This is a genomic window from Lysobacter sp. F60174L2 (genome assembly GCF_052547135.1).
The window spans coordinates 1,021,093-1,102,084 of the sequence record NZ_JBQWRA010000001.1; the positions used below are offsets into that span (position 1 = coordinate 1,021,093).

Annotated in this window: 59 protein-coding genes and 1 pseudogene (1 of these 60 cut by a window edge); 25 read left to right on the top strand and 35 right to left on the bottom strand. The window is 67.8% G+C overall.

Translation table 11 applies throughout. The annotated features are described in order from the left end of the window. Both ACT9AS_RS04675 and ACT9AS_RS04680 read right to left on the bottom strand, forming a co-directional pair. On the bottom strand, positions 1–3 hold the beginning of the coding sequence (locus ACT9AS_RS04675; protein WP_445098940.1) for a DUF924 family protein. Its footprint begins 537 nt before the window's first position; the window shows 3 of its 540 coding nt (coding positions 1–3); the start codon lies at positions 1–3; its stop codon lies off the left edge, out of view. Between the two features lie 122 nt (positions 4–125). Continuing rightward, complete coding sequence (locus tag ACT9AS_RS04680; protein ID WP_445098941.1) at positions 126–722, bottom strand: lysozyme inhibitor LprI family protein; 597 nt, start codon at positions 720–722, stop codon at positions 126–128. Between the two features lie 192 nt (positions 723–914). Here ACT9AS_RS04680 and ACT9AS_RS04685 point away from each other — a divergent pair, with 192 nt between their 5' ends. The 6 genes from ACT9AS_RS04685 (at position 915) to ACT9AS_RS04710 (ending at position 10,241) form a co-directional block, all read left to right on the top strand. Beyond that, the gene (locus tag ACT9AS_RS04685) at positions 915–2,360 is read left to right on the top strand and encodes an amidohydrolase family protein (RefSeq protein WP_445098942.1); all 1,446 of its coding nucleotides are present in this window, start codon (positions 915–917) and stop codon (positions 2,358–2,360) included. Beyond that, on the top strand, positions 2,357–3,679 hold the full coding sequence (locus tag ACT9AS_RS04690) for an amidohydrolase family protein (RefSeq protein ID WP_445098943.1): 1,323 nt from the start codon (positions 2,357–2,359) through the stop codon (positions 3,677–3,679). The genes ACT9AS_RS04685 and ACT9AS_RS04690 overlap by 4 nt, the downstream gene beginning before the upstream one ends. A 413-nt stretch (positions 3,680–4,092) precedes the next feature. Further along, positions 4,093–5,040 carry a DegV family protein gene (locus ACT9AS_RS04695; RefSeq protein ID WP_445098944.1) on the top strand — a complete coding sequence of 316 codons (948 nt, stop codon included), beginning with the start codon at positions 4,093–4,095 and terminating at the stop codon, positions 5,038–5,040. Positions 5,041–5,360: 320 nt separating this feature from the next. Next, positions 5,361–8,840 carry an amidohydrolase family protein gene (locus ACT9AS_RS04700; protein ID WP_445098945.1) on the top strand — a complete coding sequence of 1,160 codons (3,480 nt, stop codon included), beginning with the start codon at positions 5,361–5,363 and terminating at the stop codon, positions 8,838–8,840. Between the two features lie 192 nt (positions 8,841–9,032). Next, complete coding sequence (locus ACT9AS_RS04705; protein ID WP_445098946.1) at positions 9,033–9,377, top strand: hypothetical protein; 345 nt, start codon at positions 9,033–9,035, stop codon at positions 9,375–9,377. A gap of 189 nt (positions 9,378–9,566) precedes the next feature. Beyond that, positions 9,567–10,241, top strand: a complete 675-nt coding sequence (locus ACT9AS_RS04710) for a Dph6-related ATP pyrophosphatase (protein WP_445098947.1) — start codon at positions 9,567–9,569, stop codon at positions 10,239–10,241. Positions 10,242–10,244: 3 nt separating this feature from the next. Here ACT9AS_RS04710 and ACT9AS_RS04715 read toward each other — a convergent pair whose 3' ends face one another. From ACT9AS_RS04715 to yihA, 6 genes are all read right to left on the bottom strand, one after another. Continuing rightward, a complete protein-coding gene (locus ACT9AS_RS04715) occupies positions 10,245–10,691 on the bottom strand; it encodes a pyrimidine dimer DNA glycosylase/endonuclease V (protein ID WP_445098948.1) in 447 nt (148 codons plus the stop codon). Positions 10,692–10,702: 11 nt separating this feature from the next. Next, positions 10,703–11,533: an S-formylglutathione hydrolase gene (fghA, locus tag ACT9AS_RS04720; RefSeq protein ID WP_445098949.1), complete on the bottom strand. Its 831-nt coding sequence runs from the start codon at positions 11,531–11,533 to the stop codon at positions 10,703–10,705. Between the two features lie 179 nt (positions 11,534–11,712). Continuing rightward, on the bottom strand, positions 11,713–12,822 hold the full coding sequence (locus tag ACT9AS_RS04725) for an S-(hydroxymethyl)glutathione dehydrogenase/class III alcohol dehydrogenase (RefSeq protein WP_445098950.1): 1,110 nt from the start codon (positions 12,820–12,822) through the stop codon (positions 11,713–11,715). Between the two features lie 144 nt (positions 12,823–12,966). Further along, complete coding sequence (gene ppc / locus ACT9AS_RS04730; RefSeq protein ID WP_445098951.1) at positions 12,967–15,726, bottom strand: phosphoenolpyruvate carboxylase; 2,760 nt, start codon at positions 15,724–15,726, stop codon at positions 12,967–12,969. A gap of 16 nt (positions 15,727–15,742) precedes the next feature. Then, a complete protein-coding gene (locus ACT9AS_RS04735) occupies positions 15,743–17,119 on the bottom strand; it encodes a glutamate--cysteine ligase (RefSeq protein WP_445098952.1) in 1,377 nt (458 codons plus the stop codon). A 166-nt stretch (positions 17,120–17,285) separates the two neighbouring features. Continuing rightward, on the bottom strand, positions 17,286–17,891 hold the full coding sequence (gene yihA / locus ACT9AS_RS04740; RefSeq protein ID WP_445098953.1) for a ribosome biogenesis GTP-binding protein YihA/YsxC: 606 nt from the start codon (positions 17,889–17,891) through the stop codon (positions 17,286–17,288). A 162-nt stretch (positions 17,892–18,053) separates the two neighbouring features. On the opposite strand from yihA, the pseudogene ACT9AS_RS04745 reads away from it, so the two are divergent. From ACT9AS_RS04745 to ACT9AS_RS04765, 5 genes and pseudogenes are all read left to right on the top strand, one after another. Further along, positions 18,054–18,830: pseudogene (locus tag ACT9AS_RS04745) on the top strand (c-type cytochrome); the annotation flags it as partial. 316 nt (positions 18,831–19,146) lie between these two features. Next, positions 19,147–19,821 carry a DsbA family protein gene (locus ACT9AS_RS04750; RefSeq protein WP_445098954.1) on the top strand — a complete coding sequence of 225 codons (675 nt, stop codon included), beginning with the start codon at positions 19,147–19,149 and terminating at the stop codon, positions 19,819–19,821. A gap of 108 nt (positions 19,822–19,929) precedes the next feature. Beyond that, positions 19,930–20,730 (top strand): thiol:disulfide interchange protein DsbA/DsbL, encoded by an 801-nt coding sequence (locus tag ACT9AS_RS04755; RefSeq protein ID WP_445099035.1) that lies wholly within the window; start codon positions 19,930–19,932, stop codon positions 20,728–20,730. Then, entirely contained in the window at positions 20,727–21,623 is an 897-nt protein-coding gene (locus tag ACT9AS_RS04760; protein ID WP_445098955.1) for a thioredoxin domain-containing protein, read from the top strand. Before ACT9AS_RS04755 ends, ACT9AS_RS04760 begins: the two co-directional genes overlap by 4 nt. A 7-nt stretch (positions 21,624–21,630) precedes the next feature. Continuing rightward, a complete protein-coding gene (locus ACT9AS_RS04765) occupies positions 21,631–22,434 on the top strand; it encodes an endonuclease/exonuclease/phosphatase family protein (protein WP_445098956.1) in 804 nt (267 codons plus the stop codon). Positions 22,435–22,482: 48 nt separating this feature from the next. Here the strand turns inward: ACT9AS_RS04765 and ACT9AS_RS04770 are convergent, their stop codons facing one another. The 5 genes from ACT9AS_RS04770 to ACT9AS_RS04790 all read right to left on the bottom strand — a co-directional run bounded on the left by ACT9AS_RS04770 (position 22,483) and on the right by ACT9AS_RS04790 (position 38,572). Further along, positions 22,483–25,443 carry a TonB-dependent receptor domain-containing protein gene (locus tag ACT9AS_RS04770; protein WP_445098957.1) on the bottom strand — a complete coding sequence of 987 codons (2,961 nt, stop codon included), beginning with the start codon at positions 25,441–25,443 and terminating at the stop codon, positions 22,483–22,485. A gap of 161 nt (positions 25,444–25,604) precedes the next feature. Then, positions 25,605–33,527 carry a calcium-binding protein gene (locus ACT9AS_RS04775; protein WP_445098958.1) on the bottom strand — a complete coding sequence of 2,641 codons (7,923 nt, stop codon included), beginning with the start codon at positions 33,525–33,527 and terminating at the stop codon, positions 25,605–25,607. Between the two features lie 471 nt (positions 33,528–33,998). Next, positions 33,999–35,420 carry an HlyD family type I secretion periplasmic adaptor subunit gene (locus ACT9AS_RS04780; RefSeq protein ID WP_445098959.1) on the bottom strand — a complete coding sequence of 474 codons (1,422 nt, stop codon included), beginning with the start codon at positions 35,418–35,420 and terminating at the stop codon, positions 33,999–34,001. Continuing rightward, on the bottom strand, positions 35,417–37,594 hold the full coding sequence (locus tag ACT9AS_RS04785) for a type I secretion system permease/ATPase (RefSeq protein ID WP_445098960.1): 2,178 nt from the start codon (positions 37,592–37,594) through the stop codon (positions 35,417–35,419). Before ACT9AS_RS04785 ends, ACT9AS_RS04780 begins: the two co-directional genes overlap by 4 nt. 171 nt (positions 37,595–37,765) lie before the next feature. Further along, entirely contained in the window at positions 37,766–38,572 is an 807-nt protein-coding gene (locus ACT9AS_RS04790) for a TSUP family transporter (RefSeq protein WP_445098961.1), read from the bottom strand. A 78-nt stretch (positions 38,573–38,650) separates the two neighbouring features. On the opposite strand from ACT9AS_RS04790, the gene ACT9AS_RS04795 reads away from it, so the two are divergent. Together ACT9AS_RS04795 and ACT9AS_RS04800 are read left to right on the top strand one after the other, a co-directional pair. Continuing rightward, positions 38,651–40,708 carry a transglycosylase SLT domain-containing protein gene (locus ACT9AS_RS04795; protein WP_445098962.1) on the top strand — a complete coding sequence of 686 codons (2,058 nt, stop codon included), beginning with the start codon at positions 38,651–38,653 and terminating at the stop codon, positions 40,706–40,708. Between the two features lie 259 nt (positions 40,709–40,967). After that, positions 40,968–42,194, top strand: coding sequence for a multifunctional CCA addition/repair protein (locus ACT9AS_RS04800; protein ID WP_445098963.1), 1,227 nt, complete (start codon positions 40,968–40,970; stop codon positions 42,192–42,194). Between the two features lie 153 nt (positions 42,195–42,347). Here the strand turns inward: ACT9AS_RS04800 and ACT9AS_RS04805 are convergent, their stop codons facing one another. From ACT9AS_RS04805 to ACT9AS_RS04815, 3 genes are all read right to left on the bottom strand, one after another. Further along, positions 42,348–44,861: a TonB-dependent receptor domain-containing protein gene (locus ACT9AS_RS04805; protein WP_445098964.1), complete on the bottom strand. Its 2,514-nt coding sequence runs from the start codon at positions 44,859–44,861 to the stop codon at positions 42,348–42,350. Positions 44,862–44,991: 130 nt separating this feature from the next. Next, on the bottom strand, positions 44,992–45,414 hold the full coding sequence (locus tag ACT9AS_RS04810; protein WP_445098965.1) for a VanZ family protein: 423 nt from the start codon (positions 45,412–45,414) through the stop codon (positions 44,992–44,994). Further along, entirely contained in the window at positions 45,411–46,610 is a 1,200-nt protein-coding gene (locus tag ACT9AS_RS04815; RefSeq protein WP_445098966.1) for an SAM-dependent methyltransferase, read from the bottom strand. The genes ACT9AS_RS04810 and ACT9AS_RS04815 overlap by 4 nt, the downstream gene beginning before the upstream one ends. A 161-nt stretch (positions 46,611–46,771) precedes the next feature. Here ACT9AS_RS04815 and ACT9AS_RS04820 point away from each other — a divergent pair, with 161 nt between their 5' ends. Then, entirely contained in the window at positions 46,772–47,509 is a 738-nt protein-coding gene (locus ACT9AS_RS04820) for a pteridine reductase (RefSeq protein ID WP_445098967.1), read from the top strand. 164 nt (positions 47,510–47,673) lie between these two features. Here ACT9AS_RS04820 and folK read toward each other — a convergent pair whose 3' ends face one another. The 4 genes from folK to tsaD all read right to left on the bottom strand — a co-directional run bounded on the left by folK (position 47,674) and on the right by tsaD (position 51,017). Further along, positions 47,674–48,162, bottom strand: a complete 489-nt coding sequence (gene folK / locus ACT9AS_RS04825) for a 2-amino-4-hydroxy-6-hydroxymethyldihydropteridine diphosphokinase (protein WP_445098968.1) — start codon at positions 48,160–48,162, stop codon at positions 47,674–47,676. After that, positions 48,159–49,496, bottom strand: a complete 1,338-nt coding sequence (locus ACT9AS_RS04830; protein WP_445098969.1) for a mechanosensitive ion channel domain-containing protein — start codon at positions 49,494–49,496, stop codon at positions 48,159–48,161. The genes folK and ACT9AS_RS04830 overlap by 4 nt, the downstream gene beginning before the upstream one ends. Positions 49,497–49,499: 3 nt before the next feature. After that, positions 49,500–49,859 carry a dihydroneopterin aldolase gene (gene folB, locus ACT9AS_RS04835; RefSeq protein WP_445098970.1) on the bottom strand — a complete coding sequence of 120 codons (360 nt, stop codon included), beginning with the start codon at positions 49,857–49,859 and terminating at the stop codon, positions 49,500–49,502. 135 nt (positions 49,860–49,994) lie between these two features. Then, the gene (gene tsaD / locus ACT9AS_RS04840) at positions 49,995–51,017 is read right to left on the bottom strand and encodes a tRNA (adenosine(37)-N6)-threonylcarbamoyltransferase complex transferase subunit TsaD (RefSeq protein ID WP_445098971.1); all 1,023 of its coding nucleotides are present in this window, start codon (positions 51,015–51,017) and stop codon (positions 49,995–49,997) included. Between the two features lie 798 nt (positions 51,018–51,815). Here tsaD and rpsU point away from each other — a divergent pair. The 5 genes from rpsU to ACT9AS_RS04865 all read left to right on the top strand — a co-directional run bounded on the left by rpsU (position 51,816) and on the right by ACT9AS_RS04865 (position 56,249). After that, on the top strand, positions 51,816–52,031 hold the full coding sequence (gene rpsU, locus ACT9AS_RS04845) for a 30S ribosomal protein S21 (RefSeq protein WP_078758802.1): 216 nt from the start codon (positions 51,816–51,818) through the stop codon (positions 52,029–52,031). Positions 52,032–52,198: 167 nt separating this feature from the next. Beyond that, entirely contained in the window at positions 52,199–52,645 is a 447-nt protein-coding gene (locus ACT9AS_RS04850; RefSeq protein ID WP_445098972.1) for a GatB/YqeY domain-containing protein, read from the top strand. Between the two features lie 102 nt (positions 52,646–52,747). Continuing rightward, entirely contained in the window at positions 52,748–53,767 is a 1,020-nt protein-coding gene (locus ACT9AS_RS04855; RefSeq protein WP_445098973.1) for a YhjD/YihY/BrkB family envelope integrity protein, read from the top strand. Positions 53,768–53,842: 75 nt separating this feature from the next. Continuing rightward, on the top strand, positions 53,843–55,582 hold the full coding sequence (gene dnaG, locus ACT9AS_RS04860) for a DNA primase (protein WP_445098974.1): 1,740 nt from the start codon (positions 53,843–53,845) through the stop codon (positions 55,580–55,582). Positions 55,583–55,664: 82 nt separating this feature from the next. After that, positions 55,665–56,249 (top strand): hypothetical protein, encoded by a 585-nt coding sequence (locus ACT9AS_RS04865; protein WP_445098975.1) that lies wholly within the window; start codon positions 55,665–55,667, stop codon positions 56,247–56,249. Positions 56,250–56,253: 4 nt separating this feature from the next. On the opposite strand, the gene ACT9AS_RS04870 is transcribed toward ACT9AS_RS04865, so the two are convergent. From ACT9AS_RS04870 to ACT9AS_RS04895, 6 genes are all read right to left on the bottom strand, one after another. Further along, on the bottom strand, positions 56,254–57,066 hold the full coding sequence (locus ACT9AS_RS04870) for a calcium-binding protein (protein WP_445098976.1): 813 nt from the start codon (positions 57,064–57,066) through the stop codon (positions 56,254–56,256). An 81-nt stretch (positions 57,067–57,147) separates the two neighbouring features. Further along, positions 57,148–59,046, bottom strand: coding sequence for a chloride channel protein (locus tag ACT9AS_RS04875; RefSeq protein ID WP_445098977.1), 1,899 nt, complete (start codon positions 59,044–59,046; stop codon positions 57,148–57,150). Beyond that, complete coding sequence (locus ACT9AS_RS04880; RefSeq protein ID WP_445098978.1) at positions 59,043–59,981, bottom strand: heme o synthase; 939 nt, start codon at positions 59,979–59,981, stop codon at positions 59,043–59,045. Before ACT9AS_RS04880 ends, ACT9AS_RS04875 begins: the two co-directional genes overlap by 4 nt. After that, positions 59,981–61,171, bottom strand: coding sequence for a COX15/CtaA family protein (locus ACT9AS_RS04885; RefSeq protein ID WP_445098979.1), 1,191 nt, complete (start codon positions 61,169–61,171; stop codon positions 59,981–59,983). Before ACT9AS_RS04885 ends, ACT9AS_RS04880 begins: the two co-directional genes overlap by 1 nt. A gap of 16 nt (positions 61,172–61,187) precedes the next feature. Next, positions 61,188–61,805: a hypothetical protein gene (locus ACT9AS_RS04890; RefSeq protein WP_445098980.1), complete on the bottom strand. Its 618-nt coding sequence runs from the start codon at positions 61,803–61,805 to the stop codon at positions 61,188–61,190. Then, positions 61,802–62,551: an SURF1 family cytochrome oxidase biogenesis protein gene (locus ACT9AS_RS04895; RefSeq protein WP_445098981.1), complete on the bottom strand. Its 750-nt coding sequence runs from the start codon at positions 62,549–62,551 to the stop codon at positions 61,802–61,804. Before ACT9AS_RS04895 ends, ACT9AS_RS04890 begins: the two co-directional genes overlap by 4 nt. A gap of 84 nt (positions 62,552–62,635) precedes the next feature. Between ACT9AS_RS04895 and ACT9AS_RS04900 the strand changes: the two genes are divergently transcribed. Next, complete coding sequence (locus tag ACT9AS_RS04900; protein WP_445098982.1) at positions 62,636–62,842, top strand: twin transmembrane helix small protein; 207 nt, start codon at positions 62,636–62,638, stop codon at positions 62,840–62,842. Between the two features lie 102 nt (positions 62,843–62,944). On the opposite strand, the gene ACT9AS_RS04905 is transcribed toward ACT9AS_RS04900, so the two are convergent. The 5 genes from ACT9AS_RS04905 to coxB are packed head-to-tail and all read right to left on the bottom strand — an operon-like array spanning position 62,945 to position 67,207. Next, entirely contained in the window at positions 62,945–63,823 is an 879-nt protein-coding gene (locus ACT9AS_RS04905; RefSeq protein WP_445098983.1) for a cytochrome c oxidase subunit 3, read from the bottom strand. A gap of 36 nt (positions 63,824–63,859) precedes the next feature. Continuing rightward, a complete protein-coding gene (locus ACT9AS_RS04910) occupies positions 63,860–64,474 on the bottom strand; it encodes a cytochrome c oxidase assembly protein (RefSeq protein WP_445098984.1) in 615 nt (204 codons plus the stop codon). After that, complete coding sequence (locus ACT9AS_RS04915) at positions 64,471–64,605, bottom strand: hypothetical protein (RefSeq protein ID WP_445098985.1); 135 nt, start codon at positions 64,603–64,605, stop codon at positions 64,471–64,473. Before ACT9AS_RS04915 ends, ACT9AS_RS04910 begins: the two co-directional genes overlap by 4 nt. Before the next feature lie 16 nt (positions 64,606–64,621). Next, positions 64,622–66,241: a cytochrome c oxidase subunit I gene (ctaD, locus tag ACT9AS_RS04920; protein ID WP_445098986.1), complete on the bottom strand. Its 1,620-nt coding sequence runs from the start codon at positions 66,239–66,241 to the stop codon at positions 64,622–64,624. A gap of 42 nt (positions 66,242–66,283) precedes the next feature. Further along, the gene (gene coxB / locus ACT9AS_RS04925) at positions 66,284–67,207 is read right to left on the bottom strand and encodes a cytochrome c oxidase subunit II (protein ID WP_445098987.1); all 924 of its coding nucleotides are present in this window, start codon (positions 67,205–67,207) and stop codon (positions 66,284–66,286) included. A gap of 399 nt (positions 67,208–67,606) precedes the next feature. Here coxB and putA point away from each other — a divergent pair, with 399 nt between their 5' ends. After that, a complete protein-coding gene (putA, locus tag ACT9AS_RS04930; RefSeq protein WP_445098988.1) occupies positions 67,607–70,843 on the top strand; it encodes a bifunctional proline dehydrogenase/L-glutamate gamma-semialdehyde dehydrogenase PutA in 3,237 nt (1,078 codons plus the stop codon). 66 nt (positions 70,844–70,909) lie between these two features. On the opposite strand, the gene ACT9AS_RS04935 is transcribed toward putA, so the two are convergent. Continuing rightward, the gene (locus ACT9AS_RS04935; protein ID WP_445098989.1) at positions 70,910–72,274 is read right to left on the bottom strand and encodes an outer membrane protein transport protein; all 1,365 of its coding nucleotides are present in this window, start codon (positions 72,272–72,274) and stop codon (positions 70,910–70,912) included. 132 nt (positions 72,275–72,406) lie between these two features. On the opposite strand from ACT9AS_RS04935, the gene ACT9AS_RS04940 reads away from it, so the two are divergent. After that, the gene (locus ACT9AS_RS04940) at positions 72,407–73,099 is read left to right on the top strand and encodes a rhomboid family intramembrane serine protease (RefSeq protein ID WP_445098990.1); all 693 of its coding nucleotides are present in this window, start codon (positions 72,407–72,409) and stop codon (positions 73,097–73,099) included. A gap of 34 nt (positions 73,100–73,133) precedes the next feature. On the opposite strand, the gene ACT9AS_RS04945 is transcribed toward ACT9AS_RS04940, so the two are convergent. The 3 genes from ACT9AS_RS04945 to gpmI all read right to left on the bottom strand — a co-directional run bounded on the left by ACT9AS_RS04945 (position 73,134) and on the right by gpmI (position 77,463). Then, positions 73,134–74,495 carry a S41 family peptidase gene (locus ACT9AS_RS04945; RefSeq protein ID WP_445099036.1) on the bottom strand — a complete coding sequence of 454 codons (1,362 nt, stop codon included), beginning with the start codon at positions 74,493–74,495 and terminating at the stop codon, positions 73,134–73,136. Between the two features lie 152 nt (positions 74,496–74,647). After that, positions 74,648–75,883 (bottom strand): peptidoglycan DD-metalloendopeptidase family protein, encoded by a 1,236-nt coding sequence (locus tag ACT9AS_RS04950; protein WP_445098991.1) that lies wholly within the window; start codon positions 75,881–75,883, stop codon positions 74,648–74,650. Beyond that, the gene (gene gpmI, locus ACT9AS_RS04955; RefSeq protein WP_445098992.1) at positions 75,883–77,463 is read right to left on the bottom strand and encodes a 2,3-bisphosphoglycerate-independent phosphoglycerate mutase; all 1,581 of its coding nucleotides are present in this window, start codon (positions 77,461–77,463) and stop codon (positions 75,883–75,885) included. The genes ACT9AS_RS04950 and gpmI overlap by 1 nt, the downstream gene beginning before the upstream one ends. Positions 77,464–77,591: 128 nt before the next feature. Here gpmI and ACT9AS_RS04960 point away from each other — a divergent pair, with 128 nt between their 5' ends. From ACT9AS_RS04960 to ACT9AS_RS04970, 3 genes are all read left to right on the top strand, one after another. After that, positions 77,592–78,263: a hypothetical protein gene (locus ACT9AS_RS04960; RefSeq protein ID WP_445098993.1), complete on the top strand. Its 672-nt coding sequence runs from the start codon at positions 77,592–77,594 to the stop codon at positions 78,261–78,263. Positions 78,264–78,342: 79 nt separating this feature from the next. Beyond that, positions 78,343–80,079, top strand: coding sequence for a M28 family peptidase (locus ACT9AS_RS04965; RefSeq protein ID WP_445098994.1), 1,737 nt, complete (start codon positions 78,343–78,345; stop codon positions 80,077–80,079). 215 nt (positions 80,080–80,294) lie between these two features. Next, the coding region (locus tag ACT9AS_RS04970) for a 2OG-Fe dioxygenase family protein (RefSeq protein ID WP_445098995.1) at positions 80,295–80,992 on the top strand (698 nt) is incomplete at its 3' end.

Genomic DNA, 80,992 nt, shown 5'->3' on the forward strand with positions numbered 1-80,992 from the left:
CATCGACCCACCTCCACTTGATCGATTCGCAGCCTAGCAAGGCTTCACGCAAATCCGCGTATGCGCGTGAAGCAGGTTCAACCGGGTTGGGCTGCATCGACCAGGTCGCTCCCGGCAGCTTCCGCTCAGCCCGTTTCCCAGTCCTCGCCCTCATCGTCGCCCAACTGTGTCTCCAGCTCGGTGATCCACGCCGCGGTGATGCTTTCCAGCGTGACCGCGTGGATCAATGGCTGGATCGCCCCGCCCGCCGCGCCGCCCGAATACGACTCGGCGATGAAGCGCGCATAGCGCTCGCGATAGACCCGCCAGCCCAGGTGCACCGCCTCGAACGCGTCCAGCCCGTGGCCATCGAGTTGCGCGCGCAGGCGGGCGACCAGGCCGTCGAGCCGCGCGTCGGCCTGCCGGAACGAGGCGATCGCACGCTCGTTCATCGCGTCCTCGTCGAACGCGGTTTCGTCACCGGAACGCGCGACCTCGGCGACCTCGCTGACGTAGCGGTCGGCGATGCGCACGGCCGCCTCGGCCTTGCCGATCAGCCGGCTTTCGAACCGGCGCAGCTCGTCGAGGCTGGTATTGGCACCTTCCAGTCCCTGCTTGAGCGCGAGCAGCTTCTGGTTGCGGTCGATCGCCTCGACCGTGGGACGCCGCTCGACCCGGCGCTGGACGAAGTAGAACGCCCAGGTCAGCACGGCGCCGGCAAGCAGGTAGGCGAATTGTTCCATCGGTGAATTCCTCCAGGCCGACAGTGTGCCGTGACGGCATCGCAGCCGTTGCGATTTGCCCAATCGGTCGGTTCGCCAGGTTCCGCGGGTTCCGTGGCGCCGGTCACCCGCCCGTGACGTTCGTCAGGGTTGGCACCGCCCCGGCGCACGGCTACGGTCCGGAGGTCGTCACGCCAATGAACGGGGAACCCGATGCACCGACCACAGCTTGCCGCGCTCGCGGCCGCGCTCGCCTTTTCGCTGGGCGGCGGTGCCGTCCACGCCGCGCAGGACAAGGGCGCGTCACCGTTCTCCAACGACCCGTATCCGAGCACCTACCAGCGCATCGCCGCGCCGCCGGTGCTGATCGACAACGCGACCGTGCTGACCGGCACCGGCGCGCGGCTCGACAACGCCGACGTGCTGATGGCCGACGGCCGCATCGTCGCGGTCGGGCCGTCGCTGGAACTGCCGGCGGGCGCGACCCGGGTCGACGGCAGCGGCAAGTGGGTGACGCCGGGCATCATCGACGTCCACTCGCACCTCGGCGTCTATCCCAGCCCCGGTGCGCGCGCGCACAGCGACGGCAACGAGGCGACCGCGCCGGTGACCGCCAACGTCTGGGCCGAGCATTCGGTCTGGCCACAGGACGAGGGCTTCAACGCCGCGCGTGCCGGCGGCATCACCTCGCTGCAGATCCTGCCGGGTTCGGCCAACCTGGTCGGCGGCCGCGGCGTGACCCTGAAGAACGTGCCGGCGGTCAGTTACCAGGCGATGAAATTCCCCGGCGCACCGTGGGGCATGAAGATGGCCTGCGGCGAAAACCCCAAACGCGTGTATGGCGACAAGGGCGGCCCGTCGACCCGGATGGGCAACGTCGCCGGCTACCGCGCGGCGTTCATCGACGCAACCGAATACCTGCAGAAGAACGGCGGCGGCAAGTCCGCTGAGAAGCGCAGCTGGTGGCAGTCCGACGAGCCCGACAGCGGCAAGGACAGCGGCGGCAAGCGCGACCTCAAGCTGGAGACGCTGGCGGGCGCGATCAACGGCGACATCCTGGTCCACATCCACTGCTACCGCGCCGACGAGATGGCGACGATGCTCGACCTTGCCGAGGAGTTCGGTTTCAAGGTTGCCGCGTTCCACCACGCGGTCGAGGCGTACAAGCTGGCCGACCGGCTGGCTGCCGAGGGCGTCTGCGGCGCGCTGTGGGCCGACTGGTGGGGCTTCAAGATGGAAGCGTTCGACGGCATCCAGGAGAACATCGCGCTGGTCGACCGTCCCGCCGGCAGCTGCGCGATCGTGCACAGCGATTCGGAGGAAGGCATCCAGCGGCTCAACCAGGAGGCGGCCAAGGTCATGGCGCACGCGAAGCTGGCCGGCATGGAAATTACACCTGAGCACGCGATCCAGTGGCTGACCGCGAACCCGGCCAAGTCGATGGGCATCCTCGACCAGACCGGCACCCTGGAGGCCGGCAAGATGGCCGACGTGGTGGTCTGGAACGGCACGCCATTCAGCGTGTACGCGCAGGCCGAGCAGGTGTATGTCGACGGCGCGCGGGTGTACGACCGCGACGACCCGTCGCGACAGCCGGAGTCGGACTTCATGCTGGGCCAGTCGACTGGCGATGCGATCCAGGTCGGAGGTGTGCTGTGAGCCGCCCCGTGCCGAAGCCGCTCGCGCGCGCCTCGCTGGCCGCGGCCTTGCTGTCGTGCCTGGCACTGACCGCGAACGCGCAGGACATGCTGGTCCGCGACGCCACCGTACACACCGGCGGCGCCCGGGGCACGCTGGAAAACACCGACGTGCTGGTCCGCAACGGCCGCATCGCCGCGATCGGCAGCGGCCTGGCCGCGCCGGCCGGCGTGCAGGTGGTCGAGGCCGGCGACCGGCCGCTGACCCCGACGCTGTTCGGCGGCATCACCGGGATCGGCATCGAGGAGGTCTCGGGCGAACGCTCGACCGTCGACAACACCCTCGCGCTCGGCGCCGAAACCCACCAGATGATGGTGCGTCCGGAGTTCGACGTGACCCTCGCCTTCAACCCGGCGTCGGTGCTGATCCCGGTCAACCGGATCGAGGGCATCGGCTGGACCCTGCTCGGCGCCGGCAACGACGACGGCGGCTCGATCATCGGCGGCCAGGGCGCGGTAATGCGGCTCGACGGCAGCGTCGACCCGGCCGGCCCGGACGTGCTGTTCATTGACCTCGGCAGCGACGCCGCCGGCCTCAGCGGCCGCTCGCGCGCGGCGCAATGGATGATCCTCGACCAGTTGATCGACGAGGCGCACGGAAGGATCGCGCCCGACGCCAACGCCGCGCTGCTGACCCCGGCCGGCCGCGCCACATTGAAGAAGTACATCGAAGGCGGCCGCCGCGTGGTGGTCGAGGTCGACCGCGCCGCCGACATCCGCCAACTGCTGCGCTGGTCGGACCGCCATGGCGTCGACATCGCGATTTCCGGCGGCGCCGAAGCCTGGAAGCTGGCCCCGCAACTTGCGGCGGCGAAGGTCCCCGTTTTCGTCGACCCGCTGGCCAACCTGCCGGCCGGCTTCGACCAGATCGGCGCCAGCATGGAGAACGCCGCGCGGCTGCGGGCCGCCGGTGTCGCGGTCGGCTTCAGCCAGGGCGGCGACGCCAGCCACAACGCGCGCAAGGTCCGCCAGCTGGCCGGCAACGCGGTCGCCAACGGGTTGCCCTGGGACGACGGCCTGGCCGGGCTGACCTCGGTACCGGCGCAGGCGTTCGGCGTCGCCGACGAACTGGGCAGCATTGCCGTCGGCAAGCGCGCCGACCTGGTGCTGTGGAGCGGCGACCCGCTGGAGGTCAGCGAAGTCGCACTGCAGGTCTGGTTCGACGGCGAGCCGATCGAGATGCGCAGCCGCCAGACCGAACTGCGCGACCGCTACCTGCGCCCGCAGGTGCCGCGCGCGAACGGCGGCCTGCCAAGGGCGTATCCGACCGCGGACGAATAGTCCGCGGCGCGGCCGGTTCGTGGCTTGCCTGGTGCGTGCCGCCGCACCTGACTCGCTCCCTGTAGGAGCGACGTAAGTCGCGATTGCCCTGCCGTCGCAACCGGCGTATTGCGCGCAGGATCCCGCCATCGCGATCGTGATCTCCCGCACCCGGTCCGCAACGACCGACGGTTGGCGAGGAAATCGCGACTTACGTCGCTCCTACATCCGCCGCGGCCCCACCGCGACCTCGCGGCGGCCCGCCCCATCCGCACGGCCGCAACACTGGATAGCGACAACAGTCCGGCCAGCCCCACCCCCGGCGCAGCCGCCCGCCCCGGCGCGTGATGACACCAACACCCACCCGCCCCCAAGCAGCGCTATGCTGTCGGCGTTTTGTGACGAAGTCGTCATTACTGCCCCGGGGGTCAACGATGCGTATCGGTCTGGTGGTCGACTCGGCGTGCGATCTGCCGCTGGAGTACCTGCAACGGCACGAGGTGACGGTATTGCCGATCACCGTGCGCATCGGCGAGGCGGTGCTGGCCGACCACCGCAACGAGGAGGCGACGCTGGAGTTCCTCCACGCGCACGTCGCCGAGGGCGGCGCCGAGGCGGAGACCATGCCGTTCACCGTGCAGCAGATCCACCAGCTGTTCCTGGAGCGGCTGGTGATCGACTACGACTACGTGTTCTGCATGACCATCACCAGGTCGCGCAGCCCGATCTTCGACAACGCCCAGCAGGCCGGCTTCGCGATCCTCAACGACTACAAGACCACGCGCGCCGCGGCCGGCAACAACACCCCGTTCGCGCTGCGCGTGATCGACACCCAGAACCTGTTCGCCGCACAGGGCATCACCGCGGTCGAGGCGGTGCGCCTGCGCGATGCCGGCGAAGGCGCACCGAAGATCCGCGCACGGCTGGAGAACCTCGCCCTGCACACCCACGGCTACCTGGTGCCGCGCGACCTGTACTACCTGCGCGCCCGTGCCCGCACCAAGGGCGACCGCAGCGTCAGCCTGCTCAGCGCCGCGCTCGGCAGCGCGCTCGACATCAAGCCGGTGCTGCACTGCAACCGCGGCGAGACCGGTCCGGTGGCCAAGATCAAGGGTTTCGAGCCGGCGGTGGAGAAGGTGTTCGCCGGCACCATCAAGCGCATCCACGCCGGCCTGATGACCCCGACCGTGTGCCTGAGCTACGGCGGCGAGCTCGACGAGATGCGCGCACTTCCGGGCTACCAGGAACTGCGCGCGGCCTGCGTCGACAACAACATCGAGCTGTTCGAAAGCGTCATGAGCCTGACCGGCATGGTCAACGTCGGCAAGGGCGCAGTGGTGGTCGGGTTTGCGTCGGAAGGCGGCATCACGTTCGAGCGCTGATCGGAAAAGTCGTTCCGGTGCACACGGAATGCCCCCGACTGTAGGAGCGACGTAAGTCGCGATTTCCTCGGCAACCGTCAATCGGCACACGTCGGCGTGCCGGGAATCACGATCGCGATACCGGGATTTTGCGCGCAGCACGGAAGATGTGACAGCAGTGAAATCGCGACTCACGTCGCTCCTACATCCGTGGTGGCTTTGCCGGGTCGGGGCGATGGCTTGGCGATCTCGCCCCGGCGCCCGCATCCGGGACTAACAGCCTACGACCGCGCGCCGCATGCGGGCTAGGCTGCACGATTCGTCCGCCATGCGTGCCTGCCATGACCCCTCGCCTGCTCGTCCTTGCGCTGTCCAGCGCGTTGTCCGCGTCCTTCGCCTTGCCTGCCGTGGCACAGGATCCGCCACCGAAGCCCACGCCACAGCCGGCACCGGCCGACCGCGACACCAGCGACACCGCGCAGGACCCGGTGCAACTGGAACAGGACGCACTCGACCCGGTCGGCACCGATCCGGCGCAGGCTGCGCCCGACGTCGCCAAGGGCAGGAACGCGCGCGATGCAGCCGACGACGCGGAGAAGAAGTGGGACGTCAGCGCCGCCCACGGGCCAACGAAGACCGTGCGCTTCAGCACCGACGAAGGCACCTGGATGGACGTCGACGTCGCCCCGGACGGCGACGAGCTGGTGTTCTCGCTGCTCGGCGACCTGTACCGCCTGCCGATCACCGGCGGCACCGCGCAGCGCATCACCAGCGGCCCGGCCTGGGACGTGCAGCCACGCTGGTCGCCCGACGGCGCCGAGTTCGCGTTCACCTCCGACCGCGGCGGCGGCAACAACCTGTGGCGGATCGACACCGACGGCAGCGACCCGGTGCAGGTCACGCAGGAGGACTTCCGCCTGCTCAACAACCCGGCGTGGACCCCGGACGGGCGCTTCCTGATCGGCCGCAAGCACTTCACCTCCGAGCGCTCGCTGGGCGCCGGCGAGCTATGGATGTACCACGTGTCCGGCGGCAAGGAAGGCCTGCAGCTGACCGAGCGCAAGAACGACCAGCAGGACCTCGGCGAACCTGCGGTGTCGCCCGACGGCCGCTACGTCTACTACTCCGAGGACGTCAGCGGCGGCGAGACGTTCCAGTACAACAAGAACCCGCACGACGTGATCTACGCGATCAAGCGGCTCGACCGCCAAACCGGCGAGACCGACACCCTGGTCGCGACCCCGGGCGGCGCGGTGCGGCCGCAGCCGTCGCCCGACGGCAAGTCGCTGGCGTTCGTCAAGCGCATCCGCGACAAGTCGGTGCTGCACGTGCTCGACCTCGCCAGCGGCGAGGTGCGGCCGGTGTGGGACGGGCTCAGCCACGACCAGCAGGAAGCGTGGGCGATCTTCGGGCCGTACACCGGCTTCGACTGGATGCCCGATTCCAAATCGGTGGTGCTGTGGGCGCAGGGCAAGCTGTGGCGGGTCACGATGCCCGGCGGCGAGGCCACGCAGATCCCGTTCACCGCGCAGGTCGAGCAGACCGTGACCGAGCCGCTGCGCTTCACCCAGGAGATCGACGAAGGCAGCTTCGCACCGAAGATGATCCGCGACGTCGCCACCTCGGCCGATGGCGACACCATGGTCTTCCATGCCGTCGGCAAGCTGTGGCGCAAGTCGCTGCCCGGCGGCGAACCGCGTCGCCTGACCGGCAACGAGGGCCTGTACGAATACGAGCCCAGCTTCAGTCCCGATGGCGACAAGCTGCTCTACACCACCTGGTCGGACGCGGCGATGGGCGCGATCTACGTGCGCAACGCCAATGGCAGCGGCAAGGGCACCCGCCTGACCGACGACAAGGGCTTCTACTACAACCCGCGGTTCTCGCCCGACGGCAAGCGGATCGTCTACAGCAAGTCCGGCGGCAGCGGCCTGACCGGCAGCCTGTGGTCGGTCGACCAGGGCGTCTACGTGATGCCGGCGCGCGGCGGCGAGCCGGTGCGGGTCGCCGACAAGGGCAGCGCGCCGCAATTCAACGCCGACGGTTCGCGCGTGCTGTACCTGACCGGCGGCGGGCTGGAGAAGAAGCTGATGTCGGTCGGCCTGCACGGTGAGGACCCGCGCGAGGTGTTCAACCTCAAGTACGTCGACGCGGTGAAGGTCAGCCCGGACGGCAAGTGGGTCGCGTTCACCGAGCTGTTCAACGCCTACGTCGCGCCGATGGTGTCGACTGGCAAGCCGGTCGAGCTCAGCAAGGACTCCAAGGCGATCCCGGTGACCGCGGTCAGCGCGGATGTCGGCAGCTACCTGCACTGGGCGGCCGATTCGGAGTCGCTGCACTGGATGGTCGGCGACAAGTACCACTCGCGTTCGCTCGACGAGAGCTTCGCGTTCCTGACCGACGGCAAGACGGAGATCGCCAAGCCAGTCCACGGTGGCGGCATCGCGGTCGGCCTGACCGTGCCGGTCGACGCGCCCGACGAGCTGGTCGCGTTCACCAACGCACGCATCATCACCATGCGCGACGCGGAGAACTCCGAGGAGGTCATCGACAACGGCACGATCGTGCTGCGCGGCGACGAGATCGTCGCGGTCGGCGCCACGGGTGCGGTGCAAGTGCCGGCCGGCGCCAACGTCATCGACGCCAGCGGCAAGACCATCGTGCCCGGCACCATCGACGTCCACGCCCACGCCGCGCACTTCGGCCAGGGCGTCGTGCCGCAGCAGAACTGGGCGTACTACACCAACCTCGCGTTCGGCATCACCACCATGCACGACCCGTCGGCGACCACCGAGTTCGTGTTCTCCGAGGCCGAGCTGCAGAAGGCCGGCAGGATGGTCGGCCCGCGGATCTTCTCGACCGGCACGATCCTGTACGGCGCCGACGGCGACTTCAAGGCGGTGGTCAACTCGCTCGACGACGCCCGCAGCCACCTGCGCCGGATGCAGGCCAACGGCGCGTTCTCGGTCAAGAGCTACAACCAGCCCCGGCGCGAGCAGCGCCAGCAGATCAACACTGCAGCAAGGGAGCTCGGCATGCTGGTGGTCGAGGAAGGTGGCAGCACCTTCCACCACAACATGACGATGATCCTCGACGGCGTCACCGGCATCGAGCACAACATTCCGGTCGCGCCGCTGTACAAGGACGTGGTCGAGCTGTGGAGCCAGACCGACGTGCGCAACACGCCGACGGTGGTGGTGAGCTACGGCGGACTGTCGGGCGAGTACTGGTGGTATGCGCGCGACAACGTCTGGGAGAACGACAAGCTCAACCGCTTCTTCCCGCGCGAGACCCTGGACGCGCGCAGCATCCGCCGCGAGACCGCGCCGGACTGGGACTACTACCACGTCGAAGTCGCCAAGGCCGCCAAGGTCCTGCGCGATGCCGGCGTCGGCATCCAGGTCGGCGGCCACGGCCAGTTGCAGGGGCTGAGCGCGAACTGGGAGATCTGGCTGCTGACCCAGGGCGGCTTCAGCAACTTCGAGGCGCTGCGCGCGGCGACGATCGACGGTGCCGACTATCTTGGCCTCAGCGAGGAAATCGGTTCGCTCGAGGTCGGCAAGCAGGCCGACCTGGTGGTGCTGAACTCGAACCCGCTGGAGAACATCCGCGCCACCATCGACACCCGCTACGTGATGGTCGACGGCCGTTTGTTCGACGTCGACGCCGACATGGCCGAGATCGGCAACGACCAGACCCCGGAGCCGAACTTCTACTGGCAGCGCCACCGCGACGGCCAGACCTTCGGCACCGAGTTCGGCCCGACCGCGGTCTGCCATTGCCCGAAGGGCCACCACGGCGGGCACGTGCATCTGGACTGATACCAATCCGCGCTTCTGTGGGAGCGGCTTCAGCCGCGATTGGACGGTCGGGCGTCCGTGCCGATTTCCGATCGCGACTTACGTCGCTCCTACACGAGCCGGTTCCCGGGGGTCCGTGGCGGCCACGCGGTCGTTCACGGAGGCCCCATGGTCCGCCGCCTAGGCTGGCCCTGTTCATCCAAGGAATCGCCCATGGCCACCCGCTACTACATCACCCTGCCCGACGGCACCCGCGCCCGCGGCGCCGACCCCGACCTGTCGTTCAAGGCGGTCAGTGCCGACGGCTTCGCCAGCGAGTTGCAGGCCGCGCTGCGCACCGACAACCTGTTCCAGCGCTGGCGCGCCCGCCAGGACGATCCCGACGAGGTGGACGAGCGGCTGGGCGCGACCGACCCCGACGCGACCGTGACCGGCGCGCAGGATTCGTTGCACATCGATCTGGTGGTCACCACCGGCCTGCCCGGCGACACCTTCAAGCAGCGCCTGCGCCTGCTCGCCGGCAGCGGCTGGGAACTGCGCGACGTAACCGCGGCCTGATGTGGGCGCGCGGGGAACCGCCCCGGGAATCGCCCCCGGAAATCGCCTCCCGGAAATCGCCCCGGAATCGTCCCCGAAATGTAGGAGCGACGTAAGTCGCGATCGGACAGTCGGTCGCCCGCACCGATTCCCGATCGCGACTTACGTCGCTCCTACAAAAGGCCAGCCTCTACCGGCGACAATGGCGGCATGACCGATCTCCTGCTCGCATGGAGCGGCGGCAAGGACGCCGCCTGGACCCTGCACACCCTGCGCCAGCGCGACGACGTCCGCGTGCTCGGCCTGCTGACCACCGTCACCGCCGGCTACGAGCGCATCGCCATGCACGGCATCCGCCGCGACGTGCTGCATGCCCAGGCCGACGCAGTCGGCCTGCCGCTGATCGAATCGGTGATCCCGCAAGGCTGCGACAACGACACCTACGAAGCCGCGTTCGCCGCCGCGCTCGCCGACGCGCGCGAACGCTGGCCCGGCCTCGACACGATCGCGTTCGGTGACCTCTACCTCGCCGACGTGCGCGCCTGGCGCGAGGCATTGTGCGCGCGGCACGGCTGGACGATCCGGACCCCGCTGTTCGGCACCGACACCGCAGCGCTGGCGCGGACGATGATCGCCGGCGGCCTGCGTACCCAGCTGTGTTGCGTCGATACCGGGCAGCTCGACGCGGCATTCAGTGGCCGCGCATTCGACGACGCATTGCTGGCCGAACTGCCGCCCGGCTGCGACCCCTGCGGCGAGAACGGCGAGTTCCACACCCTGGTCCATGCCGGGCCGATGTTCGAGCGTCCGCTGCGGATCGAGCGCGGCGAAACCGTCCTCCGCGACGGCCGCTTCGCCTTCACCGACTTCGTGCTGGCGTCCTGAATATCACGCCTGGCCGACACCTGGCGCAACGCGCTCCCAGGACTCCACCGGCCCGGGGCGCAGCCGGAACAGTGGATGCTGGTCGGGCGATACCACTTGCCAACGCTCGTACAGCGCGGGATTGCGGACCGCCAGCTTGCGCAGCAGGTGCTGCCACTCGTGCTCCAGCTGGCCGGCGTTGACCTCGATGGACTCGACCACCCGCAGCGGTCCGATCTTGCCGCGGTCGAACGCATAGCCCCGCTCCACCGCCTCGACATGCACCGCGGCAAGGTAGGCGTTGATCGCCAGCCGCGGCGACGGGTGGGCGCGGAAGCGTTCGAGCTGCGGATGCCGGGTGTAGCCGCGGGTCTCGCCACGCAATACCGCCCTGGCCAGCAGCGCCTCGCGCCAGAGCGCGACCAGGCCTTGCCGATCGAGATGCCGCGGATGCACTGTCCACAGGCGCATGCCGTTGGTTGCTACTCGACCAGCGCCGCGGCGTGGTGGACGATGTGGTCGCCGATAAAGCTGGCGATGAAGTAGTAGCTGTGGTCGTAGCCCGGCTGCAGCCTCAGGGTCAGCGGATGACCCGATGCGGCGCAGGCGTCGCGCAGCAGTTCCGGACGCAGCTGCTCCTGCAGGAACTCGTCGGCGCCGCCCTGGTCGACCAGCAATGGCAGGCGTTCGGCCGCCGCGCGGACGAGCTCGCAGGCGTCCCACTGCTTCCAGCTGTCGCGGTCGCTCCCCAGATACGCCTCGAATGCCTTCCCGCCCCACGGCACGCGCGACGGCGCGACGATCGGCGAGAACGCGGAAACGCTGCGATACCGACCCGGGTTGCGCAGCGCAATCACCAGCGCGCCGTGCCCACCCATCGAATGGCCGCTGATGCCGCGGGCGGTGGTGGTCGGGAAGTGCGCGTCGACCAGCGCCGGCAGTTCGTTCACCACGTAGTCGTGCATGCGGTAGTGCGCGGCCCAGGGCTGTTGCGTGGCGTTGAGATAGAAGCCCGCCCCTTGGCCGAGATCGTAGGCCTCGTCGTCGGCCACGTCGTCGCCGCGCGGACTGGTGTCGGGCGCGACCAGGATCAGGCCGTGTTCCGCGGCGTAGCGCTGGGCGCCGGCCTTCTGGATGAAGTTCTGCTCGCTGCAGGTCAGCCCCGACAGCCAGTACAGCACCGGGCACGGCCCGCGCGCGGCCTGCGGCGGCAGGTAGACGGCGAACTTCATCGGGCAGTCCAGCGTACTCGACGCGTGCTGCCAGACTTCCTGGGTGCCGCCGAAGCAGGCGTGCTGTTCGATGCGTTGCATGGGGACCTCTCGTGATTTCTACCCCTCTCCCGCTTGCGGGAGAGGGCTGGGGTGAGGGTGCGCAAACCGGCAATGGTGTCGCAGATGCGGTGTCGCGCGCCCTCATCCGCCCTTCGGGCACCTTCTCCCGCATGCGGGAGAAGGGAATCGGAGTCAGTACCTGACTACGGCTCTTGGAGTCAGTACCTGACTACGGCTCTTATAGACTTGCCCTCGTGCATCAGGTCGAACGCCTCGTTGATGCGCTCCAGCGGCAGGGTGTGGGTCACGAACGGCGCGAGGTCGATATCGCCGCGCATCGCGTCCTCGACCATGCCCGGCAACTGGCTGCGGCCCTTCACTCCGCCGAACGCGGTGCCCATCCATTTGCGGCCGGTGACCAGCTGGAACGGCCGGGTGCCGATCTCCTTGCCCGCGCCGGCGACGCCGATGATCACGCTCTGGCCCCAGCCGCGGTGGGCGCATTCCAGCGCCGCGCGCATTACCTCGACGTTGCCGATGCACTCGAAGCTGTGGTCCACGCCCCAGCCGGTCATTTCCACGATGACCTGCTGGATCGGCTTGTCATGGTCCTTCGGGTTGACGCAGTCGGTCGCGCCCATCGCCTGCGCCAGCGCGAACTTGTCGGGGTTGGTGTCGATCGCGATGATCCGGCCCGCCTTCGCCTGCTTCGCGCCCTGGATTACCGCAAGGCCGATCGCGCCGAGGCCGAACACGGCGACGCTGTCACCTTCGGCGACCTTCGCGGTGTTGTGCACCGCGCCGATGCCGGTGGTCACGCCGCAACCGAGCAGGCAGGTGTGCTCCGGGTTGGCTTCGGGGTTCACCTTGGCCAGCGAGACCTCGGCCACGACCGTGTACTCGCTGAAGGTCGAGCAGCCCATGTAGTGGTAGATGGGCTCGCCGTTGTAGCTGAAACGCGTCGTGCCGTCGGGCATCACGCCCTTGCCCTGGGTCGCGCGCACGGCGACGCACAGGTTGGTCTTGCCCGACTTGCAGAACAGGCACTCGCCGCACTCGGCGGTGTACAGCGGGATCACGTGGTCGCCCGGCTTGACGCTGGTCACGCCCTCGCCGACCTCGACCACGATGCCGGCGCCCTCGTGTCCGAGCACCGCCGGGAACACGCCTTCCGGGTCTTCGCCCGACAGGGTGAACGCGTCGGTGTGGCACAGCGCGGTGTGGGTGATCTTCACCAGCACCTCGCCCTTCCTCGGCGGCTCGACATCGATCTCGACGACCTGCAGCGGTTGTCCGGCGGCGAAGGCGACGGCGGCGCGGGATTTCATGGCGGGGCTCCGGTGTGGGGATGCGCCATGATAGGCCGGCGACGCGACGGCTTGCCTGATCGCTTCTGTTGCCTGGCCCCCGCGCCTCTGTTGCCTGACCCCGCGCCGTGTAGGAGCGCTGGGGCCGCGGGGGCCCGGCAGGCATCAACCGGTATTCTGGATGCCGGCGGCGATGCCGTTGACGGTCGCCATCAGCACCTGCAGCAATGCGTCGTCCTCGCGGTTGCCTGCGCGCCAGCGGGCCAGCAGGTCGACCTGCAGCAGGCTGATCGGGTCGATGTAGGGGTTGCGCAGGCGGATCGACTGGCTCAGACGCGGGTCGTGGGCGAGCAGTCCGGTTTCGTCCTTGACGGCGAGCACGGCGTCGCGGGTGCGCTCGAACTCGGCCTCGATGCCGGGGTGCAGGCGCGCGTGCAGGTCGCCTTCGGGCAGTTGTGCGGCGAGCTGCGAATAGCGCTCGAAGATGCCGGGGTCGGACTTGGCCAGCACCATCTCGACATCGTCGACCAGGGTGCCGAAGAACGGCCAGTCGCGCGCCATCTCGGCCAGGGCGTCGCGGCCGTGGGTGTCGATCGCCCGCTGCAGCGCGGTGCCGACGCCGTACCACGCGGTCAGGCCGGAACGGTTCTGCGCCCACGAGAACACCCACGGGATCGCGCGCAACGATTCGACGCCACCCTTGCTGCCGCGCTTGCTGGGCCGCGAGCCGATCCGCAGCCGTTCGATCACGTCGATCGGGGTGGCGGCACGGAAGTACGCCGCGAAGTCGGGATGCTCGTGCACCAGCGCGCGGTAATGCGCGCGCGCATCGAGCGCGAGCTGCGCGGCGACCTCGCGCCAGTGCGCCTCGCGCGGTTCCGGCGGACGCGGGCGCAGGGTCGCGCGAAGCACCGCAGCGGTGGTCTGTTCCAGGTCGCGCAACGCCAGCGCGCGGATGCCGTACTTGCGATGGATCACCTCGCCCTGCTCGGTCAGCCGCAAATAACCGTCGACCGAACCGCGCGGCGCGGCGATCACCGCACGGGCGGTCTTGCCGCCACCGCGGCTGGCCGAACCGCCACGGCCGTGGAAGAACGCGATCCGCACGCCGCTGTCGCGGGCCAGCGCGGTCAAGGCGATCTGGGTGCGCTGCAGCGCCCAGCGCGAGGCGACGATGCCGCCGTCCTTGGCGCTGTCGGAATAGCCGAGCATCACCACCTGGCGGTTGCCGCGGGTGGCCAGGTGCCGGCGGTAGACCGGGTCGGCGAACAGTTCGCGCAGGGTGTCGTTCGCGGCGTCGAGGTCGTCGACGGTCTCGAACAGCGGCGCCACGTCGAGCGGCACTTCACCGTCTTCGATGCATCCGGCGAGTCGCGCCAGCGCCAGCACCGCCAGCGCATCGGCGGCGCTGCGGCTCATGCTGATGATATAGGGGCCGAACACGCGGTCGCCGTAGCGCGGGCGCAGCTCGGCGACGGTACGGAACACGTCGAGGGTCGACAGCGCGGTTTCGTCGCCGGGGCTGGCGACGTTTGCACGCCCTTCGATCAGCCCGTGCAGGCGCGCGGCGCGGTCGGCGGCATCGCGCGACTCCCACTGCGGGTCGTCGAGCAGCGCCGCGAGTGCCGCATCGTGCACTGCCGAGTCCTGGCGCAGGTCGAGGCTGGCGAGGTGGAAGCCGAAACTGCGCGCGCGCCGCTGCAGTCGGCGAACCGCGAATCCGCCCGCATGCTCGCCACGATTCGCACGCAGGCTGTCGGCGATCAATGCGATGTCGGCCTCGAACGCCGCCGCGTCGGGATAGGCCGCGGGTTCGTCGTGGCGGGTCGCCCACAGCCGCTCGACCATCAGGTTGACGAGGTTGCGGTACGGCATGTCGGCGTGGCGCGGGTGCAGCCGTTCGGCCGCGCGCGGCAGCAGTCCGCGGTACTCGTCGACGCGTGCCAGCACTGCAGGATCGACCTCGACCCGGGCCTGCGACTGGCTCAGCAGTTCGCCGAGCGCATCGAGGTCGCGCCGGTACGCGTCCAGCACCAGCGCGCGCTGGCCGGCGAGGGTCGCGGCGATGGTGGCCGCGCCGACGTTCGGGTTGCCGTCCATGTCGCCGCCGACCCAGCTGCCGAAACCGAGCACGTCGGGCAACGCTAGCGACGCATCGAGATAGTGCTCGCGCAGGGCCTCGTCGAACGCCTCGTGGAACACCGGCAGCACCCGGTACAGCACTTCGGACAGGTAGAACCCGACGTGCTCGAACTCGTCCGCGACGCTCGGCTTGGCGGTCGGCGCCTCGGCGGTCTGCCAGCTCGCGGTCAGCGCCAGGCGGATGCGCTCGCGGTCGGCGCGGCGCTCGGCCGGGGTGCGGCCGCGGTCGATGTCGGCGACCAGCGCGGCGACGATCTGGCGCTCCTTGTTGAGCAGTACCCGGCGCACCGCCTCGGTCGGGTGGGCGGTGAACACCGGTTCGATCCGCAGCCGCGGCAGCAGCGCGGCCACCTCGTCGGCGCCGACACCCTGCCGGGCCAGGTTGCCGACGACATCGCGCAGGCCACCGGGCTGGGCGCCGTCGCCGGCGCGCTCGTGTTCGCGGCGGCGGCGGATGCGGTGCACGCGCTCGACCAGGTTGACCGCCTGGAAATAGGTCGAGAACGCACGGACCAGGTCGCTGGCGTGCTGCAGGTCGGTGCTGGCGATCGACGTCGCCATCGCACCGGCAAGCTCGGCGACCGGCGCATCGTTCTCGCGCCGGCCGATCGCGGCCCGGCGCAGGCGCTCGACTTCATCGAGGAAAGCCGGGCCACGTTGCTCGGCGAGGATCTCGCCGACCAGCGTGCCGAGGGTCTTGACGTCCTCGCGCAGCAGCGCGTCGGTGGCACCGAACTCGATGGTACGCAGTGGTTCGTCGAATGATTCGGGGGCATTGGTCATGCCCCAAGGCTACAACCTAGTACGCGAATTCCTTGAACACCGGGTCCACACTGCCGCCCCACGGGCCATGGAACAGCTCCAGCTTGCGTTCGGCCGGGGTGATGCCGGCCTCGACCTGTTCCATCAACGGCCCGAGGAAGATGCTCTCGTCGCTGCCGTTCTCGTTGATCCGTGCGCGCCGGGCCAGGCCGTGGGCGGAGATCTGCACCGCGCGCCGGGCCAGGTCGAGCACGGTGCCGTCGCGGAACGGCAGCTTGAACGCCTGCCGCGGCACGCCGTCGCGCAGTGCATGGATCTCGGCGAGGCTGAAATCCTTGACCATGTCCCATGCGGCATCCAGGGCGGTGTCGTCGTACAGCAGCCCGGTCCAGAACGCCGGCAACGCGCAGATGCGGTTCCACGGGCCGGAGTCGGCGCCGCGCATTTCCAGGTACTTCTTCAGACGCACCTCGGGGAACGCGGTGGTGCTGTGGTCGGCCCAGTCCTGCAGCGTCGGGGTATGGCCCGGGTACGCGGGCAGCTTGCCGGCCAGGTAGTCGCGGAACGACTGCCCGGACGCGTCGATGTAGGCGCCATCGCGGTAGACGAAGTACATCGGCACGTCGAGCAGGTAGTCGACGTAGCGCTCGTAGCCGAAACCGTCCTCGAACACGAAGTCGAGCAGGCCGGTGCGGTGCGGATCGGTGTCGGTCCAGATGTGCGAGCGGTAGCTGAGGAAGCCGTTGGGCTTGCCCTCGGTGAACGGCGAGTCGGCGAACAGCGCGGTCGCGACCGACTGCAGCGCCAGCGACACCCGGAACTTCTTCACCATGTCGGCCTCGGAGGCGACATCGAGGTTGACCTGCACGGTCGAGGTGCGGGTCATCATGTCGAGCCCGAGCGTGCCGACCTTGGGCATGTACTCGCGCATGATCCTGTAGCGGCCCTTCGGCATCCACGGCATTTCGTCGCGCCGCCACTTGGGCTGGAAGCCCATGCCGAGGAAACCCAGACCCATCGGCTCGGCGACGCTGCGGACTTCGCGCAGGTGGGTGGCGGCTTCGCGGCAGGTGTCGTGCAGCGATTCGAGCGGAGCGCCGGACAGTTCCAGCTGGCCGGCGGGCTCCAGCGACACCGAGGCGCCATCGCGGGTCAGCGCGATGACGCGGCCGTGCTCCTCGACCGGTGCCCAGCCGAACCGGACCAGGCCCTTGAGCAATGCCTCGATGCCGCGCTCGCCGTCGAACGCGGGCGGGCGCAGGTCATCGGTACGGAAGCCGAACTTTTCGTGTTCGGTGCCGATCTTCCAGTCGTCGCGCGCGCGCGCGCCGGACACCAGGAAGTCGAGCAGCTGCGCGCGGCCGGCGGCGCCGGCTTCGATCGGAACATCCTTGACGTGGCTGGGGCCGGACACGTGCACCTCGCTGGACGGGGGAGCCGGCGACGCGGCGTGCTGCCGGCATTCGCGGGAATCAGCGCAGTGTAGCGAGAGGCGCAGGGGATCGAATGTCATCGAGCCGCAACGCTCCAGCCCATCCCCGGGACAATGGGCCGTTACTGCACGCGCGCCGCGACGGCGCCTACAGCTGCAGCCAGCCGCCGATCACCGCGCGGGCCTCGTCGACGCCCTGCTTGGATTCGCCGGAAAACACCTGCACGCTGACCGCATCGCCGAACTCGGCCTGCATCTGCTTGCGCACCGCCTGCATCGCGTTGCCCTGGGCGCCGCGGCCGAGCTTGTCGGCCTTGGTCAGGATCGCGTGCGCCGGCAGCCCGCGGCCGACCGCGTAGCCGAGCATCTGCCGGTCGTAGTCCTTCAGCGGGTGGCGGATGTCCATCACCACCACCAGCCCCTTGAGCGCCTCGCGGGTGCCGAAGTACTTGTCGATGAAGGCCTGCCAGTGCGCCTGCAGGTCCTTGGGGACCTTGGCGTAGCCGTAGCCGGGCAGGTCGACCAGGAAGCGGTCGGTGGTCGGTGGGATGTCGAAGAACACCAGCTGCTGGGTCCGTCCGGGGGTCTTGGAGACCCGCGCCAGCGCGTTCTGCTGGCAGATCGCGTTGAGCGCGCTGGACTTGCCGGCGTTGGAGCGGCCGGCGAACGCGACCTCGAAACCGCCGTCGGGCGGCAACTGCCGCGGATTGTGCGCCGCCAGCATGTACCGGGCGCGGGCAAGGGGATTGGCCATCGCGATAGGATCGCACGGCGGGGTCGCGAGGTGGCCGTGGAGCGCTCCTGCGCACCGATCCGGGGCCTTCGCGTTGACCCGCCTGCGCCCCGCGACGATAATTCTGCGGTTCCGACGGCCGTTTGCGGGCGTCACTTCAGTGTTTTTCCGGAGCCAATCCCAATGAGCCACGCCCGCGTCCTCGGCTTTGCCGGCCTTGTTGCCCTTGCGGCAGCCGCCGTCGCCTATGCCCAGACCACGGTCACCCCGATCCCGGATGCAGAGCCGGTGCAGACCGCGCCGCTGGAGGACGTGGCCGCGACGACGACCTGGGGCGACGCCGCCAAGGGCGCGACGCTGGCCGGCACCTGCGCGGCCTGCCACGGCCTCGACGGCAACCCGACCGACCCGCAGTACCCGCGACTGGCCGGCCAGAGCGAGCGTTACATCGCGCACCAGATCGCCCTGTTCAAGAGCGGCGAGCGCAACACCGGCATGAGCGCGGTGATGAAGCCGTTCGCCGACATGCTCAGCGCGCAGGACGCCCGCGACGTCGGCGCCTACTACGCCACCCAGACCTCCGGTGCCGGCGTGGCCGACGACGCGGTGGTTGCGGACGGTCCCTACAAGGACATGAAGTTCTTCGAGATCGGCGAGCAGCTGTTCCTGTCCGGCGACGCCGAGCGCGGCATCCCCGCGTGCATGGCGTGCCACGGTCCCGATGGCGCCGGCAACCCCGGCCCGGCCTACCCGCACGTGGCCGGCCAGCAGGCCGCCTACACCCAGCGCCGGCTGGAGGAGTACCGCGCCGGTACCACCACCCAGCGCGAGCCGCACCTGTTCAACATCATGGCGACCGTCGCCAGCGAGCTGACCGACCAGGAAATCGGCGCGCTCGCGAGCTACCTGCAGGGCCTGCACCCGAGCGCGAACGACGTCGCCATCGCCGGCGCGCCGGCGCTGGCGGTGACCTCCAGCGGCCCCGGCACCACCCCGAGCGTGGTCCCGGACGCGGGCGCGGCCGGCACGGATGCGGTCGATGCCGCGGACGGCGCGGCTCCCGCCGACAGCGATGCGCCGGCCGACACCGCGACCCCGGACGAAACCGCCGGGCCCGAAGGCGAAGGCTGATCCGGACAGGCACGGCACGCCCGCGCCCGGCGCGACGGAACTCGCGGCGCCTTGCGCGGTCCCAGTCCAGACTCCTGTTGTTCATTGCGCCGACCGTAACCTGCGGTCGGCGTTTTTTATGCCCGTCCCAGAAGGGAGCCCACTGATGAAATCCGCATTGCCCCGCCTCGCGCTGCATGCCGTCCTGTCGCTGTCCGCGCTGTTTCCGCTGTCGGCGCTCGCCGCCTCGCCCGGCCCGGCACCGGTGGCGGGCACCGACTATGTCGAGATCGCCGGCGGCGAGCCGTTCGCGCCACAGCCGGGCAGGATCGAAGTGGTCGAAGTCTTCGGCTACACCTGCATCCACTGCGCCCACTTCGAACCGCTGGTCAGCGAGTGGAAGGCCGGGCTGCCGGCGGACGTTTCGTTCGTGCCGGTACCGGCGCCGTTCGGCGGCTACTGGATCCCGTATGCGCAGGCGTTCCATGCGGCAAAGGCACAGGGCCTGCTCGGCAAGACCCATGGTGCGGTATTCAACGCGCTGCACGAGGCCCACAGCCTGCCGGTCAGCAACGCCACCCCGGCCGAGATCGCCGGGTTCTACGCCGCCTACGGTGCCGACACCGAGCAGTTCATCGCCGACATGGCCAGCGAGGCGACCGCGGCCAGGCTGCAGCACGCGCGCGAGTTCCTGCGTCGCAGCGGGGTGCAGGGCACGCCGACCCTGATCGTGGCCGGCCGGTACCGGGTGCTGGGCGACAGTTTCGAGGAGTTGCTGGACACCGCCACGGCGCTGGTGGAGATGGAACGCGCCCGCCTCAAGCGCGGCGCGTCGAACTGAGCGCACTGCACATCGGCGTGCGGGCCTGACCGGTATCCTTGCCGGAGCCGCGGCGCTGCCGCCACCTGATTCCCTGATGGAGATCCGCCCATGATTCCGCGCCCGGCCATGCTGTACCGCCTCGGCCTAACCCTCGCAGCCGCGCTTGCGCTGGCCGCCTGTTCGCAGGAAGCACCCGCCCCCGCTAGCAACGCCGCCACCAGCGTCCCCGCCAGCAACGCCCCGGCGTCGACCGCCGCGCCGGCTGCGGGCGACACCACGCGCACGCCCGGCCCCGTCGTCCCGCCGGCCGGCGCGGCTCCGGTCGCCGGCACCGATTACGTCGTGATCCCCGGCGGCACCCCGTTCAAGGCCGGCGGCGACAGGATCGAGGTGGTCGAGGTGTTCGGTTACACCTGCCCGCACTGCGCCACGTTCGAACCGCTGGTCAGCGCGTGGTCCGCCAGTCTGCCGGCCGACGTCGAGTTCGTCCCGATGGCGGCGCCGTTCGGCGGCTTCTGGATGCCGTACGCCAAGGCGTTCTTCACCGCGCAGACGATGGGCGTCGCCGAACAGAGCCACGAGGCGGTGTTCCGCGCGATCCACGTCGACCGCAGCCTGCCGGTGCAGCCGCTGCCGACAGACGAGCAACTGGGCCAGTTTTACGCGCAGTTCGGGGTCGACCCGAAGCAGTTCGCCAGCACCATGTCGAGCTTCGCGATCACCGCCAGACTCAACCAGGCTCGCCAGTTCATCGAGCGCAGCTTCGGCAGTGACAACCCGAGCACGCCGTCCCTGATCATCAACGGCAAGTACCGCATCAAGACCGCGCCGTTCGATGAGCAGTTGCGCATTGCCGACCACCTGATCGCGATGGAGCGGGCTGCGATGTCCGCGGATGCCGCACCGGCCACGGGAGCAGGCGAATGAGCCGCCGCACTGTCCGTCTGCGCGGCGTCGGGCTGGCATTCGCCGCCGCTTTCGCACTGGCTGCTTGCTCGCCCGAAGCGCCGGCACCCACCAGCACGGCGACGCCCGCGACCCCGGCAGGCAATGCGGCCGCACCGGCTGCCACGTCGAGCGTCACGCCGTCGACCGCCGCGCCGTCGGCGGCACCGGCCGCGACACCCGCTGCGGCAACCAGGCCCGCGGCACCCGAGCGCGTACCCGGCCCGATCGTGCCGCCCGTCGGCCCGGCACCGGTTGCCGGTACGGACTACGTCGTGATCGCCGGTGGCGCGCCATATCGGCCGAGCCCCGGCAAGATCGAGGTCGTCGAGGTATTCGGCTATGTGTGCCCGGCGTGCGCCGCGTTCCAGCCACTCGCCAACGACTGGAAGGCCAAGCGGCCGGCCGATGTCGACTTCACCTACGTGCCGGCCCCGTTCGGACCCGACTGGATCCCGTATGCGAAGGGCTTCTACGTGGCCGAATCCGAAGGCCTGGTCGAGCAGAGTCATAACGACCTGATCCACGCCATCCACGTGCAGCAGAGCATGCCGGGCGAAGGCGACAGCCCCGAGGAAGCGGATGTCGCCGGGTTCTACGCCGCCTATGGCGCGGATCCGAAGGCGTTCCTCGCCAAGATGAACAGCTTCGCCAACAACGCCCAGGTCAATCGCGGCAAGCAGTTCATGATCCGCAGCGGCGTGCAGTCCACGCCCACGCTGGTGGTCGCCGGCAAGTACCGGGTCCAGGGCAAGACGTTCGAGGACATGCTGCGCATCACCGACCACCTGGTGGCGATGGAGCGCGCCGCCATGGCGCCTGCCGCCGATGCCGCAGCGGCACCATCGCAGGGCGACGACGGCGGCACCGACTGACCGGACGATGGACGCGCCCGGCCACGACCGCTCCGGTGCCCAGGTCCCTTCATCGGGCAGCCAACGCCTGCGCCTGCTCAGCGCCAACATCCAGGCCGGTTCCAGCACGCGCGGCTACCACGACTATGTCGCGCGCAGCTGGTCGCACGTGCTGCCCGCCGGCAACAAGCGCGGCAGCCTCGACCAGATCGCCCAGCTGGCCGGCGAGTACGACATCGTCGGCCTCAACGAGAGCGACCCGGGCAGCCTGCGCTCCGGCTTCACCAACCAGACCCACTACCTGGCCCAGCGCGGCGGCTTCGACTACTGGAGCCACCAGCCCAACCGCCGGGTCGGCAACGTCGCCTCCAGCGCCAACGGCCTGCTGAGCCGGCTGGAGCCGCGCGAGGTCATCGACCATTCGCTGCCGGGCCGGATCAGCGGCCGCGGCGTGTTGCTGGCCCGCTTCGGCGGTGGCGACGAGGGGCTGACGGTCGCGATCGTGCATCTATCGCTCGGCGCCGCCTCGCGCATGGCGCAGTTGGGCTTCATCGCCGAGCTGCTGCACGACCATCCGCATGCGGTGCTGATGGGCGATTTCAACTGCCCGATCGACCGCCCCGAGATGCAGGCGCTGTTCCGCGCCACCCGGCTGCAACCGCCGGACTGCGTGGTCAACACCTTCCCGAGCTGGCGCCCGCAGCGCGCGATCGACCACATCCTGATCGGCGACGGGCTGAGTTGCTCGGGTGCCTGCGCGATGCCGGCGGCGCGTTCCGACCACCTGGCGATCTCGCTGGAACTGGACGTGCCGCACCGCGCACTGCTGTAGGAGCGGCCGGCGAAAACGCCACCGGCCGCTGCTTCCCGCTTTCGCGACTCAGAACCGCAGGTTCGCCCGCACGTAGTAGTAGCGCCCGCCCGGGATGTCGTAGGTCGACGCGTCGTAGCCGTTGAGCGAGCACGACAGGCACAGCGGCGGATCCTTGTCGAGCACGTTGTTGACGCCGCCGGTCAGCTGCAGGCCCTTGAACCAGTCGAATTCATAGCCCAGCTGCAGGTCGTGGTAGGTAATCGCGTCGAGCGTGTTGGTGCCGGCCCAGATGTCGTTGCCGTCGTCGTCCTGGCCGACCACCGCGCCGTCGCTGCAGACCGCGAACGAGGCGGCGTCGCCGCAATCCTCGGTCAGCTCGCTGATGTGGCGGACCACCCACGCCGCGCTCCAGTTGCCCCGTTCCCAGTCGAGCGCCGCGGTCGAGGTCCAGTCCGGGATGGCGCTGTCGGTGACCTCGATGCCCACGGTGCGCGGCTGCACCTGGCCGGCGCCACCGATCGCCTCGTAGCGGGTCACGAAGGTGTTCTGCCAGCTCAGCTTGAAGCGGCCCGCCGCGGTTTCCGGCAGGGTCCAGAACACATCGGCGTCCCAGCCGTCGGTCTTGATCGAGCCGAGGTTGGTCAGGCGGTTGCCGAAGCTGTTGATGCTGCCGACCGAGGTGCGGGTGATGCCGTCGCAGTACAGCGGATCCAGCGTCTCCACGCACAGGTCGAGCTGGGTCTGCGCATCGATCGCCTGCACCGCGCCCTCGATACTGTGGCGGTAGAAGGTCAGTTCCAGGTCGAGCCGGTCGGACCACGACGCGTTGGCGCCGAAGCCCGGGCTGTACACCATGCCCGCGGTGAAGCTGTTGGCGGTCTCCGGCTGCAACTGGTCGTTGCCGCCGGTGGTGACCGAGATCTGCGAGTTGGTCTGCACCGCACCCGGCGGCACCCCGAGCGCCGCGCAGTTGGCGGCATCGCCGGTCGCCGGGCTGCCGTCGACGCCGACCAGGCAGGGGTCGTCGATCTGCAGGTCGGCGCGGCTGGCCGAACCGTACAGTTCGCCGATCGACGGCGCGCGGAAGCCTTCCGCATACGTCGCGCGCAACAGCAGTTCATCGGCGACCTGCCAGCGCAGGCCGTACTTCGGGGTGAACTGGCTGCCGAAGGTCGAGTAGTCGGAGTAGCGCCCGGCCAGGCTGAGGTCGAGGCTCTTGCCGAACGCCCCTTGCTCGATCAGAGGCACGTTGAACTCGACGTAGGCCTCGTTGACGTCGTACTCGCCCGAGGTCGGCAGCGACGGCACGCCGTTGTAGAAGCCGGCAACGGTCAGCGGGTCGGGGTTGTAGGAACCCTCGTACTTGCGGTGCTCGATGCCGGCGGCGGCCGACAACGGGCCGGCCCACAACTCGAACAGGTCGCCGGACACGTTGGCGGTGAACTGGCTGAGCTCCTGCTCGCTGCGGTCGTGCACCACCGGCTGGATCCACGCCAGCATCTCGGGTGTCAGGGTGCCGGGGCCGCCGAACACGTTGAGCGGCACGCAGCCCTGCACCGCAGCGCAGGCATCGGGATCGCCGAGCGCCAGCGCGATGTTGCGGATGTCGTAGCTGCCGAAGTTGGTCTGCTCGGCCTCGTTGCGACTGTGCGCGAAGTTGACGTCCCAGAACCAGGTGCGCGCGCCGGCTTCGAAGCTGCCCTCCAGCCCCGCCCCGAAATACTGGGTGTCGACCACCTGCTCGAACACGCGCGGCCCGCCCTCGACAGGCCGCCGCCCGATCAGGATCAGGTTGGCCTCGTTCTCCGGCGTGGCCGGGTCGTCGATCGACGCCAGGTCGAAACCGAACGGGTTGTACGGGTTGTCGGCCGACACGAACATGCCGTCGGCGAAGGCATTGCCGGTACCGGCATCGAGGCCGAGGAAAATCGGCTCCGGCGCCGCCTGGTTGACCGACTCGCGGCGGTTGACCAGCGCCTTGGCGTAGGCGTGCACGTTGTCGTTGAAGTAGAAGCGGTACTGGCCGAACACGCCGGTGCGCGTCGACGGCGTCAGCAGCATGTTGTACTCGGCGAAGTTGAAGCGGTCGGCGGTGGCGAAGCAGTGGTAGCCGTCGGTGCGCTCGCAACCGGTCTGGGCCGGGTCGTAGAACGGGTCGTTGTCGCCCTCGTTGGGCGTGATGTCGTGGGTCACGCCGGTGTTCGGGTCGGTGATGATGAAGCGCCCGCGCGGGGTGCCCGAGCTGCCGAAGCTCAGGCCGGTGCCCGGCACCGGGAAGCGCGACTGCTCGCGGGTGTTGGCCGAGATCGCATCCTGCTCGACCCAGCTCGCACCGAGGAACAGGTTGCTGCGCTCGGTGTTCATGCCCCACGCGACATCGACGCCCCTGGACGCCCCGTCACCCTCACCGTATTCGCCGTAGTTGAGCGTGACTTGGCCGCCTTCGAAGTTGCGCCGGGTGATGATGTTGACCACGCCGGCGATTGCGTCGGAGCCGTACAGAGAGGACGCGCCATCCTCCAGCACGTCGATCCGCTCGACGATCGCGAGCGGGATGGTGTTGAGGTCGGTGGTCGCACCGACGCCCGATGCCGACGACTCGTTGACCCAGCGCATGCCGTCGACCAGCACCAGCACACGCTTGGCGCCGAGGTTGCGCAGGTCGACCTGGGCCGAACCGGCACCGACGCCATCGCCGTTGGGCGAGAAGCCGAAGTTGCCCGACGAATTGAACTTGGTGTTGAGCGCCGAGCCCGAGCCGGTGAGCTCCTGCAGGATGTCGCCGATCGAGGTCAGCCCGGTGCGCTCTATATCGTCGCGGCTGAGCGTCTGGACCGGGGTCTGGGTCTCGATCTCGGCCTTCTTGATGCGGGTGCCGGTGACCTGGACGGTGTCGAGGGTGGTGGCGCCGGGGGCAGGTTCCGGGTCCTGCGCGGCGGCCAGCATGGGCGTGGCAAGCAACGGAATGAAGGCCAGCAGCGACAACGAGACGGCTTTCGCCAACGGGTGGCGGCGGGGTGCGTTCATCGACTTCTCTCTCCGTAGAAAAACGATTGCGAAATCGCCGCACCCCTGTCTGCGGCGTCATCCGTTTGTAAGCATTTCGTGAAACAACCGCAACAGCGAGGATTTACGCCAGATTCATAAACAGGGCGTGGCTCCATGCCACGCCCTGTCCGGCCTGACAGCTACCGCTCGATGAAGTACACGGATTCCATTCCTGCCCGTTCGAACCGATGGCGGTACACAAACCCAGCCGACAAAAATGCAGCGTCGCCGTCGCCGTTTGTGTCCGCACCATCCGCAATCGCAGGCGCGTGACTACCGATCGCATCGATCAGGAGATCGAGCTCACGGTTGGCCTCACCCAGGGAGTGCGCCGCCTCCGAGCGCGGATCCTGCAGACGCAACGCCGCAGTGTGCTTCTGAACACCCTGATGGGATATCGGCGACGCCTCCCCTTCCGTCGTCGCCGGGCGGTCCTGCCGGGAGAAGCGCAAGCCAAGGCGCTCAAACCATCCGCCCGTGCGTCCGGTCTCGCTGGAGATCGCAGCGATCTTCGGGCCGAACTTCATATCGGAAATCAGGCGAGACAACTCCCATCCGCCGCCCAGGCCATCCTGGTCGAGATAGGACAGCCCCCCGCTCCAGACGTCGTCATCCATATGCCGATGCCGGCTGCCGGATACCGCCTCGGGACCGCGCGAGAAGCCCATCGCAATCGGCGTGTTCCAGCCCGTGCCCGTCCCACTTGCGGCCACGCCCTCCATCGGCGTCAGCAAGTCGTCGAACTGCGAAGCGGGGATACCGTAGCCACCATCACCCGGCTGTACGAAGGCGATGGCGTACTCGCCGCCAAGGAAGTGATTGAGCACCCTCACTTCCTCGTTCGAATCGCCGTCGACCCGGACGACCAGATCGTCGCCATCGCGGTGATAACTCAGGCGCTCCCGGGCAATCGAGGCGAAGTAGATGTAATCGCTGCCTCCGCCGGTGTTGTCGATGGTGTCGCGGCCGGAGCCCGAGGCGTAGTAGTAATTGTCGTCACCGGCGCCGCCCATCAGGTGGTCGTCGCCGTCCTCGCCCTTCAGGCTATCGGAACCCGCCCCGCCGACCAGGATGTCGTTGCCCGACCCGCTGAACGAGCCGTTGCCGCCATACAGGTCATCGTTGCCGTCGCCGCCTTCGACGCGGTCGTCGCCGCCGAACGCGAACATCGTGTCGTCGCCACCCAGGCCGCGCATCAGGTTGCGGGCACTGCTACCCAGCAACTGCTCCCCGGATGCCGTGCCATCGACCGTGTTCGAGTAGTCACCCTCATCGCCCGGGATGTCGCCGCCCGGATCGCCACCACCGTTGCCAGTGTCGGCCAGGGCGTTGATCGCAGCGGTATCCAGCAGCGTGTCACCATCGGGTTGGACGTAGTCGATGGCCGCATCGCCGCCGAGGAAATGATCCGTCACTCGCACCGTGCTGCCAGGGTCGGCATCCACGGTGATCAACAGGTCATCCCCATCGCGGCTGAAGTCGAGGCGCGCCGAGTCGATGCCGTCGTTGAAGAAGATACCGTCGTATCCGCCATCGCTGTTGTCGATGGTGTCCTGGCCACCACCGTAGACATAGCTGTCGTCACCGAGGCCACCGATCAACGCGTCGTTGCCGTCCTGACCGGCCAGGGTGTCGTTGCCGGCGCCACCTTCCAGTCGGTCGACACCGGAACCCGTGCCACTGCCGTTGCCGCCGGCGAGATAGTCGTCGCCGTCACCGCCCTGGAGGGTGTCGTCGCCACCCATGCCGAACAACTGGTCATTGCCGCCGAGTCCCTTGATCAGGTCCTTGCCGGCACTGCCCGCTAGTTGCTCGCCGGAAGCGGTGCCTTCGATCACCTGGTCATACTCATCACCGGTGCCGCCACCGGCCACGATCTGGTTGATCTGGGCCGTGGTGAGATAGAAGCCGCCATCGTCGGGTTGGACATAGTCGATGGCTGCATCGCCACCAAGGAAGTGGTTCTGCACCCGGACTGCGGGCGTCGTGGCATCGTCGACGAAGACCAGCAGATCATCGCCGTCGCGGCTGAACGACAGTTGCTCACGGGTGATGCCATCGGTGAAGAACACGCCGTCGAAGCCGCCATCGGCATTGTCAATGACGTCCGAGCCGGTGATATCGCTGACGACGTACTTGTCGTCGCCGACACCGCCGATCAGGGTGTCGTTGCCACCACCGCCGGCCAAAGTGTCACTGCCACCCGCGCCATCAATGACGTTGGCCGCACCATTGCCGGCCAGGTAGTTGTCCAGCGCGTTGCCGGTGCCGTCGATTGCCGCCGCGCCCTGGAGGAACAGCGTCTCCACGTTGTCGGCCAACGTGTAGGACGCGGTCGTCTGCACCTTGTCATCGCCCGCGCCGGCGGCCTCCACCACCACATCGGAGCCGTGATCGACGATATAGGTGTCATCACCGGCACCGCCTTCGAGCTGGTCGATGCCCTCGCCTCCATCGAGGTAGTCATGGCCCGCCCCACCCAGCACCAAATCGCTGCCGGTACCGCCGAACAGGGCATCGTCGCCATCGAGACCATGGAGGTCGTCATCGCCGTCCCAGCCACCCAGGGTGTTGTCGCCCGCATTGCCGGTGACCAGGTTGTCCAGCCCATTGCCATTGCCGGTCGTGATGCCGTCGGCCAGGATCAGGTTCTCGACATTGTCGGACAGCACAAGGTTGGTTTCGTACCGGCGCTCGACCGTGTCGAGGCCTTCACCTTCGTTCTCGTAGATCCAGTCGCTGCTGGAATCGTTGACGAAGGTGTCGTTGCCGGCGCCGCCGTGCATGTCGTCGCCACCCAGGCCGCCGTCGAGACGGTTGTCGCCGGTATTGCCGGTCAGCACGTTGTCCCCGGCGTTGCCGGTGCCCTGGAGGTTCTGCGTGCCGGTCAGGGTAAGGTTCTCCAGCGTCGAGCCAAGGGTGTAGTCGATGCTGGACTCGACAGTATCCGACCCCTCATCGGCCAGCTCGACGACATCGTCTCCGGCGTTGTCGACGACGAAGGTGTCGTTGCCTTGGCCGCCGACCATTTGATCGGCACCGGCGGCACCGTCCAGACGGTTAGAGGAGGAGTTGCCGTTGATCAGGTTGTCGCCGGCGTTGCCGGTGCCCTGATTGGCGTTGCTTCCCTCGACCAACAGGAGCTCTTCGATATTCGCGGACAGGGTGTAGTCATCGGTGGCCTGAACCTTGTCCACGCCCTCGCCGGTAAGCTCGACGACGACATCCTGTGTGCTGTCGACGAGGAATACGTCATTGCCGGCGCCGCCACCAAGATGGTCAACACCCGTCCCGCCGTCCAGCAAGTCATTTCCGGCTCCACCCAGCAATATGTCGTTGCCGGACCGCCCGCGGAGAACGTCATCTCCACCAAGACCTTCGAGCTGGTTCTCGCCATCGTTGCCCAACAGCTCATTTACGGCATCGTTGCCGGTCGCATTTATATCGGAAGTGCCCACAAGCTCCAGCGTCTCGACGTTCACTGGCAACGAATAGCTGACCGAGCTCTGGATAACGTCTTCACCTTCTCCAGCTACCTCGATCACTTGATCCAACGTGTTATCTATGAGGTACGTGTCACTACCGACTCCGCCGACAAGCTGATCCTGACCAGTACCGCCATCGAGCTGGTCATTGCCACCGTCAGCGGTCAGCACGTCGTTGCCAGCGCCGCCAAGAAGCACATCATCCCCATCACCGCTCAGCAAATGGTCGTCGCCATTCTCGCCATATAGGCGATCGTTGCCCCCCCCGCCAGAGACGACGTCGTCACCATCCTCAGCGTAGATGGTGTCGTTTCCGTCCAGCCCATTGATGGTATTGCCCAGGGAGTTGCCATAGATGACGTCCTCGACCGCCGTTCCCTTGAGAACTTCGGCATCTAGACCGGCAGGTGTGATGTCCCAAGGCTGGCCTTCGCCCGGAATCAGGCTAAGACCGAATTGCGCCAATCCGGTCACCGGGTCGAAGTAGTCCGTAAGACGAATCTCGTCCGCCGGACTGGAGCCGAAGCGGATAACGAGACTGGAACCGTCGCGCCGGAAGTAAGCTTCACCGACGGTCAGATCGGAAACGTAGATCGTTGAATGCCCCTGCAGATCGCTGATGGTGTCCTTGCCATCGCCACGCTGGAAGTAATAATTGTCATCGCCCTCGTTGCCTTCAAGGACATCGTCGCCGAGGCCACCTGTGATGTTATCGGCGCCGTCTCCGCCGAGGATCTGGTCATTGCCCGCGTCGCCGCGGATAACGTCGGCTCCCTGGGCGCCGGCCAACCAGTCGCCCTCTTCGCCACCGGACAGGTCGTCGTCGCCAAATCCGCCGTGTAGCGCGTCGACCCCGGCAGCACCGATCAGCACGTCGTTGCCGTCGTCGCCGAACAGGGTATCGCTGCCCGCATCACCCTGCAGCGTGTCGTTACCCTGGTCGCCGTTAAGGGTGTCGTCACCCTCGCCGCCGGCCAGCAAATCGTTACCGTTTCCGCCCAAGATGGAATCGTTGCCGGCTTCGCCGGAGATCGAGTCGTCCGAGTCATAGCCGCGTAGCGTATCGTCGCCCGCGGTAGCCGCTTGTACCAGGGCCTTAACGACGCCAACGTCCCAAACGGTTCCGTCGGAAAAACGAATCTCGTCGATGCGCCAGCCACCGTTGGCATTGTCAGAAAAGTAGTTGCTGACGCTTGCCACGTCCTGTGTTCCCGTGACCGTAAGGTACAGGTCGTCGCCCACGCGCGTAGCCACGACCTGGGACGATGTGATGCCCGCGTCGAACTCGATAACATCGTGACGCAGGGCAGTTGAGTCGTAGTTTTCGATCACATCGCGACCGAATCCGGCCGCCAACAGGTAACGATCATTGCCCTGCCCGCCACTCAAGCGGTCGTTTCCACTGTCTCCGTGCAGCACGTCGTCGCCGGCTCCTCCATCGGCGCTGTCGTCCCCTGCGCCGCCGGCAAGGACGTCGTTACCCTCGCCGCCGGACAGGCGGTCGTTGTCGGCTCCGCCATCGATAGTATCGTTGCCGCTATCTCCGTTGAGGCTGTCCGCGCCGCCGGCGCCTGAGAGTTGGTCATCGCCACCGCGGCCGCTCAGCCACTCACTGGCGTCGCTGCCCTGGATCACGTCATCCGTCTCGTAGCCATACAGGTCATCGACACCTTCAACGGGGATTAGGACCAGCGCCTTTACGTAGTCGACTGACCACGTAGTGCCGTCGGCGAAGCGAATCAAGTCCAGCCGATACGCACTGGTGCCATCCTGACGAAAGTAGTCCTGCACGTCGACGCGATCGCCGGTGCTAATTACCTGTAGACACAAGTAATCGCCACTGCGCCATACACGGAGGTCGGACGGCGCGATGTCCGGCGCAATGCTCAGCGTGTCCATGCGCCCGGTGTCACTGTCGTAGTTGTTGATGCGATCGTGGCCGGCGCCAAGTCCAAAGAAATAAACGTCGTTACCGCTACCGCCACTCAGGAAGTCGTCACCAATGCCGCCATCGAGCCAATCACTCCCTTCCCCTCCGTGCAGGGAATCGTTGTCGGCCTCGCCCGATAGCACGTCGTTCCCGTCGCCACCGGAAAGATTGTCGTTACCCATACCACCGCGCAACACGTCCTTCCCGATGCCGCCGTTTAGGCTGTCGGATTCGGAGCCGCCGAAGAGCCTATCGTCGCCTGCTCTACCGAATAGCGTGTCATTGTCCGCACCACCGGAGAGCGTGTCGTCGCCGTCGCCACCGTCTATCCGGTCTGTCCCCGTGCCGCCGAACACGAGATCATCTCCGGCTAGCCCGGAAAGCGACTCGTTTCCTGAGGCTTGGTCTCGACCGATGATGATGTTCGACGCGGCATCGCCAGCGGTGATGTCCACCGTCGCAAACACGACGCCCACCTCGGCCAGTGCTGCAACGGATGCAGGCGTGTCCTGTGCGTCAGTTACCCACTGACGCAATAGAGCTTCACCCGCAGTCCAACCCGTCTCGATAAAAAACTCACCTTGGGCACCCAGCACCTCGGCCAGATCCAGCGCTGCATCGAGCGGGTGCGACTGATGACGTAGTTGCAGTGCGGCTTCCAGTGCGGTGAAGTCATACGCGACCGTGCGTGTTTCGTCGCTCCAGTTGACGCGTACTGAATCGAAATAGTGTTTCAGGCGCGTCTGTTTACTGAGCGACGCGTAGACGCCGTCGAACAGTCGGTCGTACATCTGCATGTACTGATCAATGGTTTCGTTGCCCCACCACAGCACTTCAATGGGCTCGTAGCCCAGCATGGCTTCAACTACCCGTACCTTGCGGATGTCCTCGATACTCAGTTCTTCGGGATCGGGCCAGACCAAAGCCTGGCCCGGCCGCAGACGAATCACATTGCTGGAATTGGGATCCTCGACCGATCCACCAAAACTCAGTCGTACGCTTCCTTCGCTGTAGTCTGGATTGGTTCGCGCCCATTCGAGCATTACGTTAGCGAGCAATGTTCGCTGATCCTCCCGGCTGCCGGCGGCGGCGAACATCTGTAAGGCCATTGCCAGTTGCGGCGAAAGCGCAGCAGCTTGCCGAAGGTCACGCAGCTTGCCCATTCCCTGAAACTCTGGAAGGTCGGCTATCGCTGCCGGGATAGGCACTGTGTCCGCGTATTCGCTATGGACGCCGTCGTTGTCGAAGTTGAAATCCTGCATGATGCCGATAGACGTTGCCCCGTCGCCATTTACCCGCGTGAAGCCCGCGCTGCCCACCACTGTGCCGCCAACGACGCTTTGCCCCGATGACGTGAAATCGGTCTCAAGCTGGGTGACTCCAAGCTCTTGCAGTGAGAGCAGTTCGCCTGCTTCGGTGACACCGTTGCCATTGGCGTCGCGCCAGATGCGCAGCGACGCGAATGCCGCGTCGGCTTCATCAACGATTTGGTCGCCGTTGCTATCCAAATCCGCCAGCGCTTCAAACCCGGTACGCGCCAGCTGACCATTGGCCAGCTGCGTCTGATCACCGAATAGTTCGCGACCCGAGTCGATATGGCCGTTTCCATCCAGGTCGCGTACGAGTAAGCCGTCCTGTCCACCGACCCATCCCGTCGCCGTGCGTATGCCATCGCTGTCGTGGTCGAATAGCGCACCTTCCCAGTCACCTTCCGCGCGCGTGGACACGATACCGTCGCCGTCCAGATCCAATGCGAGCGGGTCGTATCGCACGATACGGTAGCTCCCATCCTTGTTGAGTCGACGCGCGGCGTCCTCCGCGTCGCGGTCCAGCGGGTTTAGCCCCAGCGAGTCGAACAGGTTGTCCCAGAAGTTGCCGCGGTCTTTGAAATAGTCTGAAAGGAACGCGTCGTAGAATGCATCGGCAGCGAAGCCCACCGCGAGCCCTGCAAGCAATCCAACAGCCAGTGGCGCGCCCAACGCGCCGAGGACGAGGCCTGCAGCCAATCCCGCGGCAGCGCCAAACGCTGCCTTGGCAATGCTTCCCGTATCGCCGCCGCTCAGCGCGTGCAGCAGTTGCGCCGCGTCCAGAAGGGCGCCGGCGTTCGCGTAGCGGGCTGCGATGATATCGGCTTGGCTGCCACTATGCGCGGCCACTTGGGAAGCGTTGGCTGCCTGCTGGAACGATCCTTGAGCCTTGTCGATCATACTTTGACCGGTTGCATCGAGGTGCTGCGCCAAGCCGGACTTGTTGTTTTGCAGGCTGTCAGCGAAGTTCTGGAACATTTCGCCCGTCTGCTGGGAGTGGTTGCCGCTGGCGCTCAGACTATTACTGTAGTTCTGCATCTGCTGGCTGAATTCCTGCAGATAGCTATAGCGCGCGTCGTCGCCCGACCACTGAGATATCCCGGTGAGGGCTACCTCAATAGCTTTGTCGCTGCCTGCGACGGCGCCCAGGCCGCTGTGCAACATGCTCTGGACGAAGGGATCCGAACTGGAGGTCCCTGTGTCATTAGTGGTGCTGTAACTTCCAGTCGTTTGATCGAACTGTATGACACTAGTGCTTCCGTCGGCATTGTGGAACGTGATGTCTCCGGTAGCGGAATCGACAGTGTAATTAACATCGACGGGCTTTATCTGCAGTGGCATTTTCTGATCTCCTTATCTCGAAAAATGGGAAGACACAAAATAGCGATCATAAGTAACTTAAACATCATTGGATCGCATAGGGATACCACGCAATCCACGTCAGACCTGTCACCAGGAAAAATATCGCGATCCAAAAGATGGTCATACTTACTAGCCCGACCCAGTAGCGCGCTGGGCTGCTCAATCTATGGCTGCGTGAGGTAGGCTGTGTCCCGGTGACCACGCCGGACTGCAGCACCGAAACCGGGTAGAGAACGACGAATAGAAGCCACAGAAACCAATTCAATGCGAGAGCGATGTTTCTTGCCTCGCTTGCTTCGGGACGTACAATGATCAGGCCTGCGGATACCGCAACAGCAATGAACATTAGACACACAGCGAGTATCTGGGATAGAGGTCGATCTGACATTATCTTTTCCGGATGTATGTTGAACTCGAAAAGTTCCTGTAAATTCAATCGGAACATTTACCTTAACGTTCGCGCAACGATTCCTCGGCATTACGCTGGAGTGGACTTAGCAGATAAGTGATCAATCGTCGTTTACCCGTTTTGATCTCTGCGCTCAAGCTCATACCGGATGTCAGTTGAATTTGGACCCCATCAATTGTCAACGTCGCATCATCAAGGCTAATTCGCGCCGGAAACACCAAACCGAGGCTCTCGTCCTGTGCCGCGTCGTGCGACACGCTGGTGACGATGCCGGTCAGGTAGCCATAACGGGTATAGGGGAAGCTCTCGATTTTGACCGTGACTGCCTGACCCGGCCTCACAAAGCCGATGTCTTTGTTCAGCACGGCAGCCTCGATCTCTAGTGATTCCTCACTCGGAACCACGGCTAGAAGTGCCTGCGCCGGCGTTACCACGCCACCAACTGTGTGGACTGCCATTTGCTGCACGGTGCCATCAACGGGCGCCCGCAACTCCATCAACCGATCGCGGCTGGCGGTTTTGGCGACCTCCGGGGTCAACTGCCGTATCTGCTCGCGCGCTTCGCGCAGGCCATCCAGGGTCTGCTGGCGAATATCGGTCACCAGCACCTGCAGCTCTTCCTGCGAAGCGCTCAGCGCCGATCGGACTTCCTGCAACCGGTTTCGCTGCGCAGCTACATCACGCTCGGCGGCGATGCGCTCCTGCTCACGCAGCAGGTAGTCATGTCGTCCCACGTACTTGTCTTTGACCAGCTCCGCGTAGTCTTCCGCGCGGGTCTTTGCAATACGGGCGTTCTCTTCCAACGGCCCGATCATTGCTTTGACGGTATGCAATTCCGCTCGTCGCTGCGCGATGGCAGCACTGAGACCTTCGTGCTTGGCCTGGAAGGCCTCGAACTGGCTGATCGCGAGTTGCCGCTCATTTGCAAGGCGCGCGTCGGGCAACGCTTCGTTCGGCGACATCGCGGGAAGATTCCCGGAATCAATGGCTTCCGCCAAAGCAGCCAGGCGTGTGGCCGCAAGTTGGGCGTTGATAAGGGCTTCTTCCGCTTGCTTGCTCTCCGCTCCGGTAGCCGTCGCATCCAACTCGATCAGCAACTGCCCTTTCTTCACCGCGTCGCCATTGCGCACGAGGATGCGCCGCACCACTGCCGTTTCTATCGGCTGGATAACTTTGGTACGCGAACTGACAACGGTCTTGCCTGGCGCTACCGCGACGATGTCGAGCTTGCCGAAGCACGCCCACAACAGCGCCACACAGAAAAACGCGATGATGATGCGCATCGCCCAGCGCGGCGCCGGAGACACCGGGGTATCCGTCAACTCCAGATGGGCTGGTAGGAAGGCCAGTTCATCGCGGCTGCGCCTGGGGGGCTCAAGCTGCTCTCGCACGGCCCAGGCGGACTTGAAGATCGCTGTGTAGCGGGACAGGAAATCTCCCACTCCCTGGAAGATGTGCTTCATGCGGGCCCCTGTTGCAACCGGTGCAGATGCGCGTACTGGCCGTCGGGCAGCGCCAGCAGTTCGGCGTGCGTGCCGCACTCGACGATCCTCCCCTTGTCCACTACCACGATGCGGTTGGCCTGTCGCACGGTCGACAGGCGATGGGCGATGATCACCACCGTGCGACCCCGGCAGATGGCGTGCATGTTGGCCATGACCGCATGCTCGGATTCGTAGTCGAGCGCACTGGTTGCTTCGTCGAAGATCAGGATCCGCGGATCGGTAATCAGCGCCCGCGCAATCGCGACACGCTGGCGCTGGCCGCCGGACAGACCGGCACCGTGCTCGCCGACGATGGTGTCGTAACCCTCTGGAAGCTCCACGATGAACTCATGCGCGCCCGCCAGCTTTGCCGCATGTATCACACGTTCGAGGGGCATGCCCGGGTCGCTCAACGCGATGTTTTCGCGGACGCTGCGGTTGAACAGGAAGTTTTCCTGCAGGACGACCCCCAGTTGCCGGCGCAGCCAGGCAGGATCCGCGAGCGCCAGATCGTGGCCGTCGATCAGCACGCGACCCCGCTCGGGGGTGTACAGGCGTTGCACCAGCTTGGTGAGCGTGCTCTTGCCGGACCCGGACCGGCCGACGATGCCGATGACTTCGCCAGCCCTGATGTCCAGTTCGATTCCGTTGAGCACCTCGGCGGTATCGGGCCGGTAGCGGAAGGTCACGCGCTCGAATGTCACCTGCCCCTTGATGGGCGGTAGCGCGACGCGACTGCCGGATACCTCCGGTCGCGTGTTGAGGATGTCACCCAGCCGTTCGACCGAGATGCCGACTTGCTGGAAATCCTGCCACAGCTGGGCCAGGCGGATGATCGGTGCGGACACCTGGCCCGACAGCATGTTGAACGCGATCAACTGGCCGATCGAAAGCTTGCCCTCGATCACCAGCTTGGCACCCCAGAACAGGATGCCGACGCTGACCAGCTTCTGCACCAGTTGCACGCTCTGCTGGCCCACGGTCGCGACCTTGGTCACGCCAAAACTGGCGCCCACGTACCCGGCCAGTTGGTTATCCCACGTACGCGTGACCCGTGGATCCACCGCGGTGGCCTTGATGGTGCCGATGCCGCTGACCGCCTCGACCAGGAAAGACTGATTGTCAGCACCACGTGCGAACTTCTCGTTGAGTCGTTTTCGCAATACGGGTGTGACACCCGCGGAGATCAACGCGTAGACCGGCAGCGACAACACCACGATCAGGGTCAGCCAGCCGCTGTACCAGAACATCACGGCGATGAAGATCACCGTGAAGAACAGGTCCAGCACGGAAGTCAGCGCCTGGCCGGTGAGGAAGCTCCGGATGTTCTCCAGCTCCCGGACCCGCGCGATGGTGTCGCCAACGCGGCGGGACTCGAAATAGGCCAGCGGCAGCGCCAGCACGTGCCGGAACAGGCGCGCACCCAGTTCGACATCGATCTTGCTGGTGGTATGCGAGAACACGTACGTCCGCAGACCCGAGAGCACCACGTCGAACACGGCGATCGATACCAGTCCAATCGCAATCACGTCGAGGGTCGTAAGGCCACGGTGCACCAGTACCTTGTCCATCACCACCTGGTAGAACAGCGGTGTGACCAGCGCGAACATCTGGATGAAGAACGAAACGATGAAGACTTCGAGCAACAACTTGCGGTACTTGACGACCGCCGGGATGAACCAGCTGAAATCGAACTTGGCCAGCTCCCCAAGCACCGACGCGCGCGACGCCAGTTGCAACAGGCGCCCGGCGTAACGCGCCTCGAATTCCTCCAGAGAGATCGCCCGCGGCCGCTTCTCGGTCAGGTCGTGGATGAGAACGTTGTCGCCATTGACCCGGGCAACGATGAACGCCTCTCCGCCGGGAACCAGCGCCAGCGCCGGCAGACTGGCCATGCCGATGCGCGACGATGGCTGCGCAACCACCTTGGCTTTGAGTCCCAGGCGCCTGGCAGCCAGAAGCAGATCGGTCTCGTCGAAAGGTTCGCCGACACGGCCGAATTCATGGGCCAGCTGAGCCGCATCCGCCGCCACTCCATGGAATTGCGCAAGCAGGACCAAGCCCCGCAAGGCCGGATCGACCTGCGTGCTCGACTGCGATTCCCCGGACGCCGCGGCCTCGACGACTGCCAGCGAAGCACCCCCCTGTGCCATCGTGTCTTCCCTGATTTCCCCAAATCAGCCTGATCGACTGATTCTCCGAAGAATCAACCGCGGGTTTGGCCTTGTCAACCAACTGAGCGTGACAATGCGGGAAAATTACGATTCAAAGGCGAAATTGAGACACCGTTCCAGCATCCCTCCAGCGGCGCGCGACACCACGGTCTACTGATTGCCCGCCAGCAACAGCCCCAGCGCCACCACGACCAGGAACACCACGAAAACCCGCTTCAACGCATCCCCATGCAACCGGTGCGCCAGCCGCGTACCCCATGGCGCGGCCAGTACCGACGCCACCGCGACGCCGATCGCCGCGGGCAGGTACACGTAGCCGACCGCATGCTCGGGCAACGCCCCGGCCGGGGCGTGCAGCGCGTAACCGAGCGCGCTCGCCAGTCCGATCGCGACACCGCAGGCCGACGAAGTGCCGACCGCGCGCACCGGGACCACCCCGCGCCAGACCAGCAGGGGCACCGTCATGCTGCCGCCACCGATGCCGACCACCGCCGACAACGCGCCGATGCCCGCGCCGGCGGCACTCATCGACGGCCCCCGCGGGGCCGGCACGCCACTGCCGTCCACGGTACGCGCACGCCGGAACTGCAATTGCGCGGCCGCCAGCAGGCAATAGCCGGCGACGATGTAGCGCAGCACGTCGTCATCGATCCCGACCGCGATCCCGCTGCCGAGCCAGCCGCCGAGCAGCAGGCCCGGCACCATCCATGCCACCGTCGGCCACAGCACGCTGCCGCGTCGGGAATGCGCGCGCGCCGACGCCGCCGCGGTCAGCACAATGCTTGCCAGCGAACTGGCCAATGCCGCGTGCATCGCCGCCTCGGGCGGTATGCCGAGCAGCGGCAACAACCACGACAGCGCGGCGACCAGCACCAGCCCGCCGCCGACGCCGAGCAAACCGGCCAGCAGGCCGGCAACGATGCCGAGCAGTGGGAACAACAGCCATTCGACGGGCATTCGGCCTCCAGCGGCGCGGTTGGTGGTGTGAAAAAAACGGGCGCAGGCGTTCATTCTCGCCCCGCTATAGTCGGGCCGATGCTCCCCCGCCCGCTGCCAATCGTACTCGCCGCGCTTGCGACGTCGTTCGCGACGATCGCCTGTGCCCAGTCCACGCCGGTGCCGCCCGCGCAAGAGGTCGCCAGCGCGCCGGCACAGGCGCCGCGCCCGGGCGCGCCAATCAAGCCGCAGGTCGATCCACGACAGGCACGCGTCGCCGCCGCGATCCAGGCCGCCGAACTCGGGAACTTCGACGCCGCAAGCTACGGCGACCTTGCCGACCACCCGCTGTACCGCTGGGTCGAGTACGCCAGCCTGCGCCGCAACATCGACGACGTCACCGAGGCTCGCGCAACCGGTTTCCTGCAGAGCTACAAGGGCGAGGCGGTGGCCGAGGAGTTCCGCGAGTTGTGGCTCGCGGCAAGCGCACGCCGTAAGGACCCCGCCGCGTTCCTCAAGGCCTGGGACGACGAGGTGACCAGCACCAAGCTGCGCTGCGCACGGCTGGATGCGCAACGCGCGCTCGGACGCACCGACGCGCAATGGACCAGCGATGCCCAGGCAATCTGGAACGGCAGCGAGGGCAAGTCGCTGCCCGACGACTGCGACCCGGTATTCACCGCGCTCGCCGAACGCGGCGGCCTGACCGACGCGATGCGCTGGCAGCGCATCGAGGAAGCCGCCAACGCATGGCAACCCGGCGTGATGCGTGCCTCGGCGCGCGGCCTGCCGGCCGACCAGCAGGCGCTGGCCGAGGACTACGCCGCCTTCATCGACGCGCCGCACCCGCGCGCGCTGTCCTGGCCGAAGACCGACCGCAGCCGGCTGGTCGCGTCGCAGGGCCTGGCGAAGCTCGGCAAGGCCGACCCCGACCGCGCCGAGGCGCTGCTGCCCCAGTACGCCAGCGCGCTGGGCTTCACCGAAGCCGATCGCGGCCGCGCGATGTACATGATCGCGCTGTGGACGGTGGCGTCGTACCTGCCCGACTCCGAGCGCCGGCTCAACGCGGTGCCCGCGGCCAGCTACGATCCGCGCCTGCACGAGTGGCGGGTGCGCGAGGCGATGTCGCGCTCCGACTGGCCGGCCGCGCTCGCCGCGATCCGCAAGATGGGTGACGAGCAACGCAGCGATTCGACCTACGAGTATTTCGAGGGCCGGTTGGCCGAACTGACCGGCGACGAGGCCACCGCACGCGCGCGCTACGCCGCGGCGGCGCTCGAGCCCGAGTTCCACGGCTTCCTCGCCGCCGATCGCATCGACCAGCCGTATGCGCTGTGCCCGTGGGAAGTGCAGGCCGATGCCGCAACGCTCGCCACGGTCGCGAACAGTCCCGCCCTGCAGCGTGCGATCGGCCTGCACCAGCTCGGCCGCCATGGCTGGGCAGTGGAGGAGTGGGCCGAGGCGACCGAGGGCTTCAGCGACACCCAGCGCCAGCTCGCGGTGAAGATCGCGCAGGTCAACGGCTGGTTCGACCGCGCGGTGTTCGCGCTCGGCAGCGGTCCGCGCGAGCGGCAGCTCTATACGTTGCGTTTCCCGCTGCACCACGACGCGACGATCCGCCGCGAGGCCGAACGCAACGATATCGATCCGGCCTGGGTCGCGGCCGAGATCCGCGCGGAAAGCATCTTCAATCCGAAGGCACGTTCGGGCGCCAACGCGATGGGCCTGATGCAGGTGTTGCCGGCCACGGGCGCGGCGGTCGCGCGCCGGATCGGACGGCCCTGGGGCGGGACGCAGAGCCTGTACGACGCGGATACCAACATCGTGCTCGGCACGGCGTACCTGCGGCAGATGCTTGATGAGTACGGCGGCAAGCCGTACTTCGCGATGGCCGGTTACAACGCGGGGCCGACGCCGCTGGCGCGCTGGCAGTCGCAGCGGCCGGGGATGGATCCGGATTTCTGGATCGAGACGATCAGCTATGCGGAGACCCGCGATTACGTCGCGCGGGTGCTGGCCTTCAGCGTGATCTACGACTGGCTGCTCGATGGTGATGCGCTGCGGTTGAGCGATCGCATTGAGGGGCGGACGGAAGGGCCGCGCAAGCAGTTCGAGTGTCCTGCGCAAACTCCCCAAACCGCAGCGAAGGTTCCCTGATCGACCAAGCCTTGGACCTGCTGCAGTCGCTCTGAATACGGCGCGCGAATATCCACGCGTGGTGATCGGTTGCGGTATTGCGTCGCGAGTCCGGAGTCCGCGCAGGAGCCGGGTGGCGGGGGCATTGCTCCGCCCTCCGGACGGCTGTCCTGCCTTTAGTCGGGGCGCCGGCCATCCCTGGCCGGCTCTACGCAATACCCCCGCCACCCGACTCCTGCGCTACGTCGCGGATTGGCGTGTCGGCAGGCATCATGACTGCATGAAAACCTATCTCGTCGGCGGCGCGGTGCGTGATCGGTTGCTTGGGTTGGAGCCGGGCGACCGCGACTGGGTCGTGGTTGGCGAGAGCCAGGCGTCGATGGAGGTGGCCGGGTTCAAGCCGGTGGGGCGCGACTTTCCGGTGTTCCTGCATCCCGACAGCGGCGAGGAATATGCGTTGGCGCGGACGGAGCGCAAGTCGGGCCGGGGTTATCGGGGTTTCGTGGTCGATGCCGATCCGTCGGTGACGCTGGAGCAGGACCTGGGCCGCCGCGACTTCACCATCAACGCGATCGCGCAGGATGCCGAAGGCCGGCTGGTCGATCCGTTCGATGGTGCGCGCGACATCGAGGCGCGGGTGCTGCGGCATGTCGGCGATGCGTTCGTCGAGGATCCGCTGCGGGTGTTGCGCGCGGCGCGGTTCATGGCGCGGTTCGCGACGCTCGGCTTCCGCGTCGCCGACGAAACGATGGCGTTGATGCGGACGATGGTCGAGTCCGGTGAACTGGCCGAGCTGGTGCCGGAGCGCGTGTGGCAGGAGTTGCGCCGGGCGATCGCCAGCGAACGGCCGTCGGCGTTCCTTCGCACCCTGCACGACTGCGGCGCGCTTGCGGTGGTACTGCCGGAGGTCGATGCGCTGTACGGGGTGCCGCAGCGCGCGGAATACCACCCGGAAGTCGACACCGGCGTGCATGTCGAACTGGTCTGCGACATGGCCGCGAAGCTTGCGCCCGGTGACGACCTGGTCGGTTTTGCCGCGCTGACCCATGATCTGGGCAAGGCGCTGACGCCCGGCGACGTGCTGCCGAAGCACATCGGTCACGAGCAGGCCGGCGTCGCCCCGCTGCGGAAACTGTGCGAGCGCCTGAAGATTCCCACCGGGCACCGGCAGCTGGCCGAGATCGCATGTCGCGAGCATCTCAACGTGCACCGTTTCGACGAACTTCGCGCGAGTACCGCGGTCAAGTTGATCGAACGCTGCGACGGGTTCCGCAAGCCGGAGCGGATCGGCCAGCTCGCCACCGTCTGCGAGGCCGACAAGCGTGGCCGGGCGGGGCTGCAGGACCAGCCCTACCCGCAGGCCGATGCCCTGCGTGCCGCCCATGCCGCCGCGTGCGCGGTGCGTGCGGTCGACCTGCCGGCCGGGCTGGAGGGTCCGGCGATCGGCGAGGCGATGCACAAGGCGCGGATCGCGGCGGTGGCTGCCGCGACCGGCAAGAAGCCGTAGCCCCAGTCAACCGGATTTCCCTCCGTTGTAGGAGCGACGTAAGTCGCGATCGCACGGCGATCCCGGGTGCCGAGGAAATCGCGACTTACGTCGCTCCTACAAAAAGGCATCGCATCGGTGGCCGGGCGGCCTGCAACCGCCCGGCCAACACCATCAGAACCGGTAATCCATCCTCACGTACCAGCTGCCGCCGTTCATGCCGAACGGCATGGTCTCCCAGCCGTACTTGAAGCCCATCTGCGGGAATGGTGCACCGGTTTCCGGATCCCACTTGTCCGGGTACTGGTCGAAGATATTGTTGCCGCCGACGCTGAGCTTGAGGCTGTCACTGACCGCGTAGCGTACGCCGAGGTCGAACAGCGCCTTGCCGCCCCACGTCTGCTTGATACCCGGGGTGAAGCCCTCGCCACTGACCGAGCCGAAGTAGTTCCCGCGCGCGGTCCACTGCCACGCACCGGTTTCGTACACCGCCTGCAGCACGTGATGGGCGCGCGGCTGACCCTGCTCGATCAGGGTCACCTGCGGGTCGTCGAACAGTTGCTCGGGCGTCAGGATCGGTGATTGCGAGCGCCGTTCGAGCACTTCGGTCTTGTTGAAGTGAACCAATGCGGTCAGGTCGAGCGTGGCGCCGCTGTCGAACGCTGTGTTGTGGTTGGCGACGAAGTCCACGCCGGTGGTGCGGGTGTCGATCGCGTTGGTGAAGAACAGCACCTGGCCGACCCCGATCGGGTCGAGGATCGCGCTGATCGGGCAGTTGGTGTTGTCGGCCGCGCACGGCTGGCCGTCGGTTCCGAGCGCCTCGGGCTGGATGTTGCTGGAGAAGATGATGCGGTCATCGATATCGATCCGGAACACGTCCATCGTCAGCGACAGGCGCTCGGTGGGCGTGTAGACGAAGCCGAGCGTGCCGCTGGTCGAGGTCTCCTCCTTCAACGGCTGGATCCCGAACGCGCGAGTGACGTCGCTGTCCTGGCGCGCGGTCAGGGTGTCGGTCAGCACGCCCTCGGCGTTGAGGTTGGTCGAACGCTGGCTGTAGAACAATTGCTGCACGCCGGGCGCGCGGAAGCCGGTCGACACGGTGCCGCGCACCGCGAATGCATCACTGGCGTCGAAACGCGCCGACAGCTTGCCGATGGTGGTGTTGCCGAAGTCCGAGTAGTCCTCGAAGCGGACCGCGCCTCCGAGCAGGAAACGCTCGGTCAGGTTGGTCTCGGCATCGAAGTACACCGCCATGCTGTGGCGGCCCTCGTCGACCGCCTCGTCCGGCGAGAAGCCCGGGAAACCCTGCATGCCCGGCTGGGCGACATCGCCTGTTTGCCCGGTGATCACGATGTCGCGGTCGTTGCCGCGGCCGTAGCTGTAGGACACGAAGTCGCCGGCCTCGATCTCGTAGTTGTCCTGCCGCCACTCCACGCCGGTGGCGAGGTACAGCAGGTGGTCGTTGATGCCCTCGACACTGCCGGTGAAGTCGAGATTGAAGGTGGTCTGGTCGAACCGCAGCGTGCCGGTGTCGGCGGTGGTCGGCGATTCGCCGTAGATGCCGGCGGCGGGATCGGTCGGGTCGATCGGCTCGTACCACCAGCTGACGTTGGCCGAGTTGCCCTCGCTGAAGCCGAACTCGCTGCGTCCGTGGTTGACCGACACGTCCATGTCCCAGCCGCTGCTGCCCAGCGGCGCCTTGTAGCCGATCGCCAGCGAAGCATCGTCGACCGTGGTCAGGATGGTCGGCAGGAAGCCGTCGGGATACAGCTCGGGCACCGTGCGGTTGTCGTCGGGGCCGCGGAAGAAGCCCGACGAGTTGCCCTCGCGCTGCGACAGGCCGCCGAACGCGTACAGCTCACCGGCGCCGAGCGGGACCGCGGAGTTCAACCACAGGTAGGCGTCGGTCGCGTCGGAGTCGCCCAGGCGCTGGGTCACGCGCGGCGGGTTGACCCGCAGGCTGTCGGGGCCGGCGCGGTTGGTCTCGCCACGGTCGCGGTACTCTGCCGAAAGGTTGACGAATCCCTTGCCGAGGTCCCAGCCGGTGTTGACCGAACCGTGGACGATCTCGCCGTCGCCTGCATAGGTCTGGCCGCCCATCAGCGACACGTCGGTGTGGTCGGTCTGGCGCTTGAGGATGATGTTGATCACGCCGGCGATCGCGTCGGAGCCGTACTGCGCGGCGGCGCCGTCGCGCAGCACCTCGATGCGCTCGATCGCCGACAGCGGGATTGCGTTGATGTCGGTACCGGCCGAGCCGCGGCCGATGGTCTGCTGCACGTTGACCAGCGCCTGCTGGTGGCGGCGCTGGCCGTTGACGAGCACCAGCACCTGGTCCGGCCCGAGCGCACGCAGGGTCGCCGGCCGCAGGATGTCGGAGCCGTCGCTGACAAAGGTGCGGGAGAAGTTGAACGACGGTTCCAGCGTCTGCAGGATCTGCCCGACCTCGAGCGCACCGGTGGCGTTGAGCTCTTCCTTGCCGATGATGTCGACCGGCGCGGCGGTGTCCTCGGCGGTGCGGCCGCGCACGCGCGAGCCGGTGACCTGCACCGCGTCGAGGTTGGTGGCGTTGGATTCCGCCGGATCGGCCGTGCTCGACTGCTGGGCGGATGCGACGGGCGCGATGGCGTGGGCAGCGAGTATCGCGGCCACGCCCAGCGCCAACCGGGTGTGGTTGATGACGGACATGCTCGGTTCCTTGAGATGGTGAACGGACTTCCCCTGTACCGCGGCAAGCCTCCAGCAAGCCGCGCGTGCGCGCAAGTGGCGCAGACGGGTGTCACAGTTTTCCGCAATCGGCGCCGGCCGGGCGGTGTCGTTACGCGCGCGCTTGGAGGCGTGCGTCGAGCCGTTGCAGCCACCGCGCCATCGGCGTGACCGAGATGCCCAGCCCGGCCAGCGCACCCAGCGCGTTGGCCATCGCATCGGCGCTGTCGCCCAGCCGATCGACCGTCCATGCCGATTGCGCGACCTCGATCGCGATGCCGAAGACGATCACGCCCAGCGCCGCCAGCGCCTGCGGCCGCATCCGCGCGAACAGCATCACCGCGTACGCCGACAGCAGCGCGTAGCCGAGGAAGTGCTCGACCTTGTCGAAGCCGTTCGACACCGTCGGCAACTCGCCCGCGGGAAGCAGCGAGCCGACCGCTATCAAAAGGAACAACGCGCACCATCCCGCCAGCCACGTCGCCGGGCGATGGAACTCGCGCAGCAGCGGCCGCGGCGACCGTGCGGAACTCACAGCCGGTAGCTCAGGTCGCCGGCCAGGAACGCGGCGCCGAACTCGACGTCCTTCTCGAAACCGATGACCTGGAAGCGCTCGCCCATCTCGCTGGGCAGGGTCAGCCGCTTGACCTCGTTGCCGCGCCGCTGGCGCTCGGCTTCGTCGTCGATCTTCTCGATGCGTTGCAGCACCCCGGCCAGGCCGTTGCCGAGCAGGAAGCTGGCCTGGTTGCAGTAGCCGGCGAAGTCGAAACCGGCAGCCACGCCGGCCTCGGCCAGCGCGGTGAAGTCGACCGACGCGGTGATGTCCTGCAGGCCCGGCCACAGCAGCGGATCGGCGTGCATGCGATGGCGGTAGTAGGCACGCAGGGTGCCGTCGCTGCGGTCGGGCTGGTAGTACTCGGCGCGCGGGTAGCCGTAGTCGACGAACAGCATCGCGCCGCGCTGCATGCCGCCGGCGACCGCCTGGATCCAGTACGGCAGCTGCGGCAGCACTTCGGAACGGTAGCCGTCGGGCAGCGTGCGCTCGAGCCGGCGTTCGACGTGGCGTACCGCATTGGCCAGGAACCGGTCGGCCGTGCGCAGCACGCGGACGCGCTGGCCGGCTTCGATCGCGACGTGTTCCTCGTACACCTCGCCGGCATCGATCGCGAAACGCGGTGTCGGCAGCGCGTCGATCACCTCGTTGGCGAACAGCACGCCGTCCCAGGAATCGGCGAACGGCGCGTCGAGCCATTCGACCAGGTCGAACAGCGGTGGCACCAGTCGCTGCTGCAGGCGCTCGCGCTGGCGTTCGCGCAATTCGGCGCTGGGTTCGAGGATGGCGAAGCGGTCGGGCAGCGCATCGAGTTCGAGCAGCCGCTTGAGCGCGGTCTCGGCGAAGGCGCCGGTGCCGCCGCCGAGTTCGAGGAACCGCGCCTGCGGCCCGATCTGTTGCAACACCGGGGCGACGCTCTCGGCCACGCAGGCGGCGAAGACCGGGCCCAGCTCTGGCGCGGTTACAAAGTCGCCGGCCTCGCCGAACTTGCTCGCACCGGCGCTGTAGTAACCCAGCCCGGGGGCGTACAGGGCCAGCTCCATGAAGCGCGAGAACGGGATCGCGGCGCCGTCCGCGGCGGCGATCTGGGCGTCGATCAGGGCGCCGAGCCGTTCGCTGTGGGCAAGCGCGTCGGCGTCGGGGGTCGGCAGGTCGAAATCGGTCACGTTGGCGTCCATCCGGATACTCGCGCAGGATACCTGCGCAGGAGCGGCTTCAGGTGCGGCCTGAAGTCGGTGCTGGCGAATGATCAGCCGATCGCGGCTGAAAGCGCTCCTGCCAAGAACCCTGTGCGCTGCAACTCCCGAATCCGCGAAAAACCAGCATCAATGGAGGCCCAATGTCCGCTCCACCCGTCGTCCTGATAACCGGTTCGGCACGACGCATCGGCGCGGTGATCGCCCGCACACTGCACGCCGCCGGTTACGACCTGGCGCTGCACTGCCGCAACTCGCGCGCCGAGCTCGATGCGTTGGCCGCCGAACTGGAGGCCGCCCGCCCGGGCAGCACGCTGCTGCTGCAGGCCGACCTGGCCGAGTTCGACCGGCTGCCGGAGTTGCTCGCGCAGACCGTCGGCCGCTTCGGCCGGCTCGACGCGCTGGTCAACAACGCCTCCGGCTTCGAGCCGACCCCGCTCGGCTCCACCACGCCGGCACAGTGGGACGCGCTGTTCGCCAGCAACGCGCGCGCGCCGTTTTTCCTGGTCCAGGCCGCGGCGCCGCACCTGCAGGCCAGCGGCGGTTCGATCGTCAACCTGGTCGACATCTACGCCGAGCGGCCGCTGCGCGAGCACACGGTCTACTGCATGGCCAAGGCGGCGCTGCTGATGATGACGAAATCGCTGGCGCTGGAACTGGGGCCGGAGGTGCGCGTCAACGCGGTGTCGCCCGGCGCGATCCTGTGGCCGGAGGACGACGGCAACGACGCCGCGAAGGACGCGATGCTGGCGCGCACGCCGCTGGGCCGCACCGGCACGCCGGAAGAAGTCGCCGAGGCGGTGCGCTGGTTGCTGCAGGATGCGACCTACAGCACCGGGCAGGTGCTGCATCTGGATGGCGGGCGGATGCTGGCCGGGTAACCGACCCGTCGTTGGTCGTGACGTCGTACGACGGCGTCGTCGCGGAATGTAGGAGCGACGTAAGTCGCGACGCTCTGAACCCATGTAGACGTATGGAAATCGCGACTTACGTCGCTCCTACAAAAAGCCCCTATTCCGGCCAAGCCAGACCGCAGTGCGCGTCGCTAGAACCCCAGCTCCACGACCTCCAACACCGCGCCGCATTCCGGATGCGCCCCCCACAACTGCGCCAGCGTGCGGCCGTCGCCCGGCACCGTCACCGCGGCGGCGATGTCGGCCAATGGCTTCAGCACGAAGGCGTGCTGCAGTTCCGGCCGCGGGATCCGCAGGTTGCCGGGCCCCGACAGCACCCGGTCGTCGAACAGCACGATGTCGATATCCAGCGTCCGGTCGCCATGCCGCGGCCCGCTGCGGTCGCGCCCGTGCGCGTCTTCCAGCGCATGCAGCCAGTCGTTGAGCGCGAGGGGCTCCAGGTCGGTCTCGATGACCGCCGCGGCATTGAGGAAATCCGTGCCGTCGAAACCGACCGCACGGGTGCGGTAGACCGGCGACAGCACCAGGGTGCCGAAGCGCCCGCGCAGCGCGTCGATCGCGCTGCGCAGGTTGGCCACCGGTTCGAGGTTGCTGCCGAGGCTGAGGTAGGCGCGGCTCATGCGGTCGCAGGCGGTCCCGGTGGTGGTGGCGCATTGTCCGCCGGCATGCTGGCGCCGTCATCCATCGCCGGGCCATCTGATGCGGCTCCGCCCAGCCGCGACAGCGCGTCCGCCACGTCGGCGCCACCGGGCGCCTGGTACAGCTTCAGCCCGAACTCCGGTAGCACCGCCAGCAGGTGGTCGAAGATGTCGCCGGCGAGGTTTTCGTAGGCCACCCAGCCGACGTCCGCCGAGAAACAGTAGATCTCCATCGGCAAGCCGGTCGGCCCGGGCGCGAGCTGGCGCACCATCAGGGTCATTTCCTGGTTCACCCCGGGGTGCGCGCGCAGGTAGGCGGTGATGTAGGCGCGGAACGTGCCGAGGTTGGTCGCGCGGCGGTTGTTGACCGGATCCTTGCCGGCCGCCTCGAGCTTGGCGTTGTACTCCTCGAGTTCCGCACGCTGGTCGTCGAGGTAGCCATCGATCAGTGCGATCCGGCGCAGGTGGTCGCGCTCGGGCTTGTCGAGGAAGCGCACCGAGTTCTGGTCGATCAGCAACGAACGCTTGATACGCCGACCGCCGGACTGCTGCATGCCACGCCAGTTGCGGAAGCTCTCGCTGATCAGCCGGTGGGTCGGGATGGTGCTGATGGTCTTGTCCCAGTTCTGCACCTTGACCGTGTGCAGGCTGATGTCGATCACGTCGCCATCGGCACCCTGGCTGGGCATTTCGATCCAGTCGTCGACCCGCAACATGTCGTTGCTCGACAGCTGCACCGACGCCACCAGCGACAGGATGGTGTCCTTGAACACCAGCATCACCACCGCGGTCATCGCACCCAGGCCGGTCAGCAGCACCAGTGGCGAGCGGTTGATAAGCGAGGCGACGATCAGCACCGCAGCGATGATGTAGACGATCAGCTTGAGCAGTTGCAGGTAGCCCTTGATCGGCCGCTCGCGGGCACGCCGGCTGTTCTTTTCGTAGATGTCGTTGAGTGCGTTGAGCAGGTTGCCGACCGCCATCGCGATGGTCAGCACGACGTAGGCCAGGGCGACATTGCGCACCACCGTGACCAGCAACTCCGGCAGGCCCGGTACCACGCCGATGCCGGCCAGGATGATCAGCGCCGGCACCACGTTGGCCAGCCGCGCCAGCACCCGGCGCGACATCAACGCGTCGTCCCATTGCGTCGGCGAGGCCTGGGCCAGCCGCCCGACCACCCGCAGCAGCACCTGCCGGGTCAGCCAGTTGGCGATCCATGCGCCGAGCAACAGGGCGAGGAGACCGAGCGCGGTCTGTGCGTGGGGATAGCCGGCCAGCGGCTGCAGCAATGCGGTGTCGAAAAGTTGTTCCATGCCTTACAGGGTAGCGGCCGAGCGCTCGATCATCACCCCGACCGCGCGCGCGCCGCGCACCGCACCGGGCTTGGAGAGCTTCAATGCCACATGCTGCACACCGAACTCGTGGAGGATGATCGCCGCGACCCGCTCGGCCAGGGTTTCGACCAGTCCGAAGTCCGACGCGGCGACGTACTCGATCACCCGCTTGCTGACCGCCTTGTAGTTGAGCGTGTCATCGATCGCATCGGTGGCGGCCGGGACGCGGTTGTCGAACGCCATCTCGATGTCGAATACCAGCGGCTGGCGGATCCGCCGCTCCCAGTCGTAGATGCCGATCAGCGCGTCGATCTGCAGGCCTTCGATGAATACCTTGTCCATTGCGATTCCGTGTCTCGTTGTTGGCTGCGCAGAGCTTCCGCCTGTAGGAGCGACGTAAGTCGCGATTTCACTGCTATCCGGGAGCACCGTGCCATCGCGACTCACGTCGCTCCTGCACGGGTCAAGAACCGGCCGCTACACCGCAGGCAGCGTCGCCATGTCCCAGCGCGGCGTCACCATCACCGAGGCGTTCTCATGCTGGCCAGCCTGCAGCCGCAGCGCGCCGGCGAACGCGATCATCGCGCCGTTGTCGGTGCAGAACTGCGGCCGCGGGAAGCACACCCGGCCGCCGCGACGCTCGGCGATCTGCTCCAGCCGGGCCCGCAGGCGGCGATTGGCGCCGACCCCGCCGGCGACCACCAGGGTCTCGCAGCCGGCTTCGTCGAGCGCGCGCTCGCACTTGATCGCGAGGGTGTCGACCACCGCCTCCTCGAACCCACGCGCGATGTCGGCGCGAACCTGCTCCGACTGGTCGCTGTCGCGCCACGCCAGCAGCACCTGCGTCTTGAGCCCGCTGAAGCTGAAGTCGAGCCCCGGCCGGTTGGTCATCGGCCGCGGGAACTTGAATGCCCCGGCCGTGCCCTGCCCCGCCAGCGCGGCCAGTTGAGGACCGCCGGGGTATGGCAGGCCCATGAGTTTGGCGGTCTTGTCGAACGCCTCGCCGGCGGCATCGTCGAGGGTTTCGCCGAGCAGCCGGTAGCGACCGATCGCCTCGACCCCGACCAGTTGGGTATGGCCGCCCGATACCAGCAGCGCCACGAACGGCGGTTGCGGGCGGCTGGACGGGTCGCCTTCCATCAGCGGCGCCAGCAGGTGGCCTTCCATGTGGTGGACCGCGACCGCCGGCCTGTCGAGCGCCCACGCCAGCGACCGCGCGACGCCGGCGCCAACCAGCAACGCGCCGACCAGGCCGGGCCCGGCGGTGTAGGCGACGCCATCGATGTCGTCGACCGCCATTCCCGCCTCGGCCAGGGTCTGGCGGACCAGCGGCAGCAACTTGCGCACGTGGTCGCGGCTGGCCAGCTCCGGCACCACCCCGCCGTACTCGGCGTGCAGCGCGATCTGGCTGTACAGCGCATGCGCGAGCAGGCCGGCGTCGGTGTCGTACACCGCCACGCCGGTTTCATCGCAACTGGTTTCGATGCCTAGAACTCTCATCGGGCGGATATGGGGACGGCGGGGTGTAAAGGGTAGCCCGCTCGGGGGCGAAGCTGCGCCATGGTGACCTTTGGTGAAGATCAAGAGCAGCTTCAGGAACTTCGTGGCGCAGGAGGCGGCCGGCGGAGGTATTGCTCCAGCCCTTCGTCAGGGCCGCTCCGCGGTCCGGCCCGGCGCAGCGCGCCGGGCGTTCGCACAGGCGCGCGGCAGTGCCGCGCAAGCCGCCTGCGCTCACCCTGCCCTGAGGCGGGCCGCGGGCCATCCATGGCCCGCTTTTCCGCAATACCCCCACCGTCCACCTCCTACCCGGATAATCCCGGCTTCGGGAATTGGCTTCGTGTAGGAGCGACGTAAGTCGCGATTTCACGGCGACTACGGGCATCAGTGAAATCGCGACTCACGTCGCTCCTACAAAAGGCGTTTTACTCGCGACCGGGAGACGCAGCGATACCCGAAACAACAACGCCTCACCCTGCAAGCCGCAAGGCGACGTCCTGCCGGGGTGTTGCGTAGAGCACGCCATGGATGGCGTGCGTTCCCCGACTCGGGCCATGGATGGCCCGACGGAGGGGACGGAGTCAACACCCCGGCAGGGCGCCGCCCTCCCCGGAGCCGGGAATCCCCGCCTTCCGCTCCTTGCTCCTGCGCCCCTGCCCGCCGTCCCCTGCTCCTGCTCTTGCCCCTGCCCTGCTCCCGCCGTTGCCGTTGCCGGTCAGGTTGCACATCACCAGCCAGCGCCAGTACAATACGCGGCTCTCCCGGGTTGTCCGGGCTGTTCACCCCGAACCGAGATACCGTATGCCAAGCGTCAAAGTCCGCGAAAACGAGCCTTTCGAGTTTGCCCTGCGTCGCTTCAAGCGCACCTGCGAGAAGGCCGGCGTCCTCGCCGAGACCCGCAAGCGCGAGTACTACGAGAAGCCGACCCAGGAACGCAAGCGCAAGGCCGCCGCCGCGGTGAAGCGCCAGTCCCGCCGCGCCTCGCGCGACGTGACCAAGCGCCAGCGCCTGTACTGATCGCGCGCATCCTGCGCAGGACCCCGGCCCTCCACGGCCGGATTCTCCACAGGGAAGCCAAAGCCGGCCGCGCCGCGAGCGCCGCCGGCTTTTTGCGTTCCCGCGCCGTCGGCTCGCCCCGCCCCACCGCCCGAACACAGCGCCCCCAACACAGCAAGGATTCCTCCATGAGCCTCAAGCAACGCCTCACCGACGATATGAAGGCCGCAATGAAGAGCGGCGACAAGCACAGCCTCGGCGTGATCCGGCTGGCCAACGCCGCGATCAAGCAGAAGGAAGTCGACGAGCGCATCGAACTCGACGACGCCCAGGTGCTGGCCGTGCTGGAGAAAATGGTCAAGCAGCGCCGCGACTCGGTCAGCCAGTTCGAGGCCGCCGGCCGCGAGGACCTGGCCAAGGTCGAGCGCGACGAGATCGTGGTGGTCGAGCGTTACCTCCCAGCCAAGCTCGATGAAGCGTCGATCATCACCGCGATCGACGCCGCCATCGCCGAAACCGGTGCCGCCTCGCCGGCCGACATCGGCAAGCTGATGGGCGTGCTCAAGCCGAAGCTGGCCGGCCAGGCCGACATGGGTCTGGTGTCGAAGCTGGTCAAGCAGCGCCTCAGCGCATAACCCCGCCGCGCCACCGGCCCGGGCCGCCGGCCATCCAAACCACGCGACGCTAACCCGCGTCGCCCGATACTGGCCGCGACCAACCGCGCTCACGAGGGCCGTATGCCGAGACCCGACGAAGACAACGTCCGCGCTGCGCCGGCGCAGGCGCCCTACCTCGACCGGAATCGCGCTGCGGACCTCGACGCGGACATCGAAGACCCCGACCTGCGCGACCGGGTCATCGCCCTGCGGGCGCGGGTGCAGCAAAGCTGGCCCGGCAAGTTCGTCCAGCGCTTCTTCGACTACGACATCCTCGCCCTCGCCGCGGCGCTGTCGTTCTACACCCTGCTGTCGCTGGCGCCGCTGGTGCTGATGCTGCTGTGGCTGACCACCACCCTGTACCCGAGCGCGCAGGACGAATTCTTCCGCCAGATCGGCCTGCTGGTCGGCCCGCAGGTCGAGGACACCGCGCGACTGATCGTCGCCAACGCCGAACAGGAAGCCGGCACCGGTTCGCTGGCCGCGTTGCTCGGCACCGGTGCGCTGCTGGTTGGCGCATCGATCGTGTTCGGCCAGTTGCAGGCCGCGCTCAACCGGGTGTTCCGTTCCGACGCCAACCGCCTCGGCGGTGTGCTCGCGTGGCTGCGCAAGCGGCTGCTGTCGTTCGGCATGGCGATCGCGGTCGGCTTCCTGCTTGTGGTGTCGATGGCGGTGCAGGCGGCACTGGCGATGCTGATGGCGTGGCTGCCGGACCTGCTGCCGGTGTTCGCCACGGTGTTCTCGTTCCTGCTGTATGCGCTGGTGTTCGCGGGGATGTACCGGCTGTTGCCGGACCGGCCTGTGAGCCGGCGCCGTGCGCTGTTCGGAGGCGCGCTGACCGCCAGCCTGTTCATGCTGGGGCGCTGGGCGATCGGGCTGTACCTCGGACAGGCCAGCCTCGGCAGCGCCTACGGCCCGGCCGGCGGACTGGTCGTCATGCTGGTGTGGATGTACTACTGCGCGGTGGTGTTCCTGGTCGGCGCGCTGATCACCGCGATGCTCGACGAGTACGCGCGGGTGAAGGACCGGCTTGCGCGTGAGCTTGCCGGCAATCCGGCGGCCCGTTCCGCCGCCGCGACCGCTCCGCCGGCAACGCGATAACGCGCACGCCGGTCGCGGCGATGGCATCCTAGCGCTCCGGTTTCCCGCTCGACTGGTGTCCCCGCGACACGACGCATGGCACGCATCCCCGACGCTTTCATCGACGACCTGCTCGCCCGCGCCGACATCGTCGAGCTGATCGGCGCGCGCGTGCCGTTGAAGCGGCAGGGCAAGGAGTATTCGGCGCGCTGTCCGTTCCACGACGAGCGATCGCCGAGCTTCACGGTGTCGCCGACCAAGCAGTTCTACCACTGCTTCGGCTGCGGCGCGCACGGCACCGCGATCAAGTTCCTGATGGAGTACGACCGCCTGGAATTCCTCGATGCGGTCGAGGAACTGGCGCGGCAGACCGGCATGGAAGTGCCGCGCGACACCCGCCAGCGCAACGCCAATCCGGACAGCCAGGACCTCTACAGCGTCGTCGACGCGGCGGCGCAGTTCTTCCGCAGGCAACTGGCTGGCAGTACGAAAGCACAGGCCTACCTCGACGGTCGCGAAGTCGACGCCGACATCCGCGCGCGCTTCTCGATCGGTTACGCGCCGGATGGTTTCAACGCACTGCGCGACGCGCTCGGCACCGACGAGCGGCGGATGAAGCTGCTCGAACGCGCCGGACTGTTCTCGCGCAACGACAGCGGCCGGGTCTACGACAAGTTCCGCGACCGGGTGATGTTCCCGATCCACGACCGCCGCGGCCGCACGATCGCCTTCGGCGGCCGCGTTCTCGACAAAGACGCCAGCCCCAAATACCTCAACTCGCCCGAGACCGAGCTGTTCCACAAGGGCCGCGAACTCTACGGCCTGTGGCAGGTGCGCCAGGCGCACAAGCAGATCCCGCGGCTGATCGTGGTCGAGGGCTACATGGACGTGGTCGCCCTCGCCCAGCACGGCGTCGACACCGCGGTCGCCACCCTCGGCACCGCCACCACCGCCGACCACGCCGAGCTGCTGTTCCGCAACGCGCCCGACGTCTACTTCTGCTTCGACGGCGACCGCGCCGGCCGCGCCGCGGCGTGGAAGGCGGTCGAATCGGTGCTGCCGCGGATGAAGGACGGCCGCCAGGCGTTCTTCCTGTTCCTGCCCGACGGCGAGGACCCGGACTCGATCGTGCGCAAGGAGGGCGCGGAAGGTTTCGATGCACGCCTGCGCGACGCCACCGCGCTGTCGCAGTTCCTGTTCGACTCGCTGTCCACCGACGTCAACCTCGGCACGCTCGAAGGCAAGGGCCGGCTGGCCGAGCGCGCCAAGCCGCTGCTGGCGCAGATTCCCGACGGCGCGTTTGCCGACCTCATGCAGCAGCGCCTGACCGAGCTGACCGGCGTCGGCGCGCGCGCCAGTGCGCCCGAAACCCACGTGCCGGTGCAGCGCGCGCGCAGCGGTCGCGGCACGCCCGCACCGAAGCGCAGCCTGGTGCGCGCGGCGATCGCGTTCGTGCTCCAGCAACCATCATTGGCGCTGGAGCTGGAGCCACCGTTCCGCTTCGCCGCGCTGCAGCAGCCCGGGATCGCGCTGCTGGTCGACCTGCTGCAGCTGATCTACCAGCGCCCCGATATCAGCACCGGTTCGCTGATCGAGCATTTCAGCGGTCGCCCCGAGCACGAGGCATTGCAAAAACTCGCTTCGCAATCGCTGCCGGGCGACGAGGCCAAGTGGCGCGACGAACTGCTCGACGCGATCGCCCAGCTCGACCGGCAGATGCTGATGCAGCGCATCGACGAGCTGCAGGCGATCGTCCACGAGGGCGGGTTCGCCGCGTTGTCGACGCAGGAGAAAGCCGAACTGCGCGAACTGCAGGACAGCGCACGCAAACGCTGAGGGCCAGCGACGCCGGCATTGACCTGGCGACGACAACCCACGATCTACGCTGCACGCAAGCCCCCTCCGCGAGGACCGTGGCATGCGCAAATTCGACGGCGCGAGACTGTTGCTGGCGTGCCTGTTGGCGCCCGTACTGTTCGGCTGCAGCGGCGGCCCGGCACTGGACCTGGCGGCGCCCGGAATCCGCGAGGGCGACATGCAACCGACCGGCATCGCGCTGCCCTTGCCGGAACCGCTGGTCACGCCTGCCCAGCGACGCGATGCGGCCTTGTCGGCGTTCCTTGAGAGTCGTCAGGCCGGCGAGACGCCCGGCTACCGCGATGCCCAGGTCGACCTCGACGGTGATGGCGTCGACGACCTGCTGTTGCTGCTGGACGGCGCCAACTGGTGCGGAAACGGCGGATGCACGCTACTGGTGTTCCACAACGGCGGGGAGAGCGGCTACCGGCTGGTCACCCAGACCAGCGTCACCCATCCGCCGATCGCGGTCAGCCGCCAACGCCACAATGGCTGGCACGACCTGCTGGTCGGGGTCGGCGGCGCCGGCACCCAGGGCGGTACCGTCGCGCTGCAGTTCAACGGCGAAAGCTATCCGGGCGACCCGACCCTGCTGGCACTGCTCGCCGACGGATCGATGTCGCAGGGGCAGACGTTGATCGAGTGAGCCGTCAACGCGCGGTTCCGGCGCCGATCAGTCGCGCCACGCTGAAGCGCGGGAGCACGATGCGCAGATGGTAGACGCGCCCGTCCAGGCGCGAGCTGCCGGTCGGCTTCGGTAACTCCTCCATCGCCGCGCAGGTCCCGTTGCACGCCCAGAACCAGCCACCGTGCGCGGTGATGTCGACCGCAAAGGGATCGAGGTCGAGCAGGTAGGCTCCCATCGGCACCTGCATCTCCGGTGGCGCGTAGTCGGGCCGTGCGAGCATGGCGTGGACGTTGCCACCCAGCACCAGCAGCCGTCCCCTCGGCAGTGCGCGATAGGCGGCGCGGATCCGCTCCGCCATCGCGATGTCGCGTGCGTGGTGATCGCCCTCGTAACCTGACGCCACGTCGTAGGGCAGGATCGCCACGTCGCTGCCCGCCACGCGCATCGAGCGCACCGCATCGACGAGATCGACCATGTCGTGGCTGCGACGCCCGTCATGCTGGTCGTCCGATTTGCGCCAGAACGGCGTGTCCAGCAACGCGGCCCGTGCATCCGGACCGCCATCGGAGTGCAGGTAGGCGCGCAGCGCGGCATGCCCGGTACGCGGGATCTCCAGCCCGAGAAGCACGGGTCCGTCGCCGGCATATTCCTCGACCAGCGCCTCGACCAGATCCGGGATTTCGCTGGTGCCGTGCTTCTCGCCGAGCAGGATCAGCCGATGCGCATCGGCTTCGGCCCGCAACAGAGTCACGGCGGCGCCGATGCCATCGTCGGTGGATCCGTCGGCCTGGGCCAGCCCCGCTTGCGCTGCAAGCGCGATCCCCAGCACTAGCATGGCAATCCATTGTTTCCATCGCATTTGGCGTCTCCGTCTGCTGCCTGTCGGATGGGGTTCCGCCGCGATGGAAACAACCCCCTAGCGGCGTCGACGGCGCAGGCTTTCGCGGATGCGGATATGCCGCCCGGCCTGGTGCGCTTCCTTCAGCCGGCGGGCGTGCGCCGACAGCAAGTCGCCGCGGGTCAGGATGCCGACCAGCGGATGCGGCTCGGCCGCGCCGACCACCACCAGCCGGCCGATGTCCTGGTCGACCATGTGGTCGGCGGCTTCGCGCAGCGAATGGCTTTCCTGCACCACCACCGGCGCGCGCGTGAGCATGTCGCCGATCCGGCGCATGTTGGGATGCGATGGATCGAGCAGGTCGCGACGGGTGATCACCCCGCGCACGCGACCGTTATCGTCGATGACCGGGAACCCTTGGTGCTGCGCCTCGGGCCGGCCCGAGGCCATCCAGTGGCGGACCGTGCCGAGGTCGTCACTGGTTTTCAGTGACACCACGTCGCGAGTGCAGGCCTCGCCAACCGTCACCAGTTGCAGGTGGTCGGCGGCGTACTCGCTGGGCACGCGTACGCCGCGACGTGCGATCTTCTCGGTCATGATCGTGTTGCGCATGATCAGCGCCGAGACCAGGTAGGCGGCGACGCAGCCGCCGAGCAGCGGGAGCAGCCCGGCCGCCTGCTGGGTAGTCTCGAACGCGAACACCACCGAGGTCAGCAACGCGCGCGAGGAGCCGGCGAAGATCGCGGCCATGCCGACCAGTCCGGCGATACGCGGGTCGACCCCGAGTTGCGGCGCCACCGCGACCAGCCCGAAACCGCACAAGGCACCGAACGCGCCGCCGATCGTGAACAACGGCGCAAGCGTGCCGCCGGAGGTGCCGCTGCCCAGCGCGATCGCCCACGAACCGAACTTGGCGACGCACAGCAGGGCCAGCGCGCCGACCGCGAAATGGCCGGACACGATGTCCTCGATGTTGCTGTAGCCGACGCCGAGCGTCAGCGGCGCGTAGTAGCCGATCACGCCGACCGCGAGGCCGCCGATCGCCGGCCACCACATCCAGTGCACCGGCAGCTTCTCGAACGCATCCTCGATGCCATACACGACCCGGGTCACGCCGACGCTGACCAGCCCGACCAGCGCGCCAAGCACGACGTAGCTCAGCAATGCAGCGCCGCCGGGTTGGTCGATGTCGGGCATCGCGAACACCGGCTCGGTGCCGACCATCGCGTAGCGCACGCCGGTCGCGACCACCGCCGCCAGCGCCACCGGGATCAGCGAGCGCGGACGCAGCTCGAACAGCAGCAGTTCCACCGCGAGGATCACCGCCGAAATCGGCGACCCGAAGATCGCCGCCATGCCGCCCGCCGCGCCGGCCGCGAGCAGCACCTTGCGCTCGCCGCCGGTGACATGCAGCAGTTGGCCGAGGAACGAACCCAGCGCGCCGCCGGTGGCGATGATCGGGCCCTCGGCGCCGAACGGGCCGCCGGTACCGATCGCCACGGCCGACGACACCGGCTTGAGGAAGGTGATGCGGGGCGGGATCTTCGACTCGTTGAGCAGCACCTGCTCCATCGCCTCGGGAATACCGTGGCCGCGGATCGCAGCCGAACCCCAGCGCGCCATCAGTCCCACGATCAACCCGCCGATCACCGGCACCACGATCACCCAGGCGCCCAGCTGGTGGGTCGCCGGCGATACATCCTGCAGCGACCAGCGACCGTGGAATGCGAGGTTGGTGACCACCGCGATCAGCGCCACCAGCAGTTGCGCGACCAGTGCGGCGGCCACGCCCAGCGCGATCGCCAGCGCGGCGATGAACAGGATGCGGGGTTCCACCAGCGTCGAGCGCCGTGGCATCCGCGCCGCGTCCAGGCTCGCGCCCAGCGCGGGCGCGACCGGCAGCGCATCGGTGCTGGCATCGTCGCGCACGTGTCGAACAGCGTCGGAGCCGTGTGGCGTGGTTTCCCGCTCGCTCATCCGCCCAGCCGCTGCAACGAAAGCCCGGCATCACCCGGCTGCAGGTACGGCAGCAGCCAGTGGTCGACCAGCAGGAACGCGAACAACGCCATCAGGTACACGATCGAGTAGTTGAACACCTTCATCGCATACAGCTCGTCCGGCGGATCCATCAGTTTCCAGGCGTGCCAGATGAACACCACGCCCAGGATCAGCGCGCCGCCGAGGTAGAAGTTGCCGCTCATGCCGATGATCCACGGCAGCACCGTCACGATCACCAGCAGCACGGTGTAGAACAGGATCTGCCAGCGGGTGTACTCGACCCCGTGGGTGACCGGCAGCATCGGCACCATCGCGCGCGCGTAGTCGGCGCGGCGGAAGATCGCCAGCGCCCAGAAGTGCGGCGGGGTCCAGACGAAGATGACCAGCACCAGCAGCAGCGCATGCGCCCAGTCCCACTGGCCGGTCATGCCGGTCACCGCGGACCAGCCCAGCAGCGGCGGCGCCGCGCCGGCGATGCCGCCGATCACGATGTTCTGCGGCGTCGCGCGCTTGAGGAACACGGTGTAGACCACCGCGTAACCGATCAGCGAGGCGAACGTGAGCACCGCGGTCAGCACATTGACCCAGACCAGCAGCACCAGCATCGACAGCGCCGCCAGCACCAGTGCGAACGCCAATGCCTGCCGCGGGCTGACCTGGCCGGCGACGATCGGCCGCCACGAGGTCCGGGCCATCTGCGCGTCGATCCGGGCGTCGAGCAACTGGTTGATCGCCGCCGCCGAGGACGCGGCCAGCCAGATGCCGAGGAAGCCGAGCACCGATTCCTTCAGCGGCGGCAGCCCCGGCACGGCGAGGAACATGCCGATCGCCGCGGTGAACACGATCAACGCCACCACCCGCGGCTTGGTCAGGTCCCAGTATTGCCGGACGGCCGGTCGCAAGGTGCCAGTCATCACGCCTCCGGCGAACGCAGGCGCGCGAGCAACGACACCAGCACGAACAGCAGCAGGGTGGCGCCGGCGTTGTGGCCGACCGCGGTCCACAGCGGCAGCGCCAGCTTGACGTTGGCGATGCCGAGGCCGACCTGGGCCAGCGTCAGCAGGCCGAGCAGGCTCGCCCAGCCACGCATGCCTGGGGTGCGCAGCAGCTTCGCCGCCAACCCGAGCAGGTACACGAACACCACCAGCGCCATGATCCGGTGGGTCATCTGGATCGCGATCCGCGCCGCGCCACCCAGGCGGCCGCCCTCGTAGTCGGCGCCGATGCCGTGCCACAGCACGAAGCCCTCGGAGAAGTCGGTCGGCGGCCACCACTGGCCGACGCACTTGGGGAAATCGGTGGCGCAGGCCAGCGCCGCGTAGTTCGCACTGGTCCAGCCGCCAAACGCGATCTGGATGCCCAGCAGCACCAGTCCGAGGACCAGCAACTGGCGGATCCGGCTCGCCTCGGCCAGCCGGATCGGCACGTTGGTCGCGCGCCACGCCATCCATACCAGCAGCGAGAACGTCAGCAACCCGCCCAGCAGATGGCCCATCACCACCACCGGCTTCAGCAACCAGGTCACCGTCCACATCCCGAGCAGGGCCTGGAAGATGATCACCGCAAGGGTGAGCGTGGCGACCCGCGCGAGGTCGCTGTTGCTCCAGCGCCATGCCGCGAACAGCAGGGTCGCCTCGGCAAGTATCGCCAGCACCGAAGCGGCGACGTGCTGGTCGCGCATGTACAGCGGGATGCCGATGGCGACCAGCGCCGAGGCCGCGAGTACCTGGGCGGTACCGTGCGGACGCTTGCGCACGGCCAGCAATGCCAGCGTCAGCACCAGCACGCCGAGCGCGCCGGCAATCATGCGGTGCAACTGCTCGCGCCAGGCCTTGCTGGTATCGACTGGCCGGATCGCGGTCGCGGCGTGGTCGCCGACTTCGTCGACCGCCGTGGGCCACGCGGCCTGGCCGTAACAGGTCGGCCAGTCGGGGCAGCTGAGCCCGGCATCGGACAGGCGCACGAAGGCCCCGAACACGATGACTCCGAGCGCCAGCGCCACCGCCAGCCAGGCAAGGCGATGGAAATGACGGGCCGGTCGGGTCGCGCGTGCGGTGGTCGTGGCCGTGGCGGGCCGGCCTGGTTCGTTGGGAGCGACGCTCATTCGGATCTCGTGGGGCTCAAATCAGTTTCAGCAGCTTGGCCATGTCCGCGCGCAGGCCGACGGGATCGAAGCCCGGAGCGTAACGCAGAATGACAAAGCCATTCGGGTCGATCACGTACACCGGGACTGCGCCGTGGGTCGCGTGATCGCCGGTCGTCGCGCCCTCGACCGGCGGCAGCGCCGCGAGCAGGCGCGGGTCCGGTTGCAGCAGATGCAGCGTACGGGGCCGCGGCGCGCCGTCGGGCGGCATGCAGCCGGCGGTACCGCACACCCACAGCAGGTGGACGCGGTCGGCATCCTTTCCGAACAGGCGCCAGACGGTGTCGAGCTGCTCGGCTAGGGTGCCGCACGCGGCTCCACAATCGGCCGGCGGCGCCACCGCGATGCGCCAGGTCCGGGCGTCCGGGTTCCACTGGTATTCGCCGCCATCGGCGAGGCTCGGCACCACGGAGCGCAGGTCGGCCGGCGGGTCGAGCAGCACGCCATGGTTCTTGCGGCCCTCGGGCGTCCAGCCGGAGAAGCGCAGGATCCCGGCCACCAGCATGCTGCCGAAGAACAGCACCACGATCGCGATCAGCATGCCGCGGTTGCGGTTGCGCGCGTTGGGGTCGATGGGTGGCGTGTCGGTGGTCATGGTCGGCCTTGTCGATGGCGTGCGCGGCGGCCGCGCAGCGAGCGGAACGTGAGGAGGATCGCGGTGGCCAGCACGGTCAGTGCCAGCCCGAACCACTGCACCGCGTAGCCGCGATGCTTGTCCGGGGTGAGTGTATTGGCGAGCAGTTCGAGGTCGCGTTCGTATCCGAGCTGCATGGCCGGGTCCAGCCGCAGCACGCGCGGCGCCAGGGGGACCGACAGGCCGGTCTCGCGGACGATCGCGTCCATGTCGATGCGGGTCAGCAGCCAGTGCCCGTCCTCGCGCATCAGGCCGGGACCGAGCGCGATGCCGGTGGAAGGCGGCGGCGCTAGCAGGCCGCGCAGTTCGATCGTTCCTTCCGGGCGTGGAACCGTCGGCAAGGTGCGGTCGCCGGACAGTGGCAGCCAGCCCAGGTCGACCAGCAGCAGGCCTCCGCGCCCGGGCTGGAAGACGCGGTAGGCGCGCACGCCGACCCGGCCGTCGCGTTGCTGGTTGTCGAGCAGCAACGCCGGGCGGGCATCGAAGGTTCCGCGGCCGACCGCCCAGTCGTACGCTTCGGTACGCGAGGCATCGGACGCGGCCGACAGCGGGTGCTCGTCGCGATCCTCCAGCACCCGGGCGGCGGCATCGAGCATCGCCTGCTTCTCGACGGCGCGGTCCAGTTGCCAGAACCCCAGGCGGGCGAACAGCGCGATCGTCGCCACCGCCAGCGCCCACAACAGCACGAAGTTGGCGTTGCGGCTCATGCGGGCGTCGCGGCCGGCTGCGATAATGCCGGCAGGTGCGCAATCCGCGCGCCGTACCGGGCGCCGTCGCGTCGGAGCGTGTTGATGAAAACTCTGTTGATCGTCGCCTTCCTGATTCTCATCTTGTGGAACCTCGGGGCCGGCCTGTACTACATGCTGGTCGACAAGGGCGAGAGCAAGCGCACGGTCAACGCGCTGACGCGCCGCATCGTGCTGTCCATTGCACTGATCCTGCTGATCGTCCTCGCCCACAAGCTGGGCTGGATCGAGTTCCACGGCGTCACCGCCTGACCGCACCCCGGAAACACCGCAACCGCGACGAGCGCGGTTGCCGGTGGCCACCTGTTTGGCGGGACCCGGAGTCGATCCGGGTCGTCGTTGCCTTGCGCCGGATCAGAGCACGTAGACGAACAGGAACAGGCCGAGCCACACCACGTCGACGAAGTGCCAGTACCAGGCCACCGCCTCGAACGCGAAGTGGTTGTCCCGGTCGAAATGCCCCTTCAGGCACCTGAACCAGATCACCGCCAGCATGATGGTGCCGAGGGTCACGTGCAGGCCGTGGAAGCCGGTCAGCATGAAGAACGTCGAGCCGTAGATGCCCGACCCCAAAGTCAGGTTCAGCTCGCTGTAGGCGTGGATGTATTCCTCCGCCTGGAAGAACAGGAACACGCAACCCAGCAGCACGGTGGCGCCGAGCCAGACCAGCAACGACTTGCGATGGCCTGCCTTCAGCGCGTGGTGCGCGGCGGTGACCGTGGCGCCCGAGGTCAGCAGGATCAGGGTATTGAGCAGCGGCAGGCCCCACGCCGGGATGGTCTGGAACTGGCCACCGACATTGCCCGGACCGTTGGTCGGCCATGCGCTGGTGAAGCCTTCCCACAGCAGGTTGTTGGTCGCAACGCCGTCACCGGCGCCGCCGAGCCATGCCAGGCCGTACTGGCGGGTGTAGAACAGCGCGCCGAAGAACGCGGCGAAGAACATCACCTCGGAGAAGATGAACCACACCATCCCCATCCGGAACGAGACGTCGACCTGGCGGTTGTAGTGGCCGCGGACCGACTCGCGGATCACGTCGCCGAACCAGCCGAACAGCACCGCGATCATGCCGGCGATGCCGATGAAGAACGTCGTCTGGCCCCAGCCGCTGTCGTTGAGCCAGCCGCCGAAACCGATCATGGTCACGAACAGCGCGATCGAGCCGAGGAACGGCCAGCGGCTGCTGTGCGGCACGAAGTAGATGTTGGCGTCTGGCGAATGGGCTTGGGCCATGGCGGCGGTTCCGTTGTTCAATGAAGGCAGTGGTGCTTACGGCGCGGAGGCCGGGGTCGTCCCCACCGTGTGGACGCCTGCGGCGCGCGCGGTGAGTTCGGTGTTCTTGAAGAAGGTGTACGACAGGGTGACCGTGCTGACGTCTTCCGGCAAATCCGGATCGATGATGAAGCGCACCGGCATGTCGCGGCTCTCGCCGGCCTGCAGGGTCTGCGCGGTGAAGCAGAAGCACTCGGTCTTGCTGAAATAGCCCGATGCGCGTGCCGGGGCGACCGAGGGCACCGCGCTGCCGACGATCGTGCGGTCGCTGGTATTGCGCGCGTAATACGTGGTTTCGTACAGCTCGCCCGGGTGCACCTGCATGGTCAGCTGGTTGGGATTGAACTCCCACGGCAGCTTGGAATTGACGCCGCCGTCGAACTGCACGGTGACCATCCGGTCCGCGTTGACCGCGCCCTGCCCGACATCGACCGCGGCCGAACCTTCCAGGCGCACGCCAAGCAGCTTCTCGCAGGCGATCCGGTACAACGGCACCAGCGAGAACGCGAAGCCGAACGCGAGCACCGCCACCACCAGCATCTTGGCCAGCCCGGCGCTGGGTTTGGGCGCGGGGCGCGTCCCCTCCCTGTCCGGGACCTGCGGCGCGCTCATTGCCCCAGCACTCCGCTGAGGATGAAGGCGACGTAGATCCCGACCGCGATCAGGCCGATCCACAGCGCGGTGCGGCGCACGGCCTTGCGGCGTGCGGCGTCATCCTGGCGTGGAGCGGGGGTCGGGGTCATGGTCGTATCGGGTCGCTCAGTGGCTGACGTCGCCGTGGGCGAGGTCGCCGTCGCGGATCACCGGCGGGGTGGTGAAGGTGTGGTGCGGCGCCGGGCTCGGAATCGTCCACTCCAGCCCGAGCGCGCCTTCCCAGGCACGCGCCTCGGCCTTGGCGCCGGTCTTCAGCGAACGCCACAGGATGAACGCCATCAGGAACGGGGTGACGAACATGCCGAACGCGCCGATCGAGCTGACGAAGTTCCAGTCGGCGAACACCACGTTGTAGTCCGGGATGCGGCGCGGCATGCCGGCCAGGCCGAGGAAGTGCTGCGGGAAGAACAGCAGGTTGACGAACACCATGGTCCACCAGAAGTGGAACTTGGCCAGGCCCTCGTTGTACATGCGGCCGGTCCACTTCGGCCACCAGTAGTAGACCGCGGCGATGATGCCGAACAGCGCGCCGGTCACCAGCACGTAGTGGAAGTGCGCGACCACGAAGTAGGTGTCGTGGTACTGGAAGTCGGCCGGCACGATCGCCAGCATCAGGCCGGAGAAACCGCCGATGGTGAACAGGATCACGAACGCGATCGCCCACAGCATCGGCGATTCGAACGTGATCGAGCCGCGCCACATCGTGGTGACCCAGTTGAACACCTTCACGCCGGTCGGGATCGAGATCAGCATCGTCGCGAACATGAAGTAGATCTCGCCACCCAGCGGCATGCCGACGGTGAACATGTGGTGGGCCCACACGATGAACGAGAGGAACGCGATCGCGGCGGTCGCGTAGACCATCGCCTGGTAACCGAACAGCGGCTTGCGGCTGAAGGTCGGGATGACCTCCGACACGATGCCGAACGCCGGCAGGATCATGATGTAGACCTCGGGGTGCCCGAAGAACCAGAAGATGTGCTGGTACATCACCGGGTCGCCGCCGCCGGCGGCGTTGAAGAACGAGGTCGCGAAGAACTTGTCGGTCAGCAGCATGGTGACCGCACCGGCCAGCACCGGCATCACGGCGATCAGCAGGAACGCGGTGATCAGCCAGGTCCAGGTGAAGATCGGCATCTTCAGCAGGTCCATGCCCGGCGCGCGCATGTTGAGCACGGTGGCGATGATGTTGATCGCGCCCATGATCGAGCTGATGCCCATCATGTGGATGGCGAAGATCACGAAGGCGACGTTGGAACCGCCCTGCAGCGACAGCGGCGGGTACAGCGTCCAGCCGCCGGCCGGCGCGCCGCCCGGCAGGAACAGCGTCATCAGCAGCATCGTGAAGGCGAACGGCAGGATCCAGAACGACCAGTTGTTCATGCGCGGCAGCGCCATGTCCGGCGCGCCGATCTGCAGCGGGATCATCCAGTTACCGAGGCCGACGAAGGCCGGCATGATGCCCCCGAAGATCATCACCAGCGCGTGCATGGTGGTCATCTGGTTGAAGAAGTACGGCTCGATGTGCTGCAGGCCGGGCTGCAGCAGCTCGGTGCGGATCATCACCGAGAACGCCGCGCCGACGATGAACATCAGGAAGCTGAACACCAGGTACAGCGTGCCGATGTCCTTGTGGTTGGTCGAGAAGAACCAACGCTCGATGAAGCCCTGCTTGTGGGCATGGTCATCGTGGTGGTCGGCGGTGGCGGCGTGCGTGGTGGCCATGGGCTACCTCAAATGGGGTTCTGGACTGCGGAATGCTTGCGATCAGCCGGCGACCGCGACTGCGGTGGCGCTGTCGGTGGCGTCGGTTTCGGATTCGGGCTGCGGCTCGACCGGGGCGGCTTCGGCCGGGGTTGCCGGCGCCGGCGCGGCCACGGGGGCCTTCTGCGCGGCGAGCCACTGCTCGAACTCGGCCGGCGGCACCGCCTTGACCACGATCGGCATGAAGCCGTGGTCCTTGCCGCACAGCTCGGCGCACTGGCCGCGGTAGATGCCCGGGGTGGAGATGTCGGTCCAGGCCTCGTTGACGATGCCCGGGATCGCGTCCTGCTTCCAGCCCAGCGCCGGCACCCACCACGCGTGGATCACGTCGTCGGCGGTGATCACGAAGCGGATCTTGGTGTCGGTCGGCAGCACCAGCATGTTGTCGACGTCGAGCAGGTAGTTCGGATTGGCGTCCATCGTCGGCAGCACGCCGCTCTGGCGCACCGCGTCGCTCTCGCGCGCCAGGCGGCTGGTGAACTCGACGTCCTCGCCCAGGTACTCGTACTTCCACATCCACTGGTAGCCGGTGACCTTGACGGTCATCTCGGAGGCGCGGGTGTCGTACATGTCGATCAGCTTGCTGGTCGCCGGCGCCGCCATGAGCACCAGCAGGACCACCGGGATCACCGTCCAGAAAATCTCCAGCTTGGTGCTGTGGGTGAAGTCCCTGTCGGGCACCGCGCCGCGCGACTTGCGGAAGCGGAACATCGCCACCGCCATCGCACCGAACACCAGCACGCCGATCGCGACGCAGATCCACAGCGCCATCATGTGCGCCTCGTAGGCGTTGTTCGACAGGTGGGTGACGCCGCGACCCATGTTGAGCTGCCAGCGCTCCGGGTCGGCACTCTGTGCGAACGCAACGAACGACGAGGCGATCATCGCCACGCCCGCTGCCCACTGTTTGATACGACCGGCTTTCATTGGTTCGAGCCCCAGGATCAGCTTGATAATCAATTGGTTAGGTTTTCATTTTCCGCAAGCTGCCACTCCCGCCGCCGCGCGCCTTGCCGGCGCAGGATGGTCAATGGAGAGGTGGCTGCGAGCCACGCGGGACTCGCCACACCCGGGACAAAGCGCCCATTGGTGCGATGGATAGCCGGTAAATGGTAGCCGCCGGGCCGGTTTGCGGCAAGCCGTGGCAGGTCCGGCGACCGCGCGCCGACAGTGCCGGGAAGGCCTGTACGCGGTCCCGCCACGGGCCTTTTGGACCGCCGTCGCGGTTCCCGGATATCGCCATGTGAATCGCCTTTTCGGGCATGCGCGCAACGGGGGTCGCAAGCCCTAGACTATGCGTCATTTCCACGCTCGCTTGCGGGTCCCATGTCCACCGATTTTCCCCTTCAAGAAGGCCCGCCCGCCCATCCGGGTACGCGGATGCTGATCAGCCCCGAATTGCCGGCGCCGCCGATCGGCCCCCGTGCGGCGATCACCGCCGCCTGGGTCCGCGACGAGACCGCCCACGTCCACAGCCTGGTCGAGCAGGCCCGCCTGCCCGAGGCCGAGCGCACCGCCGTACAGGCGGTCGCGGCCGACCTGGTCACGCGGGTCCGCGCGCGCGCGCAGGACCAGGACGCGATCGAGGCCTTCATGCGCCAGTACGACCTCGGCAGCGAGGAAGGCGTGCTGCTGATGTGCGTGGCCGAGGCGCTGCTGCGCATCCCCGACGAGGAAACCACCGACAAGCTCATCCGCGACAAGCTCGGCGAGGCGGACTGGAAACGCCACATGGGCAAGTCCGACTCGGTGCTGGTCAATGCATCGACCTGGGGCCTGATGCTGACCGGCCATCTGGTCGATCTGGCCGACGACACCAAGCGCGACGTGCATAACGCCTTCAAGCGGCTGATCGGCCGCGTCGGCGAGCCGGTGATCCGGCTGGCGGTGCGCCAGGCGATGAAGATCATGGGCCATCAGTTCGTGATGGGCCAGACCATCGCCGACGCGCTGGCGCGCTCGACCAAGGGCCGCAATGCGCAGTACCGCTATTCCTACGACATGCTCGGCGAGGCCGCGCTGACCGACGCCGACGCATTGCGCTACATGGAGGCCTACCGGCGGGCGATCCACGCGATCGGCGCCAGCGGCGACTTCCGCGGCAAGGACATCTTCGCCACCCCGAGCATCTCGGTGAAGCTGTCGGCGCTGCACCCGCGCTACGAGCACGCCAAGCGCGCCCGGGTGCTGGCCGAACTCACTCCACGTGTGCTTGAGCTCGCGCGGTTGGCGAAATCGCACGGCATCGGCTTCACCGTCGACGCGGAGGAAGCCGACCGGCTGGAGCTGTCGCTCGACGTGTTCGCCGGCGCCTACGCCGATGCCTCGCTCGAAGGCTGGGAAGGTTGCGGGCTGGCAATCCAGGCGTACCAGAAGCGCACGCTGGAGGTGATCGACTTCATCGCCGACCTCGCCCGCCGGACCGGTCGCCGGATCCCGGTACGACTGGTCAAGGGAGCCTACTGGGACAGCGAGATCAAGCGCGCCCAGGTCGACGGCCACCCCGGCTACCCGGTATTCACGCGCAAGCCCAACACCGACGTGTCCTACCTCGCCGGCGCACGCCGGATGCTGGACGCGACCGACGCGATCTATCCGATGTTCGCCACCCACAACGCCCACACCATCGCCACCGTGCACCGGATGGCGAACCTGGGCGGGCGCAAGGTGGCGTTCGAGTTCCAGAAGCTGCACGGCATGGGCGACGACCTCTACGCCGAGGTGATCCCGGCCGACCGCCTCGACGTGCCGTGCCGCGTGTACGCGCCGGTCGGCAGCCACGAGGACCTGCTGCCGTACCTGGTGCGGCGCCTGCTCGAGAACGGCGCCAACTCCAGCTTCGTCAACTCCATCACCGACGAGAACGTCGCGATCGAAGACCTGATCCGCGACCCGGTGCAGGCTGTCTGCGCGTTCGAGACCATCCCGCACCCCCGCATCCCGCTGCCGGTCGACCTGTACCGCAGCCACGCCAACTCAATGAAATATTGCGACCGGAGCAACTCCATGGGCGTCAACCTCGCCAACGACGACAAACTGCGCACGCTCGCCGAGCAGGTCAACGCCGCGGTGCGCAATGACTGGTTCGCCGAGCCGCTGGTGCCCGGCGCGAAACCGGTCGGTGAGCGCTTGCCGGTGACCAACCCGGCCGACCGCCGCGAAGTGGTCGGCCAGTGGTTGCCGGCCGATGCCGCGACGGTCGAGAAGGCGTTGCAGAACGCCGTGGTCGCGCAGCCGAAGTGGGACGCGACCCCCGCCGCGAGCCGCGCGGCGATCCTCGAGCACGCTGCCAACCTGCTCGAGTCGCGCATGGCCGAGTTCATCGCGATGTGCACCAAGGACGCCGGCAAGACCATCCCGGACGGCGTCGGCGAAGTGCGCGAGGCGGTCGACTTCCTGCGCTACTACGCCTGCCAGGCGCGCAAGATGTTCACCCCCGAGGCCCTGCCCGGCCCGACCGGCGAGACCAATACCCTGCAGCTTTCCGGCCGCGGCGTGTTCGTCTGCATCAGCCCGTGGAACTTCCCGCTGGCGATCTACATCGGCCAGGTCGCGGCGGCGCTGGCGACCGGCAACAGCGTGATCGCCAAGCCGGCCGAACAGACCAACCTGGTCGGCTACTACGCCACCCGCCTGCTGCACGAGGCCGGCGTGCCGGAGGACGTACTGCAGTTCGTGCCCGGCGACGGCATGACCGTCGGTGCCGCGCTGACCAAGGACGTGCGCATCGCCGGCGTCGCATTCACCGGCTCCAACGAGACCGCCAACGCGATCAACCGCGCATTGGCCTCGCGCGACGGCGCGATCGGCGTGCTGATCGCCGAGACCGGCGGCCAGAACGCGTTGATCGCCGACTCCTCGGCGCTGCCGGAGCAGTTGATCAAGGACGCGATGAGCTCGGCGTTCACCTCGGCCGGCCAGCGCTGCTCGGCCGCGCGCGTGCTGTTCGTGCAGGACGACATCGCCGACAAGGTCACCACCATGCTGGCCGGGGCGATGGCCGAGCTCAGCGTCGGCGACCCGGGGTTGCTGTCGACCGACGTCGGCCCGGTGATCGACGAGGACGCCCTGGAGATGCTGCAGGCGCACGCCACGCGGATGGACCGCGAGGCGACGCCGATCGCGACCGTGGCGATGGGTGACGGCACCGCGCATGGCAGCTTCTTCGCCCCGCGCGCGTATGCGCTGGAGTCGCTCGGCCAGCTCGAGAAGGAAGTGTTCGGCCCGGTGCTGCACGTGATCCGCTGGAAGGCCGGTGAACTGGACAAGGTGATCGACGCGATCAACGGCACCGGCTACGGCCTGACCCTGGGCGTGCATTCGCGGATCGACGCGACCGTCGAGAAGATCGCGGCGCGGATCAACGTCGGCAACTGCTACGTCAACCGCAACCAGATCGGCGCGGTGGTCGGGGTGCAGCCGTTCGGCGGCCATGGCTTGTCGGGCACCGGCCCGAAGGCCGGCGGCCCGCACTACCTGCCGCGCTTCACCAACGAGAAGACGGTCACCATCAACACCACCGCCGCCGGTGGCAATGCGTCGCTGCTGACCCTGGGCGAGTAGCCGTTTCGACATGCAACAAAAAAGCCCCGCCGGAGCGGGGCTTTTCTTTTTCGGCATGCCGCGGGATCAGAACTTGTAGCGCGCCGAGATACCGAACAGGTCGGCATGGCCGTTGAACTCGCCGACCAGGCGCGAGCTGCTCGAGGACAGCACGTCGACCGACGGATCGTCGATCTGGATGTTCATGTAGGCCGCGTCGATGGTCAGGTTGTCCGACACGTTCCAGCCCAGGCCGATCGAGTACAGCATGCGGTCGTTGTCGGGCAGGCGCGGGGTGCGGGCCTCGTCGTTGGTCGGCGACTCGTCGGCCGAGACGCCGGCGCGCAGGGTCAGCGTCTCGCTGATGTCGTACTCGCCACCCACCGCGAACATCGAGGTGTCCTGCCAGTTGAACGGCTCCTGCCCGATCGGGGTGCCGTTGGCGCGGTAGATGTCCACCGACTCCAGCGAGCTCCAGTTGGTGCGCTGGTAGTCGGCCATCATGCGGAAGCGGTCGTTGAAGTCGTACTGCACGCTCGCGGTGTGCACCGCCGGGTTGGTCAGCGGGGCGTAGATCGCGCCGTCGTCGTAGGTGTGGATGCCGAACGCATTGAAGACACCCGCGGCGCTGGCCGGCACGGTGAAGTCGGCATTGCCCTCGAGGTCGTGCTCGATCTCGGAGCGGTGCGAGTAGCCGAACGCGAGCTGGTCGTTGACACGGTACTGCAGGCCGAAGACGTAACCGATGCCGTTGTTGTCGCCGGTGAACGCGACCTCGCCGTCGGCCGAGCCCGGGGCGAAGCCCGGAACGCCCTGCGCGGCCAGGCCGGCGCCGAAGTCGATGCCGTTGGACAGGGTGACCTCGGCGCGCTCGTAGATCAGGCCGGCGCCGATCGACAGGTGCTCGTCAAGCTGCAGCGCCGCCGAGAAGGTCAGGTCGATGGTCTTGAGGTCGGAGGTGATCGCGTTGTAGCGACCGACCCAGTCGGAGTCGTATTCGGTCTTCAGGCCGAACGGCGCGCCGATGCTGGCGCCGACGGTCAGGCCTTCGAACGCGCCGCTCAGTGGCACCACCACGGCGAGCGCCGGCACCGCGGTCGGCTCGCCCGGGTCGCCGCCGTCGCCGCCGGCCACCGGGGTGCCGAACGCGCTGGTGGCCGAACCGTTGAACTCGGCGGTGAGGTCGATCACGGTGAGGTCGGCCTGCACCGTGGTGCGGTCGAGGTTGGTCATCGCCGCCGGGTTGTTGGAAACGACGGAGGCATCATTCTGGGCAACGGTGGTGCCCGCGTTGGCGCGACCCAGGTTCTGGACGCTGTTCTCGCGGATCTGGAAACCGGTCGCATGGACCTGGCCCAGTACAAGCGCGCCGGTGATGCCCAGCGCGAGCGCCGACAGGCGGGAAGTGCGGTGTGCGTGCTGCATGCTTGAAATCTCCAATTGGCGTGTCATCGGGCGATTCTGTTGTTATGGGGCTGCCATACGGCGCCGTCTGCACTATAGCGTTTAACCCTGCCCTAACAACCCCACCCCGCGACCCTTTTGCGGGCATGATGTCCGGGCGGATCAGACCGTTGCCTATTCATGTTCATTGCGATCCCCTCCCGCCACAAATCCTCCCTGCGATGGGCCACCCCGTTGCTGTTCGTGGGGCTGTGGGGCTGCTTCACCTGGCTGACCCTGCTGCCCGACGCCGACCAGCGCGAGTTGCTGCTGGACTGGGGTGCGCTGTCGGGCGGCCTGGGCAGCTCGACCGGCTGGCGACAGGCCTTGCAGAACGACAGCCTGCTGCGGCTGGTCACGGCGTTGTTCCTGCATGCCGACTGGGCCCACCTGCTGGGCAACCTGGTGTTCCTGCTGATCTTCGGCCTTCCGGCCGAGCGGGCCATGGGCTCGTGGCGGTTCGGTTTGCTGTTCCTGCTGGGTGGCGCGGCCGCCAACCTCGCCGCGGTGATCGCGATCGCGACCCCGGATCGGTTGATCATTGGCGCCAGCGGCGCGGTGTCGGCGCTGATCGGCGCGTACCTGGCGCTGTTCCCCGGCGCCCGGCTGGGGGTGGTGGTGCCGCTGGGGTTGTTCCTGCAGTTCGTGAAGGTGCCCGCCGCCCTGCTGATCGGGGTATGGGCATTGCTGCAGGTGGTGTTCACCTTCATCGGCCCGGCCTTCGGCGCGATCGCATGGTCGGCGCACCTTGCCGGCTTCGCGTTCGGCGGCGCCTTCGCACTGCTCGCGCGGGCGGGGATCGCGCGACGGATGCGCCGCACGCGCGGTTACTGAAGCCGGGATACCCGGCGGCGGCCCGGGGCGGAGCTCAGCCTTTCGGCACCGGCTTCGCGGTCGCCACCTGCTTTTTCAGTTCGACCAGGGCCGCGGCGATGTAGCTGTCGCCATCGAGCACGTCACCGGCATTGATGCCCGGCTGGTCCTCGCCGTCACCACTGAGGTGGCCGGGCAGGTCGGCTTCGGAATACGGTGCCGGGCCGCCGTTTTCGGCGTCGCCGTCCGCATGCAGCACCACGTCGGGCACGATGCCCAGCGCCTGGATCGACTTGCCGCTGGGCGTGTAGTAGCGCGCGGTGGTGAGCTTGACCGAGTCGCCGTTGTCGAGCGGCAGCAGGGTCTGCACCGAACCCTTGCCGAAGGTGCGGCTGCCGACCACGCGGGCGCGGCCGTTGTCGCTGAGGGCGCCGGCCAGTACTTCGGACGCGCTGGCCGATCCGGCATCGACCAGCACCACCACCGGTGCGCCATCGAGGCGATCGCCCGGGGTGGCGCTGAACACCGCGTCGCTGACCGCGATCCGGCCGCGGGTGCTGACGATGCCGCCATCCTCGAGCAGGGCATCGGCGATCTGGACCGCGGAGGTCAGCAGGCCGCCGGGATTGCTGCGCAGGTCCATCACCAGTCCGCGCAACCGGCCACCGGCCTCCTCCGACAGGCCCGCCAGCTGGCGTTCGAAATCGGCGGCGGTGTCGGCCTGGAAGGCACTGATCCGGACATAGCCGTAGCCCGGCTCCAGCATCCGGCTGCGCACGCTGGCGATGCGGATGGTCTGGCGTTCGACGGTGAGGTGCACGGGCTCGTCGACGCCATCGCGGACGATGGTCAGCTCGACCGAGGTTCCGGGCTCGCCGCGCAATGGCGCGGACTCGTCGTCATCGCCGGCGGTGAGGCGCTTGCCGTCGATCTCGACGATCAGGTCGCCGGCCTTCACTCCGGCGCGCTTGGCCGGGGTATCGTCGATCGGCGCAATCACGCGCAGGGTGCCGTCGGGCTGGCGAAAGATTTCCACGCCGATGCCGTCGTAGTTGCCGCGCGACTGCTCCTCGAAATCCTCCGCCGCGTCGCCTTCGAGGTAGGCGCTGTGCGGGTCGAGGTCGAGCAGCAGGCCGCGGATCGCCGAGTGCATCAGTTGCTCGTCGTCGACCGGCTCGACATAGGCGGCCTTGACCGCGCTGTAGACGGCGACGTAGCGGCGGATCTCGTCGAGCGGGATCTTCGACCCGCTGTCGGCCGCGCTTTCCCCGGCCGCGACGGCGGCACCCGCCTCGGCGGGAGCGGCCTGCGCCGGAGTCGGCTCGACCGGCTCGGCCGGGGCCGCGTCCTGCGCGAGGACTGGTGTGGCGGCGAGCAGCAGCGCAATGGCGAGGGCGGACGCAACGGGATGACGCAAGGGCATGGAGGAACTCCGGAAACGATGGAGATCGGACCGCATGCGGCCCGGGTTCGTTCCGACCGGTGCTGTTGCGGGCCGGAGCGACGGTTCAGCCCCGATCCTGGGGGGCGGGAACGGAAAGTTTCGTAAAGGTCGATGCATCCGCGCGATCAACGATCGAGCCACGTACCCGGGTTGACCGGCTCGCCATTGCGCCGCAGCTCGAAATACAGCGCCGGACGACCGTGGCCGCCGGAGCTGCCGACGGTGGACACCGCATCGCCGCGGCTGACCGTATCGCCGGCATCGTGCAGCAGCGCGTCGTTGTGGGCGTACAGGCTCATGTAGCCGTTGCCGTGGTCGACGATCAGGATCAGTCCGAAGCCGCTCATCCATTCGGCGTAGACCACCGTGCCATCGGCAACCGCCTTGACCGTGCTGCCGGCGCCGGCCCCGATCAACAGGCCCTCGCTTTTGCGACCGTCGGGCAGCTTGGCGCCGTAGCCGGCCAACAGGGTGCCGGCGAGTGGCCAGCCGGCTCCGCCGACCGCGGGTCCGGTGGCGGCGACCACGGGTTTGCGGGACGGCGACGGGGCGGGCTGGCCGGCGCGGCGGGCGGCTTCGCGGGCCTCGCGGGCTTCGCGTTCGGCCTTCTCGGCGGCGGCGCGGCGCTGGGCTTCGGCACGGGCGGCGGCGGCGCGCAACTGCTTCAACACTTTCTCAAGGCCCTTGGCGTCACGGCCGAGCGCCTGCTCGCGGCCGCGTTTGTCCTGGTAGCGCTGGTCGAGCGTGGCGACCAGTTTTTTCCGCGACTCGCGGTCGCGCTCGAGTTTGGCGAGCTGCTCGCGCTGGCGTTCACGGGTGGCTTCGAGCTCGGCGCGACGGGCGGCGATTTCGCGTTCGACGGCATCGAGTTCGGCCAGTTCGCCGGTCAACGTGCGTATCCGGTCGGCCCGGTCCTTCTGTACGTACCGGTGGTAGGTCAGCAGGCGATTGGCATCGGCGACGCGGTCCTGCGCCAGCAGCAGCTTCAGCGGTGCCGCGTCGCCCTGGGCATAGGCCGCGCGCAGGAGGCCGGCGAGTTCGTCGCGGCGGTTGCCGAGCGTGCCTTCAAGCGCGGTGCGGCGTTGCTGCAGTCCGGCGAGCTTTTCCTCGCTGGAGGCCAGTTGCTGCCGGGTCGCGCGCAGTTGCCGGCTCGAGGCGGCGACCTGTTCGTCGGCGGCGCGCAGCTCGCGGGTGGCGGCGCCACGTTTGGATTCGATCTCGCGGCGTTCGGCGGCGACCGATTTGAGTTCCTTCTTGATCGTCTGCAGCTTTTTCTCGGTTTCGCGGCTGCTCTGGGCGGCGGCAGGCGTCGCCGCCAGGCAGGCGGCGAGCATGGCGACCGCGGCGACGATCCGCGCCATCAGCCGGCCGACCGGTCCGTGCCGCGGTCCAGCAGCAGGCTCTGGCCGGTCATTTCGGCCGGTTGCGGCAGGCCCAGCAGGTCGAGCAGGGTCGGGGCGACATCACGCAGGGCACCGCCGCTACGCAGGTCGGCCGCGCGCGGGCCGAGGTAGGCGAGCGGCACCGGACCGACGGTGTGCGAGGTGTGCGGCTGGCCCGAGACCGGGTCGCGCATCATCTCGACATTGCCGTGGTCGGCGGTCACCAGCAGCGCGCCGCCGGTGTCACGCACGGCTGCCACCACCGCGCCGATCGCGACGTCGACCGCCTCGACCGCCTGCACGGCCGCCGCGAGGTTGCCGCTGTGGCCGACCATGTCGGGATTGGCGATGTTGCAGATGGCGACGTCGATGTCGCCCGAGCGGATCGCCGCGGTGAGCCGGTCGGTGACTTCGGGGCAGCTCATCTCCGGCTGCAGGTCGTAGGTCGCGACCTTCGGGCTCGGCACCAGGGTCCGGGTCTCGCCGGCGTAGGGTTCCTCGCGGCCGCCGCTGAAGAAGAAGGTGACGTGGGCGTACTTCTCGGTCTCGGCGATGCGCAGTTGCCGCAGGCCGTGGTCGGCCAATACCTCGCCGAGGGTGTTGCGCAGGTCGTCCGGCGCGAACGCCAGCGGCGCCGGCAGCTTGGCGTCGTACTCGGTCAGGCAGGTGAATCGCGACAGCGCCGGGCGGCGTGCCTGGAAGCCGTCAAAGCCGGGCGACACGAACGCCGCGGTCAACTGGCGGGCGCGATCGGCGCGGAAGTTCATGTACACCACCGCATCGCCATCGGCCATCGGGGCCGGCGCGCCGATCACGGTGGCGGCGACGAACTCGTCGTTCTCGCCGCGCGCATAGGCCGCATCGAGCGCGGTCAGCGCGTCATCGGCGTGCTGTTCCGCGACAGCTTCGACGATTGCGTCCCAGGCCAGCCGCTGGCGATCCCAGCGCTGGTCGCGGTCCATCGCGAAGTAGCGCCCGCAGATGCTGGCGATGCGCGCGTTGCCGGCGTGGTCGCAGGCGGCCTGCAGCTTCTCCAGGCTCGGCCGCGCCGAGCGCGGTGGTGTGTCGCGGCCATCGAGGAAGGCGTGCACGGCGACCTTCGGCACGCCTTCGCGGCGGGCCATCTCGATCATCGCGAAGAGGTGGTCTTCGTGGCTGTGGACACCGCCCGGCGACAGCAGGCCGAGCAGATGCAGGGTCGAGTCGCCCGACTTGGCGGCGGTGCAGGCGGCCCGCAGCTCGGTGTTGGCGAAGAAGCTGCCGTCCCCGATCGCCGCGTCGATCCGGGTCAGGTCCTGGTAAACGATGCGGCCGGCGCCAAGGTTCATGTGGCCGACTTCGGAGTTGCCCATCTGCCCGTCCGGCAGGCCGACATGGCGGCCTTCGGTGTGGATGAGGGTGTTGGGCGCGGCAGCCAGCAGCGCGTCCCAGTTCGGCAACCGGGCCTGGGCCAGCGCATTGTCGGCGGTCTCTTCGCGGTGCCCCCAGCCATCGAGGATCAGCAGCACGACGGGACGAATGGCAGGCGCCGGCGGGGCGGACTCGGGGGATGCTGGCACTGTGGGGCTTCCGGTTGTTCGGGCAGGCCCCGATTGTAGCGAAGCCGAACCCGCGGGCCGCCGGGTAAACCCTTTCCCCGCCGCGCGCATCACAGACCATACATCCACTGACCCGGGACCGACCCCTCATGACCGTCCAACGCCTCGCCCTCGCCCTTTCGCTGGCCCTGTTCACCGCCGCCCCGGTGGCACTCGCCTCCGACGACCACAGCAAGGTCAACGGATCGATCGATATCGCCGCGGGTGAGGTTGCCGGGGATGTCGAGACCGTCAACGGCTCCATCGACATCGCCACGGGCGCCCGGGTGGAAGACGCCGCGACCGTCAACGGCGGCATCGATGTCGGCGACGACGTGCACGCAAGCGGCGTGTCGACCGTCAACGGCGACATCCAGATCGGCACCGGACTGCAGCTCGACGGCGATGTCGAAAGCGTCAACGGCGGGATCTTCGTCGACCGCGGCAGCAGGATCGGCGGCGGGGTCGAAACGGTCAACGGCTCGATCGGCCTGGTCGGCACCGAGGTCGTCGGCGACATCGAGACCGTCACCGCCGACCTCACCGTCGGCGCCGACTCGCACGTGCGCGGCGGCATCCATTACGAGAAGCCTCAGCCGACGTCGTTCAGTTTCCGCAAGCGCAATCCGCGGGTGATCATCGGTCCGAACGCACGGGTCGACGGGGCGATGGTGTTCGAGCGCGAGGTCGAGCTGTACGTCCACGAGAGCGCGAAGATCGGCGCCGTCACCGGTGCCACCGCCGTGCGCTACGAAGGGGACCGGGCGCCGAGCGGGAACTAGCGGACGAACCGGGACCCGCGCGCTGGCGGGTTGCGGGGACGCTGCTACCATCGGGCGTCCAGTCGCCTCCGGAGGCTCCATGTCACGCATCCCGCCCCTGTCCGCCATGGCCGCCGCCATGGCCGCCGCGTTCGTACTCGCGGCCTGCAACAAGCCGGCCGAGGCGCCGGTCGAATCGACCAGCGCCGAGCCCGCCGGGGCACAACCCGACCACGCGTTCGACCCGGCCATCACCGCCGGTGATTTCGCCGCGCACGTGCAGACCCTGTCGTCCGATGCGTTCGCCGGCCGCGCGCCGGGCAGCGTCGGCGAGGAAAAGACCGTCGCCTACCTGGTCGAGCAGTTCAAGCGCCTGGGATTGCAGCCCGGCAACGGCGACAGCTACCTGCAGACCGTGCCGATGGTCGAGACCACCGCCGACCCGTCGACCGTGCTCACCGTGACCGTCGACGGCAAGCCGCGCGAACTCGCATACGGCACCCAGATGATGGTCGGCACCCGCAGCGGCAAGCCGCAGGTCAATATCGACGACAGCGAACTGGTGTTCGTGGGCTACGGCGTCAACGCGCCGGAGCTGGGCTGGAACGATTACGCCGGGATCGACGTCAAGGGCAAGACGGTCGTCATGTTCGTCAACGACCCGGGCTTCCATACCCAGGATGCCGGGTTGTTCGAGGGCAACCGGATGACCTACTACGGTCGCTGGACCTACAAGTACGAAGAGGCCGCGCGCCAGGGCGCCGCCGCGGCGCTGATCATCCACGACACCGAGGGCGCGTCCTACGGCTGGGACGTGGTGGAGAACTCCTGGTCCGGCCCGCAGTTCGACCTGCCGGCCAAGGACGACCCCGAACCGCGCCTGCCCGCGCAGGGCTGGATCACCGGCGACACCGCGCGCACGCTGCTCGGCGACCTCGGGCATGACCTCGACGACCTGTACAAGGCCGCCAACACGCCCGGGTTCAAGCCCATCGAACTCGACGCCACGCTGTCGCTCGACCTCAGAAGCACCACCACCGAGAAGTCCTCGCAGAACGTGCTGGCGCGACTGCCCGGCAGCACCCGCCCGGACGAGGCGGTGATTTACATGGGCCACTGGGACCACCTCGGCGACCACGGCCACGACGGCGAGGCGGCGGCCGGCGACGACAGCATCTACAACGGTGCGATCGACAACGCGACCGGCATTGCCGGCATCCTCGAGATAGCCGAAGCCTTCGTCGCGCAGGAGCCCGCACCCGAACGCTCGGTGCTGTTCCTGGCCGTGACGCTGGAGGAATCCGGCCTGCTCGGGTCGAAGTACTACGTCGCCCACCCGAGCGTGCCGCTCGACAGGACCGTCGCCGTGATCAACCTCGACGCAATGCCGGTGATCGGTCGCACCCGCGACATGACCGTGGTCGGGCTGGGCAACTCCGAACTGGAGGACGTGCTCAAGCAGGTCACCGACGGGCAAGGCCGCGTGCTGCACGCCGAGGCCACGCCCGAGAGCGGTTTCTACTTCCGCTCCGACCATTTCAACTTCGCCAAGGCCGGGGTGCCCGCGCTGTATGCCAAGGGCGGCGAGGAACTGGTGGAAGGCGGCGTCGATGCCGGCCAGGCCGCGCATCTGGACTACCGCGACAACCGCTACCACCAGGCCTCGGACGAGTTCGACCCGGCCTGGAACATGGATGGCGTGGTCGAGGATCTGCAGGCGCTGTATGGCGTGGGTGAGGTCCTCACCAGGGACGGACAGTGGCCGAACTGGTACGAGGGCAACGCGTTCCGCGCCGCTCGCGACGCGATGATGACGCCGGAACCGGCTGCCAGATAGCCGTCAACCCGCGTTCCCGACAACGGCGCCCGACGGCGCCGTTGTCGTTTTCGGATAATCTTGCACCTTTCCCGGTGCGTGCTCTCCATGACTCTCGGTGTTGCCTGCAGGTATGTGCGTCCCGCTGCCCTCGCCGCGGCGCGGCGGGGCGTGGACGAAGTGCATCCCGGGGGCAGCGATGGCTGCCGGTGCGGGCGCGTGGGTCGCCTGCCATTGTGAGCGAACTTCCAGCCCACACCGCGCAATCGCTCGAAGCCGCCATCCGCGACGATGGCTTTGCCTTCGTCGACCATGCCGCGACCCGCACGCTGCTCGAGCGGTTCGGCGGGCTCGATGACTGGGACGGATTTGTCGCCAGCTGGAACGGGCTCGGCGTCGATACCTACCTCGCCGCCACCGGACGCCAGCGGCGCCGTCGGCATTGCGTGTTCTCGGCCTCGCCAGGCCAACCGGTGAAGCCGGAGTCGCATCAGCCGCATTACCAGAGCGTGGATTACAACCGCTTGCAGGGCGGTATCGAGCGCTGGTTCGAGCCGGTGCTGCCGCACATCATCGCGCATCCCTGCCTGTCCACGATCCTCGATTTCAGCCGCGCGGTGTTCGAGCATATCGAGCCGACGCCACCGCCTTCCTGGAAGATCGAAGTCCACCAGTTCCGGATCGAAGCCGATGCCCGCAACCCGGGCCAGCCCACGCCCGAAGGCATGCATCGTGATGGCGTCGACTATGTTCTGGTGCTGCTCATGGACCGCGAAAACGTCGCGAGTGGGACCACCACCATCCACGCCGATGACGGCCGGGAGTTGGGAAGCTTCACCTTGACCCGCTCCCTCGATGCCGCCCTGGTGGCGGACGCGCGGGTCTACCATGGTGTAACGGCGGTGACGCCGCTGGACCCGGGTTTGGCATCGCA

What these genes read in the sequence shown, in the direction of transcription:
- ACT9AS_RS04940 (WP_445098990.1), top strand. Translation starts at nt 72,407, where the DNA reads ATGTTCATTGCGATCCCCTCCCGCCACAAATCCTCCCTGCGATGGGCC.
- ACT9AS_RS04950 (WP_445098991.1), bottom strand. Translation starts at nt 75,883, where the DNA reads ATGGCGCGGATCGTCGCCGCGGTCGCCATGCTCGCCGCCTGCCTGGCG.
- ACT9AS_RS04965 (WP_445098994.1), top strand. Translation starts at nt 78,343, where the DNA reads ATGTCACGCATCCCGCCCCTGTCCGCCATGGCCGCCGCCATGGCCGCC.
- dnaG (WP_445098974.1), top strand. Translation starts at nt 53,843, where the DNA reads ATGGCACGCATCCCCGACGCTTTCATCGACGACCTGCTCGCCCGCGCC.
- ACT9AS_RS04685 (WP_445098942.1), top strand. Translation starts at nt 915, where the DNA reads ATGCACCGACCACAGCTTGCCGCGCTCGCGGCCGCGCTCGCCTTTTCG.
- yihA (WP_445098953.1), bottom strand. Translation starts at nt 17,891, where the DNA reads ATGGCCAATCCCCTTGCCCGCGCCCGGTACATGCTGGCGGCGCACAAT.
- ACT9AS_RS04935 (WP_445098989.1), bottom strand. Translation starts at nt 72,274, where the DNA reads ATGACACGCCAATTGGAGATTTCAAGCATGCAGCACGCACACCGCACT.
- ACT9AS_RS04915 (WP_445098985.1), bottom strand. Translation starts at nt 64,605, where the DNA reads ATGACCCCGACCCCCGCTCCACGCCAGGATGACGCCGCACGCCGCAAG.
- ACT9AS_RS04750 (WP_445098954.1), top strand. Translation starts at nt 19,147, where the DNA reads ATGAAATCCGCATTGCCCCGCCTCGCGCTGCATGCCGTCCTGTCGCTG.
- ACT9AS_RS04790 (WP_445098961.1), bottom strand. Translation starts at nt 38,572, where the DNA reads ATGCCCGTCGAATGGCTGTTGTTCCCACTGCTCGGCATCGTTGCCGGC.
- ACT9AS_RS04700 (WP_445098945.1), top strand. Translation starts at nt 5,361, where the DNA reads ATGACCCCTCGCCTGCTCGTCCTTGCGCTGTCCAGCGCGTTGTCCGCG.
- folB (WP_445098970.1), bottom strand. Translation starts at nt 49,859, where the DNA reads ATGGACAAGGTATTCATCGAAGGCCTGCAGATCGACGCGCTGATCGGC.
- ACT9AS_RS04850 (WP_445098972.1), top strand. Translation starts at nt 52,199, where the DNA reads ATGAGCCTCAAGCAACGCCTCACCGACGATATGAAGGCCGCAATGAAG.
- ACT9AS_RS04680 (WP_445098941.1), bottom strand. Translation starts at nt 722, where the DNA reads ATGGAACAATTCGCCTACCTGCTTGCCGGCGCCGTGCTGACCTGGGCG.
- ACT9AS_RS04760 (WP_445098955.1), top strand. Translation starts at nt 20,727, where the DNA reads ATGAGCCGCCGCACTGTCCGTCTGCGCGGCGTCGGGCTGGCATTCGCC.
- ACT9AS_RS04725 (WP_445098950.1), bottom strand. Translation starts at nt 12,822, where the DNA reads ATGAAATCCCGCGCCGCCGTCGCCTTCGCCGCCGGACAACCGCTGCAG.
- ACT9AS_RS04830 (WP_445098969.1), bottom strand. Translation starts at nt 49,496, where the DNA reads ATGGAACAACTTTTCGACACCGCATTGCTGCAGCCGCTGGCCGGCTAT.
- ACT9AS_RS04910 (WP_445098984.1), bottom strand. Translation starts at nt 64,474, where the DNA reads ATGAGCGCGCCGCAGGTCCCGGACAGGGAGGGGACGCGCCCCGCGCCC.
- tsaD (WP_445098971.1), bottom strand. Translation starts at nt 51,017, where the DNA reads ATGAGAGTTCTAGGCATCGAAACCAGTTGCGATGAAACCGGCGTGGCG.
- ACT9AS_RS04715 (WP_445098948.1), bottom strand. Translation starts at nt 10,691, where the DNA reads ATGCGCCTGTGGACAGTGCATCCGCGGCATCTCGATCGGCAAGGCCTG.
- ACT9AS_RS04900 (WP_445098982.1), top strand. Translation starts at nt 62,636, where the DNA reads ATGAAAACTCTGTTGATCGTCGCCTTCCTGATTCTCATCTTGTGGAAC.
- ACT9AS_RS04800 (WP_445098963.1), top strand. Translation starts at nt 40,968, where the DNA reads ATGAAAACCTATCTCGTCGGCGGCGCGGTGCGTGATCGGTTGCTTGGG.
- ACT9AS_RS04775 (WP_445098958.1), bottom strand. Translation starts at nt 33,527, where the DNA reads ATGCCACTGCAGATAAAGCCCGTCGATGTTAATTACACTGTCGATTCC.
- ACT9AS_RS04805 (WP_445098964.1), bottom strand. Translation starts at nt 44,861, where the DNA reads ATGTCCGTCATCAACCACACCCGGTTGGCGCTGGGCGTGGCCGCGATA.
- ACT9AS_RS04695 (WP_445098944.1), top strand. Translation starts at nt 4,093, where the DNA reads ATGCGTATCGGTCTGGTGGTCGACTCGGCGTGCGATCTGCCGCTGGAG.
- ppc (WP_445098951.1), bottom strand. Translation starts at nt 15,726, where the DNA reads ATGACCAATGCCCCCGAATCATTCGACGAACCACTGCGTACCATCGAG.
- ACT9AS_RS04870 (WP_445098976.1), bottom strand. Translation starts at nt 57,066, where the DNA reads ATGCTAGTGCTGGGGATCGCGCTTGCAGCGCAAGCGGGGCTGGCCCAG.
- rpsU (WP_078758802.1), top strand. Translation starts at nt 51,816, where the DNA reads ATGCCAAGCGTCAAAGTCCGCGAAAACGAGCCTTTCGAGTTTGCCCTG.
- ACT9AS_RS04905 (WP_445098983.1), bottom strand. Translation starts at nt 63,823, where the DNA reads ATGGCCCAAGCCCATTCGCCAGACGCCAACATCTACTTCGTGCCGCAC.
- ACT9AS_RS04795 (WP_445098962.1), top strand. Translation starts at nt 38,651, where the DNA reads ATGCTCCCCCGCCCGCTGCCAATCGTACTCGCCGCGCTTGCGACGTCG.
- coxB (WP_445098987.1), bottom strand. Translation starts at nt 67,207, where the DNA reads ATGAAAGCCGGTCGTATCAAACAGTGGGCAGCGGGCGTGGCGATGATC.
- ACT9AS_RS04865 (WP_445098975.1), top strand. Translation starts at nt 55,665, where the DNA reads ATGCGCAAATTCGACGGCGCGAGACTGTTGCTGGCGTGCCTGTTGGCG.
- ACT9AS_RS04765 (WP_445098956.1), top strand. Translation starts at nt 21,631, where the DNA reads ATGGACGCGCCCGGCCACGACCGCTCCGGTGCCCAGGTCCCTTCATCG.
- ACT9AS_RS04875 (WP_445098977.1), bottom strand. Translation starts at nt 59,046, where the DNA reads ATGAGCGAGCGGGAAACCACGCCACACGGCTCCGACGCTGTTCGACAC.
- ACT9AS_RS04815 (WP_445098966.1), bottom strand. Translation starts at nt 46,610, where the DNA reads ATGGACGCCAACGTGACCGATTTCGACCTGCCGACCCCCGACGCCGAC.
- ACT9AS_RS04885 (WP_445098979.1), bottom strand. Translation starts at nt 61,171, where the DNA reads ATGAGCGTCGCTCCCAACGAACCAGGCCGGCCCGCCACGGCCACGACC.
- ACT9AS_RS04705 (WP_445098946.1), top strand. Translation starts at nt 9,033, where the DNA reads ATGGCCACCCGCTACTACATCACCCTGCCCGACGGCACCCGCGCCCGC.
- ACT9AS_RS04780 (WP_445098959.1), bottom strand. Translation starts at nt 35,420, where the DNA reads ATGAAGCACATCTTCCAGGGAGTGGGAGATTTCCTGTCCCGCTACACA.
- ACT9AS_RS04710 (WP_445098947.1), top strand. Translation starts at nt 9,567, where the DNA reads ATGACCGATCTCCTGCTCGCATGGAGCGGCGGCAAGGACGCCGCCTGG.
- ACT9AS_RS04820 (WP_445098967.1), top strand. Translation starts at nt 46,772, where the DNA reads ATGTCCGCTCCACCCGTCGTCCTGATAACCGGTTCGGCACGACGCATC.
- putA (WP_445098988.1), top strand. Translation starts at nt 67,607, where the DNA reads ATGTCCACCGATTTTCCCCTTCAAGAAGGCCCGCCCGCCCATCCGGGT.
- folK (WP_445098968.1), bottom strand. Translation starts at nt 48,162, where the DNA reads ATGAGCCGCGCCTACCTCAGCCTCGGCAGCAACCTCGAACCGGTGGCC.
- ACT9AS_RS04890 (WP_445098980.1), bottom strand. Translation starts at nt 61,805, where the DNA reads ATGACCACCGACACGCCACCCATCGACCCCAACGCGCGCAACCGCAAC.
- fghA (WP_445098949.1), bottom strand. Translation starts at nt 11,533, where the DNA reads ATGCAACGCATCGAACAGCACGCCTGCTTCGGCGGCACCCAGGAAGTC.
- ACT9AS_RS04770 (WP_445098957.1), bottom strand. Translation starts at nt 25,443, where the DNA reads ATGAACGCACCCCGCCGCCACCCGTTGGCGAAAGCCGTCTCGTTGTCG.
- ACT9AS_RS04960 (WP_445098993.1), top strand. Translation starts at nt 77,592, where the DNA reads ATGACCGTCCAACGCCTCGCCCTCGCCCTTTCGCTGGCCCTGTTCACC.
- ACT9AS_RS04785 (WP_445098960.1), bottom strand. Translation starts at nt 37,594, where the DNA reads ATGGCACAGGGGGGTGCTTCGCTGGCAGTCGTCGAGGCCGCGGCGTCC.
- ACT9AS_RS04755 (WP_445099035.1), top strand. Translation starts at nt 19,930, where the DNA reads ATGCTGTACCGCCTCGGCCTAACCCTCGCAGCCGCGCTTGCGCTGGCC.
- ACT9AS_RS04895 (WP_445098981.1), bottom strand. Translation starts at nt 62,551, where the DNA reads ATGAGCCGCAACGCCAACTTCGTGCTGTTGTGGGCGCTGGCGGTGGCG.
- ACT9AS_RS04855 (WP_445098973.1), top strand. Translation starts at nt 52,748, where the DNA reads ATGCCGAGACCCGACGAAGACAACGTCCGCGCTGCGCCGGCGCAGGCG.
- ctaD (WP_445098986.1), bottom strand. Translation starts at nt 66,241, where the DNA reads ATGGCCACCACGCACGCCGCCACCGCCGACCACCACGATGACCATGCC.
- ACT9AS_RS04880 (WP_445098978.1), bottom strand. Translation starts at nt 59,981, where the DNA reads ATGACTGGCACCTTGCGACCGGCCGTCCGGCAATACTGGGACCTGACC.